At 64.5% G+C, this 111,366-nt stretch carries 114 protein-coding genes and 1 riboswitch (2 of these 115 only partly in view); of the genes, 69 read left to right on the top strand and 45 right to left on the bottom strand.

The window, feature by feature from the left end; translation table 11 throughout:
* Positions 1-516, bottom strand: the 5' portion of a protein-coding gene (locus tag GEU84_RS07545; RefSeq protein ID WP_152824555.1) for a fasciclin domain-containing protein. Its footprint begins 21 nt before the window's first position; only the first 516 of its 537 coding nucleotides appear in the window; it begins with the start codon at positions 514-516; its stop codon lies off the left edge, out of view.
* 178 nt (positions 517-694) lie between these two features.
* On the opposite strand from GEU84_RS07545, the gene GEU84_RS07540 reads away from it, so the two are divergent.
* Positions 695-1,156, top strand: coding sequence for a hypothetical protein (locus GEU84_RS07540; protein ID WP_152824556.1), 462 nt, complete (start codon positions 695-697; stop codon positions 1,154-1,156).
* Between the two features lie 69 nt (positions 1,157-1,225).
* The gene (locus GEU84_RS07535) at positions 1,226-2,134 is read left to right on the top strand and encodes an endonuclease/exonuclease/phosphatase family protein (RefSeq protein ID WP_152824557.1); all 909 of its coding nucleotides are present in this window, start codon (positions 1,226-1,228) and stop codon (positions 2,132-2,134) included.
* A gap of 12 nt (positions 2,135-2,146) precedes the next feature.
* Here GEU84_RS07535 and GEU84_RS07530 read toward each other — a convergent pair whose 3' ends face one another.
* Both GEU84_RS07530 and GEU84_RS07525 read right to left on the bottom strand, forming a co-directional pair.
* The gene (locus GEU84_RS07530) at positions 2,147-3,319 is read right to left on the bottom strand and encodes an MFS transporter (RefSeq protein ID WP_152824558.1); all 1,173 of its coding nucleotides are present in this window, start codon (positions 3,317-3,319) and stop codon (positions 2,147-2,149) included.
* Between the two features lie 118 nt (positions 3,320-3,437).
* The gene (locus GEU84_RS07525; RefSeq protein ID WP_152824559.1) at positions 3,438-3,764 is read right to left on the bottom strand and encodes an ArsR/SmtB family transcription factor; all 327 of its coding nucleotides are present in this window, start codon (positions 3,762-3,764) and stop codon (positions 3,438-3,440) included.
* Between the two features lie 132 nt (positions 3,765-3,896).
* On the opposite strand from GEU84_RS07525, the gene GEU84_RS07520 reads away from it, so the two are divergent.
* The 17 genes from GEU84_RS07520 to GEU84_RS07440 all read left to right on the top strand — a co-directional run bounded on the left by GEU84_RS07520 (position 3,897) and on the right by GEU84_RS07440 (position 22,723).
* On the top strand, positions 3,897-4,754 hold the full coding sequence (locus GEU84_RS07520; RefSeq protein ID WP_152824560.1) for an arsenate reductase/protein-tyrosine-phosphatase family protein: 858 nt from the start codon (positions 3,897-3,899) through the stop codon (positions 4,752-4,754).
* Between the two features lie 39 nt (positions 4,755-4,793).
* Positions 4,794-5,807, top strand: coding sequence for an ArsJ-associated glyceraldehyde-3-phosphate dehydrogenase (locus GEU84_RS07515; RefSeq protein ID WP_152824561.1), 1,014 nt, complete (start codon positions 4,794-4,796; stop codon positions 5,805-5,807).
* Positions 5,804-7,066, top strand: coding sequence for an organoarsenical effux MFS transporter ArsJ (gene arsJ, locus GEU84_RS07510; RefSeq protein WP_338144772.1), 1,263 nt, complete (start codon positions 5,804-5,806; stop codon positions 7,064-7,066). Before GEU84_RS07515 ends, arsJ begins: the two co-directional genes overlap by 4 nt.
* Before the next feature lie 161 nt (positions 7,067-7,227).
* Positions 7,228-8,229: a Gfo/Idh/MocA family protein gene (locus tag GEU84_RS07505; RefSeq protein WP_152824563.1), complete on the top strand. Its 1,002-nt coding sequence runs from the start codon at positions 7,228-7,230 to the stop codon at positions 8,227-8,229.
* Positions 8,226-9,797, top strand: a complete 1,572-nt coding sequence (locus GEU84_RS07500) for an acyl CoA:acetate/3-ketoacid CoA transferase (RefSeq protein WP_152824564.1) — start codon at positions 8,226-8,228, stop codon at positions 9,795-9,797. The genes GEU84_RS07505 and GEU84_RS07500 overlap by 4 nt, the downstream gene beginning before the upstream one ends.
* Entirely contained in the window at positions 9,794-10,561 is a 768-nt protein-coding gene (locus GEU84_RS07495) for an enoyl-CoA hydratase/isomerase family protein (RefSeq protein WP_152824565.1), read from the top strand. The genes GEU84_RS07500 and GEU84_RS07495 overlap by 4 nt, the downstream gene beginning before the upstream one ends.
* A gap of 3 nt (positions 10,562-10,564) precedes the next feature.
* Positions 10,565-12,085 (top strand): aldehyde dehydrogenase family protein, encoded by a 1,521-nt coding sequence (locus GEU84_RS07490; protein WP_152824566.1) that lies wholly within the window; start codon positions 10,565-10,567, stop codon positions 12,083-12,085.
* A 51-nt stretch (positions 12,086-12,136) separates the two neighbouring features.
* Positions 12,137-13,390, top strand: coding sequence for an ABC transporter substrate-binding protein (locus GEU84_RS07485; protein ID WP_217438516.1), 1,254 nt, complete (start codon positions 12,137-12,139; stop codon positions 13,388-13,390).
* 119 nt (positions 13,391-13,509) lie between these two features.
* Positions 13,510-14,403 carry a carbohydrate ABC transporter permease gene (locus tag GEU84_RS07480; RefSeq protein ID WP_152824567.1) on the top strand — a complete coding sequence of 298 codons (894 nt, stop codon included), beginning with the start codon at positions 13,510-13,512 and terminating at the stop codon, positions 14,401-14,403.
* Positions 14,403-15,281 (top strand): carbohydrate ABC transporter permease, encoded by an 879-nt coding sequence (locus GEU84_RS07475; RefSeq protein WP_152824568.1) that lies wholly within the window; start codon positions 14,403-14,405, stop codon positions 15,279-15,281. The genes GEU84_RS07480 and GEU84_RS07475 overlap by 1 nt, the downstream gene beginning before the upstream one ends.
* A gap of 5 nt (positions 15,282-15,286) precedes the next feature.
* A complete protein-coding gene (locus GEU84_RS07470; RefSeq protein ID WP_152824569.1) occupies positions 15,287-16,399 on the top strand; it encodes an ABC transporter ATP-binding protein in 1,113 nt (370 codons plus the stop codon).
* Positions 16,399-17,892 carry an FAD-dependent oxidoreductase gene (locus tag GEU84_RS07465; protein ID WP_152824570.1) on the top strand — a complete coding sequence of 498 codons (1,494 nt, stop codon included), beginning with the start codon at positions 16,399-16,401 and terminating at the stop codon, positions 17,890-17,892. Before GEU84_RS07470 ends, GEU84_RS07465 begins: the two co-directional genes overlap by 1 nt.
* Positions 17,889-18,647, top strand: coding sequence for a 3-ketoacyl-ACP reductase (locus GEU84_RS07460; protein ID WP_152824571.1), 759 nt, complete (start codon positions 17,889-17,891; stop codon positions 18,645-18,647). Before GEU84_RS07465 ends, GEU84_RS07460 begins: the two co-directional genes overlap by 4 nt.
* A 3-nt stretch (positions 18,648-18,650) precedes the next feature.
* The gene (locus GEU84_RS07455) at positions 18,651-20,234 is read left to right on the top strand and encodes a GMC family oxidoreductase (RefSeq protein ID WP_152824572.1); all 1,584 of its coding nucleotides are present in this window, start codon (positions 18,651-18,653) and stop codon (positions 20,232-20,234) included.
* Positions 20,231-20,539, top strand: coding sequence for a Dabb family protein (locus tag GEU84_RS07450; protein WP_152824573.1), 309 nt, complete (start codon positions 20,231-20,233; stop codon positions 20,537-20,539). The genes GEU84_RS07455 and GEU84_RS07450 overlap by 4 nt, the downstream gene beginning before the upstream one ends.
* Before the next feature lie 9 nt (positions 20,540-20,548).
* Complete coding sequence (locus GEU84_RS07445) at positions 20,549-21,718, top strand: dihydrodipicolinate synthase family protein (protein WP_152824574.1); 1,170 nt, start codon at positions 20,549-20,551, stop codon at positions 21,716-21,718.
* Positions 21,719-21,721: 3 nt separating this feature from the next.
* Positions 21,722-22,723, top strand: a complete 1,002-nt coding sequence (locus GEU84_RS07440) for a LacI family DNA-binding transcriptional regulator (protein WP_152824575.1) — start codon at positions 21,722-21,724, stop codon at positions 22,721-22,723.
* 12 nt (positions 22,724-22,735) lie between these two features.
* On the opposite strand, the gene GEU84_RS07435 is transcribed toward GEU84_RS07440, so the two are convergent.
* Positions 22,736-23,605, bottom strand: coding sequence for a hypothetical protein (locus GEU84_RS07435; protein WP_152825088.1), 870 nt, complete (start codon positions 23,603-23,605; stop codon positions 22,736-22,738).
* Between the two features lie 175 nt (positions 23,606-23,780).
* Between GEU84_RS07435 and miaB the strand changes: the two genes are divergently transcribed.
* The 8 genes from miaB to metK all read left to right on the top strand — a co-directional run bounded on the left by miaB (position 23,781) and on the right by metK (position 31,872).
* The gene (miaB, locus tag GEU84_RS07430) at positions 23,781-25,124 is read left to right on the top strand and encodes a tRNA (N6-isopentenyl adenosine(37)-C2)-methylthiotransferase MiaB (protein ID WP_152824576.1); all 1,344 of its coding nucleotides are present in this window, start codon (positions 23,781-23,783) and stop codon (positions 25,122-25,124) included.
* Positions 25,125-25,334: 210 nt separating this feature from the next.
* Entirely contained in the window at positions 25,335-25,877 is a 543-nt protein-coding gene (locus GEU84_RS07425; RefSeq protein WP_152824577.1) for an OmpA family protein, read from the top strand.
* 2 nt (positions 25,878-25,879) lie between these two features.
* Positions 25,880-26,218, top strand: coding sequence for a hypothetical protein (locus GEU84_RS07420; protein WP_152824578.1), 339 nt, complete (start codon positions 25,880-25,882; stop codon positions 26,216-26,218).
* A gap of 212 nt (positions 26,219-26,430) precedes the next feature.
* Positions 26,431-27,450, top strand: a complete 1,020-nt coding sequence (locus GEU84_RS07415) for a PhoH family protein (RefSeq protein WP_420899273.1) — start codon at positions 26,431-26,433, stop codon at positions 27,448-27,450.
* Entirely contained in the window at positions 27,434-27,937 is a 504-nt protein-coding gene (gene ybeY, locus GEU84_RS07410; RefSeq protein ID WP_152824579.1) for an rRNA maturation RNase YbeY, read from the top strand. The genes GEU84_RS07415 and ybeY overlap by 17 nt, the downstream gene beginning before the upstream one ends.
* A 41-nt stretch (positions 27,938-27,978) precedes the next feature.
* Complete coding sequence (locus tag GEU84_RS07405; RefSeq protein WP_152824580.1) at positions 27,979-28,941, top strand: hemolysin family protein; 963 nt, start codon at positions 27,979-27,981, stop codon at positions 28,939-28,941.
* A gap of 181 nt (positions 28,942-29,122) precedes the next feature.
* On the top strand, positions 29,123-30,613 hold the full coding sequence (gene lnt / locus GEU84_RS07400; protein WP_152824581.1) for an apolipoprotein N-acyltransferase: 1,491 nt from the start codon (positions 29,123-29,125) through the stop codon (positions 30,611-30,613).
* A 37-nt stretch (positions 30,614-30,650) separates the two neighbouring features.
* Positions 30,651-30,698: riboswitch (SAM-SAH riboswitch) on the top strand.
* Between the two features lie 7 nt (positions 30,699-30,705).
* Positions 30,706-31,872, top strand: a complete 1,167-nt coding sequence (gene metK, locus GEU84_RS07395) for a methionine adenosyltransferase (protein ID WP_152824582.1) — start codon at positions 30,706-30,708, stop codon at positions 31,870-31,872.
* Positions 31,873-31,941: 69 nt separating this feature from the next.
* On the opposite strand, the gene GEU84_RS07390 is transcribed toward metK, so the two are convergent.
* Positions 31,942-32,439 (bottom strand): peptidoglycan-binding domain-containing protein, encoded by a 498-nt coding sequence (locus GEU84_RS07390; RefSeq protein WP_174539375.1) that lies wholly within the window; start codon positions 32,437-32,439, stop codon positions 31,942-31,944.
* A 301-nt stretch (positions 32,440-32,740) separates the two neighbouring features.
* Between GEU84_RS07390 and trmB the strand changes: the two genes are divergently transcribed.
* From trmB to GEU84_RS07355, 7 genes are all read left to right on the top strand, one after another.
* Entirely contained in the window at positions 32,741-33,466 is a 726-nt protein-coding gene (trmB, locus tag GEU84_RS07385) for a tRNA (guanine(46)-N(7))-methyltransferase TrmB (RefSeq protein WP_152824584.1), read from the top strand.
* A gap of 152 nt (positions 33,467-33,618) precedes the next feature.
* A complete protein-coding gene (gene aroA, locus GEU84_RS07380) occupies positions 33,619-34,956 on the top strand; it encodes a 3-phosphoshikimate 1-carboxyvinyltransferase (protein WP_152824585.1) in 1,338 nt (445 codons plus the stop codon).
* Between the two features lie 101 nt (positions 34,957-35,057).
* Positions 35,058-35,672: a (d)CMP kinase gene (locus GEU84_RS07375; RefSeq protein WP_152824586.1), complete on the top strand. Its 615-nt coding sequence runs from the start codon at positions 35,058-35,060 to the stop codon at positions 35,670-35,672.
* 174 nt (positions 35,673-35,846) lie between these two features.
* Positions 35,847-37,568, top strand: a complete 1,722-nt coding sequence (gene rpsA / locus GEU84_RS07370) for a 30S ribosomal protein S1 (protein WP_152824587.1) — start codon at positions 35,847-35,849, stop codon at positions 37,566-37,568.
* 186 nt (positions 37,569-37,754) lie between these two features.
* Complete coding sequence (gene ihfB, locus GEU84_RS07365) at positions 37,755-38,036, top strand: integration host factor subunit beta (RefSeq protein WP_107664524.1); 282 nt, start codon at positions 37,755-37,757, stop codon at positions 38,034-38,036.
* Positions 38,037-38,072: 36 nt separating this feature from the next.
* On the top strand, positions 38,073-38,432 hold the full coding sequence (locus GEU84_RS07360; RefSeq protein WP_152824588.1) for a lipopolysaccharide assembly protein LapA domain-containing protein: 360 nt from the start codon (positions 38,073-38,075) through the stop codon (positions 38,430-38,432).
* Positions 38,433-39,071, top strand: coding sequence for a phosphoribosylanthranilate isomerase (locus tag GEU84_RS07355; RefSeq protein ID WP_174539374.1), 639 nt, complete (start codon positions 38,433-38,435; stop codon positions 39,069-39,071).
* An 86-nt stretch (positions 39,072-39,157) separates the two neighbouring features.
* Here GEU84_RS07355 and GEU84_RS07350 read toward each other — a convergent pair whose 3' ends face one another.
* Positions 39,158-39,934, bottom strand: coding sequence for a DUF4394 domain-containing protein (locus GEU84_RS07350; protein ID WP_152824589.1), 777 nt, complete (start codon positions 39,932-39,934; stop codon positions 39,158-39,160).
* Between the two features lie 209 nt (positions 39,935-40,143).
* Here GEU84_RS07350 and trpB point away from each other — a divergent pair, with 209 nt between their 5' ends.
* Together trpB and GEU84_RS07340 are read left to right on the top strand one after the other, a co-directional pair.
* The gene (gene trpB, locus GEU84_RS07345; protein ID WP_152824590.1) at positions 40,144-41,376 is read left to right on the top strand and encodes a tryptophan synthase subunit beta; all 1,233 of its coding nucleotides are present in this window, start codon (positions 40,144-40,146) and stop codon (positions 41,374-41,376) included.
* A 19-nt stretch (positions 41,377-41,395) separates the two neighbouring features.
* Positions 41,396-41,809 carry a GFA family protein gene (locus GEU84_RS07340; protein WP_152825093.1) on the top strand — a complete coding sequence of 138 codons (414 nt, stop codon included), beginning with the start codon at positions 41,396-41,398 and terminating at the stop codon, positions 41,807-41,809.
* A 27-nt stretch (positions 41,810-41,836) separates the two neighbouring features.
* On the opposite strand, the gene GEU84_RS07335 is transcribed toward GEU84_RS07340, so the two are convergent.
* From GEU84_RS07335 to pth, 3 genes are all read right to left on the bottom strand, one after another.
* Positions 41,837-42,205: a DUF2237 family protein gene (locus tag GEU84_RS07335; RefSeq protein WP_152824591.1), complete on the bottom strand. Its 369-nt coding sequence runs from the start codon at positions 42,203-42,205 to the stop codon at positions 41,837-41,839.
* 159 nt (positions 42,206-42,364) lie between these two features.
* A complete protein-coding gene (locus GEU84_RS07330) occupies positions 42,365-43,417 on the bottom strand; it encodes a DUF2332 domain-containing protein (protein ID WP_338144771.1) in 1,053 nt (350 codons plus the stop codon).
* Positions 43,414-44,121 carry an aminoacyl-tRNA hydrolase gene (gene pth, locus GEU84_RS07325; RefSeq protein WP_152824592.1) on the bottom strand — a complete coding sequence of 236 codons (708 nt, stop codon included), beginning with the start codon at positions 44,119-44,121 and terminating at the stop codon, positions 43,414-43,416. Before pth ends, GEU84_RS07330 begins: the two co-directional genes overlap by 4 nt.
* 125 nt (positions 44,122-44,246) lie before the next feature.
* Here pth and GEU84_RS07320 point away from each other — a divergent pair, with 125 nt between their 5' ends.
* Positions 44,247-44,918: an FkbM family methyltransferase gene (locus tag GEU84_RS07320; RefSeq protein ID WP_174539373.1), complete on the top strand. Its 672-nt coding sequence runs from the start codon at positions 44,247-44,249 to the stop codon at positions 44,916-44,918.
* Positions 44,919-45,016: 98 nt separating this feature from the next.
* Entirely contained in the window at positions 45,017-45,331 is a 315-nt protein-coding gene (gene hmuQ / locus GEU84_RS07315; RefSeq protein ID WP_152824594.1) for a heme-degrading protein HmuQ, read from the top strand.
* Positions 45,332-45,434: 103 nt separating this feature from the next.
* On the opposite strand, the gene GEU84_RS07310 is transcribed toward hmuQ, so the two are convergent.
* Both GEU84_RS07310 and GEU84_RS07305 read right to left on the bottom strand, forming a co-directional pair.
* Positions 45,435-46,037 (bottom strand): 50S ribosomal protein L25/general stress protein Ctc, encoded by a 603-nt coding sequence (locus tag GEU84_RS07310; protein WP_152824595.1) that lies wholly within the window; start codon positions 46,035-46,037, stop codon positions 45,435-45,437.
* A 93-nt stretch (positions 46,038-46,130) separates the two neighbouring features.
* Complete coding sequence (locus tag GEU84_RS07305) at positions 46,131-46,574, bottom strand: RrF2 family transcriptional regulator (RefSeq protein WP_152824596.1); 444 nt, start codon at positions 46,572-46,574, stop codon at positions 46,131-46,133.
* Positions 46,575-46,619: 45 nt separating this feature from the next.
* Between GEU84_RS07305 and GEU84_RS07300 the strand changes: the two genes are divergently transcribed.
* Together GEU84_RS07300 and GEU84_RS21330 are read left to right on the top strand one after the other, a co-directional pair.
* Positions 46,620-47,564, top strand: coding sequence for an NAD(P)/FAD-dependent oxidoreductase (locus GEU84_RS07300; protein ID WP_174539372.1), 945 nt, complete (start codon positions 46,620-46,622; stop codon positions 47,562-47,564).
* Positions 47,565-47,767: 203 nt separating this feature from the next.
* Positions 47,768-48,928 (top strand): MFS transporter, encoded by a 1,161-nt coding sequence (locus GEU84_RS21330; RefSeq protein WP_152824598.1) that lies wholly within the window; start codon positions 47,768-47,770, stop codon positions 48,926-48,928.
* Here the strand turns inward: GEU84_RS21330 and GEU84_RS07290 are convergent.
* The 8 genes from GEU84_RS07290 to GEU84_RS07255 form a co-directional block, all read right to left on the bottom strand.
* Positions 48,907-50,163, bottom strand: a complete 1,257-nt coding sequence (locus GEU84_RS07290) for an NAD(P)/FAD-dependent oxidoreductase (RefSeq protein WP_152824599.1) — start codon at positions 50,161-50,163, stop codon at positions 48,907-48,909. The genes GEU84_RS21330 and GEU84_RS07290 overlap by 22 nt on opposite strands.
* 66 nt (positions 50,164-50,229) lie before the next feature.
* Positions 50,230-51,390: an iron-containing alcohol dehydrogenase gene (locus GEU84_RS07285; RefSeq protein ID WP_152824600.1), complete on the bottom strand. Its 1,161-nt coding sequence runs from the start codon at positions 51,388-51,390 to the stop codon at positions 50,230-50,232.
* Complete coding sequence (locus tag GEU84_RS07280; protein WP_152824601.1) at positions 51,387-52,772, bottom strand: aldehyde dehydrogenase family protein; 1,386 nt, start codon at positions 52,770-52,772, stop codon at positions 51,387-51,389. The genes GEU84_RS07285 and GEU84_RS07280 overlap by 4 nt, the downstream gene beginning before the upstream one ends.
* Positions 52,773-52,856: 84 nt before the next feature.
* Complete coding sequence (locus GEU84_RS07275) at positions 52,857-54,239, bottom strand: glutamine synthetase family protein (RefSeq protein ID WP_152824602.1); 1,383 nt, start codon at positions 54,237-54,239, stop codon at positions 52,857-52,859.
* A gap of 113 nt (positions 54,240-54,352) precedes the next feature.
* A complete protein-coding gene (locus GEU84_RS07270) occupies positions 54,353-55,393 on the bottom strand; it encodes a TRAP transporter substrate-binding protein (protein WP_152824603.1) in 1,041 nt (346 codons plus the stop codon).
* Positions 55,394-55,460: 67 nt separating this feature from the next.
* On the bottom strand, positions 55,461-56,786 hold the full coding sequence (locus GEU84_RS07265; protein ID WP_152825097.1) for a TRAP transporter large permease: 1,326 nt from the start codon (positions 56,784-56,786) through the stop codon (positions 55,461-55,463).
* Entirely contained in the window at positions 56,786-57,337 is a 552-nt protein-coding gene (locus tag GEU84_RS07260) for a TRAP transporter small permease subunit (RefSeq protein ID WP_152824604.1), read from the bottom strand. Before GEU84_RS07260 ends, GEU84_RS07265 begins: the two co-directional genes overlap by 1 nt.
* Positions 57,338-57,347: 10 nt before the next feature.
* Entirely contained in the window at positions 57,348-58,139 is a 792-nt protein-coding gene (locus GEU84_RS07255) for an N-formylglutamate amidohydrolase (protein WP_152824605.1), read from the bottom strand.
* Positions 58,140-58,293: 154 nt separating this feature from the next.
* Between GEU84_RS07255 and GEU84_RS07250 the strand changes: the two genes are divergently transcribed.
* Positions 58,294-59,163 carry a MurR/RpiR family transcriptional regulator gene (locus GEU84_RS07250; RefSeq protein ID WP_152824606.1) on the top strand — a complete coding sequence of 290 codons (870 nt, stop codon included), beginning with the start codon at positions 58,294-58,296 and terminating at the stop codon, positions 59,161-59,163.
* Here GEU84_RS07250 and rimO read toward each other — a convergent pair whose 3' ends face one another.
* The 15 genes from rimO to GEU84_RS07175 form a co-directional block, all read right to left on the bottom strand.
* Entirely contained in the window at positions 59,164-60,546 is a 1,383-nt protein-coding gene (gene rimO / locus GEU84_RS07245; protein ID WP_152824607.1) for a 30S ribosomal protein S12 methylthiotransferase RimO, read from the bottom strand.
* 89 nt (positions 60,547-60,635) lie between these two features.
* The gene (locus tag GEU84_RS07240; protein ID WP_152824608.1) at positions 60,636-61,949 is read right to left on the bottom strand and encodes a P-loop NTPase family protein; all 1,314 of its coding nucleotides are present in this window, start codon (positions 61,947-61,949) and stop codon (positions 60,636-60,638) included.
* 45 nt (positions 61,950-61,994) lie between these two features.
* Positions 61,995-62,495 (bottom strand): prepilin peptidase, encoded by a 501-nt coding sequence (locus GEU84_RS07235; RefSeq protein WP_152824609.1) that lies wholly within the window; start codon positions 62,493-62,495, stop codon positions 61,995-61,997.
* Positions 62,495-63,352, bottom strand: coding sequence for a tetratricopeptide repeat protein (locus GEU84_RS07230; RefSeq protein WP_152824610.1), 858 nt, complete (start codon positions 63,350-63,352; stop codon positions 62,495-62,497). Before GEU84_RS07230 ends, GEU84_RS07235 begins: the two co-directional genes overlap by 1 nt.
* A 34-nt stretch (positions 63,353-63,386) precedes the next feature.
* Positions 63,387-63,992, bottom strand: coding sequence for a tetratricopeptide repeat protein (locus tag GEU84_RS07225; protein ID WP_152824611.1), 606 nt, complete (start codon positions 63,990-63,992; stop codon positions 63,387-63,389).
* Positions 63,993-64,004: 12 nt separating this feature from the next.
* A complete protein-coding gene (locus GEU84_RS07220; RefSeq protein ID WP_152824612.1) occupies positions 64,005-64,982 on the bottom strand; it encodes a type II secretion system F family protein in 978 nt (325 codons plus the stop codon).
* 7 nt (positions 64,983-64,989) lie between these two features.
* Positions 64,990-65,958 (bottom strand): type II secretion system F family protein, encoded by a 969-nt coding sequence (locus GEU84_RS07215; protein WP_152824613.1) that lies wholly within the window; start codon positions 65,956-65,958, stop codon positions 64,990-64,992.
* A gap of 8 nt (positions 65,959-65,966) precedes the next feature.
* Positions 65,967-67,424 carry a TadA family conjugal transfer-associated ATPase gene (locus tag GEU84_RS07210; RefSeq protein ID WP_152824614.1) on the bottom strand — a complete coding sequence of 486 codons (1,458 nt, stop codon included), beginning with the start codon at positions 67,422-67,424 and terminating at the stop codon, positions 65,967-65,969.
* A 34-nt stretch (positions 67,425-67,458) separates the two neighbouring features.
* Positions 67,459-68,736 (bottom strand): CpaE/TadZ family protein, encoded by a 1,278-nt coding sequence (locus tag GEU84_RS07205; RefSeq protein WP_152824615.1) that lies wholly within the window; start codon positions 68,734-68,736, stop codon positions 67,459-67,461.
* Between the two features lie 236 nt (positions 68,737-68,972).
* A complete protein-coding gene (locus GEU84_RS07200) occupies positions 68,973-69,602 on the bottom strand; it encodes an OmpA family protein (RefSeq protein WP_152824616.1) in 630 nt (209 codons plus the stop codon).
* 3 nt (positions 69,603-69,605) lie between these two features.
* Positions 69,606-71,018: a type II and III secretion system protein family protein gene (locus GEU84_RS07195; RefSeq protein ID WP_152824617.1), complete on the bottom strand. Its 1,413-nt coding sequence runs from the start codon at positions 71,016-71,018 to the stop codon at positions 69,606-69,608.
* Positions 71,019-71,243: 225 nt separating this feature from the next.
* Positions 71,244-72,086 (bottom strand): Flp pilus assembly protein CpaB, encoded by an 843-nt coding sequence (gene cpaB / locus GEU84_RS07190; RefSeq protein WP_152824618.1) that lies wholly within the window; start codon positions 72,084-72,086, stop codon positions 71,244-71,246.
* 106 nt (positions 72,087-72,192) lie between these two features.
* Complete coding sequence (locus tag GEU84_RS07185; RefSeq protein ID WP_174539371.1) at positions 72,193-72,369, bottom strand: hypothetical protein; 177 nt, start codon at positions 72,367-72,369, stop codon at positions 72,193-72,195.
* A 209-nt stretch (positions 72,370-72,578) separates the two neighbouring features.
* The gene (locus tag GEU84_RS07180) at positions 72,579-72,779 is read right to left on the bottom strand and encodes a Flp family type IVb pilin (RefSeq protein WP_152824619.1); all 201 of its coding nucleotides are present in this window, start codon (positions 72,777-72,779) and stop codon (positions 72,579-72,581) included.
* 46 nt (positions 72,780-72,825) lie between these two features.
* Positions 72,826-73,026: a Flp family type IVb pilin gene (locus GEU84_RS07175; RefSeq protein WP_152824620.1), complete on the bottom strand. Its 201-nt coding sequence runs from the start codon at positions 73,024-73,026 to the stop codon at positions 72,826-72,828.
* On the opposite strand from GEU84_RS07175, the gene GEU84_RS07170 reads away from it, so the two are divergent.
* Both GEU84_RS07170 and GEU84_RS07165 read left to right on the top strand, forming a co-directional pair.
* Positions 73,010-73,273: a hypothetical protein gene (locus GEU84_RS07170; protein ID WP_152824621.1), complete on the top strand. Its 264-nt coding sequence runs from the start codon at positions 73,010-73,012 to the stop codon at positions 73,271-73,273. The genes GEU84_RS07175 and GEU84_RS07170 overlap by 17 nt on opposite strands.
* Before the next feature lie 115 nt (positions 73,274-73,388).
* On the top strand, positions 73,389-74,264 hold the full coding sequence (locus GEU84_RS07165) for a lytic transglycosylase domain-containing protein (protein ID WP_152824622.1): 876 nt from the start codon (positions 73,389-73,391) through the stop codon (positions 74,262-74,264).
* A 4-nt stretch (positions 74,265-74,268) separates the two neighbouring features.
* Here the strand turns inward: GEU84_RS07165 and GEU84_RS07160 are convergent, their stop codons facing one another.
* Genes GEU84_RS07160 through GEU84_RS07150 form a run of 3 tightly spaced genes read right to left on the bottom strand, consistent with a single transcriptional unit; the run spans position 74,269 to position 77,097 of the window.
* The gene (locus GEU84_RS07160) at positions 74,269-74,838 is read right to left on the bottom strand and encodes a TadE/TadG family type IV pilus assembly protein (RefSeq protein ID WP_152824623.1); all 570 of its coding nucleotides are present in this window, start codon (positions 74,836-74,838) and stop codon (positions 74,269-74,271) included.
* 13 nt (positions 74,839-74,851) lie between these two features.
* The gene (locus tag GEU84_RS07155) at positions 74,852-75,382 is read right to left on the bottom strand and encodes a TadE/TadG family type IV pilus assembly protein (RefSeq protein WP_152824624.1); all 531 of its coding nucleotides are present in this window, start codon (positions 75,380-75,382) and stop codon (positions 74,852-74,854) included.
* Positions 75,379-77,097: a TadE/TadG family type IV pilus assembly protein gene (locus GEU84_RS07150; RefSeq protein ID WP_152824625.1), complete on the bottom strand. Its 1,719-nt coding sequence runs from the start codon at positions 77,095-77,097 to the stop codon at positions 75,379-75,381. The genes GEU84_RS07155 and GEU84_RS07150 overlap by 4 nt, the downstream gene beginning before the upstream one ends.
* Positions 77,098-77,463: 366 nt before the next feature.
* Here GEU84_RS07150 and GEU84_RS07145 point away from each other — a divergent pair, with 366 nt between their 5' ends.
* From GEU84_RS07145 to GEU84_RS07085, 13 genes are all read left to right on the top strand, one after another.
* Positions 77,464-78,897, top strand: coding sequence for a Glu/Leu/Phe/Val family dehydrogenase (locus GEU84_RS07145; protein WP_152824626.1), 1,434 nt, complete (start codon positions 77,464-77,466; stop codon positions 78,895-78,897).
* A 118-nt stretch (positions 78,898-79,015) separates the two neighbouring features.
* On the top strand, positions 79,016-79,357 hold the full coding sequence (locus tag GEU84_RS07140; RefSeq protein ID WP_174539370.1) for an SPASM domain-containing protein: 342 nt from the start codon (positions 79,016-79,018) through the stop codon (positions 79,355-79,357).
* Complete coding sequence (locus tag GEU84_RS07135; protein WP_152824628.1) at positions 79,350-80,561, top strand: radical SAM protein; 1,212 nt, start codon at positions 79,350-79,352, stop codon at positions 80,559-80,561. The genes GEU84_RS07140 and GEU84_RS07135 overlap by 8 nt, the downstream gene beginning before the upstream one ends.
* A 131-nt stretch (positions 80,562-80,692) precedes the next feature.
* Positions 80,693-81,943, top strand: coding sequence for a sarcosine oxidase subunit beta family protein (locus GEU84_RS07130; RefSeq protein ID WP_152824629.1), 1,251 nt, complete (start codon positions 80,693-80,695; stop codon positions 81,941-81,943).
* A 10-nt stretch (positions 81,944-81,953) separates the two neighbouring features.
* The gene (locus GEU84_RS07125; protein ID WP_152824630.1) at positions 81,954-82,331 is read left to right on the top strand and encodes a hypothetical protein; all 378 of its coding nucleotides are present in this window, start codon (positions 81,954-81,956) and stop codon (positions 82,329-82,331) included.
* Positions 82,322-82,597, top strand: coding sequence for a sarcosine oxidase subunit delta (locus tag GEU84_RS07120; RefSeq protein ID WP_152824631.1), 276 nt, complete (start codon positions 82,322-82,324; stop codon positions 82,595-82,597). Before GEU84_RS07125 ends, GEU84_RS07120 begins: the two co-directional genes overlap by 10 nt.
* A complete protein-coding gene (locus tag GEU84_RS07115; protein ID WP_152824632.1) occupies positions 82,594-85,512 on the top strand; it encodes a sarcosine oxidase subunit alpha family protein in 2,919 nt (972 codons plus the stop codon). The genes GEU84_RS07120 and GEU84_RS07115 overlap by 4 nt, the downstream gene beginning before the upstream one ends.
* Positions 85,505-86,044 carry a sarcosine oxidase subunit gamma gene (locus GEU84_RS07110; protein ID WP_338144770.1) on the top strand — a complete coding sequence of 180 codons (540 nt, stop codon included), beginning with the start codon at positions 85,505-85,507 and terminating at the stop codon, positions 86,042-86,044. The genes GEU84_RS07115 and GEU84_RS07110 overlap by 8 nt, the downstream gene beginning before the upstream one ends.
* Before the next feature lie 2 nt (positions 86,045-86,046).
* Entirely contained in the window at positions 86,047-87,186 is a 1,140-nt protein-coding gene (locus GEU84_RS07105; protein WP_420899274.1) for an amidohydrolase, read from the top strand.
* Positions 87,187-87,463: 277 nt separating this feature from the next.
* Positions 87,464-89,431: a DNA primase gene (gene dnaG / locus GEU84_RS07100; RefSeq protein WP_152824634.1), complete on the top strand. Its 1,968-nt coding sequence runs from the start codon at positions 87,464-87,466 to the stop codon at positions 89,429-89,431.
* 105 nt (positions 89,432-89,536) lie between these two features.
* Positions 89,537-91,531, top strand: coding sequence for an RNA polymerase sigma factor RpoD (gene rpoD, locus GEU84_RS07095; RefSeq protein ID WP_152824635.1), 1,995 nt, complete (start codon positions 89,537-89,539; stop codon positions 91,529-91,531).
* Between the two features lie 9 nt (positions 91,532-91,540).
* Positions 91,541-92,104, top strand: coding sequence for a hypothetical protein (locus GEU84_RS07090; RefSeq protein WP_152824636.1), 564 nt, complete (start codon positions 91,541-91,543; stop codon positions 92,102-92,104).
* The gene (locus GEU84_RS07085) at positions 92,088-92,453 is read left to right on the top strand and encodes a hypothetical protein (protein WP_152824637.1); all 366 of its coding nucleotides are present in this window, start codon (positions 92,088-92,090) and stop codon (positions 92,451-92,453) included. The genes GEU84_RS07090 and GEU84_RS07085 overlap by 17 nt, the downstream gene beginning before the upstream one ends.
* Before the next feature lie 91 nt (positions 92,454-92,544).
* Here the strand turns inward: GEU84_RS07085 and yghX are convergent, their stop codons facing one another.
* The gene (yghX, locus tag GEU84_RS07080) at positions 92,545-93,432 is read right to left on the bottom strand and encodes a YghX family hydrolase (protein ID WP_152824638.1); all 888 of its coding nucleotides are present in this window, start codon (positions 93,430-93,432) and stop codon (positions 92,545-92,547) included.
* 234 nt (positions 93,433-93,666) lie between these two features.
* Between yghX and nrdR the strand changes: the two genes are divergently transcribed.
* Together nrdR and ribD are read left to right on the top strand one after the other, a co-directional pair.
* Positions 93,667-94,134 carry a transcriptional regulator NrdR gene (nrdR, locus tag GEU84_RS07075; RefSeq protein ID WP_152824639.1) on the top strand — a complete coding sequence of 156 codons (468 nt, stop codon included), beginning with the start codon at positions 93,667-93,669 and terminating at the stop codon, positions 94,132-94,134.
* Positions 94,131-95,234, top strand: a complete 1,104-nt coding sequence (gene ribD, locus GEU84_RS07070; protein ID WP_338144769.1) for a bifunctional diaminohydroxyphosphoribosylaminopyrimidine deaminase/5-amino-6-(5-phosphoribosylamino)uracil reductase RibD — start codon at positions 94,131-94,133, stop codon at positions 95,232-95,234. The genes nrdR and ribD overlap by 4 nt, the downstream gene beginning before the upstream one ends.
* A 197-nt stretch (positions 95,235-95,431) precedes the next feature.
* Here the strand turns inward: ribD and GEU84_RS07065 are convergent, their stop codons facing one another.
* The 3 genes from GEU84_RS07065 to GEU84_RS07055 are packed head-to-tail and all read right to left on the bottom strand — an operon-like array spanning position 95,432 to position 98,144.
* The gene (locus tag GEU84_RS07065; RefSeq protein ID WP_152824640.1) at positions 95,432-95,860 is read right to left on the bottom strand and encodes a VOC family protein; all 429 of its coding nucleotides are present in this window, start codon (positions 95,858-95,860) and stop codon (positions 95,432-95,434) included.
* 50 nt (positions 95,861-95,910) lie between these two features.
* On the bottom strand, positions 95,911-97,272 hold the full coding sequence (locus GEU84_RS07060; protein ID WP_152824641.1) for a surface lipoprotein assembly modifier: 1,362 nt from the start codon (positions 97,270-97,272) through the stop codon (positions 95,911-95,913).
* 8 nt (positions 97,273-97,280) lie between these two features.
* Positions 97,281-98,144 (bottom strand): HupA family protein, encoded by an 864-nt coding sequence (locus tag GEU84_RS07055; protein ID WP_152824642.1) that lies wholly within the window; start codon positions 98,142-98,144, stop codon positions 97,281-97,283.
* A 244-nt stretch (positions 98,145-98,388) separates the two neighbouring features.
* Between GEU84_RS07055 and thyX the strand changes: the two genes are divergently transcribed.
* The 4 genes from thyX to GEU84_RS07035 all read left to right on the top strand — a co-directional run bounded on the left by thyX (position 98,389) and on the right by GEU84_RS07035 (position 100,550).
* Positions 98,389-99,309, top strand: coding sequence for an FAD-dependent thymidylate synthase (gene thyX / locus GEU84_RS07050; protein WP_152825102.1), 921 nt, complete (start codon positions 98,389-98,391; stop codon positions 99,307-99,309).
* A gap of 70 nt (positions 99,310-99,379) precedes the next feature.
* Positions 99,380-99,664 (top strand): hypothetical protein, encoded by a 285-nt coding sequence (locus tag GEU84_RS07045; RefSeq protein WP_152824643.1) that lies wholly within the window; start codon positions 99,380-99,382, stop codon positions 99,662-99,664.
* A gap of 97 nt (positions 99,665-99,761) precedes the next feature.
* Entirely contained in the window at positions 99,762-100,160 is a 399-nt protein-coding gene (locus GEU84_RS07040) for a DUF2177 family protein (RefSeq protein WP_152824644.1), read from the top strand.
* Between the two features lie 63 nt (positions 100,161-100,223).
* Positions 100,224-100,550: an arsenate reductase family protein gene (locus GEU84_RS07035; RefSeq protein ID WP_152824645.1), complete on the top strand. Its 327-nt coding sequence runs from the start codon at positions 100,224-100,226 to the stop codon at positions 100,548-100,550.
* A gap of 74 nt (positions 100,551-100,624) precedes the next feature.
* Here GEU84_RS07035 and GEU84_RS07030 read toward each other — a convergent pair whose 3' ends face one another.
* Positions 100,625-100,831, bottom strand: a complete 207-nt coding sequence (locus GEU84_RS07030) for a cold-shock protein (protein WP_152824646.1) — start codon at positions 100,829-100,831, stop codon at positions 100,625-100,627.
* 197 nt (positions 100,832-101,028) lie between these two features.
* On the opposite strand from GEU84_RS07030, the gene GEU84_RS07025 reads away from it, so the two are divergent.
* A complete protein-coding gene (locus GEU84_RS07025) occupies positions 101,029-101,385 on the top strand; it encodes a hypothetical protein (protein ID WP_152824647.1) in 357 nt (118 codons plus the stop codon).
* 46 nt (positions 101,386-101,431) lie between these two features.
* On the opposite strand, the gene thrS is transcribed toward GEU84_RS07025, so the two are convergent.
* Positions 101,432-103,372 carry a threonine--tRNA ligase gene (gene thrS, locus GEU84_RS07020; protein WP_152824648.1) on the bottom strand — a complete coding sequence of 647 codons (1,941 nt, stop codon included), beginning with the start codon at positions 103,370-103,372 and terminating at the stop codon, positions 101,432-101,434.
* Positions 103,373-103,529: 157 nt separating this feature from the next.
* Between thrS and GEU84_RS07015 the strand changes: the two genes are divergently transcribed.
* The 3 genes from GEU84_RS07015 (at position 103,530) to GEU84_RS07005 (ending at position 105,985) form a co-directional block, all read left to right on the top strand.
* Positions 103,530-104,288, top strand: a complete 759-nt coding sequence (locus tag GEU84_RS07015; RefSeq protein ID WP_152824649.1) for an alpha/beta fold hydrolase — start codon at positions 103,530-103,532, stop codon at positions 104,286-104,288.
* 115 nt (positions 104,289-104,403) lie between these two features.
* Positions 104,404-105,261 carry an alpha/beta hydrolase gene (locus GEU84_RS07010; protein ID WP_174539369.1) on the top strand — a complete coding sequence of 286 codons (858 nt, stop codon included), beginning with the start codon at positions 104,404-104,406 and terminating at the stop codon, positions 105,259-105,261.
* Between the two features lies 1 nt (position 105,262).
* Positions 105,263-105,985 (top strand): alpha/beta fold hydrolase, encoded by a 723-nt coding sequence (locus GEU84_RS07005; RefSeq protein WP_152824651.1) that lies wholly within the window; start codon positions 105,263-105,265, stop codon positions 105,983-105,985.
* Here GEU84_RS07005 and phaZ read toward each other — a convergent pair.
* The gene (gene phaZ / locus GEU84_RS07000) at positions 105,963-107,255 is read right to left on the bottom strand and encodes a polyhydroxyalkanoate depolymerase (protein ID WP_152824652.1); all 1,293 of its coding nucleotides are present in this window, start codon (positions 107,253-107,255) and stop codon (positions 105,963-105,965) included. The genes GEU84_RS07005 and phaZ overlap by 23 nt on opposite strands.
* A gap of 104 nt (positions 107,256-107,359) precedes the next feature.
* Between phaZ and GEU84_RS06995 the strand changes: the two genes are divergently transcribed.
* The 3 genes from GEU84_RS06995 (at position 107,360) to phaR (ending at position 110,428) form a co-directional block, all read left to right on the top strand.
* Complete coding sequence (locus tag GEU84_RS06995) at positions 107,360-109,153, top strand: PHA/PHB synthase family protein (RefSeq protein WP_152824653.1); 1,794 nt, start codon at positions 107,360-107,362, stop codon at positions 109,151-109,153.
* Between the two features lie 130 nt (positions 109,154-109,283).
* On the top strand, positions 109,284-109,742 hold the full coding sequence (locus GEU84_RS06990) for a phasin family protein (protein ID WP_152824654.1): 459 nt from the start codon (positions 109,284-109,286) through the stop codon (positions 109,740-109,742).
* Positions 109,743-109,864: 122 nt separating this feature from the next.
* The gene (gene phaR, locus GEU84_RS06985) at positions 109,865-110,428 is read left to right on the top strand and encodes a polyhydroxyalkanoate synthesis repressor PhaR (RefSeq protein WP_152824655.1); all 564 of its coding nucleotides are present in this window, start codon (positions 109,865-109,867) and stop codon (positions 110,426-110,428) included.
* Positions 110,429-110,488: 60 nt separating this feature from the next.
* Here phaR and GEU84_RS06980 read toward each other — a convergent pair whose 3' ends face one another.
* Positions 110,489-111,366, bottom strand: the 3' portion of a protein-coding gene (locus tag GEU84_RS06980; RefSeq protein WP_152824656.1) for an aminotransferase. 490 nt of this gene lie beyond the right edge of the window; 878 of the gene's 1,368 nt are visible here — the last part of the coding sequence; its start codon lies off the right edge, out of view — the gene reads right to left on this strand; its stop codon occupies positions 110,489-110,491.

Below are 111,366 nucleotides of genomic sequence, written 5' to 3'. Positions count from 1 at the left end.
GTCGATCACGTGGATCACGCCGTTCGACTGATCGACATCGGCGATGGTGATGTTGCCGATGTTGCGCGACTCCGAGTAGATGCGCATCATGTTGCCGCTGAACTTCACCGACAGCGCATCGCCCGACAGTGTTTGCAGGTTGGCGTAGCCATCCGAGCCTACCATCGCGCGCAGATCGGCAATCTTGAAGTCGCCCGCCACAACATGTGCGGTCAGCACCTTGGTCAGCATCGCCTTGTTTTCCGGCATCAGCAGCGTATCCACCGTGCCGGCGGGCAGGGCCGCAAAGGCATCGTTGACCGGGGCAAAGACGGTGAAGGGCCCCGCACCCATCAGCGCATCGACCAGACCGGCGGCCTGCACGGCGGCGACCAGCGTGGTGTGGTCTTTGGAATTCACCGCGTTTTCCACGATGTTCTTGTCTTCGAACATCGGCGCGCCGCCGACTTCGGGGTTGGCTGCCAGAACGGGCAGGGCAAAAGCGGAAAGGGCGAGGGCAAGCGTGGTGATTTTCATGGTGCAGTCCTGCGGTTTCTGGCCGGACCCATTCCGGCCTTGTGCGTCAGGAACGGGTCGGCAAAGGGGCAAAGTTTCGCAGCGTTACAGGCAATCACGGAGTCGTGCAGACCTTTGCCGCGCGATGGCCAGTTTCCCTTGGGCCCGGATGCCGCCATAAGGCGTGCAGGAGGATGCGATGTTCAGCAACTGGCAGCAGGAAAAGGCGATCACCGCGCGGATTGACGCGGCGCGGGCCATGGCCGACCGGCTGGACAGTGCAAAGCCGCATATCCGTGACGGACATGCCGCCGCCGCATGGTTCTGGGCCGGGCATCATCTGGCCAAGGGGCAGGATCTGTGCACGCTTGCCGTCTGGAAACCGGCCGATGCCGCGCGGTTCATCACCACCACCGAAACGCGCATCGCCGCCCTGCGCAGACAGCGCGCCTATGACAGCAGCGATGGCCTTGCCGTCTGGCTGCACACGGCGCTGGCGGTGGCCGAGCCCCGCATGATGCCTGCGGTGCGCGACATCTGGCAGGTGCTGGCCGGGGCCGGACCGGATGCCGATGCAATGGCCGCCGACCTGCTGCGCGATGCGGGCTTGCCGCCCGAGGTCAGCCGCCGCGTGCCGCAGGGCTTTGCGGCCACGGAATAATGCCTGCGGTTCGGATCGGGGCGATTTCAGGCGGTGAATTGCTGGCGTGGACGCGCTATCTTTGCCGCCATGAAACACCTGTTCAGATATGCCGCTCTGGCCTGCCTGTCGCTGCTTTTGCTGGCCTGTGCCGCGCATGTGGCCAATTCCGGGCGCGGCCCGGTGCCGGAAAAGCCGCCCGGCACGCTGCGGCTGGCCACGCAGAACGTGCATTACATCCTGCTGCGCAAGCCGACAGGCGCATGGTCGCTGGCCGATTGGGAAGGCCGCAAGGGCGCGCTGGACGATGCGTTCAAGGCACTGGATGCCGATGCGGTGGCTTTTCAGGAGATGGAGAGTTTTGCCGGGGGTGATGACGGGTCGGTGAACCTGGCCCGCGACTTCCTGCTGGACCAGAACCCCGGCTATGCAGCGGCGGCCTCGGGCGACTGGCGCACATTCCCGCCGACCCAGCCGATATTCTACCGCCATGACGCGCTGCGGCTGCTGGATCAGGGCTGGTTCTTTTTTTCGGATACGCCGGACGTGATCTATTCGCGCACCTTCGACGGGTCATACCCGGCCTTTGCCTCGTGGGCGCAGTTCGCACCGGCGCAGGGTGGCCCGGCCTTTCATGTATTCAACGTGCATTTCGAATACAAAAGCCGCTCGAACCGCCAGCGATCCGCCGCACTGGTGGCGGAACGGATCGCGTCATTGGCGGCAGGCGGGCCTGTGTTCCTGCTGGGTGATCTGAACGCGCTGGCCGGCTCGCGGACGGCGGATATTCTGGCGGGCGCCGGGCTGCAATTCGCGCCGGTGCGGGGGGCCACCTATCATTTCAACCGCGGGATCAACCTGTTCGGAGCCATCGACCATATCGCGGCCAGCGCCGGTTTGTTGCCTGTCGGCGCGCCCGTGGTTGTGCGCAGCAGGTTTCGCGGCGTCTGGCCCTCTGATCACTATCCGGTGTTGGGCGATTTCAGGCTGCCGGAGTAGGCGGCGAGCCTGTCATGTGGTCGCGGAACGGGAGAGACCGCGCAGCAGCATCAGCGCCGCGCCCACCGGCACAAGCGCCAGCACCGCCAGAACCTGCATGGTCTGGCCCGCGCCCAGCCCGTCGATCATCGCCGCCCCCAGCAAAGGTGCCACCGCCCCGGCCAGCAGGGCGGGCGTAGCCAGACGGCCCATGATGATCGCATAGGTATCGGGGCCGAACAGCGCCAGCGGCACCGCCCCGCGCGCGATTGACCAGATGCCATTGCCAGCCCCATAGACAGCCAGCAAAAGCGCGGGTGGCAGCGCCGTGTTAAGCCCCGCGATGCCAAGTCCGGTCAGCACCGTGGCGGCCAGCATTGTCCAGACCGCGTGATGCCGCCCGCCCAACAGCATTTCCACGACGCGCGCGCCGACCTGTGACGGCCCGATGACCGCACCCACCGCCACGGCAGCGGCGATGGTCAGGCCCTGCGCCTGCAAAAGTGAAAGCAGATGCACCGAGACGATGGTGGACAGGATGCTGAACGCGGTCAGACCCAGTGCCAGAATCCAGAACCGGGCATCCTGTGGCGCGCGCTTGGCTGCCACAGGGCGGTTGACGGACAGCGCGCTGGCCTGACGTGGAATGCCGTAGACGCACAGCGGCAGCGTGACCAGCAGATGCAGCGCGGCATAGGCCAGACAGGTGCCGCGCCAGCCCAGACTTTCCACCAGCAGCGCCGAGATCGGCCAGCAGACGGTGCTGGCAAAGCCGCCCCACAGCGTCAGCTGCGTGATCGCCTTGCGGGCGTGGCTGCCATGAATGCGCCCCAGCGTGGAAAAGGCCGCGTCATAAAGGCCCGCCCCCATGCCCAGACCCAGCAGAACCCAGCCCAGCATGTAGCCCGCAAGGCCGGGCGACAGCCCCAGCACCGCCAGCCCGATGGCCAGCAGCAGCATGGCCCCCGCCATCACCGGCCGCCCGCCATATTGCTGGATCAGCCGCCCGATGCGCATCGCCGCAAGGCCCGCCGCCAGCAGCCCCAGCGAAAAGCCCCCCATGACCATCAGGCGGGACCAGCCGGTATCCTGCACGATCGGGTCGGCCAGAACCGCCAGCAGATAATAGGTCGATCCCCAGGCAAAGATCTGCACGATGCCCAGCACAGCGACCAATCCCTGCCCGCCAGGTGCTGTGCCGATCATCGCGCCCGTCCGAAAAGGCCCGCCACAAAGCCTGTCGGCCCGGCTGAGGTCATCATCCGCTGAAACAAAGGCATAGGCCCGTCCTTTTGTCCTGTCAGAAATGTCATGGCGTGCCGCGTCAGACCTTTGCCCCGGCATCCGGCGCCGGTGATGCGCAGCCCTCATCCGCGCAGCATTCGTCCTGCAAGAAGCCGATCAGCGTCCACATTTCGGAATAGGACGCGCGACAGACCAGCGTGGTTGCCGCGCGTTCCTGTGTGACCAGACCGGCCTCTATCAACCGCTTGAGGTGATGCGACAGGGTCGAGCCCGCCATGCCCATCCGCGCCTGCAACGCGCCGACCGGCATGCCAGCCTCGCCCGCCCGCACCAGCAGGCGAAAGATCTGCAACCGGGTGGGATTGCCCAGCGAATCAAGCTGTCTGGCGGCTGTTTCGATTTTCATGGAAATACACTGGAATGCTTTGGCCAAAGGGTCAATCCGTTATTCCAGGATCGTCGAAATAGGGCGGCAAGTCACAGGACTGTCATGAAATATTCACTGGTGCGACTCGATCATTTCTATTATTCGAGAATCATGGAAATGAATGAAGCAATCCGCGCCTTTTCGGCTTTGGGGCATCACGGCAGGCTTGCCGTGTTCCGCCTGCTGATGCGCCATGCCCCGCATGGTGTGCGGGCGGGCGAGATCGCCGAGGCCCTGCACATGCGCCCCAACACGTTGTCCAGCAATCTGGCGCTGCTGGAGGGGGCGGGCCTGATCCGGTCATGCCGGGACGGGCGGGCCATACTTTACTGCGTGAATCTGCCGGTGGCGGGTTCTCTGGCTGCATACTTTGTCCACAACGCAGGCCGCAGCCGCCCCGAACTGACAGCGCCACTGACCCACAGCCCAACGACTGACCAAAAGGACAATTCCGCCATGCCCGCCCTGAATGACACCGACTTCGATGTTCTGTTCATCTGCTCGGGCAATTCCGCCCGTTCGATCTTTGCCGAGGCGCTGCTGCGCGACATCGGCAAGGGCAAGTTTCAGGCCTTTTCGGCCGGCACCCGCCCGGGCACCGAGTTGAACCCCTTCGCGCTGGAGGTGCTGGTTCGCAATGGCCATGATGTGTCTGGCATGCGGTCAAAGCACATCTCCGAATTTCAGGCCCCCGGCATGCCGGTGATGGATTTCGTGTTCACCGTCTGCGACACCGCCGCGAACGAGGAATGCCCGCCCTGGCCGGGCCAGCCGATCACCGGGCACTGGGGCCTGCCCGACCCGGTAAAGGTCACGGGCACCGATGCCGAAAAGGGACTGGCCTTTGCGCAGGCCTATGCCGATCTGCGCCGCCGCATCTCCGCCTTTGCCGCCCTGCCGTTCGAGACGTTGAACCGCGTGGCCCTGCAAACGCGGGTTGACCAACTGGGCGACAAGGCCAAAACCTGAGTTCCCGACCAGAACCTGAATTCTCGAAAGGAACTCTGCATGACACGTATCGCCCTCAACGGCCTTGGCCGCATTGGCAAACTCGCGCTCCGCGACCTGATCGACACCGGGGCGGGGGGCGAGATCGTGCTGATCAACGATCCTGTCGGCACGCCTGGCCAGCACGCCCTGCTGATGGAGTTCGACTCGGTCCACGGCCGCTGGCCGCGTGCGATTTCGCACGACGAGGACAGCCTGACACTGGCGGGTCAGCGCATCGCGCTGACCCAGGCAAAGCGCATCGAGGATCTGCCGCTGGCGGCCCTTGGGGTGGATCTTGTGATCGACGCGACCGGCGTGTTCAAGACGGAAGCCAAGATCGCACCCTATTTCGCCGCAGGGGTGAAAAAGGTGGTGGTATCCGCCCCGGTCAAGGATGGCGGCGCGCTGAACCTTGTCTATGGCGTGAACCATCACCTCTATGACCCTGCGCAGCACCACACCATCACGGCGGCCAGCTGCACCACCAACTGCCTGGCCCCGGTGGTGAAGGTGATCCATGAAGGCATGGGCATCCGCCACGGTTCCATAACGACAATCCATGATGTCACCAACACCCAGACCATCGTGGACCGTCCGGCCAAGGATATGCGCCGCGCGCGGTCGGCGCTGCTGAACCTGATCCCCACCACCACCGGATCGGCGACCGCCATCACGCTGATCTACCCCGAGCTGAAAGGCCGGTTGAACGGCCATGCCGTGCGGGTGCCGCTGCTGAACGCGTCGCTTACCGATTGCGTCTTCGAGGTGGAGCGTGCAACCACGGTCGCCGAGGTGAACGCCCTGTTCGCCGCTGCCGCCGCCGAGGGGCCGCTGAAGGGCATTCTGGGCTACGAGACGCGCGAGTTGGTGTCGTCGGACTACACCAATGATCCGCGCTCCAGCATCATCGACGCGGCCAGCACCATGGTGGTGAACGGCACGCAGGTAAAGATTTTCGCCTGGTATGACAATGAATGGGGCTATGCCTGCCGTCTGGCCGACATCGCCCGCATGGTGGCGGGCCGGATGTGACCGGCACCGTCAAACCCGCCCCGAACGGCCTGCACGCCTATGCCGCCGTGACCGCAGCCTACTGGGCCTTCATGCTGTCGGACGGCGCATTGCGCATGCTGGTGCTGTTGCATTTCAACGGATTGGGGTTTACCCCCATCCAACTGGCCTGGCTGTTCCTGCTGTATGAACTGGCGGGGATTGTAACCAACCTTGCCGCAGGCTGGATCGCCGCGCGTTTCGGTCTGACATCAACGCTTTACGCGGGGTTGCTGTTGCAGATCGGCGCGCTGGTTGCACTGACGGCGCTTGATCCGGGCTGGTCGGTTCTGGCCTCTGTCGCTTTCGTGATGGCGGTGCAGGGCGCGTCGGGCGTGGCCAAGGATCTGGCCAAGATGTCGTCGAAATCGGCGGTCAAGGTGCTGGCGCCATCGGGCGATGGCACGCTGTTCCGCTGGGTGGCGGCGCTGACCGGATCAAAGAACGCGGTCAAGGGCTTGGGCTTTTTCCTGGGCGCGGCGTTGCTGGCGCTGGCCGGGTTCGATGCGGCGGTCTGGGGCATGGCGGCGGTGCTGACGGTGATACTGGTCGCGGTGGCGCTGTTCATGCCCGACGGCCTGCCGACCAAGGACAAGGCGGCAAAGTTCACCGGCTGGTGGTCTGCCGATCCGCGCATCACCCGTTTGTCGCTGGCGCGGATGTTCCTGTTCGGCGCACGGGATGTGTGGTTTGTGGTGGGCGTGCCGATCTATTTCCAGATGGTGCTGTCGGATGGCACGCCCGAGGGGCGGCGCTGGGCGTTCTTTCTGATCGGCGGGTTTCTGGCGCTGTGGATCATCGCTTACGGGGCGGTGCAGGCGGCGGCGCCCCGCATCCTGAACGCAAAGGGCAAGCCGGAAGCGGCCATTGTGGCGGGGGCAATCCGCTGGGCCGGGCTGCTGGTGCCGATCCCCTTTGCGCTGGCGGCGCTGGCCTGGACCGCCGGTGCGCCTGCCAATTGGTTGAGCCTGTCGATCGTCGCGGGGCTGCTGCTGTTCGGCTTTGTGTTTGCCATCAATTCGGCGGTGCATTCCTATCTGATCCTAGCCTTCACCAGTGCCGAACGGGTCACGCGCGACGTGGGCTTTTACTACATGTCCAACGCGGCGGGGCGACTGGTTGGCACGCTGCTGTCAGGCGTCAGCTATCAGGTGGGCGGCTTGCCTTTGTGCCTTGCCACGGCAGGCATCATGGCGGCGGCAAGCTGGATCTCTGTGCGGCGGCTGGCAAGGGCCACCTAGCCGTCCTGTTCCGCCAGCCACAGAAACGACATGCCGCTGCGGGCCCGCCACATGCCCGCAGCGGCATTCTGCAATGTGACTTTCCCAAGCCTCAGAAAGCCTGATTGACAACATGGAGAACGTTCCAATATGAATTAGGAACGTTCCAATATGGGTGATTCATGCGCTGGGGTCTTATCGGGGCAAGCTCGATTGCCGAAAACCACATGATCGGCGCAATGCGCGCGGTGGGTGACGAGATTGCCGTTGTGGCCAGCACGACCGAGGCGCGGGCACAGGGCTTTGCGCGGGCAAACGGCATTCCCCGCGCCACCAATGACATCGCCACGGTCGTCGGCGATGCGGGCGTGGATGCGGTCTACATTTCCTCGACCAACGAAAAGCACTGTGTGCAGGCCATGGCGGCCATCGCCGGCGGCAAGCATGTGCTGTGCGAAAAGCCGTTGGCGATGACGCTGGCCGATGCTTGGGCCATGGTGCGCGCTGCCGAGGCGGCGGGCGTGACATTCGCCACCAACCACCACCTGCGCTGTGCGGGCAGCCACCAGGCGATCCGTGATCTGATCGCCGCCGGGCGGATCGGCAAGGTGCTGTCGCTGCGCATTTTCCATGCCGTGCATCTGCCCGACGCGCTGCGCGGCTGGCGCATCACCGATCCGGGGGCGGGGGGTGGCGTTATCCCGGACATCACAGTGCATGACGCCGATGTGGCGCGGTTTCTGCTGGGCGAAGACCCGCAGCATGTGGTGGCGCAGATGTGTGCCTCGGGGCTGGGGCAGGGGGTCGAGGACAGCGCCATGTCGGTCTGGGCCATGCCATTCGGCGCAATGGTGATGAGCCATGAAAGTTTCACCCACCCTTTCGCCGGTTCGGGGCTGGAGGTGCATGGCACCGCCGGGTCGATCTTTGCCAGCGGGGTCATGACGCAGCAGCCGGTGGGCACAGTGGTGCTGGTGACGGCTGCGGGGCACGAAGATGTGCCGTTTTCCGACCACAACCTTTATGTGCAGGGCCTTGCCGACTTTGCCGCCGCTGTTGCGGGCAAGGGCCAGCCCGCCGCCAGCGGGCACGATGGGGTGGCCTCGCTGGCCGTGGCGCTTGCGGTGCGCGAAGCGGCGGCCACAGGCCAGCGCCAGACGGTCAACTATGGGGATGCGGCATGAGCAAGGTTGTTTCCCCCGCAGCGGCTGTGGCGCGCATCGGCGACGGCGCGGTGATCACGGTGTCATCCTCATCCGCGCTGGGCTGCCCCGATCTGGTGCTGCGGGCCTTGGGCGAACGTTTCCGTGCAGAGGGTCATCCGCGCGGCATCACCTCGCTGCACCCGATTGCGGCGGGCGACATGTATGGCGTGCCGGGCATGGATCATCTGGCGCAGGACGGGCTTCTGGCGCGGGTGCTGGCGGGGTCTTACCCCTCGGGCCCGTCCAGCCTGCCGATGCCCGACATCTGGCGCATGATCGTGGAAAACCGCGTGGCGGCGTGGAACGTGCCCTCGGGCATCCTGTTCGACATGCACCGCGAGGCGGCAGCCCGGCGGCCCGGCGTGCTGACCAAGGTGGGGATGGATACATTCGCCGACCCCATCCGGCAGGGCTGCGCGATGAACGACCGCGCGGCGGCAGAGCCGATTGTGAAACGGGTGGAATTCGCGGGCGACACATGGCTGCATTTCCCCAACATCGTGCCGGATGTCTGCATCCTGCGCGCCACCACGGCGGATGAACGCGGCAACCTGACCTATGAACACGAAGGCGCCTATCTGGGCGGGATGGAGCAGGCGATCTGCGTGCGCAACCACGGCGGTCTGGTGATCGCACAGGTCAGCCGGGTAACGGCGGCGGGCAGTCTGCGCCCGCATGACGTGCGGGTGCCCGGGCATCTGGTGGATCTGATCGTGATTGATCCCGACCAGAAACAGACCTGCGAAACCCCCTATGACCCGGCGATTTCGGGGCAGGTCATCCGGCCATGGTCCAGCTTTGCACTGGCTGAACATGGGGTGGAAAAGGTGATCGCCCGCCGCGCCGCGATGGAATTGCGCGGCGGCATGACGGCCAATCTGGGCTTTGGCATCTCGGCCATGGTGCCGCGCATCCTGCTGGAGGAGGGCCATCCCGAGGCAGTCACATGGGCCATCGAGCAGGGTGCCGTGGGGGGCATGCCGCTGACCGGCTTTGCCTTTGGCTGCGCGTCAAACGCCTGGGGCTTCATGCCCTCGCCGCAGCAGTTCATCTATTTTCAGGGTGCGGGGTTCGACGTGTCGTTCCTGTCGTTCATGGAGGTGGATGTCGAAGGCAACGTCAACGTCTCGAAACTGGGCAAGAAACCCTATCTGACGGCGGGTTGCGGCGGGTTTGTCGATATCACCTCGCATGCGAAAAAGATCGTCTTTGCCGGGTGGTTCGAGGCCGGGGCGAAGATCGCACTGTCGGAAACCGGCATCACGGTGGAAGCCCCGGGCAAGTTCACAAAGATGGTCGATGCGGTGGAACATGTCACCTTCTCGGGTCAGCGGGGGCGGGCGCAGGGGCAGGATGTAATCTATGTCACCGAACGCTGCGTTATGCGTCTGGATGCCGGGGGCCTTGTCGCGACCGAGATCATGCCGGGCATCAACCCTGACCGCGACATCGTGGCGGCCAGCCAGGGCCGGGTGCGCGTGGCGGGTGATGCCGTGCAGATGCCGCTGTCTCTGCTGGCGACCGGCCCGATGGGGTGGCAACCATGAGCGCCGTTCACCTGCATATCGCGGGCCGGGTGGCCGAACTGCGGCTGGACAACCCGGCGCGGCTGAACGCCTTCACCGTCACCATGCTGGGCCAACTGGCCGGGCATCTGGACATGATCGAAAAGAACCCCGACATCGCCTGTGTTCTGGTCACGGCCGAACCGGCGCGGGCCTTTTGCTCGGGTGCCGATATTGACGGCTGGGGCGACCTGAGCCCCGCCGAATTTGCCCGCCACTGGGTGCGCGGCGGGCACCGCATCTTTGACCGGCTGGCGCGGCTGGCCCGGCCCACCATCGCGGTGCTGGAGGCGCATGCGCTGGGCGGCGGGCTGGAACTGGCCGCCGCCTGCGATCTGCGGGTGATGGGGCCGAAGGCCACCATCGGCCTGCCCGAAACCGGCATCGGCATCGTGCCCGGCTGGTCTGGCACGCAGCGGCTGGCCCGGCTGATCCCGGAGCCGGTGCTGAAGGACATGGCGCTGTTTGGCCGCCGGGTCGGGGCGGACCGCTGCCTTGCCATCGGCTTTGCCGCCGAAGTGTCGGATGACCCACGCGCCACCGCCACCGACATGGCCGCGCGGGTCTGCGCCCTGTCGCCCCGCGCGGTCGAGACCGCAAAGGCCATGATCCACGCCGCCGTGAACGAAGACAGCGCCGCGATGATCGAGGCGCTGGGCAGCGCCGCCATTGCCGCCAGCGATGACCGCGCCGAGGGCGTGGCCGCCTTTCGCGCCAAGCGCAAACCCGCATTTTCCGGAAGCTGAGCCATGCAAGACCTGACCATCATCGCCGCCACCGGCACCGCCCTTCCCGCGCCCCGGCAGAACCGCCACTATATCGCAGGGGCCTGGGTGGACAGCGCGGGCGATACGATTGACCGGCTGTCCCCGGCGCATGGCGTGCTGGTCAGCCGCTCGGCCGATGGCACCGCCGCCGATGCCGAGGCTGCGATTGCCGCCGCCCGCGCCGCCTTTGACGATGGCCGCTGGAGCCGCCTTTCGGGCAGGGCCCGCGCTGCGGTGCTGCTGCGTGTGGCCGATCTGATCGAGGCGAATGTCGATGATTTCGCGCTGATCGAGACGCTGGAAACCGGCAAGCCGATTTCGCAGGCGCGGGGCGAGGTTGCCGGTGCTGCTGACCTCTGGCGCTATGCGGCCGCGCTGGCCCGGACCGTGCAGGGCGACAGCCACAATGCGCTGGGCGAGGATATGCTGGCCGTGGTGCTGAAAGAACCCATCGGCGTCGTTTCCATCATCACGCCATGGAACTTTCCGTTCTGGATACTGGGCCAGAAGCTGCCCTTTGCGCTGGCCGCCGGCTGCACCTGCGTGGTGAAACCGTCGGAAATGACGCCCTCTACCACCGTGATGCTGTGCGATCTGCTGGCACAGGCGGGGCTGCCCGCCGGGGTGGTGAATGTGGTGCTGGGCTATGGCCAGACGGTTGGAGCGGTGCTGACGGCGCACAGCCAAGTGGATATGGTGACATTCACGGGCTCCACCGCCGTGGGCAAGCAGATCACCCGCACGGCGGGCGATACGCTGAAAAAGGTGGCGCTGGAACTGGGCGGCAAGAACCCGCAGGTGATCTTTCCCGATGCCGATCTTGCCAGCGCCGCCGATGCCGTGACCTTCGGCACCTATTTCAACGCGGGCCAGTGCTGCAACGCGGGCAGCCGGATCATCGTGCATGAGGATATCGCCGATGATTTCGTGGCGCGGGTGGTGGCCCTGTCGCGCCGCGTGGCCTTTGGCGACCCGCTGGACCCCGCAACGCAGGTGGGGGCCATCGTGACCCCCGAACACGCGGCGAAGATCGACGCCGCCGTGCAGGCTGCCGTGGCCGAAGGCGCATCGGTGGTGCTGGGCGGCGCGGCGCTGGCCGTGCCGGGGCTTGGGCCGCAATTCTACCAGCCCAGCGTGATCCGTGGCGTGACGCCCGGCATGGCCATCGCGCGGGACGAGGTGTTCGGCCCCGTGCTGACGGTGTTGACCTTCCGCACGCTGGACGAGGCGATTGCCCTGACCAATGACGCCACCTATGGCCTCAGCGCCGGTGTGTGGAGCGAGAACATCCACACCTGTCTGGCCTTTGCCCGCGCCGCGCAGGCCGGAACGGTCTGGACGAACACCTGGATGGACGGTTTCCCCGAAGTGACATTTGGCGGCATGAAACAATCGGGGCAGGGGCGCGAGCTGGGCCGCTACGGGTTGGAGGAATTCCTTGAGGTGAAATCCCTTGTCATGCGGGTGGGCCGCACAAGGACGCCTTGGGTAAACGGCCCCTGACGGTTCGTCGGGGAGGAGAACGAACAACGCAAACATCGGGAGGATGATCTTATGCGTGGTGTATTCGGGCGTAAAATGACGGTGATCGCGGCGCTGCTGGCCTCGACGGGCATGGCTGTGGCCGAGGATGTGGAAGTGCTGCACTGGTGGACCAGTGGCGGCGAGGCTGCGGCGCTGAACGTGCTGAAGGATGATCTGGCCACCAAGTCGATCGGTTGGGTGGACATGCCGGTGGCTGGTGGCGGCGGTGAGGCGGCGATGACCGCGCTGCGCGCCCGGGTGACAGCGGGCGATCCGCCCACGGCGGTGCAGATGCTGGGCTTCGACATTCTGGACTGGGCGGGCGAGGATGCGCTGGGCGATCTGACCGAAGTCGCCGCTGCCGAAGGCTGGGATGCCGTGGTGCCCGCCGCTTTGCAGGGGTTCTCCAAGCATGACGGCAAGTGGATCGCCGCGCCCGTGAACGTGCATTCGACCAACTGGGTCTGGATCAACAAGGCCGCACTGGATGCGGCAGGCGGCAAGGCCCCCGAGAGCTGGGAAGAACTGGTGGCCGTGCTGGACGCGATGAAGGCCAATGGCATCACGCCGCTGGGCCATGGCGGGCAGGCCTGGCAGGATGCCACGGTGTTTGACGGCATCGTGCTGGGCATGGGCAATGATTTCTACAAGGCCGCCTTCATCGACCTTGATCCGGCAACGCTGGGCGGCGAACAGATGGCCGAAGCCTTCAACCGGCTGATCACGCTGAGCACCTATGTCGATGCCAACTTCTCGGGCCGTGACTGGAACCTGGCTTCGGCCATGGTGATCAACGGCGAGGCGGGGATGCAGATGATGGGCGACTGGGCCAAGGGCGAATTCATCAAGGCGGGCAAAGTGCCGGGCACCGATTTCGTCTGCATCCGCTTCCCCGGCACGCAAGGCTCTGTCACCTTCAACTCTGACCAGTTCGCGATGTTCGGGGTCGAGGGTGAGGGCGCGCAGGCGGCACAGGGCGCCATGGCCTCGGCCATCATGAACCCGGTGTTCCAGTCGGCGTTCAACGTGGTCAAGGGCTCAGCCCCGGCCCGCACCGATGTGCCGAACGACGCCTTCGACGATTGCGGCAAAAAGGCCATGGCCGATCTGGCCGAGGCGAACACGGCAGGCTCGCTTTTCGGCTCCATGGCGCATGGCCATGCCGCCCCGGCCTCGGTCAAGAACGCGACCTATGACGTGATCACCGCGGCCTTCAACGGCGAATATGCCGATGGCGCTACCGCTGCTGCCGCGCTGGCCGAGGCTGTCGCCGCCGCGCAGTAATCAACGGCGGGGGGTGGTTCGCGCCACCCCCCGGACCCGCGACGCAACTTCCTGCGAAGGAACTTGCAAAGGTTTCCGAAAACGTGTGCCGCATCCAGGGCGGCAGGAAGGGGCATGCCATGGCCGCGTCAAGCGCCGTCGATTTCCGCACGCGGTTGCAGGACTGGCTGCCTAAGCTTGTGCTGGCCCCGTCCTTTGCCGTGACGCTGCTGTTCGTCTATGGCTTCATCCTGTTCACCATCTTTCTGTCCTTTACCGGATCAAAGATGCTGCCCCGCTTCACCTGGGTGGGGTTCGAGAATTATGAAAAGCTGTGGGCGCTGCCTGCGTGGCACACCGCCATCGTCAACATCGCCATCTTTGCCAGCCTTTACATCGTCATCTGCACCGCCATCGGGCTGATGCTGGCGATATTTCTGGATCAGAAGATCCGGGGCGAGGGGATGCTCAGGCCGATCTATCTTTACCCGATGGCTCTGTCGTTCATCGTCACCGGCACCGCGTGGAAATGGTTTCTCGATCCTGGCATCGGGTTGCAGCATGTGATGCGCCAGTGGGGGTGGGAAAGCTTTACCTTCACCTGGATCAAGGACAGCGACATGGCGATCTACACCATCGTCTTGGCCGCCGTCTGGCAGACCTCGGGCTTTGTCATGGCGATGTTTCTGGCGGGCCTGCGCGGGATCGACAACGAGATCCTCAAGGCCGCGCAGATCGACGGCGCGTCGAACTGGCAGCTTTACCGCCGTATCGTGATCCCGCTGCTGCGCCCGGCGTTCCTGTCGGCCTTCGTGATCCTGTCGCACCTTGCGATCAAGTCTTACGATCTTGTGGTGGCGCTGACCGGCGGCGGCCCGGGCCGGGCGACCGAGATGCCTGCTACCTTCATGTATTCCTACACCTTCACCCGCAACCAGATGGGTATCGGGGCCTCATCGGCGGTGATCATGCTGATGACCATCGCGGCGATCATGGTGCCCTACCTTTACGCCGAACTGAAGGAGAAGAAGTGATGGCTGCCGTCGCACAGGATACGGCCGTTTCGACGGGCCGCGTCACCCGGGTGTTCATCTACCTTGTTCTGCTGCTGTTCGCGCTGTTCTACCTGCTGCCGCTGTATGTGATGGGCATCAATTCGGTCAAACCGCTGTCCGAGATCACCGGCGGCAACATGATGGCCTTGCCGCAAGTCTGGACGCTGGCCCCCTGGGCCTCGGCCTGGTCCACCGCCCAGATCGGGGTGGAGCCGACGGGGCTGAAGCCCTATTTCCTGAATTCCATCCTGATGGTGGTGCCCGCCGTGGCCATCTCCAGCATCGTGGGCGCTCTGAACGGCTATATCCTGACCAAGTGGCGCTTTCGCGGCGATACCTGGGTGTTCGGGCTGATGCTGTTTTCCTGTTTCATCCCGTTCCAGATCGTGCTGATCCCGATGGCGGTGGTGTTGGGCAAGCTGGGGCTGGCGGGCTCGGTTCCCGGGCTGATCCTGGTGCATGTGGTCTATGGCATCGGCTTTACCACGCTTTACTTCCGCAACTATTATGCCGCCTTTCCGACCGAGCTGATCCGCGCGGCGCAGATTGATGGCGCGGGGTTCTTCCGCATCTTCTGGCGCATCCTGCTGCCGGTGTCGGGGCCCATCGCCGTGGTCAGCGTGATCTGGCAATTCACGAATATCTGGAATGATTTCCTGTTCGGCGCATCCTTTGGCGGCACATCGCAGCCGATGACGGTGGCGCTGAACAATCTGGTGCAATCCTCCACCGGGGTGAAGGAATACAACGTGCATTTCGCCGGTGCGATCCTTGCCGCCCTTCCCACCCTGTTCGTCTATATCGTCGCAGGCCGCTACTTCGTGCGCGGTCTGATGGCCGGCTCTGTCAAAGGATAACGCCGATGGGATTTCTGGATATCCGCAATGTCACCAAATCCTACGGGAATGTCGAAGTGCTGCACCATGTCGACATCACGGTCGAGGAAAGCGAATTTCTGGTGCTGGTCGGCCCGTCGGGCTGTGGCAAATCCACGCTTTTGAACATGATCGCGGGGCTGGAGGCGATTTCCAGCGGCGAGATCGCGATCAAGGGCCGCGTGGTGAACAACGTGCATGCGTCCAAGCGCAACATCGCCATGGTGTTCCAGTCCTACGCGCTTTACCCCAACATGACCGTGGGCCAGAACATGACCTTCGGGCTGGAAATGCACGGCGTGCCCAAGCCCGAGCGGGAACGCGCGCTGGCCGATGTGGCCAAGCTGTTGCAAATAGATCATCTGGTGGACCGCAAGCCGGGCCAGCTTTCGGGCGGGCAACGGCAGCGCGTGGCGATGGGCCGCGCTTTGGTGCGCAACCCCGATGTGTTCCTGTTCGACGAACCCTTGTCGAACCTTGATGCGAAACTGCGCGTGGACATGCGGACCGAGATCAAGAAGCTGCACCAGAAGCTGCGCACCACCATCGTCTATGTGACCCATGACCAGATCGAGGCGATGACCCTTTCGACCCGCATCGCGGTGATGAACAAGGGCTATGTGCAGCAGCTTGGCACCCCGAAAGAGATTTACGACACGCCCGCCAACATCTTTGTCGCCACCTTCATGGGCAGCCCCGCGATGAACATCCTGCCCGCGCGCGTGGTGGTCGAGGGCGGCCGCCCGCATGCCCGGATTGCCGATGCCGAAGGTGTGGCGCGGCTGTTGCCGTTTTCGCAGGCCAATCTGGCGGGCTGGGAAGGGCGCGAGATCCTGCTGGGCATCCGCCCCGAGGCGATCACAGACCCCGAAGGCGCCGACCGCAAATCCGCCAATATCGTGCCACTGACCAACCGCGTCAGCGTGACCGAACCGGCAGGGTCCGACACCTATGTGACCATGACCCTGTCGGGCAAGGATGTGATCGCACGGATGCGGGCCGATGCCAGTGTGGAACCGGGGCAGGTGTTTGACTTTGCGGTCAACATGGAAAAGGCCGTAGCCTTTGATCCGCAGACAGAGGAACGGATAAAGGCATAATGCAACCTGACGTCATCATCATCGGTTCAGGCATGGGCGGGGCCACGCTGGCGGCGGGGCTTGCGGCCTCGGGGCGGCGCGTGCTGATCCTGGAACGGGGCGCGCGGCTGGCCGACAGTGCCGAAGCGCGCGATCCGGCAGCGATCTTTCAGCGCGGCCATTTCAAACCGGCCGAGGTCTGGCATGATGCCAAGGGCCAGCCCTTCAGCCCCGGCAATTATGCCTTTGTCGGCGGCAATACCAAGTTCTACGGGGCCGTGCTGCTGCGCTACCGCGCCGAGGATTTCAGCCCGCTGCGGCATATCGCAGGAACCACACCCGGCTGGCCGATCAGCTATGACGTGCTGGAGCCGTTCTACAGCCGGGCGGAGGCGCTGTATCGCGTGCGGGGTGATCTGGGGGGCGACCCCACCGAACCCCCGCATTCCGCGCCCTATTCTTTTCCCCCCGTGCCGGATGAACCCGACATCGCCACCCTGCGCCGGGCCTTTGCGGCGCAGGGGCTGCATGTGTCGTCGCTGCCCTTGGGCGTGGATATCGACCGCTGGCTGGCCCGTGCCAGAACCGGCTGGGATGCCTTTCCCGACACCACCGGGGCCAAGTCGGATGCCGAAAACTGCGCGCTGGCCGAGGCGCTGCGCCACCCGAATGTCACGCTGATGACGGGGGCAAAGGTTGTGGCCCTGCAATCGGCAGGCCGCCGGGTGACGGGGGTTGAGGTGGATCATGGCGGTGCGCGGACGGTGATCCACGCGCCTGTTGTCTGCCTTTGTGCCGGGGCCGTCATGTCGGCCGCGCTGCTGCTGGCCTCGGCCAATGCCGATCACCCTACCGGGCTGGCCAACCGGTCCGATCAGGTGGGGCGCAATTTCATGAACCACAATCTGACCGGCATGGTGGCCTATAACCCTTTGCGGCGGAACCGGACGGTTTATGAAAAAACCATCCAGTTCAACGACTGGTATCTGACTGGCGGACCGAAGGGCGAGCCTTTGGGCAATGTGCAGATGCTGGGGCGCATTACCGGCCCGATACTGGCGGGCGAGGCGGGGATGCCGCTTTGGCTGGCGCATCATGTGGCAGAGCATTCGATTCACATCATGGCCATGTCGGAAGATCTGCCCGACCCCGCCTCGCGCGTGCTGTGGCGCAAAGGGGGTGTGGTGCTGGACTGGAAGCGCACCAATGTGGCCGCGCATGATCTGCTGGTGAAACGGCTGAAGGCCGCGATGCGCCGGGCGGGCTGGCCCATCGTTCTGTCGCGCGGCTTTCCCAAATCGAAGCCCAGCCACCAATGTGGCACGGCGCGCATGGGGGCAGACCCTGCCACATCAGTGGTGGATGTGAACCTGCGCGCGCATGATCTGGACAACCTCTATATCGTCGATGCGTCGGTGCTGCCCACATCGGCGGCGGTCAACCCGTCGCTGACCATCGCGGCGCTGGCGCTGCGGGCGGCCGGGCATATCCAGACCCGGGGGCAGGCCGCATGACGCCCCTTGCCCTTGTCACCGGCGGCCAGCAGGGCATCGGCCTGGGCATCGCCACGGCGCTGGCCGGGGCGGGGTTCCGCATCGCCATCGCCTCGTTGCCCGCGCCGGACCATCCGCAGGTGCAGGCGGCACTGACGCAGCTTGGCCCGCAGACCGGCTATTTCCAGCACGATCTGGCCTTGGCCGAGGCCGTACCGGCCCTGATCGACCGGATCGAGGCGGCGATGGGGCCGGTGTCGGCGCTGGTGCAGAACGCGGGCGTGGCCGCCCCGGTGCGCGGCGACATGCTGGATATCACGCCCGCGAATTTCGACATTGTGACCGGCATCAACCTGCGCGGGGCGTTCTTTGTGGCGCAGGCAATGGCGCGGCGGATGATCACCCGCGAGGCTGGCCCCTACCGGTCCATCACTTTCATCACCTCGGTTTCCGCGCGGATGGCCAGTGTGGAGCGTGCCGATTACTGCATATCGAAGGCCGGGGCGGCGATGGCGGCGCAGGCGCTGGCGCTGCGGCTGGCGCCGCTGGGCATCGGCGTATTCGAACTGCGCCCCGGCATCATCGCCACCGGCATGACCGAGGGCGTGAAGGATACCTACACCGCCCGCATCGCCGGTGGTCTGGTGCCTGCCGCGCGCTGGGGGCAACCGGCGGATATTGGGTCTGTCGTGGTGCCGATTGCCACGGGGCAGATGGCCTTTGCCACCGGGGCGGTGATCCCGGTGGATGGCGGACTTTCGGTGCAAAGGCTCTGACCCATGGACGATTACGATTTCATCATCATCGGCGGCGGCTCGGCGGGGTCTGTTCTGGCGGCGCGGCTGTCGGAAAACCCCGCCACCCGCGTTCTGCTGCTGGAGGCGGGCGGGCGCGACCGGCACCCGTTTTTCCACCTGCCCGCAGGATTTGCCAAGATGACCAAGGGCATCGGGTCATGGGGCTGGCATACGGTTCCGCAGCGGCACATGAACAACATGGTGATCCGCTATACGCAAGCCAAGGTGATCGGTGGCGGGTCGTCGATCAACGCGCAGATCTACACTCGCGGCGCGGCGCAGGATTATGACGACTGGCGGCAGGCGGGCTGCGCGGGCTGGGGCTATGACGATGTGCTGCCCTTTTTCCGCAAGGCCGAGGACAATGACACCTACAACAACCGCTATCACGGCAAAGGCGGGCCGCTGGGTGTGTCGAAACCCGCAGCCCCCTTGCCGATTTGTGAGGCGTATTTTCAGGCGGCGGGCCAGTTGGGCATCCCGTTCAACGCCGACATGGCGGGCGAGCGACAGGATGGCGTGGGCTATTACCAGTTGACCCAGCGCAATGTGCGGCGGTCATCAGCCTCCATCGCCTATCTGAACCCCAACCGGGGGCGGAAAAACCTGACCATCCGCACCGACGCGCAGGTGTTGCGGATTGTGGTCGAGCATGGCCGCGCCGTGGGGGTGGAAACCGACAGGGGCATTCTGCGCGCGGGGGCCGAGGTGATCCTGTCTTGCGGGGCCATCGGATCACCGCGCCTGTTGCAACTGTCGGGCATCGGGCCGGCCGATCATCTGGCGGGGCTTGGCATCCCCGTGGTGCTGGACAAGCCGCAGGTGGGGGCAAACCTGCAAGACCACCTCGATCTGTTCGTGATCGCCGAATGCACCGGGCCGCATACTTATGATCGCTATGCCAAACCGCTGTGGTCCGCCGTGGCGGCGCTGCAATATCTGGCGACACGCAGCGGGCCGGTGGCCTCGTCCCTGTTCGAAACCGGGGGGTTCTGGTATGCCGAACCCACTGCCCGTTCGCCCGACATCCAGTTCCATCTGGGTCTGGGGTCAGGGATCGAGGCCGGGGTGGCGGCGATGCCGCAGGGCGGTGTCACTCTGAACTCTGCCTTCCTGCGGCCCCGGTCGCGCGGCACGGTGCGGCTGGGTTCGGCCGACGCCCGGGCCGCGCCTTTGATCGACCCGAATTACTGGGAAGACCCCTATGACCGCGAAATGTCGATCCGCGGCCTGAAACTGGCGCAGGAGATCATGCAGCAGTATGCGCTGCGTCCCTATGTCAAGGCCGAACGGCTGCCCGGGCCGGATGTGCGCACAGATGAGGATTACTTCCGCTATGCCTGCGCCCATGCCAAGACCGACCATCACCCCGCAGGCACCTGCCGGATGGGCATCGACGCGGGCGCGGTGGTTGACCCCAGCCTGCGCTTCAACGGAATCGAGCGGCTGCGCGTCATCGACGCTTCGATCATGCCCACCGTCGTATCCTCGAACACCAACGCAACCGCCATCATGATTGGCGAAAAGGGGGCAGACATGATCAAATCCGCATGGGGGCTGCAATGATCCGCCATATCGTTCTGGTCCGTTTCCGGCCCGATGTGGCGGAAACGGCCATAGCCGCGATCTTTGACGATCTGCGGGCGATCGAGGGCAAGGTGCCGGGCCTGTCCTCCATCTGCGCCGGGCGCAGCGAAAGCCCGGAACAGATCGAGCGCGGCTATCTGCACGGCTTTACCGTGGATTTTGCCGATTGGGCCGCTTTGGCCGCCTATCAGGCGCATCCCGACCATCAGCGGGTGGGCGCGGCTCTGGTCGCGCATGCGGCGGGCGGGATTGACGGCATCCTTGTCTTTGACCTTGCCTGCTAGGGGCTTGCCATGCTGATCCTGCCCACCGCCGCGAACACGCTTGAACCCTACCGCCTGACGGGCGAGCCGCTGGTGGCCCGCGCCCCCCGTGTGGCCCTGACCCGCACCGCCTTTGCCGCCGCCCATGTGGTCAGCGACCCGTTGCGCGAACGCAACCCGTGGGATACGCGGCCTGCGGTGGATTGGGATGCAACCCTGGGTTTCCGGCAGCAGTTGTGGGATCAGGGCCTCGGGCTGGCCGAGGCGATGGATACCGCGCAGCGCGGCATGGGGGTGGATTGGCCCACCGCGCTGGAACTGATCCAGCGCACCATGGCTGCGGCACAGGCCCACCCGATGCGCCCCCGTGTGGCCTGCGGGGTGGGGACGGACCATCAGCCCTTGTCAGCGCTGACCGATGCGGATGCCATCCTCGCCGCCTATACCCATCAAGCCGAGGCGATCGAGGCGGCGGGCGGCCAGTTGATCCTGATGGCCAGCCGGGCCTTTACCGCCATCGGCGCGGGGCCTGACACCTATCACCATGTCTATCGCCGCCTGATCGACGGCGCGCAGCAACCGGTAATCCTGCACTGGCTGGGTGCGATGTTTGACCCGGCGCTGGCGGGTTACTGGGGTGCGGCGGATCTGGCTGCGGCAGAGGATTTCGTGCTGTCGCTGATTGCCGGGAACCCCGAACGGGTGGACGGCATCAAGATTTCCCTGCTGGACCACGCACAGGAAGAGGCGTTCCGCGCAAGGCTGCCCGCCGGTGTGCGGCTTTATACCGGTGACGATTTCAACTATGCCCCGCTGATCGCCGGGGATGCCACGCACCATTCCCACGCCCTGCTGGGCATCTTTGCCGCCATCGCCCCCGCCGCGTCACAGGCGCTGGAGGCGCTGGCATTGGGCGACCACGCCACCTATGACCGCCTGCTGGCCCCCACCGTGCCGCTGTCGCGCGAGATTTTCCGCACGCCCACCCGGTTCTACAAGGCGGGCATCGCGTATCTGGCGTGGCTGAACGGCCATCAGGGGCATTTCATCATGCCCGCCGGGTTTCAATCCAGCCGCGACATCGTGCATTATGCCGAAGTGTTCCGGCTGGCCGATCAGGCGGGGCTGCTGGCGCAGCCCGATCTGGCCGTGGCGCGGATGAAGGTGCTGCTGGCGCTGCACGGGGTTTCACAGGGCTAGGGCATGGCGCGCAGACCGACGATCATTGATGTGGCCAAAGAGGCCGGTGTGTCAAAATCGACGGTCAGCCTTGTGTTGCAGAACAGCCCGCTGGTAAAGGCCGAAACCCGTGCGGATGTGCGCCGCGCGATGGCCGATCTGGGCTATGTCTACAACCGTTCGGCGGCCAATCTGCGGATGTCGAATGCGGGGCTGATCGGGCTGGTGATCAACGATCTGCGCAACCCGTTCTTCACCGAATTCGCAACCTCGGTGCAGATGGCGCTGTCGGCGCGGGGCTATGCCACGGTGCTGGCCAATACCGATGAAAACCCTGCGTTGCAGGCGCAGGTCACCTCGGCGATGATCGAGCATGGCGTGTCGGCGCTGATCCTGTCGCCCGCTTACGGCGACGAGGAGGCGACCTTTGGCGCAATCGCCCGGGCGGGCATTCCGGCGATGCAGGTGCTGCGTCAGGTGGTGCCTGCCGAGCGTTTTCCCTTTGCCGCGCCAGATTATGAAAGCGGCGGGCGGCTGGCGGCACAGCATCTGCTGGCGCGGGGGGCGCGGCAGATCGCCTTTGTCGGCGGGCTGGATGGCCGGGCAGTGACGCGGCTGCGCATGTCGGGCTATCTGGCGGTGCTGGCCGGGGCGGGGCTGACGCCCACCGTGCTGCCCGGCCGCCCGGGCCGGGCCTTTGGCCGCGAGGTGGCCCGCCGGCTGGCGCTGGATTATCCGCAGATCGACGCGGTGATCTGCTTCAACGATCTGGTGGCGCTTGGCCTGCTGTCGGGCTGCGCCGAGATCGGCCGCCGGGTGGGCAGCGACCTGATGGTCGTGGGCTTTGACGATATCGAGGATTGCGCGCTGGTCTGGCCCGGGCTGACCACGGTAAGCTGCGACATCGCCCGCTTTGGCCAGACCTGTGCGGCAACCGTTCTTGCCTGGCTGGAGGATGGCACGGCACCACCCACCGACACCCATTCACCCGTCACGCTGATCCGCCGCGCCTCGACCGGCGACTGACACCGCTAGCAGTCAGAACCACTGACCCGGCTCCATCAGCCCCAGATCCATCAGTTGTTGCGAGTGCCAGCGGAACTCGGTCGAATTGTGCCAGCGAAAATTGGGAATGTCGAAACGTGACCCCGGGTTGGCGCGCAGGGCCTTGGCCGTGCGGAACGAACACAGCGCCGTGGTGATGTTGTTGTGCCAGGGGCAGGCGTAGGTATTGTATTCCTCGTCCGAGAAGGTGAAATCGGGCCGCAGCACCAGCCCCTCCCTGGCGCGGAACAGGGCGATGCGGTCGATCTTGCGGCGGTGCGGGGGAATGTGTTCCTCGAACCGCCAGCGCAGGCCGCCAAAGAAATCAAGCTGGCGTTCGCGCGGATGGCCATGGTTGGCCGGGTCGGGGCGGCCAAGGGCATAATAGCCGGAACGGTCCAGAAAGGCATCCTCCAGCGCCACGGCGCTGGGGTGGCGGTGCAGATCGCCGGCATAAAGATCAATCACATAGGTCAGCAGTGCATCGCGCCGTTCCTCGGTGTGAAAGGCGATCAGGTCGCGGATGCTGCGCGTTTCGCAAAAGGGAAAGAACAGGTATTCGGCGTTGAAGCCGTAAAACATCCACAGCCCCGGTGCTGCGGCGATCAGCCGGTTCACCGCACTGACCAGCGCGCCCTCGGCAAAGACATCATAGGTGACGCGGGTTATCTGCGCCTCCAGCGGCGCGGGCAGGACCACCTCGGGCGGGGCCAGCAGCACGACGGAACGAAAACCCGCAGCGATATGGTGGCGCAGGGTGCTGTCAACCTCGACCAGATCCTCGGCCATGATCAGCGCAAGCGGTCCCTTTGCCAGCGTTGTCCGGCGCTCTGCCAGAAATTCCGAAAGCCCGTCATAGCGCATGCTGCCCCCGCCCGATACCAGGCTGTTCGCGGCAAAATCGGCCAAGCCACGCCGCAATGCAAGCCCCGCCGCAGCCTGTGGCCGTGCGATGGCCGGGCAGACGTTGCCCTTGGCCGGCTTTTTCGTGTAGAACCCCGCATCGCGCCCGTTGATCGGGGTGCAAAAGGATCCCACGATGCCCGACCCCGCAAAACAGCCCGACCTGCCCGAAACGCCCGACGCGAAAAAGCTGTTCATCAAGACCTATGGCTGCCAGATGAATGTCTATGACAGCGAACGCATGGCCGAAACGCTGGGCGCGCAGGGCTATGTGGCGACGGATACGGCCGAAGACGCCGACATGGTGCTGATCAACACCTGCCACATCCGCGAAAAGGCGTCGGAAAAGCTGTTTTCCGATCTGGGGCGGCTGCGCCCGCTGAAACTGGCAAAGCCCGGCATGAAGATTGGCGTTGCGGGCTGCGTGGCCCAGGCCGAGGGGGCCGAGATATTGCGCCGCGCGCCGCAGGTCGATCTGGTGGTGGGGCCGCAAAGCTATCACCGGCTGCCGCAGATGATCCGCGCCGAGGGCCAGGTGATCGACACCGACTTCCCGCTTGAGGACAAGTTCGACCATCTGCCCGAACGCAAGGCCACGCGCGGCCCGTCGGCCTTTCTGACGGTGCAGGAGGGCTGTGACAAGTTCTGCGCCTTTTGCGTGGTGCCCTATACCAGGGGCGGCGAGGTCAGCCGCCCGGCCACGCGCCTTCTGGCCGAGGCGCGGGCGCTGGTGGAAAAGGGCGTGCGCGACATCACGTTGCTGGGGCAGAACGTCAACGCCTATCACGGGGCGGGCGAGGGTGGAGATTGGGGCCTGGCCCGTCTGGTGCGCGCACTGGCGCGGATCGACGGGTTGCAGCGCATCCGCTACATGACTTCGCACCCCAATGACATGGGTGATGACCTGATCGCGGCCCATGGCGACGAGCCCAAGCTGATGCCCTATCTGCATCTGCCGGTGCAGTCGGGGTCTGACCGCATTCTGAAGGCGATGAACCGCAAGCATACGGCGGCGCAATATCTGGCGCTGATCGAACGGTTTCGCGCGGCGCGGCCCGACATCTTGCTGACCTCGGATTTCATTGTGGGCTTTCCGGGCGAAACCGATGCCGATTTCGAGGATACGCTGGCGCTGGTGCGGGCGGTGAATTACGGCATGGCCTATTCCTTCAAATACTCTGCGCGGCCCGGCACGCCTGCGGCGGAAAAGCCGGGGGTGGACAGTGCGGTGGCCGACGAGCGGCTGCAACGGCTGCAAACGCTGCTGACCGAACAGCAGCAGGCGGCGCAGCAGGCGATGGTCGGGCGCGAGGTGGGCGTGCTTTATGACAAGCCGGGGCGGATGCCGGGGCAGATGGTGGGCAAGTCCGACCACCTGCATGCGGTGCATGTGGCCGATGCCGCGGGGCAGGTGGGCGAACTGGTGCGGGTGCGCGTTACGGCTGCCTCGACCAATTCGCTGGCGGCTGTGCGGCTGTAGGCTTTGCCTTGTTTCCGCCATGATTGTAATGGCGTGCCCGATTCCGCTTTGGCGCGCCTCAAGCAACAAATAGTCTATCTTATTGATGTGACCGCATAGATTTTGCTTTACTTCGCAATTGCCCGGCGGCAAATCTGTAACAAGATCGTGGGATTGTTTGATTTGAAGGGGGCTGCGGCAGTGGAACGGCGGATTTCCAGGGCATTGCGGATGGCGATCGGGGGCCTGGCACTTGCGGCAGCGGTCGCTGATCCGCTGTCCGTCATGGCGCAGACACAGCCACAAGTGGCAGGGCGGATCGAATGGGGCGTGTGGATCGATCCTGACGGCTGCATGCACTATTATGCGGATGGCGGGCTGGAAGGCTATATGGTCGACCGGGTGAACCCGCAGACCGGCAAGCCCGTTTGCCTGAAGCTGAACACCTGCCTGGTGGAAAACACCGACACGCTGTTTGCGACCGACAGCGCGAAACTGACGCCGCATGGCCGCGCCCGGCTGGAAAGTTTCTTCCGCAGCTCGGATGCCTTCGGTTTCGCCATCTATGGCCATACCGACAGCCGCGCGTCCGATGAATACAACATTGGCCTGTCGCAGCGGCGCGCCGCATCCGTCGCGGCGGTGGCCCGATCGGTGGGTGCCTTTGTGGAGCGTGAGATCGGCTTTGGCGAGCGTGAGCCGGTGGCCAGCAATGCCACCGCCGAAGGGATGCAGCGCAATCGCCGCGTCGAAGTCGTCTGCTACAGGTGGTGATGATGAAAAGCATGAAATTTGCCGTGATGGGTGTGGGGTTGGCGTTGCTGGGGGCCTGCACCTCGGCGGGCGGCGTCGGGCCGGATGGCCAGCCGCGCCTGATCGCGCAGCCTGCCGACACCAGCTTCTTCGACCGCAAGCCGCTTGAGAACGGCCGGGCGGCGATTGCCTATGACCCGGACGGCTGCCAGAACTGGCTGATCGACGATGGCGCCGAAGGTTACGCCAGCCGCCGCCGCGACCCGCGCTCGGGCCTTCCGGTGTGCAACAACCAGTTCCCGCCGGGTTATGTGGTGAATGAATACCGCACGAACCGCTTCCCCGACATCCTGCCGAATTGATCCGGGCAGACACCAGACCAAAGGCCGCGGCATCGCCCGCGGCCTTTTGCTTTGGCGTGCCCGGTTTTGCGGCGGGCCTTGGGCACGCTGCCGCCACGTTACGCAAATGTCATGGCAAATCCCTTGCCTTGTGGCCGATGCAGTCGCACACTCTAGATATACCCTCTGTCTGCACATCCCCCGTTCACCCTGCCTGCTAGAAGGAGAACTCCTTGGGCATCAGCGCGCTGACCCCCCCGACCCGTCCCGAAGATATGGTAGAAACGCTTCTGGAATTTCCCGACAACCGTGTTCTGATCGACCTTTGCGGCGAATTTGACCGTAACCTGGCACAGATCGAACATCAGATGGGGGTGCATGTGCTGAGGCGCGGCAACCGTCTGGCGGTGATCGGCGACAAGGGCGCGCGGGAGCAGGCAGCGGCGGTGCTGCGGGCGCTTTATGCGCGGCTCGAATCAGGGCGCGGCCTTGCCGCCGGCGACATTGACGGCGCGATACGGATGGGCCGACCGATGAGCGACATCGTGCGCAACCCCGGCGAACAGATCGAAATGTTCACGCCGGGAAAATACGAACTGCGCACCCGCAAGAAGCCCGTCGATCCGCGGACCGAGGCGCAGAAAGCCTATGTGAAGAACCTGTTCGATCACGAGATGGCCTTTGGCATCGGGCCAGCCGGCACCGGCAAGACCTATCTGGCCGTCGCCGTTGGCGTGACCATGCTGATCGGTGGCGCGGTGGACAAGATCATCCTGTCCCGCCCCGCGGTCGAGGCGGGCGAGCGGCTGGGCTTTCTGCCTGGCGACATGAAGGAAAAGATCGACCCCTACATGCAGCCGCTTTACGACGCGCTGAATGATTTCCTGCCGCAAAAGCAGCTGGCCAAGCTGATGGAGGAAAAGCGGATCGAGATCGCACCGCTGGCCTTCATGCGGGGCCGCACGCTGGCCAATGCCTTTGTCGTGCTGGACGAGGCGCAGAACGCCACGACCATGCAGATGAAGATGTTCCTGACCCGTCTGGGTGAGGGCTCGCGCATGGTCATCACCGGCGACCGCACCCAGATCGACCTGCCGCGCGGCACCGCCAGCGGGCTGGCCGATGCCGAGCGTATCCTGAAGGATGTCAAAGGCGTCAGCTTCAACTACTTCACCTCGAAGGATGTAGTGCGGCATGCGCTTGTCGCCCGGATCATCGAGGCGTATGAGGCGCATGATGGAGCCTCTGGTTGACACAGTGATCGAAGACCCGCGCTGGCAAGGCTTTGGCCTTGCCGAACGGGCGGATATGGCGGCAGCGGCAACGCTTGCCGCCATGTCATTGCCGCGCGAAGGGTTCAGCCTGTGCCTGATGGGTTGCGACGATGCCCGGATCGCGGAACTGAACGGCGCATTCCGCGCCAAGGGCCAGCCGACCAACGTTCTGTCCTGGCCGTCGGAAGAGCGTGGTTCGGAATTTTCGGGCGAGGCGCCGCAGCCGCCCGAACCCGGCACAGCCGATGACCCGACCGAACTGGGCGACATTGCGCTTGCCTGGGATACCTGCGCGCGCGAGGCGCTGGAACAGGGCAAGACAATGCAGGATCATGTCACGCATCTGATCGTGCATGGCCTGTTACATTTGCTGGGCTATGATCACGAAGATGATGACGATGCCGAATTGATGGAAAGCACCGAGACCCGTATACTGGCTCAGCTTGGTGTGGCCGACCCTTACTGACGGCAGCGCGCGGCTTTGTGGAATTTTTTGGAAAAGGACCGATGGGCAGTAGCAACGACGGGTCTCTGGCAGCGCAGAGCGCGCTGGGACCGAACACAGACGAACCCGCTGAACCGGGGCAAACAGGGTTTTTCAGCCGCTTGCTGAGCGCCTTTTCCCCCTCTGACAACGGGTCAGCCGCGGCAGACACGCCATCGGCGACAGCATCCCCCGCAAACGGCAACCTGAACCTGCCCGGCATCGGCAACCTGCGCCGCCTGCGGGTCGACGATGTGGCGATCCCGAAGGTGGAGATCGCCGCCGTGCCGCTGGAGATTGGCCGCGATGAGCTGGTCGAGGTGTTCCGCAAGCAGGGCTTTTCGCGGATGCCAGTCTACAAGGGGTCGCTTGACCACCCGCAGGGTCTGGTATTGCTGAAGGATCTGGCCTTGCAGCACGGTTTCGGCAGCGGCGGGCGGTTCAGCTTGCGCAACCTGCTGCGGCCCGTGCTTTATGCCCCGCCATCGATGCCTATCGGCGTGCTGTTGCAGAAGATGCAGCGCGAACGGGTGCATATGGCGCTGGTGATCGACGAATATGGCGGGGTGGATGGTCTTGTGACCATCGAAGACCTGATCGAAACGGTGATCGGCCAGATCGACGATGAACATGACGAGGCCGAGGGCGCATTGTGGGCACAGGAAAAGCCCGGTGTCTATCTGGTGCAATCCCGCGCGCCTCTGGACGAGTTCGAGGCCGAGATCGGGCTCAAGTTGCGGCTGGGCGAGGATGACGAGGATATCGACACGCTGGGCGGGCTGATCTTCTTGCGAATCGGCCGGGTGCCGGCGCGGGGCGAGATTGTGGCGCATGAAAGCGGGGCCGAGTTCGAGGTGATCGACGCGGATCCCCGGCGGATCAAGCGGCTGCGTGTGCGCCTGCCGGGCGCGCAGGCGACGCCGGTGGCGCTGCTGGCCAAGCCCGAGCCCGAGAGGCTGGAACCGTCAGGCCCGGCGGGGGCCTGATTTCAATGCCGCTGACCCTGCCTGCGTCTTGCGCCGGGTCGGCGGTTCCGGTCACGGAAGCAGGTGCCGCAACCACTTGTGGCAGGCTTGCACACGGTGCGGTGCAGGCAGGCTGCGCCGGGCCGCGCAGATTTGCACCCGCCTTGGCGGCAACGGGCCATCGCTGGTGACTGTGCCGATCATGCAACCGCGGGTTCGCCACCTGGCGCTGTCACCGCGCCTGCGGCTGGTGGCGGCCTTTGGCTGTGGTGCCGCCATGGCGCTGGGGCAGGCTCCGCTTGGCGTCTGGCCCGCCACGCTGGCAGGCTTTGCGGCGCTGGTCTGTGTGCTGGGGCAGGCTGCGGGGCCACGGGCGGCGGCATGGACGGCGCTGTTCGGCGGCGCGGGGCATTTCGTGCTTGCGCTGAGCTGGATCATCGAACCCTTTCTGATCGACATTGCCCGGCATGGCTGGATGGCCCCTTTCGCGCTGGTGCTGATGGGGTTTGGTCTTGCGCTGTTCTGGGCGGCGGCGGGGGCGCTGGCAGCCTTGGTTACAGGTCCGCGCCGCGCCCTGCTGTTTGCCTTGGCCCTGACAGCGGCGGAACTGGCGCGCGGCCATGTGCTGACCGGCTTTCCTTGGGCCTTGCCGGGCCATGTCTGGGTTGGCTGGACGCCCGCGCAGGTGGCGGGGCTGATAGGCCCTACCGGCCTCACGGGTCTGACATTGCTGGCTGCGGCCCTGCCGGTGGCATTCCGCTGGCGTGGGCTGGCGGCGGCGCTGCTGCTGCTGGGGGCGATGGCCGGATATGGCCAGATGCGGTTGGCCGCCCCCGACCCTATCCCCCGCGATGCCACCCTGCGGCTGGTGCAGCCCAATGCCGACCAGCGCACCAAATGGCAGCCCGGCATGGTGGAAATGCTGTTTGACCGGCAGTTGGAATATACCGCTGCCCTGCCGCGCCCCGATCTGGTGATCTGGCCCGAAACCGCGGTGCCATGGCTGCTGGATGATGCGCCGGGGGCCCTTCAGGCGATTGCCGAAGCCGGCGCAGGCGTGCCGGTGGCGGTGGGCATCCAGCGGGCCCAGGGATTGCGCTATTTCAACAGCCTTGCGGTGATCGGCCCCGATGCCGGGGTGCAGGCGCTGTATGACAAGCACCATCTGGTGCCCTTTGGCGAATACATTCCTTACGGCGATACCATGGCCGACTGGTTCGGCATCACGGCCTTTGCCACGCAGGAAGGCAACGGCTATTCCCCGGGGCCGGGGGCGGCGGTGCTGGATCTGGGCGGAGCGCTTGGCAAGATGCTGCCGCTGATCTGCTACGAGGCGGTGTTTCCGCAGGATCTGCGGGCAGCGCCGGGCCGGGCCGACTGGATCCTGCAGATCACCAACGACGGCTGGTTCGGCACCCTGACCGGCCCCTATCAGCATCTGGCGCAGGCCCGGTTGCGCGCCATCGAGCAGGGCCTGCCGCTGGTGCGGGTGGCCAATACCGGCGTGTCGGCGCTGATCGACGCGCGGGGCCGGGTGCTTGCTCAGATCCCGCTGGGTGCAGCCGCCTACCGCGATGTCACCCTGCCCGGCGCGTTGCCCCTGACCCCCTATGCCCGTTTTGGCGAGTGGCCGGTGACGGGCCTGTTGCTGGCGGGACTCGCGGCCCTGTTGATGTTCCGGCGGCGGGTCTGAAGGCTTGACCCTTCCGGGGCGGGCGTGTAGCGCGGTGCAACTGTCACAACGGCTTCCTGGCGTGACGGGCTATATTAACGGAGCACTTCCCCATGACGCGCCAATCCTATGTTTTCACGTCCGAGTCCGTCTCGGAGGGCCACCCGGACAAGCTGTGTGACCGGGTGTCGGATGCCATTCTCGATGCCTTCCTGACCGAAGAGCCCAACGCCCGCGTGGCCTGCGAGACCTTTGCCACCACATCCCGCGTCATCGTGGGCGGCGAGGTGGGCCTTTCCGATCCGGCCAAGCTGGACGAATTCATGGGCCGGGTGGACCAGATCGTGCGCGGCTGCGTCAAGGACATCGGCTATGAGCAGGATGAATTCCACTGGAACACGCTGGAGGTGCAGAACTATCTGCACAAGCAGTCGGCGCATATTGCCCAGGGCGTAGACCGCGACGGCGCGGGCGATCAGGGCATCATGTTCGGCTATGCCTGCCGCGAAACGCCGGAACTGATGCCGGCACCGATCCTTTACGCCCATGCCATCCTGCGCCGTCTGGCCGAGGTCCGCAAATCGGGGCAGGAGCCCACCTTGCGCCCCGATGCCAAAAGCCAGCTGTCGCTGCGCTATGAGGATGGCAGGCCGGTGGCGGTGACATCCATCGTGCTGTCCACCCAGCATGCCAACCCTGACCAGACCAGCGACGACATCCGCGCGATAGTGGAGCCCTACATCCGCGAGGTTCTGCCCGCAGGCTGGCTGACCGAGGCAACCGAATGGTGGGTGAACCCCACCGGCACCTTTGTGATCGGGGGCCCTGATGGCGACGCAGGCCTGACGGGCCGCAAGATCATCGTTGATACCTATGGCGGGGCCGCCCCGCATGGCGGCGGCGCGTTCAGCGGCAAGGATCCGACCAAGGTGGACCGTTCGGCAGCCTATGCCGCGCGCTATCTGGCCAAGAACGTGGTGGCGGCAGGTCTGGCCGACCGCTGCACGTTGCAGGTCAGCTATGCGATTGGTGTGGCGAAACCCCTGTCGATCTATGTCGATACCCATGGCACCGGGCAGGTCGAGGCGGCGCAGATCGAACGCGCTGTCGCCGCCTGCATGGATCTGACGCCGCGCGGCATCCGCACCCATCTGGAGCTGAACCGCCCGATCTATGCCCGCACGGCGGCCTATGGCCATTTCGGCCGCGCACCCGAGGCGGATGGCGGCTTTTCCTGGGAAAAGACCGATCTGGTCGAGGCTTTGAAAAGCGCCATCTGACCCCGGCGCAGCACACAGCAAAAAGCCCCGGTGGCAGCACCGGGGCTTTTGTCTGTCTGCCAGTCAGGATCAGCCAAGCAGCAGGCTGTCGTAAAACGAATAGGCGCTGCGGCGCGATTCGAGCACGCCCGACTGCCCAGTGTCGCGGGCATAACCGGCCACGGCGCGATAGGTGCCCGGGCCCCAGACGCCATCAATCGCGCCGTTGTAATACCCGGCGCGTGCCAGTTGCGACTGAATCACCCGCTTTTCACGCGACGAGTAGTCGTTGAAGGTCTGCGCGGCGGGAATGCTGTAGATGCTGGGCTCGTAATGGCGCTGCACCACCTGGCGGCGCGGCTCCACATAGACCGGCTGCGGCGCGTAGTAGCGCTGCACCGGCACATATTGCTGCTGCTGGCGCTGGCGGTTCTTTTGCTTGATGTCATTGATGATGACACCGGCGACGACCGTGGCGGCCACGCCTTTCAGAAAGTCGCGCTCACGTTCGCCCGCCATGGCAGGGGCGGCGGCGGCGGTGACAAAGGTGGTGGCGGCGATGGCGGCCAGACCGGCGTTGCGGATCATGCGTATCATTGGTTAACCCTCCAGGTTTCTCGATACCCCGATCTAGGGTCAGGGTGCCGAGATAAGCAAAGACAGGCCGTTGTTATCGGATAACAGGGTGGCAGCCCCGGTCTGTCAGATGCTTGCGAACGCTTTTGCGGGTGGAAAGTTCCCTCTTTCCACCCGCTCGGTGGCACCCCCTGCGTCACGACGCTGCGATCAGCGCTGCCACAGGAAGGCGGCCGTCTTGACCACAGGGACGTTGCCTTGACGCCCGGAACGGGGCCGGATAGGGCGGGGCGGGTTTGACCGGGGGCAGCAGATGACCGAAGACACCGACGACGACGCCCCGGGCTGGCGCAACTTTTATGGCCGCAGGCATGGCAAGACGTTGCGGCCCAGCCAGAAAACCTATCTTTCGCAGGATATGGACACGCTGCGCCCGCGCGGCATCTGGGCTGCCGAAAACCCGGAACGCAGCCCGCTGGATCTGGCCGCGATCTTTGGCGGCGCGCGCCCGGTCTGGCTGGAGGTGGGCTTTGGCGGTGGCGAGCATATGGTGCACATGGCCGCCCGCTATCCCGGCATCGGCCTGATCGGTTGCGAGCCCTATATCAACGGCGTGGCCATGCTGCTGGGCAAGATCCGCGCGGCGGGGGTGACAAATCTGGCGGTTCATCCGGGCGACGTGCGCGAATTGTTCGATGTGCTGCCTGCGGGGTCGGTGGCGCGGGCGTTCCTGAACTACCCCGACCCCTGGCCAAAGCGCCGCCACCACCGCCGCCGTTTCGTGACGCAGGATCATCTGGTGCCTCTGGCCCGCGTGCTGGCCCCTGGCGCGGAATTCCGCGTGGCCACCGACATTCCCGACTACATGCGTCAGGCGCTTGAAGAGGTGCCGCAGGCGGGCTTCGAACTGGTGGCGCATGGCGGCGTGGCCTGGGATGACTGGCTGTCCACCCGCTATGAGCAGAAGGCGCTGCGCGAGGGCAGGGTGCCGGATTACGCGACCTTCCGGCGGCGGGGCGTCGCTGCGGCTGACGCCTGACGCCGTGGCACCGTGCAGTCGCCCGTTTTCAGCTGGCTGAGGCCTGCGGCGCGGATATTTCAGACCAAGATGAAAGCCGGGGCCGGAAGGTGCTGGACCGGGCGCAGGGCTTTCGCTAAGCCTCGCGCCGAAATGTGACGCGAGGATTTCCGATGTCTGGCCATGGTGCTGCCCAACCTATGACCGCCCGCCGCGCCGGGCCACTGACGGGCCGGGCCGATGTGCCGGGTGACAAATCCATCAGCCACCGCGCGCTGATCTTTGGCGCGATGGCGGTGGGCGAGACGCGCATCACCGGGCTTCTGGAAGGGCAGGATGTGCTGGATACGGCAAAGGCGATGCGCGCCTTCGGCGCCGAGGTGGTGCAGCACGGGCCGGGCGCTTGGTCGGTGCATGGCGTGGGTGTGGGCGGATTTTCCGAACCCGCCGATGTGATCGATTGCGGCAATTCGGGCACCGGCGCGCGGCTGATCATGGGCTGCATGGCCACGCATGCGATGACCGCGACCTTTACCGGCGACGCATCCCTGCGCAAGCGGCCCATGGGCCGGGTGACAGACCCGCTGAGCCTGTTCGGCGCGCAGGCCTATGGGCGCAAGGGCGGGCGGCTGCCGATGACGCTGGTGGGCGCGGCCAACCCGGTGCCGGTGCGCTATGCGACGCCCGTGGCATCCGCGCAGGTGAAATCGGCGGTGCTGCTGGCCGGGCTGAACGCGCCGGGGCAGACGGTGGTGATTGAGCGCGAGGCGACGCGCGACCATTCCGAACGCATGCTGCTTGGCTTTGGCGCAGAGCTGACGGTGGAAAAGACGGCCGAGGGCAATGTGATCACACTTACCGGGCAGCCCGAACTGCGCCCGCAGACGGTGGCCGTGCCGCGTGACCCAAGCTCGGCCGCATTCCCGGTCTGCGCGGCGCTGGTGGTCGAAGGGTCCGACGTGTTCGTGCCGGGCGTCAGCCAGAACCTGACGCGCAACGGGCTATACATCACTCTGGTGGAAATGGGTGCCGACATCGCCTTCGAGAACCCGCGCGAGGAGGGCGGCGAGCCTGTGGCCGATCTGCGCGTGCGCTTCGGCCCGATGAAGGGCATCGAGGTGCCGCCCGAACGCGCGCCCTCGATGATCGACGAATACCCGATCCTGTCTGTTGTGGCGGCCTTTGCCGAAGGCGTCACGGTCATGCGGGGGGTGAAGGAGCTGCGTGTGAAGGAATCCGACCGGATCGACGCGATGGCGCGCGGGCTTGAGGCCTGCGGCGTGCGCATTGAGGAAGACGAGGATACCCTGACCGTGCATGGCATGGGGCCGGGGGGCGTGCCGGGCGGGGCCACCTGCAAGACGCATATCGACCACCGCATCGCCATGTCGTTCCTGATTCTGGGCATGGCGGCGAAAGCGCCGGTGTCGGTGGATGATGCGTCACCCATCGCCACCTCCTTTCCGATTTTCGAAGGGCTGATGCGCAGCCTTGGTGCCGATCTGGGGTAACGGTGCCGGGCGCCCTTGTTTGACAGCCCCGCGCTTGTGGGTAACAAGGGCTGCCACACCGCGCCCCGATCCGGGGCAGCGCAGCAGCAGAAGAGACAGGCATGAAATTCACGGTCGCCATCGACGGTCCGGCAGCGGCGGGCAAGGGCACGATTGCCAAGGCGCTGGCCGCGCATTTCGGTTTTGACTATCTGGATACCGGGCTGCTTTACCGCGCCACGGCCCGCAAGGCGATGGACGGGCTTGACCCGGTGGCGGCGGCAAAGGCGTTGACGGCGCATGATTTCCAGCGCGACGGGTTGCGCACGGCCAAGGTCGGGCAGGCCGCATCGAAAATCGCGGCCCTGCCCAAGGTGCGGGCCGCGCTGGTGGCGTTCCAGCATGATTTCGCCCGGCGCGAGGGCGGTGCCGTTCTGGACGGGCGCGACATTGGCACGGTGATCTGCCCCGAGGCCGAGGTGAAGCTGTTTGTCACCGCGTCGGATGAGGCGCGGGCAGAACGCCGCTGGAAGGAACTGGCCGAGCGCACGCCCGACCTGACGCTGGACGAGGTGCTGGCCGACCTGCGCGCCCGCGACACCCGCGACAGCGAACGCAAGACCGCCCCCATGGCACAGGCCGCCGATGCCGTGCTGCTGGATACGACGGCGCTGGGCATTGACGAGGCCCTGGCCGCGGCTGTGGCGCTGGTCGAAGCGCGCATGGCGCGAGGCTAAGCCGCGATACGGGCTTGCCTCTCTGCCCTTATTTGACTAAGAGACCGGCAGTCAACAAGGCGGCAAAAGCCGTCGGGCACCGGGGCATGCAGGGTCGGGCGAAAGCCGCGACCCTTTCGTGTTGGTGGTGCCCATGCTTGTTGGCATCGGGCAAAGACCGGCGGAGCCAACCGCATGGCCAGTGAAATAGTTGAAAAGGATCAGAACTGCATGTGCGCTAAAGCCTCTATGGAAGAATTCGAAGCTCTGCTGAACGAGAGCTTGGAAATTGACACCCCTCAGGAAGGGTCTGTTGTCAAAGGCCGTGTCATCGCTATCGAAGCGGGACAGGCCATCATCGACGTCGGCTACAAGATGGAAGGCCGCGTTGACCTGAAAGAATTTGCCGACCTTTCCGGCGCGGTCGAACTGGCCGTGGGCGATGAGGTTGAAGTCTATCTTGACCGCGTGGAAAATGCCCGCGGCGAAGCCCAGATCAGCCGCGACAAGGCCAAGCGCGAAGAAGCCTGGGACCGTCTGGAAAAAGCCTATGCGAACGAGACGCGCGTTGACGGCGCGATCTTTGGCCGCGTCAAGGGCGGCTTTACCGTTGATCTTGGCGGCGCTGTGGCCTTCCTGCCGGGTAGCCAGGTCGATGTGCGCCCCGTGCGCGACGCGGGCCCGCTTATGGGCATGAAGCAGCCGTTCCAGATCCTGAAGATGGACCGTCGCCGTGGCAACATCGTTGTCTCGCGCCGCGCCATCCTGGAAGAATCGCGGGCGGAACAGCGCGCCGAAGTCATCGGCAACCTGTCGGAAGGTCAGTCGATCGACGGCGTGGTCAAGAACATCACCGAATACGGTGCGTTCGTTGATCTGGGCGGAGTTGACGGCCTGCTGCATGTCACCGACATGGCGTGGCGCCGCGTGAACCATCCGTCGGAAATCCTGTCGATCGGTGAAACTGTCAAGGTGCAGGTCATCAAGATCAACAAGGACACGCACCGCATCAGCCTGGGCATGAAGCAACTGCAATCCGATCCGTGGGATGCCGTTGAAAAAGCCTATCCGCTGGAATCGGTCCACAAGGGCCGCGTGACCAACATCACCGACTACGGCGCATTCGTGGAGCTGGAGGCCGGTGTCGAAGGTCTGGTTCACGTTTCCGAAATGAGCTGGACCAAGAAGAACGTGCACCCCGGCAAGATCGTGTCCACCTCGCAAGAGGTTGAGGTGATGGTGCTGGAGATCGACAGCGCGAAACGCCGCGTGTCGCTGGGTCTGAAACAGACCATGCGCAACCCGTGGGAAGTGTTCGCCGAAAACCACCCGGTCGGCACGGCCATCGAAGGCGAAGTCAAGAACATCACCGAATTCGGTCTGTTCGTCGGCCTCGACAACGACATCGACGGCATGGTTCACCTGTCGGACCTGTCGTGGGACCAGCGCGGCGAAGACGCCATCCAGAACTACCGCAAGGGCGACACGGTGAAAGCCGCCGTCACCGAAGTGGACATCGAGAAAGAGCGTATCTCGCTGTCGATCAAGGCTCTGGGCGACGACACCTTCACCGACGCGGTTGACGGCGTGAAGCGTGGCTCTGTGATCACCTGCACCGTGACCGCCATCGAAGAAGGCGGGATCGAGGTGGATTACAACGGCATGAAGTCGTTCATCCGTCGTTCCGACCTGTCGCGTGACCGTGCCGACCAGCGCCCGGAACGCTTCCAGGTGGGTGACAAGGTCGATGCCCGCGTGACCAACGTTGACAGCAAGACCCGCCGTCTGGGCCTGTCGATCAAGGCACGCGAGATTGCGGAAGAGAAAGAAGCGGTTGAGCAGTATGGCTCGTCCGATTCGGGTGCTTCGCTGGGCGACATCCTTGGTGCGGCGCTGAAAGGCGGCGACCGGAACTGATCGGGGCCTGCGGGAACCGATGAAAGGCCCCGCCATCAGGCGGGGCCTTTTGCAATTCTTGGCCCACGGGGCCTAAGCAGCGGCTTTCAACGGGTTTTCCTGTTTGTGCGCCGATTTTTTTTGCCTATAGTCCAGTGACAAGAAAAACGTGGCGGCATTCCGGCCGATCACAGGGGGGCACTTCGGATGATCCGTTCGGAACTGATCCAGAAAATCGCGGATGAAAACCCGCATCTCACGCAACGCCATGTCGAGCGTATCGTGAACACTGTATTTGAAGAGATTATCGAGGCGCTGGCCAAGGGCGACCGGGTGGAACTGCGCGGTTTCGGCGCATTTTCGGTCAAGGCGCGGGATGCGAGGGTAGGACGGAACCCGCGCACCGGCGAAGCCGTTGAAGTGGAAGACAAGAAGGTGCCCTTCTTCAAGACCGGCAAACTGCTGCGCGACCGGCTGAACGGCAAGTAACCGGCAGCGCAGCCCCGAACCTGACAGGATGACCCGATGATCCGCTGGCTGCGCTATCTGTTTCTGATCGCCCTTGCCCTGTCGCTGCTGACGGTGGCACTGGCCAACCGCGCGCCGGTGGTGGTCAAGACCTTGCCCGATGACATGGCGGCTTTCCTGGGCTTTGGCTGGTCGATGGAACTGCCACTTTTCGTCGTAATTTTTGCCGGCATCGTGGCGGGCCTGCTGATCGGTTTCCTGTGGGAATGGTTCCGTGAGCACAAGCACCGCGCCGCCGCCGCGACCAAGGCGCGTGAGGTGGCGCAATTGCGGCGCGAGGTGGCGAGTCTGCGCGATGCCAAGGCCCAGCCGAAGGATGATGTTCTGGCCCTGCTGGACAGCCGGAAAGCCGGCTAGGTGGCTGACATCCGCGTGAAAATCTGCGGCCTGCGCACGCTGGCCGATGTGGCTGCCGTGGCGTCTGCGGGTGCGGCCTATGCGGGTTTCGTGTTCTTTCCCAAATCGCCCCGGCATCTCACGCTGGCGCAGGCGCAGGTGCTGGCACTGGCCGCGCCCATCGGGCTGGCCAAGGTGGCCCTGACGGTGGATGCCGATGATGCCGCGCTGGATGCCATCGTCGAAGCCGTGCCGCTGGACATGCTGCAACTGCACGGCCACGAATCGCCCGAACGGGTGGCGGCTGTGCGCGCGCGCTATGGCCTGCCGGTGATGAAGGCGGTGGGCGTGGCCGATGAGGGCGATCTGGCGGCGCTGCTGGATTATTCCGTGGTGGCGGACCAGATCCTTGTGGATGCCAAACCGCCAAAGGGTGCGGCGCTGCCGGGCGGCAACGGGCTGGCCTTTGACTGGCGGCTTCTTGCCGGGCGGCGCTGGATCAGGCCGTGGATGCTGGCGGGCGGGCTGACGGCGGCAAATGTGGCCGAGGCGGTGCGCCTGACCGGCGCGCGGCAGGTGGATGTGTCATCAGGGGTGGAATCTGCCCCGGGGGTCAAGGATGCCGGGCGGATTGCCGATTTCGTCAGGGCGGCGGGCTGACCCAAAGTCGCCCGAAACAGTTTGCACCAACCGTCTGGAATTTTGAAACGGGGCGCGGCGAGCGATCGCCGCCGCGCCCCCTTCCGTCACATCGCGGGGAGGACCGTGATGTCGCGGATCGGCTGGTCGGTGCCGGTGATGGCCCAGGTGCCGGTCACGGCGCCGGTTTCCAGATCAACCGTGTGCAACCCGCCCATCGCGGCCAGCCAGGCGGTGTTGGTGCCGTCCGCCGTGGTCGCCACGTCAAAGCCCACCGGGCCTTCCAGCGTCACGCCCAGCTTGCCCACGGCGGCCAGCGTGCCGTCATTCGGCGGGGCCTGCTTGATCAGCGCCGAAATCGTGCCGTCGATGTCGAACATGCCCGTCGCCTCGGGCGTGCCATAGCTGTTGATATAGGCGGCGGCGATGATGTTGGGCGTTTCGCCCTCGTGCATGTCACCGGCCATATAGGCCAACGGGCCATCCACGGTCACTTCGCCGGTATCCACGTTCACCCGGTGGTTGGTGGTGCCGGTCATGAAACGCAGCCGGTCCGCCATCGGGTTGAAATCGACAATGACCGCGCCCTCGGTCGAGGGCAGCATGACGTTCATCGTGGAAAGTTCGGTCGCCATGCCGGTCGCCGTGTCGATGGTCACGATGACATGCGCGTCGGTCACGCCCACCAGCGTGCCGTTGGACGGGCGGTAGTCGATCCCCAGCAGACGGTCCACGCCCTCGACGTCCATCGTGCCGGTGACGGCGGCGGTCGTCGTGTCGATCATCACCAGCGTCTTGTCGCCAGTCAGGCCGATGGCGGTTTCGGCAAGCGCGGGGGTGGCAAGTGCTGTGGTTGCGAGCAGGGCAGCGGCTATGCGGTTCATTGGTCTCTCCTTGGGGTTGAGGCAAATGGATATGGCGCAGCGGGGCTTGCGGCCCTTTTGCACCGATCAACGCAGAAGTTACGCTTCGGTGCCCCCCAAGTTTCGCTGCGGCGTTCACGAAAACGTCAGGGCGCGGCGAAACGGTGACGTTGCCGCGCTTTACCACCCGCCGCATTGGCGCTACATCCCGCTGAACCACGGAGGAAGCGATGCCCGACGATCTGATCAACAGCTACATGACCGGCCCCGATGAACAGGGCCGTTTCGGCATGTTCGGCGGGCGTTTCGTGTCGGAAACCCTGATGCCGCTGATCCTCGACCTTGAGGCGCGCTATGAATTTGCCAAGACTGACCCGGATTTCTGGGCGGAAATGGACTGGCTGTGGAAGCATTATGTGGGCCGCCCTTCGCCGCTGTATTATGCCGAGCGGCTGACCCGGCACTTGGGCGGCGCGAAAATCTACATGAAACGCGACGAGCTGAACCACACCGGCGCGCACAAGATCAACAACGTGCTGGGCCAGATCATTCTGGCCCGCCGCATGGGCAAGACGCGGATCATCGCGGAAACCGGGGCAGGCCAGCACGGCGTGGCCACGGCCACGGTCTGCGCCAAGTTCGGGCTGAAATGCGTGGTCTACATGGGCGCGCATGATGTGGAACGCCAGGCGCCGAACGTGTTCCGCATGCGTCTGCTGGGGGCCGAGGTGGTGCCGGTGACATCTGGCCGCGGCACGCTGAAGGATGCGATGAACGACGCGCTGCGCGACTGGGTGACGAATGTGCGCGACACGTTCTATTGCATCGGCACGGTGGCCGGGCCGCATCCCTACCCCGCGATGGTGCGCGACTTTCAAAGCATCATCGGCAAGGAAGTGCGCTGGCAACTGGCCGAGCAGGAGGGCGAGGGGCGTCTGCCCGATACCGTCATCGCGGCCATCGGCGGCGGGTCCAACGCCATGGGGCTGTTCTACCCCTTCCTCGACGATCCGTCGGTGAACATCATCGGGGTCGAGGCCGGGGGCAAGGGCGTGGATGACAGGATGCAGCATTGCGCCAGTCTGACCGGGGGGCGCCCCGGCGTGCTGCACGGCAACCGCACCTATCTGCTGCAAGACCCTGACGGGCAGATCCTTGAGGGCTTTTCGATCTCGGCTGGCCTCGACTACCCCGGCATCGGGCCGGAGCATGCCTGGCTGCATGACACCAAACGCGCGCAATATGTCAGCATCACTGATGCCGAGGCATTGGAGGCGTTCCAACTGTCCTGCGCGCTGGAAGGCATCATTCCCGCGCTGGAGCCAAGCCATGCGCTGGCCCATGTGATGAAGATCGCGCCGACGCTGCCCGCCGACCATATCATCGTGATGAACATGTGCGGGCGCGGCGACAAGGACATCTTCACCGTGGCAAAGCACCTTGGGTTTGACATGAAGATCTGACGGTAGGGGCGTGGCTGGTATGGGCGTGGACGGGAAAGACAGCGGGCAGGTCACGGGTGGCTGCGTCTGCGGCAATGTCCGGCTTGTGGCCATGGGCAGGCCCTACCGGGTCGGCATCTGCCATTGCCTGACTTGCCGCAAACACCACGGGGCCCTGTTCCACGCCTCGGCGATCTTCCCGCAAGATGCGGTGACGGTCACGGGCGATGCGCGCGCCTTTAACGGGCGGTTCTTCTGCCCGAACTGCGGCTCGCCGGTGTTCGGGCAAAGCGGCGACGAGGTGGAGGTCAATCTGGGCGCGCTGGACGCCCCTGACCAGTTCATGCCGACGTATGAGCTGTGGACAGTGCGGCGCGAATCATGGCTGCCGGAATTTCCGCTGGCGCGGCATTATGCAGGCAACCGCGAGAGCGAAGGGCGCAGCGAAGGGTGATCGGCTGCGGCCCGCTGCCATCCGTTGTTAATCCACCGCATAAAGCCGCAGCACCTCCAGCGGCACGATGTCCAGCGTGCGGGCGTGGGTGGCGGCCAGGCGCAGTTGCGGTGCGGCACCTTCCTCATGCGCTTGCAGGAAGCGTCCGGCGCACAGGCACCACTGGTCGCCCGGCTTCAACCCGGCAAAGCCGTATTCGGGCCGGGGCGTGCTGAGGTCATTGCCCAGATATTTCGACAGCGCCAGAAATTCGTCGGTCATCGTGGCGCAGACAGTGTGGCGGCCGCGATCCTCCAGCCCGGTGTCGCAGCACCCGTTGCGGTAATAGCCGGTCAGCGGATCGGTGGAGCAGGATTCCAGCGGGCCTCCCAGCACGTTCAGCGACAAATCTTTCATGGGGCACTCCTTCATGGCCGGGGGCATCCTACGCACAGGGCGGCCACTGTCGATGCCTGTGGTGCAGAATTTTCGCGTGATTGCACGAAGTTACGTCTTGTTTCTGTGGAAAGTTTCGGTGGAGAGTTTCGGGCATGCGGACCAATCGCCTGGCGGGTGTCAGGGCGCGGAGGCCAGCCATTCGACCCAGCGCCCATGAAAATCGGCGCGGCCCATCACCAGCCGCACATTCCCGGGCCAGAGGTTCAGCGTCACGGCGGCGCTGCCGGGGGTTGCATCCGCCTCCATCGCCAGCCGGGCCAGCGGGGCATCGGCCGTGGCCCGTGCGCCGGCGGCGGCCAGCAGCGCCTCGCCCCGCGCCTGTGCGGCAGGGGGGAAATATTGCCAGGCGATCGTATGGAAGACCAGATGCAGATGGCCTGCGTGGCGGTTGGCCAGCCGGGTGTCCAGCCAGTCCACCGCATCGGCGCGGGCGACGGGCGGGCGCAGCCGCACAGCCTCGGCCAGGGCGGCCTTGGTGCGGGTCAGCCTGTCTGTCTGGTCGGCCCAGATATAGGCCAGCAGGCGCAGCCGGTCTGCCACCGGATCCAGCGGGTTCAGATCCACGCCAGCGCGGGCGGCGATCTCTGGCGGGCAATGTGGGGGCAGCGCGCCGCGCCAATCGGGGCTAAGCACCAACGCCGGGTCATCCGGGCCAAGGCGCAACCCTGGCAGATCCAGCGCGTAACGATCCCACAGCAGGTTCAGCCCGGCGCTGGCCCCCAGTTCCGACAGCACCAGCGGCAGGCCAAAGCGCGCGGTCAGCCAATGCCCGGCGGCGATCAGCACGGCGGCACGGCGCACCTCGTTGGTCTGCGGCGGGCTGTTCAGCCATGCCATCAGAAAGTTCTCATGCGCCGCCAGCGCCGCCGCTACCGGCTGCCACAGCGCATCGCCGGTATGGGCTGCGGTATCGGCATATACCGCGGCCAGCGCGGCATCCCGCCCGGTCTGCACCAGCGCATGCAGCCCCCCGGCCAGCCGCAGCGGCACGGAATCGCCCGATGGCCCGGCGTCGCCCGGCCAACCCAGAATGCGGTCGGCCAGCGGGCTGCCGGGCGCCAGCCGGTCGGCCAACATCGCCAGCAGCCGCGCGGTAAAGGGCGAGCCCAGCATGTCGCAGGCCCTGGCCTGCGCGCGGAAAACGTCGCGGATGTCGCGGTCCCCGCTCACCGGAACCGGTCCGCCAGCCGCTGAAGTGCGCTGCGCGTGTCAGGCTCGGCAGGCAGGGAAACGGTTTTCGGCGCGCGCGGCGGTTCGGGCTGGGGCGGGGCAGGGTCGCGCCGGTCGGTTCCCGTGGGTGCGCGCGGCGGGGCGGTGCGCAAGGCCACGGCGTTCATGAACCGCGCCGCGTCGCCATCGGCCAGATGCGCCGCCCCGTCGGAAATGCCGCGCAAAAGATCATCCAGCCAGCCCTGTTCCGCCTTGGCGAAATCCGACAGCACATAATGCGCCACCGCATCCTTGTGCCCGGGGTGGCCGATGCCCAACCGCACCCGGCCATAAGCCTCGCCCACATGTGCATGGATCGACCGCAGGCCATTGTGCCCGGCATGGCCGCCGCCCTGTTTTACCCGCGCCTTGCCGGGGGCCAGATCAAGCTCGTCATGAAACACCACCAGATCGGCGGGCGTCAGCTTGTAAAAACGCAGCGCCTCGCCCACCGCCTGCCCTGACAGGTTCATGAAGGTGGCGGGTTTCAGCAGCACCACCTTGTCCGCGCCCAGCCGACCCTCGGTTGCCAGCCCCTGAAACCGCGCCCGCCACGGCGCGAAACCGTGATCCGCCGCGATCCGGTCCACCGCCATGAAGCCGATGTTGTGCCGGTTGCCCGCATAGGCCGCGCCCGGATTGCCGAGGCCGGTAAAAAGCTTCATGGCCGTCTCCTTTCCCGGCGGGCATGGCCCGGCACGCATGGCTGGACAAGCGCGGGGCCGCCCGCTAGCGTTTTAGGTCTGCGGGGCCGGGGATGCAACGGCAGCGGGCATGCAGCGGGGGCCAAGTGGCGGAATATCTTATCAGCGGCGTGACGCTGCACATCCCCGACGCGCTGATGACGGGGCAACTGGATACCGCCATGGCCAGCGGGAAGTATGAGCATACAGAGGCCGAGGCGCTGCTGAAACACCTGCGCCCGCGTGACAGGTTTCTGGATCTGGGGGCGGGGGCGGGGTTTCTGGCATCACTGGCGGGCAAGGTGGTTGCGGCCCCTGTGGCGGGGGTCGAGGCGGGGCCGCAGATGGCCCCGGTGGCGCAGGCCAATCTGGCGCGCAACGGGGTGACGGGCGAGATTGCCCATGGGGCCGTGGTGCCTGACGCATTTGACGGCGACCATGTGGTGTTCACCGTGCGCCGGTCTTTCTGGGCCTCATCGCTGACCCCGCGCGAGGGGGCGAAAAACGCGCGCGAGGTGGCGGTGCCCGCGCTGCGCTTTGGCACCTTGCTGGAAAGGTTCCGCCCCACGGTGCTGAGCATCGACATCGAAGGGGGGGAGTTGGACCTGCTCAACACCCCCCTGCCGCCTGACCTGCGCCTGATGGTGATGGAGATTCATCCCGCGATCTATGGCAAGGCCGGGATCAAGCGTATCTTTGATGCCGCCTCGGCCCAGGGTTTCACCTATGCACCCATGGGGTCGCGGGCGGCCACGGTGGTGCTGGAACGCGTGGCCTGAGGCTTGACCCGGGCGGCGGTGCGGGTGATGACATGCCTTGCCCGACAGCCCGCGCACAGCGCCCGCCATCCAGCCCAAACCCCTTGCAGGAGTGTGCCATGTATCTGACCATGAACCGTTTCCGGGTAAAGCCCGGGCAGGAGGCCGCGTTCGAGGCGGTGTGGAAGAACCGCGACAGCCAGTTGCCCCAGGTGCCGGGTTTCGTGGCCTTCCATCTGATGAAGGGCCCGGTGCGGGCCGACCATGTGCTCTACGCCTCGCATACCATGTGGGAATCCGAGGCGGCCTTCACGGGCTGGACGAAATCCGAGGCGTTCCGCGCAGCGCATCGCGGCGCGGGCGGCCATTCCGACATTTACGCAGGCCCGCCGGAGCTGGAGATCTTTGCCAGCGTGCAGCATATCGGCGCGTGAGCGGCGACCTCGCCCGGCAGCGTGAACCGATGGCCGACCAAGCAAAAGGGCGGCGGACGCCTGTGCATCCGCCGCCCCGTCACGCCCCACAGGGCGCAGGCTGTCAGGCTTCTTCTTCGTTGTCGGCCGAACGCAGGCCCGAGGGGGCCGAAATGTTGGCGATCACGAAGTTGCGGTCGATGGTCGGCTTGGCACCTTCGGGCAGCACCACGTCGTTGATGTGGATCACATCGCCGATGTTCTTGCCGGTCAGGTCCACGGTGATGTGGTCGGGAATGTCACCGGCGGTCACTTCCAGTTCGACCTCGGGGCGCACCACGGTCAGCGTGCCGCCACGTTTCAGCCCGGGGGCCGCATCGTGGTTTTCAAAGGTCACGTGGATGAACAGCGCCACGCGCGAGGTGCGGCGCAGGCGCATGAAATCCACATGGGTCGGCAGATCCTTCACCACGTCACGCTGGACGCCGCGGCAGATCACACGCACGTCTTCTTCGCCCTCAACCTTCAGGTTGAACAGCGTTTGCAGGAAACGGCCTTTCTTCAGCCGGTTCAGCAGTGCGTTGTATTTGATATTGATCGACAGCGGTTCCACACCGCCGCCATAGACAATACCGGGTACGTAGCCCTCACGACGAGCTTGACGAGCGGCCCCCTTGCCTGTCCCCGTCCGTACCTCGGCGTGAAAATCAGGGATTTCACCAGCCATTGAGGTTCTCCATATGATAAGTCCGCCGCCCTCCAAGGGTGTGCGGCGCGACCGGGGGGCTATAGGGCGGATTCGCAGGAAAGGAAAGCGGTTTTACAGGCTATTGCGCATGGCTTGCTGCATGCCGTCCTGCATGGCCGCACCCAGATCGGCAATGGTGCAGGCGGTGAAATGGCGGATCAGCACCGCCTCGGCCTCGGCCATTGCCGCCAGAACGGTGCCCTGCATCGCCGCCACAACGGCGCAACTGGGCATGTCAGACAGGGGCTGCGGGCGCAGGAACGGCTCGCCGATGGCCAGATACACGTCGGCCAGCGTGATCGTGGCGGGGGGGCGGGCCAGCCGCCAGCCGCCCGCATGGCCCTTTTCCGAAAGGACGATGCCCTTGTCGCGCAATAGCCCCAGCACACGGCGCACCACCACCGGGTTGGTGGCATTGTGCTGCGCGATGACATCCGATGTCATCGGCTGCCCCGGGGCCCGCGCCATATGCCCCAAAGCATGCAGGGCGAGAGAAAGCTTGCTGTCCTGTTTCATGTAACTATATTAGTTACGAGAATCGCATCCCGCAAGGAGAATCCCATGAACCGCGCTGAAAACCCCGCTTCCGGCGGCCTGAATGCTGTTGCCATCGCCGATGTGGCGGTGATCGGCGGCAGCTTTGCCGGCATTTCCGCCGCCCTGATGCTGGCGCGGGGCCGCCGCAGCGTCACGTTGTTTGACAGCGGCGTCACGCGCAACCGCTTTTCGGCGCATTCCCACGGGCTGTTCGGCCATGACGGCACCCCGCCCGACGCGCTGCGGCTGGCCGGGCGGGCGCAGGTTCTGGCCTATCCCACAGTTGCGCTGCACGAGGCGCGGGTGACAGCGGCGGTCGCCGATGGCGACAGTTTCCGCCTTACGGATGATGCCGGGCACACCCATGTCGCCCGCCGCCTGCTGTTGGCCACGGGCCAGACCGATATCCTGCCGCCGCTGCCCGGGCTGGCGGAATGCTGGGGCATCACGGCGGTGCATTGCCCCTATTGCCACGGATACGAGTTGGCCGACCGGCCTACGGGTGTGCTGATGCTGCACCCGGCTGCGCTGCATCAGGTGCAGATGCTGGCGCATTGGACCGCTGACCGTGCGCTGTTCCTGCACGGGCAGCCGCTGGAGGATGACATGCGCCGCCACCTGACGGCTGAGGGCGTGGCAATTCATGACGCGCCGGTTGCGGCGCTGCTGCATGAGGCGGGGCAATTGCGCGCGCTGGTGCTGGAGGGCGGGCAGCAGGTGGCCCGCGAAGCGGTCTATCTGGGGGCGCGCACTGTCTTTGCCAGCGATCTGGCGTTGAGCCTTGGCTGTGCCGTCACCGAAGGGCCGTTCGGCAATCATGTGGTGGCCGATGAATGGGGCGTCACATCGGTGCCCGGTGTGTTCGCGGCGGGTGATCTGGCCCGGCCGATGCCAAGCGCGCCGCAGGCGGTGGCTGATGGGGCCAAGGCCGGTGTCGCCTGCCACCGTTCGCTGATGACCTTTGCCTGAGACGAGCTGCGCCCGGGGTGCGCTTATCAGCCCTGTTGGGCGTTCTTCGCTGTTGGAAAGGCTGTAAGGCCGCGTTCAGCGGCTGAACAGCCCGCCCCGGCATGGTGCGGGGCCGCTGTCGCCCGCCGACCAGCAGGCGTCGGCGGCAGGCTTGCCGCGCTGCGGGGGCCACGATAGCTGTGGCACCTGCAACGGAGCCTCCCATGAGCTTTCTCACCACCCTTGGCACAGCGCGGCCTGCTGTGGCGGCTTTTGCCGCCATGGGCCTGCTGTGGGGCGCCTTTGCCGCCGTGATGCCGGACACCAAGGATATGCTGGGCGTGTCCGAGGCCACGCTGGGCCTGTTGATGCTGGCAGCCCCGGTGGCGGCGGTGACGGCCATGCTGCTGGCTCCGGGCACAGGCACCTTGCTGGGCCGGGTGGCGCTGCCGGTGGCGGTGCTGGCGATGGGGCTGGCCTTTGTGATGCCGGGGCAGGCGGGTGCGCTGTGGGTCTTTGCGCTGGCGATGGCGGGCTGCGGCGCCACCACCGGCACGCTGGATGTGCTGATGAACGCGCGGGTGGCGGCGTTGGAAAATGACCGCGGCCTGCATCTGATGAACCTGTGCCACGCCGCCTATTCGCTGGCCTATGCGGTCGGGGCGGTGGGCACGGGTGCGGCACGGGCGGCGGGCTGGAGCCCGGGCATGGTGCTGGGCACGGCGGGGCTGACGGCCATGGCGCTGGCGCTGGTGGCGCTGGAACGTGACGGGCGCATCATCGGGCTGCGCAAGCCCAAGGGCGGCACGGCGGGGCATCTGGGCCGCCTGCCGCTGATTGGCGGGGCCATCGTCATGATCGCCTTCCTGTCGGAAAACGCGGCCGAAGCCTGGTCGGCCCTGCATATCGAGCGCACTTTGGGCGGATCGGCGGCCGAGGGCAGCCTTGGCCCCGCAGTGCTGGCCCTGACCATGGGGGTGTCGCGGCTGGCAGGGCAGGGGCTGGTTTCGCGGATCAGCCCCGAACGGCTGTTGACCGGCGGCGCGGTGCTGGCGGCCATCGGCGCGCTGGTGGCGGCTGCGGCGACCAGCCCGGCCATGGCCTATGCGGGGTTCATCATCATGGGCATCGGGGCGTCGGTGCTGGCCCCCACGGCGTTTTCGCTGGTGGGCCGCATGGCGCAGCCCGAGGCGCGGGCGCGCGCGGTGGCGCGGGCCACGCTGTTTGGCTATTTCGGCTATTTCTTTGGCCCGCCCGCGCTGGGGGTGATTGCCGGGGCCTTTGGCCTGCGGGCGGCCTTTGGCTTTGCCGCGCTGGCCTTGCTGCTTGTGCTGGCGCTGGTGCCGCTGCTGGCCGGGCGGCTTCAGAACCGCGCGGCGCTGTAGGGGGCCAGTGGCACCGGCGGGGCGCGGCCAGCCACCAGATCGACCACAATCTGCGCGGTGATCGGGGCCAATGTCAGCCCGATATGGCCATGGCCAAAGGCGTGGATCACATCGGACCCGCCGCGCGAAGGCCCGATGACCGGCAGGCTGTCGGGCAGCGAAGGGCGAAAGCCCATCCATGTGCGGTCAGGCCCGCCCAGATCGGGAAAGATCGCCCGCGCACCCGCCAGCAGCCGGGCGATGCGGTGCGGTGACGGCGGGGCGGTCAGCCCGCCCAGCTCAACGGTGCCCGCAACGCGCAACCGCCCGTCCATCGGGCATAGGTAAAACCCGCGCGCCGTGGGGCAGGTAGGGCGGGTCAGCCGGGGCAGGGCCATGTCCCATTCCAGATGGTAGCCGCGCTCGGTATCCAGCGGCACCGTGTCGCCCGCCTGCGCGGCCAGCGCGCGGGAATGCGCCCCGGCGGCGATTACCACCCGGCGGCTGTGGATGCGTATGTCACCGCCATCAGCAGCCCGGGCCTGGGTCAGGATACCGTCGATCCGCCGTTCCAGACCCGTCGCGCGGCCAGCGACAAGCCCCGCACCGGCGGCAAAGGCAGCCTTGGCCAGCAGGCCCACCATCTGCCCGGGATCTGACAGAAACACCGCCTTGGGAAAGAACGCGGCCCCGGCCATGGGTGGCAAGGCAGGCTCCATCGCTGCCAGCGCATCCGGGCCGATCAACTCGGCGCTGATTCCATGGCTGCGGCGGTTGGCCATATCGGTCCCGGCGGCGGCATAGCTGCGGGCGGATTCGTAGGCGTAAAGGCAGCCGCGCCGCTGCATCAACGCCTGCCCGCCAATCTGGCTCGCCAGATCCTCCCACCGGGGGCAGGCGTCGGCCACCAGCCGGGCGATGGCATGGGTGTTGCGCGCCGCGGCGGCGGGCAGCGACTGCCGGGCGAAACGCAGCAGCCATGGCGCAAGGCTGGCCAGCGCGGCATGGCGGATGGCAAGCGGCGAGTTGCGGTCAAACAGCAGCGAGGGCAGGTTTTTCAACACATCCGGCGTGCCCACCGGCAGCACGGCATAGTCGGCAATCGTGCCCGCATTGCCATAGGACGCACCCGACCCGGGCGGCGCCGGATCAAGCAGCAGCACATCATGCCCGGCCGATGCCAGCCGCAGCGCCACGGCCAGCCCGATGACCCCCGCGCCGATCACCAGCGTATCTGTGGTGTGATGTGCGGTCATGGCATGGTGCAACCCGTGGATGCACCAAGGTTTTTCACTGAGAAACCCCGGCCGCAGGCGTGGCGGTTACATGCAGGCGTCAAACAGCGCCCGTGTGTTTTCACGCGTCATCACCACCGGGTTGCCGCCGCAGGACGGATCTTCCAGCGCCATGTCGGTCAACCTGTCCAGATCGGCATAAAGAACCCCCATGGCCGACAGGTTTTCCGGGATGCCCAGCAGCGTCCGCAACTCCATCACCTGATCGTGGAACCCCGCAAAACCACCGTCAAAGCCCAGATAGGCGGCGGCCTTTTCGATGCGGTCCTCGATGGCCGCGCGGTTGAATTCCAGCACCATGGGCATGACCACGGCATTGGTGGTGCCGTGATGGGTGTTGTAAACCGCGCCAACCGGGTGGCTGAGGCTGTGAATGGCCCCCAGCCCCTTCTGGAACGCCACTGCCCCCATGGCAGCCGCCGACATCATATGCGCGCGGGCGTCCAGATCGTTCGGGTTGGCATAGACCTTCGGCAGGTTTTCGAACACCAGCCGCATCCCCTCCAGCGCGATGCCCTGGCTCATCGGATGGTAGAAGGGGCTGCAATACGCCTCAAGGCAATGCGCCAGCGCGTCCATCCCGGTGCCTGCGGTGATGAAACGCGGCATGCCCACGGTCAGCGCCGGGTCGCAGATCGTGACGGCGGGCATCAGCTTGGGATGGAAGATGATCTTTTTCTTGTGCGTTTCCGAATTGGTCAGCACGCCCGCGCGGCCCACCTCCGACCCCGTTCCGGCGGTGGTGGGCACCGCGATGATCGGCGCGATTTTGGTGGCATCGGCGCGGGTATACCAGTCGTCCACGTCCTCCAGTTCCCAGACCGACAGGCCGGTGGCCTGAGCGGCCATCAGCGCGATCATCTTGCCCAGATCAAGCGCCGATCCACCGCCGAAGCACACCACCCCGTCATGCCCGCCTGCCAGATAGGCCGCAATGCCCGCCGCCATGTTGATCTCGGTCGGGTTGGCGTCCACCTCGGAAAACATCGCGCGGCCAAGGCCTGCCGCTGCCAGCACATCCAGCGCCTTCGCGGTGATGGGCAGCGATGCCAGCGCCTTGTCCGTCACCAGCAGCGGGTTTTTCAGGCCGGCCCCGGCACAATGTTCGGCCAGTTCGGCCACCCGGCCCACGCCGAATTTGATCGCCGTGGGGTAGGACCAGTTCCGGTTCGGAACAGTATGGGTCATTTCGTCACCTTCTTGAGATGGTAGGATTTGGGCCGCGTGACCGCGTGGAACCCGAGATAGGAGAGTGAACCGCCGCGCCCGGTGTCCTTGCAGCCGGTCCAGCACAGGGCAGGGTCAAGGTAATCGCAGCGGTTCATGAACACGGTGCCCGTCTCGATCTGCGCGCCGATAGAGGCGGCCGCCTCGGCATCGCTTGTCCATATCGAACATGTCAGGCCATAGGGGCTATCATTCATAAGGGAAATCGCCTCGGCGTCGTCTTTGACTTTCATTATTCCAACAACCGGGCCGAAAGATTCTTCCATCATCACCCGCATGGAATGATCGACGTTCACCAGTATCTGCGGTGCCAGATAGGCTCCGCCATCATCGGCAGGGAACAGCGCGGGGTCGATCAGCGGTTGCGCACCCGCTGCAACGGCCTCGGCGGTCTGCGTCCGCACCACGGCGGCAAAGCGGGCGTTGGCCATCGGGCCGAGCGTCGAGGCCGCATCGAACGGATTGCCCAGTGCCAGCCCCTTGACCCAGGCCACCGATTTTTCGACGAAGGCGTCATACAGGCTTTCATGCACATAGATGCGCTCGATTCCGCAGCAGCATTGCCCCGCGTTATACATCGCGCCGTCCATCAGGCTGTCCACCGCCGCATCCAGATCGGCATCGGCGCGCACATAGCCGGGGTCTTTGCCGCCCAATTCCAGCCCCAGTCCGGTGAATGTGCCCGCCGCCGCGCGTTCCATCGCCTGCCCGCCGCCGACCGAGCCGGTAAAGTTCACGAAGTTGAAGGCGCGCGCGCCTATCAGATGTTCGGTGGTGGCATGGTCCAGCACGACATTCTGGAACACATCTTCGGGCACGCCCGCCGCGTGGAACGCCTCGGCCAGACGTTCGCCCACCAGCAGGGTTTGCGACGCATGTTTCAGCACCACGGTATTACCCGCGATCAGTGCGGGGGCCAGCGTGTTGATCGTGGTGAGATAGGGGTAGTTCCACGGGGCCACGATGAACACCACGCCCACCGGATCGCGCGCCAGATAGCGGGTGAACCGCTCGCTGTCCTCGACCATATGCGGGGCCAGCGTTTCCGCCGCGATCTCGGCCATGTAATTGGTGCGGTCATTCACCCCGCCGAATTCGCCGCCAAAGCGCACGGGGCGGCCCATCTGCCAGGCCAGTTCGTCAACCAGCACATCCTTCTTGGCGATCAGCGCCGCCACCCCGGCCTTGACCAGCGCAATGCGCTCGTCCAGCGGGCGGGCGGCCCAGCCTTGTTGTGCGGCCCGGGCGCGGGCGGCCACCGCCACGGCAGCCTCTCGCGACAGGGGCGTGCGCGTGGCATAGACGCTGCCATCCACCGGGGAAATCAATTCGATCGGTTTCATCTTTCACCTCGTGGGGCGGGCAACCGGCCCGCCGATATCCTGGGGCTGACCCTCGGGCCATCCCGCATCTTGCCGGTCGGGCGGTCACGCCCGCTCCAGCAGCCGTTGCAATTCGAAATCCGTCACCACGCGGTCGGTTTCCGAAATCTCCCACTGCGCGGCGTGGTGGTAATGATCCACCACATCATCGCCAAAGGCTGCGCGCAGCATGGCCGATCCGTGCAGCAACGCGGCGGCCTCGCGCAGGGTTTTCGGGATCTCGCGGATGCCGGTGGCCTGATACATGTCGCCCTGCATTTCAGGCTCCAGCGTCATCTGGCCCTCGATCCCCGCCAGACCCGCGGCCAGCAGGGCCGCCATGGCGAGGTAGGGGTTCAGGTCGGCCCCGCCGATGCGGCATTCCACGCGCACGCCCTTGGTGCCCTCGCCACAGACGCGGAAGCCTGCTGTGCGGTTGTCGCGGCTCCACACCGCCTTGGTGGGGGCGAACATGCCGGTGCAGAAGCGTTTGTAGCTGTTGACATTGGGGGCAAGGAAGGCCGCGATTTCCTCGGCATGGGCCAGTTGGCCGGCCAGAAATTGCTTCATCACCGCAGACATGCCATGCGCGTCGGCCTCATCCCTGAATGCGGGCTGGCCGTCCAGCGTCCAAAGCGACTGATGCACATGCGAGGATGAACCGGCGCGGCGGTGGTCGTATTTCGCCATGAAGGTCACGGAACGGCCCTTGGACCAGGCAATTTCCTTGACGGCCTGCTTGGTGATGGAATGGTTGTCGGCCGTATCCAGCGCTTCGGAATACTTGACGTTGATTTCCTCCTGCCCCGCGTCGGCCTCACCCTTGGAACATTCCACCGGCACGCCTGCGCCATAAAGCCCGTTGCGCACGGCGCGCATCACCACCTCTTCCTTGGTGGTCTGGAACAGGTGGTAATCCTCGTTATAGGCGGAAACAGGCACCAGATCGCGGATCTGGCCATGCTGGCGCAGCCCGTCGCGCAGCGATTCAAGGCTGTTCTCGAACAGGTAGAATTCAAGTTCCGTCGCCATCATGGGCGCAAAGCCCATGGCCCGCGCGCGTGCCACCTGCTTTTTCAGGATCGCACGGGGGGAATACTGAACTTCCTCATGCGTGTGATGATCCAGCAGATCGCACAGAACCAGCGCGGTGCCCGGCAGCCAGGGCAGGGGGCGCAGGGTGGCCATATCGGGCTTCATCACATAATCGCCATAGCCGGTCTGCCAGCCGGTGGATTTATAGCCGGGAACGGTGGTCATCTCCATGTCGATGGCCAGAAGGTAGTTGCAGCAATGCGTCTCGACGTGGCCGCCATCAATGAAATATTGCGCGTGAAACCGCTTGCCCATCAGGCGGCCCTGCATGTCGATGGCCGCGACCAGCACCGTGTCGATGTCGCCCCGGGCCACGGCGGCGGTCAGTTCGTCGAATGTCATGTTTCCGGGCATGTCCGGCCTCTTTCCCTCTGCGGCGCGCGCCGCCTGTGCAAGGATGCCCCGGGGATGATCCCGGGGCATCTTTCCTGTGGGGCCCCGGCGTGCTGCCGGGGCTGTGGCAGCACTCAGGTATAGCGGTAGGGCCGCCCGGCCTTCACTTGCACATCGTTGTATTGCTTGATGATCGCCACAACCTTGGCCTTGGTCTCCGATTCCGCCGCGATTTCATCCCAGAATTCCTGCGCGGCGGTTTCCACGGTGGCCCATTCGGCATCGGGAATGGTGGTCAGTTGCAGTTTCGGCCCGTTCACGCGCAGATCGGCCTCGCCCGCCCAATACCAGTGCTGGCGATAATAATGCGACTGTTCGAAGCACACGGCCACCAGTTCCTGCAGATGCGGGGGCAGTTCGTTCCAGCGGTCCATATTGGCGAAGAAATGTCCGATCCACGCGCCCGAGATGTTGTTGGTCAGGAAATAGTTGGTCACGTTCGACCAGCCCACTGTGTAAACCTCGGTGATGCCCGACCATGCGATGCCGTCAAGCTCGCCCGTCTGCATCGCCACTTCGATGTCTTCCCATGGCAGAGTCACCGGCACCACGCCAAAGCGGGTCAGGAAACGGCCCGCGGTGGGGAAGGTGAACACCCGCTTGCCCTGCAGGTCGGCCAGCGAATTGATCGGGTCTTTCGTGGCGAAATGGCAGGGATCCCAGGCGCCGGCGGAAATGTGTTTCACCCCGACCTTGGCATATTCCTCTTCCCAGATCGCCTTCAGGCCGTATTTGTTGAACAGCGCGGGCACGTCGAGGCTGTAGCGCAGGCCCAGCGGGAAATAGCCGCCGAACACGGTGACTTCGGTGGGCGAGGCCATGCTGTCATCATCCGACTGCACGCAGTCGATGGTGCCGGACTGCATGGCGCGGAACAGTTCCGCCGTGGGAACAAGCTGATCGGCGTAGAACAGTTCGATCTCCATCTGCCCGGCGGCGATGCGGTTGAACATGTCAACGGCGGGTTTCACCACCTGCTCACCCAGCGCCGACCCGGCATAGGTCTGCATGCGCCATTTGATAGGCGCATCCTGGGCGCGCGCGACGACGGGCGCAGCAAGGGTGGCGGCGCCGGCGATGGCGCCTTTGGTCAGAAAGGAACGTCTGGTTGTCATCGTCTTTGTCTCCTTGTTGGGTGGTGGGGGCGGTTTTTCCCGCCCCTCGATGGGTTCAGGTTGGGGGTCAGGTTCCGTAGATCAGTTGCGGCAGCCACAGCGCAAGCTGCGGGAACATCATCAGGATCACCAGTGTCAGCAGCATCAGCAGAACAAAGGGGATCACCGAACGGTAGATCACCGGCAGCGTGAAATCAGGCGGGGCCATGGCGCGCATGAGAAACAGGTTATAGCCGAAGGGCGGCGTGAGATAGGCAATCTGGCAGGTGATCGTGTAAAGAATGCCATACCAGATCAGGTCAAATTCCAGCGCGCTGGCAAGGCTGACGTAAAGCGGTGCCACGATCACCAGCATGGCCGTGTCATCCAGAAACATGCCCATGATCAGGAAGGAAAGCTGCATCAGGATCAGGATTTCCCAGCGCTCCAGCCCCAGCTCGTCGATGAAGAATGCCTCGATCGCCCGGCCCGCGCCAAGGCCGTCAAACACCGCGCCGAATGACAGTGCGGCCAGGATGATCAGCATGAACATGCAGGTGATGGCGAGGGTGGAACGGGTGGCGACCTCGAACACCTGTTTCGTGAAACGGCCTTTCACCACAGCCGCTGCCACGGTGGCCAGCGCGCCGATCACGGCGCTTTCAGTCAGGCTGGCCCAGCCCGCCACGAATGGCACCATCATCACGGCAAAGATGCCCAGCGGCAGCAGCCCCGCGCGCAGCAGGCGGATCTTTTCGCCAAGGGTGATCGTCGCCCGCTCTTCTGCCGAAATCACCGGGCCAAGTGCGGGGTTGATGCGGCAGCGGATGGCGATATAGGCGATGAACAGCGCCGCCATCAGCAGCCCCGGCACGATGCCCGCCAGCCACAGCTGGCTGACCGGCTGGCGCGCGATCATGGCGTAAAGCACCAGCACCACCGAAGGCGGTATCAGGATGCCAAGCGATGACCCGGCCTGTATCACCCCCGAAATCATCGGCTTGTCATAGCCCCGGCGCACCAGTTCAGGCAGCGCCACGGTGGCACCAATCGCCATGCCCGCCACCGACAGCCCGTTCATCGCCGAAATCAGCACCATCAGCAGGATCGTGCCAATGGCCAGCCCCCCCGGCACCGGGCCGAACCAGACGTGAAACATCTTGTAAAGGTCTTCGGCCAGGCGGCTTTCGCTCATCACATAGCCCATGAAGATGAACATGGGCAGCGTCAGCATCGCGTTCCATTTCATCAGCTTCATGACCGCCGAAAAGCCCATCTGTTGCGCGCCGGGCCCCCACAGCACCAAGGCCGCCACCACGGCGACAAAACCGATGGCCCCGAACACGCGCTGCCCGGTCAGCATCATCAGCATCATGGTGGAAAACATCAGAATGGCGATGGTTTCATATTCCATCATGCCACCTCGCCTGCGACTTTTTCCGCGCCTGCCGGTTCGCCGCCCAGATCAATGCCGCGCAATATGGCAATGTCGCGGATCAGATGCGCCACCGCCTGCAACAGCATCAGCACGAAGGCCAGACAGATCACCAGCTTCAAGGGCCACAGATAGGGCCGCCAGGCTGATGGGTTCCGCTCGCCCGTGGCAAAGGAATAGACCGTGCTGTCAATCGCCCCCCACAGCATCACCGCCAGATAGAACATCAGCGCGAACACCGTGAACACATCCCACCCCGCACGCCGCCGGGCGCTCATCCGGCCATAAAGCAGGTCCATCCGCACATTGCTGCCCAGTTGCAGCGAATAGGGCGCACCCAGCAGGTAATAGGCCACCAGCGTGAACTGCGCCATTTCCAGCGTCCACAGGGCGGGCACCTTGAAAACCTTCGTGACCGATGACCACAGCAGAATGGCCATCATCACGAACAGCAGATACATCGCAAACCGCCCCACGCGGTAATTCACCGCTTCGGTCACGCGCACATAGCGGATCAGGGCAGGGTGCATCGGCGGTCCTTCAGGCGGGGGTCAGGGCGGGGTGGGCAGCAAGGCTGGCCACGGCCCCGGCCAGCACGGGGGCCAGTGTGGCGGCCATGGCATCGCAGGCGGCGGGGCTGGCCAGCAGGTCGTTGCGGATTTCCAGCATCGCGTGGGGCAGGCCGTAGGGCAGGGCGTGCAGCCGCAACGTGTGCGTCACCCCGTCAGCGGCGGAATAGGGGGCGTTCAGCTCGGCTTGCAGCGAGGTGCGCGCCCGGGCGGCGGCCAGCACGGCCAAGGCCAGCGCATCATCGCCGTCATGGATCACGCCAAACTCCACCGCCCGGCGCTGGCCGAAATAGACCGGGGTAAAGGAATGCACCGTGATGATGACCGGCGGCACACTCAGCGCGATGCGCCGCGCCAGCTCGGCCTGCACCCCGGCGTGAAACGGGGCATAGACGGCGGCGGTGCGTTCGGCCTTTTCCTGCGCAGTCAGGGCGGCGTTGCCGGGAATGTCATGCAGTTCCGACCGGGCTGGCATCGCCCCGGGCTGATCGGGCGCGCGGTTGCAATCATACACCAGCCGCGACACCGGCGCATGGATGAGCACCGCATCCAGCCGCCGCGACAGGCCGCGCGCCAGTTCCAGCGCGCCCGGATCCCACGCGATATGCGCGCGCGCCTGTTCCGCCGTCAGACCCAGATCGCCCCAGCGCGGCGGGATGTGGCACGAGGCATGTTCGCAGATCAGCACCACACGCCCCGCCGCCGCCCGGTTTTCCACCTGGGCCGGAAAGCTGTGTTGCGTGATGGGTTCTGCCTGCGTCATCCTGCCCGAGTCATGCTGTGTGTTCGTTCAGGCTCCACTGTTGCCCAGCGTTCTGTCAAGAATTTTTCTTCTGCTTATTTTCTGTTACAAAGTTTTCTGAATCTGTGCAATCTGGCCCTGCGCCCTGCCGCGCGATTCAGCCCGTGGACCCGCGATGACCGGCACCCTGCCTTTGGAAGACCAGATCACCGCCGCGCTGCCCGGCATGACCCGGGCCGAACGGCAACTGGCCACGCATATCCTGCGGCATTATCCCGTGGCGGCGCTGGGCTCGATCACCGCTTTGGCCAAGGCGGCCGGGGTTTCCACCCCCACGGTGGTGCGGCTGGTGCAAAAGCTGGGCTACAAGGGCTATCCCGATTTCCAGCATGCCTTGCGCGGCGAGGTCGAGGCGATGCTGGTCTCACCCCTGGCCAAGCATGACCGCTGGGCGGGCGGCGTGCCCGATACGCATATCCTGAACCGTTTTGCCGATGCCGTGGTGGCCAACCTGCAAGCCACGCTGCACCAGATCGACCATGCCGAATTTGATGCGGCGGCGGCCCTGCTGGCCGACCGCAACCGCCGCGTTTTCGCGCTGGGCGGGCGCATCACGCATGCGATGGCCGATTACTTCGTGACGCTGATGAAGGTGGTGCGCGCCGATGTCACGCTGATGTCGGACATGTCGAACACCTGGCCGCCCGCGCTGCTGGACATGGCGCAGGGCGATGTGCTGCTGGTGTTCGACATCCGCCGCTATGAAAACTCGGTGCTGCAAGTGGTTGAAATGGCGGTGGAACAGGGGGCCGAGGTGATCTTGATCACCGACCGCTGGCTGTCGCCCGCCGCCGTGCATGCCCGCCATACAATGTCATGCCATATCGAGGCGCCAAGCGCCTGGGACAGCACGGTTTCCGTGCTGGTGCTGGTGGAAACGCTGCTGGCCGCCGTGCAGGGCCTGACATGGGACGTGACCGAAGGCCGGATGAAACGGCTGGAGGATCTGTATGCCCGGTCACGGTTCTTCCGGCGGCACCGCTGATCAGGCGCGGCTGCCCCACAGGTCATACTCGCCGGCCTCTTCCACCGTTACCGGCAGGATATCCCCGGGTTTCAGCCCCTCGAACCCCGCGTCGATGAACAGGTTGCCGTCGATTTCCGGCGCATCGGCCATGGTGCGGCAGGTGGCGCCCTCGGCGTCCACCTCATCGACGATGACCTGCACTGTGCGGCCCAACTTGGCCGCCAGTTTCGCCTCGGAAATCGCCTGGGCTTTTTCCATGAAACGATCCCAACGTTCCTGCTTCACCTCGGCGGGCACATGGTCGGGCAGGGCGTTCGACCGGGCACCCGCCACGTTTTCGTATTGAAAACAACCGACGCGATCCAGTTGCGCCTCGTACATCCAATCCAGCAGGGTCTGGAACTCGGCCTCTGTCTCGCCCGGATAGCCGACGATGAAGGTGGAGCGCAGGGTGATGTCGGGGCAATCGCGCCGCCATGCCGCAATCTCGTCCAGCGTTTTTGCCGCTGCTGCGGGCCGGGCCATCCGCCGCAGCACGCCCGGATCGGCATGCTGGAACGGAATGTCGAGATAGGGCAGCACCAGCCCCTCGGCCATCAGCGGGATCAGGTTGCGCACATGCGGATAGGGATAGACGTAATGCAGCCGCACCCAGGCACCCAAAGACCCCAGTTCGCGGGCCAGATCTGTGATGTGGCTGCGCACCTCGCCCCCCTTCCAGGGTGAGGCGTCATGCTTGCGGTCCACGCCGTAGGCCGAGGTGTCCTGCGAAATCACCAGCAGTTCCCTGACCCCCGCCTGCACCAGCTTTTCCGCCTCGCGCAGCACGGCATGGGCGGGGCGGCTTTGCAGCAGGCCGCGCATGTCGGGGATGATGCAGAACTTGCACTTGTGGTTGCAGCCTTCGGAAATCTTCAGATAGCTGTAGTGGCGCGGCGTCAGGCTGACGGCGCTGGCGGGCAGCAGATCAATGAACGGGTCGGGCCGGGCGGGCACCGCGCCATGCACCGCGTCCAGCACCTGTTCGTATTGATGCGGGCCGGTGACGGCCAAGACTTTCGGATGCGCGCCGGTGATGTAATCGGGTTCCGCACCCAGACAGCCGGTCACGATCACCCGGCCATTCTCGCGCAACGCCTCGCCGATCGCCTCCAGGCTTTCGGCCTTGGCGCTGTCAAGAAAGCCGCAGGTGTTCACGATCACCGCATCGGCCCCGGCGTAATCGGCCGAAATCGCGTAGCCCTCGGCGCGCAGCCGGGTCAGGATGCGTTCACTGTCCACCAGCGCCTTGGGGCAGCCAAGGCTGACCATGCCGATGGTGGGCTGACCCTCGCGGCGCGGCTCGTCAAAGCGCGCCTTGGGGGCAAGATCGGGGCGGAGGTTGGGCGGGTTCTGCGACATGGGCGCGGGTATACAGCGGTTTGCTGCCGGGGGGTAGTGGGGCAGAAGCGCGCCGCCATGCGTGAACGCAGGCACGCCGGGCGCGGACGCTATTTGGCAATGATCTCCTGCCGCACGAACATGTTGCCCCAGGCCCGGTCGATCAGGTCGGGGGTCATGTGGTTGGGCACGCCTTCAAATTCGCACACCGCGATCATCTGGTCGATCAGGAAATTCGGCATGTAATTGGCATAGTTGTTGTTGATGCTGGGGAATTTGACCTTCATCAGATGCACCAGAGTGCGCTCATCCAGCGGCATCTTTTTCTTGCGCGCCACCATGGCGAAGATTTTCAGAAAATTTTCCTGTGACGGCCCGTCGATCTTGATCTTGAAAAAGATCCGCCGCAGGGCCGCGCCGTCAAAAATCTCGTTCGGGTGGAAGTTGGTGGAAAAGATCACCAGCGTGTCAAAGGGCACGGTGAACTTTTCGCCCGATTGCAGCGCCAGAATATCGCGCGCCTCTTCCAGCGGCACGATCCAGCGGTTCACCAGTTTTTGCGGCGGTTCGGCCTGACGGCCAAGGTCATCGACGATGAAAATCCCGCCGGTGGATTTCAGCTGCAACGGCGCCTGATAGGTGCGCGCCGTGGGGTTGTAGGTAAGATCGAGCATCTCAAGGCTCAACTCGCCCCCGGTGATCACCGTGGGGCGTTCGCAGAACACATAGCGGTTGTCGAACCGGTTCGAGGTGCGGCGCAGGCTGTTCGGGTCATCCACCGCCGCCTCGGCTGCGGCATGCACGATGGGGTCATAGACGGTGATAACCTGACCGGAATATTCCAGCGCGCGGGGCACATAGATCTTGTCCCCCAGCGCATCGCGGATGCCGTTGGAAATGCTGGATTTCCCGTTTCCGGGCGGGCCATACATCAGGATCGAGCGGCCCGATGTCACCGCAGGCCCCAGATTGTCGATCAGGTCATCGGGCAGGATCAGATGGCCCATGCCGCGCAAGAGTTCGGTGCGCGTCAGCTTTATCGCGCGCACCGACTGGCGTTTGACCTGCTGTTTGTAATCTTCCAGCGGCACGGGCATGGCACCGTAATATTCCGACTGCGTCAGCGCATCCAGCGCGCGGGCCTTGCCGCCATCGGTCAGCTGATAGCCCATTTCGTTGCCGGATGTGGCATGCAGCGTGCCCTGCGCCTCCAGCAGCCGCTGGGTGCGGGCGATATCCACCAGTTCCTGCGTGATCGGCACCGGCAGGCAGATCACCCGCGCGATTTCCGACACAAGATCAAGGTTCATGCGGAACATGGTTTTCAGCAGGATGTCACGCATCATTACCGGCGACAGGCCGGTTTCGGCCATGTTGCGCGGGGCCGGGGGGGCGACGACGGTAGAGGGGCTTTGCATGTTCATCGGCAGTCCCTGCGGCAAGACCGGCGCAGCTTGCGCCATTGCAAGTTAGGAAACAGTAAAGCGGATCACCGCCAGAAGATAGAATATCAGCGTGCCCGCCAGCGCCAGACCCATGGGAAAATCCTTGTGCGTCCAGGATGCCCAGTCGGCGGTGGCGGCGCGGAACGGCCCGATCAGCCGCAGGCCCCGGTGGCTGGCAAAAGCCCCCAGCAGGCAGGCGGCAAACAGCGCCAGTATGAACCGGGTATCGCCGCCGATGAAGAACGGGGCCATGGCGGCTGCGAATTTCGCATCGCCTGCGCCGATCAGCCCGCCCATGTTCAGCAGGAACCCCGTCACCAGCACCCCCGCCAGCAGCGCCCAACCCCACAGCCACGCGACAAACGGCAGCAGCAACGGCCCCAGCAGCAGATACACCACCGCCAGCGCCACCACCGCCTTGTTGGGGATCTTCATGAATTTCATGTCGCTCCACGCGACCCAGATGCAGATCGGGGCCACCGCAATCAGGCACCACAGCGCCGCCATCGGCGTCAGCGCCGACATCAGTTGGTCACATTGGCGTCAAGCGCCGCCAGGCTGCGCGATGCCGCCTCGAAGTGCTGCGGATGGGTGTCGATCGCCTCTTGCAGCAGGCCCTTGCCCACGCTGACATCGCCCTGCTTGATCGCGGTCAGCGCCAGCGTGTGCAGCAGTTGCGCGCGTTCGGTCTGGGTCATCTGCACAACGGGCATGTCGTATTTGCGCTGTGCGCCCCGCGCCAGCACCAGGTTGTTCTTCGAGGTGAACAGCGCGGAATCATAGGTGATCGCCTCAAGAAACAACTTTTCCGCCCCGCCGTAATCGCCGCGCGTCAATTTGGAATAGCCCCAGTTGTTCAGCACGCCCGCCGGTTTCGTGGTCAGACCCACGGCGGTGTCATAGAAACTGTCGGCCTTGGCCCAGTTCTTGTTGCTGTCGGCCACCATCGCCTCTAGCCGGTAGCGCTGGAAGGTTTCGTGCGTGGGGGGGATCTGGTTCAGCTCCGCCTCGGCGCGTTTCCATTCGTTGCTGCGGATCAGCGCATCGGCAAGGTCCACCCGGTCATCATTCGTGCCCTCTGGCGAGGCCACGATCTCGGCCCAGGCGGCTATCGCCTCGGCGGGTCGGTTGGCGCGGATCAGCGATTTCGCCAGACCCCGCTTCAGGTCGATGCGGCTGGGATCCTGCGACGATGCGTTGCGGAAATAGTTCACCGCCTCGTCGGGGGCGCCCACCGTCAGCATGATGTCGTTGAGGTTGGATTCGTCGATCACGTTGACACTTTTCAGCGCGCGATCCACTTCGGCGTCAGAGCCGCGGTTGCACGCGCTCAGGGCGACCGTGCCACCAAGGCACAGCGCTATCAGGACAGGGTGGCGCATTTTGCGTCCTTTGTTACTGCTCGCTCAGGGCCCGCTAGAGCTGCGACAGAAGCACGAATTGCCCCTTGTCGCGCCGCACCAGCGAAAAGTCGTCGGTCTTTTTTGGTTCTTGGGTCGTTATCACGCCTGTATAACCCATTTCCGCATCCGGCGTGTCGATATTTTCGGTGCGGGCGATGGCAAGCCGCAGATTTTCGCGGATCGAGTCCGTTTCGCCACTGTCCAGCGCATAGGCCTGCTGAAACACCAGCCGCGCCTCGCCCGCCTTGCCACGTTCCATCAGCACCACGCCCAGATTGTTCATTGCGGGCACAAATGTGGGGTCCATTTCCAGCGCGCGGCGCAGGAGGGTTTCAGCCTGGCCCAGACGGCCCAGTTGCAGATTGGCCGACCCCAGCGCCGAAAGCACGTCGGCGTTAATGCCCTGCTCGCCCGCAGCCCGCAGATAGGCGCGCAGCGCCAGTTCGTTCTCGCCCGCCTCCATCAGCCGGTGGCCGACCAGCAGGCCATCCACCCCTTGCCCGCGCCGGTCGGCGGCAAAGGGGGCGTTGCGGGCGGCGGCATTGGCAGAAAGGCCGCCTGCGTTCTGGCAGGCGGCCAGCAGGCCGAGGCAGAGAAGGGCAATCAGGCCGCGTGTCATGTCACGCGCAGCTTAACCCCCGCCAAGCGATTTTGAAATACCATAGACCGATGGCCCGATCAGGATGATCATCAGCGGCGGCACGGTGAACATCATGGTGCCCAGCGTCAGCTTTGTGGGCAGGACGTTGGCCTTTTCTTCGGCCCGCATCACCCGCTTGTCGCGCATTTCGGCGGAATAGACGCGCAGCGCCTCGGCGATCGAGGTCCCGAAAGTGGCCGATTGCACCAGCGTCGTCACGAAAGACGCCACATCGGGGATGTTCACCCGCTCGGCCATGTCTTTCAGCACGGTCACGCGTTCCTTGCCAGCCTTCACCTCATGCGCCACGATCTCGAATTCCTCGGCCAGCGCGGGGTAGCCGGCGCGGCTCTCCTTGGCCACGCGGATGATCGACTGGTCCAGCGACTGCCCGGCCTCGACACAGACCAGCATCATGTCCAGCGCATCGGGAAAGCCCGACACGATTTCCTGCTGGCGTTCCTTCAGCCGCTTGTTCACCCAGTATTGCGGGATGTAATAGCCGATGGCCCCCGGCCCCAGCGTGGACATGATCATCATCTGGGTCGACACTTCGCCCTGCGCCGACTGGATCATGGCATAGACCACCCCCGCCAGCAGAAAGCCGATGCCCAGAATGAACTGCGAAGCGTGGAATATCCGCACGGCATTCTTGGCACGGTAGCCCGCCCGCAACATGCGCAGGCGCGAGGCTGACAGTTCCTTTTCATCCTGCGGTTCCAGGAAAGTTGCGAATTTGTCGAGCTTGTCCTTGCCGTTGCCCTTGCGCAGCATCTGGCCGGGGGCCTTGCCCGCCGCCACGGCCACGCGCTGCGACTTTATCTTTTCAAAGGGTTCGGGCTGCTTTTTCAGCATGAAGGGCAGGGTGCAGGCCACCAGCACGATGCCAAGCCCCCCCAGCAGCAGCAACGGGCCAAGCGGGCCCAGCGTGCCTGTGACCATCGCATTGATGTTGTTCACAAAATCCATCGCGCCCTCATACCTTGATATTGACCATCATCTTCATGAAGATGACGTTGACCACCAGAAACACCGCCACGATAAGCGCCGCAGGAATGAAGGCGGGGGTATCCTTCACCTCGTCATAATAGTTGGGCTGGATCATGGTGATCATCACCAGCGCGCCGATCGGGAAGGCTGAAAGGAACATGCCCGACCATTTCGCTTCGGCCGTGATGGCCTTGACCCTACGGAACAGCTTGAACCGCGCGCGGATCACCTTGGCCAGCCCTTCCAGGATCTCGGCCAGGTTGCCGCCCGATTGCTGCTGGATGGTCACGGCCACGGCCAGAAAGCGCAGATCCTGATTGTCCATCCGTTCGGCAAAGCTTTTCAGGCTTTCGGCCACGTCGCGCCCGTAAGCCGCCTCATCCGCGATCATGCCGAATTCGGTGCCCAGCGGGTCGGCCACCTCTTTGGCCACGATGCCGATGGCCGATGAAAACGGGTGGCCCACGCGCAGGGACCGCACCATCAGTTCCACCGCATCGGGAAGCTGTTCTTCCAGCAGGGCCATGCGTTTCTTGGCCTTGTTGTTGACCCAGACGTAAACGCCACCCACGCCCATGCCCACGGCCACCACGGCCCGCACCGGCAGCGCGGCTTCGGTGGCGATGGTCAGGCCCAGAAAGCTGAACACGCCCAGCAGGCCCATGATGCCGATCAGCGCCTTGGGGCTGAAGGCGATATTGGCCTTCTGCGCCTTGGACGCGAGGATCGCATAAAGCGGGATGCCGCGCGAATTGATGTGCTGCGACATCTCCTTGCGCAGTTGTTCCAGCACCTGCTCGCGGTTGCCGTTCTTTTCCAGCAGGGCCAGACGGCGGCTCATGCGGTTGTTCAGGCTGATGGATTTGCCAAAGACCGTCAGATACAGGCCTTCCACCAGCACAAGGACGGCCACGAAGATCAGGATATAGATGATGGGCGCGGCGCTGAGTTGCATGTTCGGCCTCAGATGATGGGTTCGTAGATGCTGGCGGGCAGGTTGTAGCCCCAGCTTTTGAAACGCTCGGAATAGTGCGACCGCACGCCGGTGGCGTTGAATCGCCCGATGATCTTGCCCGAAGGTTCCATCCCCAGCCGCTCATACCGGAAGATTTCCTGCATCGAGATCACGTCGCCCTCCATCCCCGTAATCTCGGTGATGCTGACCATGCGGCGCGAGCCGTCCTGCAAACGGCTGGCCTGCACGATCAGGTTCACGGCGGCGGCGATCTGGGCGCGCACGGCCTTGATCGGCATTTCGATGCCGGCCATGGCGATCATGTTTTCTAGACGGCTGACCCCATCGCGGGCGCTGTTGGCGTGGATCGTGGTCATTGATCCGTCATGGCCGGTGTTCATGGCCTGCAACATGTCGATCACCTCCTCACCGCGGGTTTCGCCCACGATGATCCGGTCAGGGCGCATCCGCAGGGCGTTGCGCAGACAGTCGCGTTGCGTGACCGCCCCCTTGCCTTCGACGTTGGCGGGGCGGCTTTCCATCCGGCCCACATGCACCTGTTGCAGTTGCAGTTCCGCCGTATCCTCGATGGTCAGCACGCGTTCCGAATTGTCGATGAAACTGGACAAGGCGTTCAGCGTGGTGGTCTTGCCCGAGCCCGTGCCACCCGACACGATGATGTTCAGGCGCGTTGCCACGGCGGCTTGCAGATAGGCGGCCATCTCCTCGGTAAACGCCCCGAATTTTACAAGGTCAGAGATGCCAAGCTTGTCTTTCTTGAATTTACGGATGGAAACCAGCGAGCCATCCACCGCGATCGGCGGCACCATCGCGTTGAAACGGCTGCCATCTGCAAGGCGCGCGTCAACATAGGGGTTTGATTCGTCCACCCGGCGGCCCACGGCCGACACGATCTTGTCGATGATCCGCAGCAGGTGGCGTTCATCCTTGAAGGTGATGTCGGTCAGCGTCAGCTTGCCGTTGCGTTCGACAAAGATGCGGTTCGGCCCGTTCACAAGAATGTCGTTGACAGTGTCGTCCTTCAGCAGCGGTTCCAGCGGGCCAAGGCCCATCACCTCGTCATAGAGTTCCTGGTTCAGAACCGTGCGGTCTTCCTTGTTCAGCGCCACACTCAGCTCGTCCAGCGCCTCGGCGGCGATGGCGGCGATTTCGGCCTTCAGGTTCGCCTCGGTCGCGGTTTCCAGCGCGGCGAGGTTCAGGTTTTCCAGCAGGCGCTTGTGCAGTTCCTGCTTCAGGTCGCTCAGCCGGTCCTTGCGCTTCTTTTCCTTGTCGGCGGCCACGGCCTCGGCGGGCGGGCGCGCCGGTTCCTTCATCGTGGCGCGGGGCGGGACGGCGGCTTTCTGTTGCGGCTCTACCACGCGGGCGGCAGGCGTCGCGGCGCCCACGGCAGCCGTCGGCGCCGGTTTCGCGGTGGTGTCATTTGGCTTGCGGTAACGGGAAAACATCAGTGCGCCCCCCTGGCGTCTTGGCAGTCAGGTCTCAGCCCTTGCCGGCTTCGACGGATTTGTTCAGATCAAACAAGGACTTCGCAAGTTTCTGGATCTCGCGGCGCAAGGGGTTCTTGGCGGCGTTTTCGGCCAGCGGCAGCCCATGGTCATTGGCCTGCGTCACCCCCGACCCGCCGTCCGGCAACTGAATCTCGATGTCGATATCCAGGCTTTCGGCCATACGCTTGACCCGGCTTTTCGCGCCCAGATCGGTGAATTTCGGCGCGCGGTTCAGCACAAAGCGCATCTTTTCATGTGGCAGCGCTTCGGCCTTCAGCGCACGCACCAAGCGCAGCACGTTCTGGGCCGACCGCAGGTCCAGTTCCATCAGCGCGAAATAGACATGCGCGCGGCTGAGCACGGTTTCCGTCCAGGCGACGATGGTGGTGGGCATGTCGATCACCACGAAGTCGAAATTCGCCTGCGCCATGTCGATGATGCGGCCGATATCCTCGGCGGTCACGATATCCAGCGGCAGCATGTCGGCGGGCGCGGTGAACACATGCAGCTTGTCGTTGAAGGTCAGCATGGCATGCAAGAAACTGTCGGAATCCGCCGAGGATGTATCGGACAGGATGTCGAACACCGCCTCGCGGCGCGGCAGGTCAAGATAGGTCGAGGCCGCGCCATATTGGAAATCAAGGTCGATCAGGCAGACGCGCGGCGCGTCCTTGGCCACGGTGGCCAGTTCCCAGGCCAGATTGCAGGCGAAGGTGCTGGCACCCACGCCGCCCGCCATGCCATGCACCGGCAGCACCACGCCGTCACGGTCGCCCTTGGCCTTGAAGCTTGGCGTGGGCAGATGTGGCGTCTCTGCGACCGGGGCGGATGCAGGGGCAGGGGCGGCAGGTTCGGGCGCGGGCGTGCTGTGCAGCCGGGCAATCGCCTCGCGCAGTGCGCCGTCGGGCAACGGATAGGGCACGAAATCATCGGCTCCCAGGCGCAGCAACTGGTGCAGGCCCACCGGGCTGACCTGATCGGCGATCAGGATCACCTTTATGCCCTTGGCCTTTGCCGTGCGGATGATGTCGGTGATGCGCGTCAGATCTGCCTCATCGCGCCCGTCCACCGCCAGTGCCACGAATTGCAGCGTGGCCGAATCGGGCTGTTCCAGAAACAGCAGCGCATCCTCGAACGACAGGTCTCCCCAGCTTTCGCCCAGCTCCAGTTCCATGTCGTCGATCAGCAGATCGAAATTCTGCACATCGCGAGAGATCGTGCAGGCCACGATGGGCGCAGGATCCGGCTGTAATGTTGCCACACTCGTCATTGCCTCACGTCCTTTTCCAGACGGGCCTCCGGGCGCTGCATCCTGCGGTAAGAACGGCTGCCTGTTGCCAACCGAATGCACGTCCCGGGGTCCGTGCATGCCCGAAACGGCATGCGGCTTTTCCCATTACCGGAAAGTGGTGGACAATCTTGGCAGGATTGGGGCTAAAAATCCGTCATTCTTTGACGTTTGGTGCATTTGCGAAAACAACGCGGCGTCAAGTGGCGCCCCGGCAGTTATTGGCCGGGGTTCAGCTCGGTCTGGATGGCGTCGCTTTCAGGGTGCGGGGGCACGGCACCCTCGACATATTCGCGGAAGATCACGGCGGCATATTTGCCGTTCAGCAGCGACGGGTGGCGGTTCACGAAACCCGACACCTGCGTCACGGTGCGCCGGTTGCGCTGTTCGGGCTGGTCGGTCAGCACCACCGGCTGCGTCTTGCCATAGGACACAAGCGCCTCAAGCCGCGAGCGTGAAATGCCCTGGCTGGCAAAGAACGCCACCACCGCCTTGGCACGCCGCAGCCCAAGCGCCTGATTGTAGCCGTTGCTGCCCACCAGATCGGTATGGCCATAAACCGCAAAACGCACCTCTGGGAACTGGCGTATCCAGTCTGCCTGACGCCGCAAGGTGGCCTGCGCCGCCCCGTCCAGCACCGCCGAATTGAAGGCAAAGGTGATCGTATCTGGCACTTCGCTGGCAAAGCGACTGGTCAGCGCCATCTGTGCCGATATGTCGCCCGACTGGATCTGGGTGTTGTTCATGGTCGAATTGCCGAATTCGCCGTCATAGATTTCTGACGTGATTTCGGAATTGCAGGCGGCCAGCGCGGTCAGCGACAGGGCGATGAGGGCAAAGCGCATCATGGCCTACTCCATCACATAGCCGTAAGAGCCGCTGAAATCCTGCTTGGCGACTTCGCCCGCAGCACCGCGCGGCGTGTCGCCCACCACCTTGCCGAACAGGAACAGCTCCTTCTCGGTCGGCAGTTTCACCCGGTCGGTGGGCAGGGCCAAAGCCTCGCCCCGCGTGGGCGTGACAAGGTGGGGCGTGACGATGATCACCAGTTCGCTTTGCGCGCGCTGGTATTCGCTGCTGCGGAACAGCGCCCCCAACACCGGAATGTCGCCCAGCCACGGCACCTGGCCGTTCAGGTCGCGGAAATCATCCTGCAACAGGCCGGCAATCGCAAAACTCTCGCCGTCGCGCATTTCCACGGTGGTGGAGGTTTCGCGGCGTTTGAAGGCGTTGATGGTGAAGCCTTCGTTTTCCAGCGTGATCGTGCTGTCGATGGATGACACCGAGGCGTTGATCGCCAAGTTGATCAGATCACCATCGACCACCACCGGGGTAAAGGTCATCTCGACGCCGAAGGGCTTGTATTCGACGGTGATCGAGCCGTTGTCGGCGGATACCGGAATGGGGTATTCGCCGCCCGCCAGAAACTTGGCCTCTTGCCCCGACAGGGCGGTCAGGTTCGGTTCGGCCAGCGTGCGCACCACTCCCTTGCTTTCCAGCGCCTCCAGCAGCACGGCGAACTGCAGCGAGCCTGCGGAAAAACCGATGGTTGTGGCCGCTTCCGACCCCAGATCGCCGCTGATGTTTCCGCCGTTGAATGCAGCCGAGCGCGTTGCCGCGTCGGTAAAGCGGCCGGTGCCGCCATTGATGCCCACATTGCCGCCCGAACTGTTCAGCGCCAGCGAAGCGCTGAGGCTTTTCGAAACCGACCGCTGCATTTCCGCAAAGCGCACTTTCAGCATCACCTGCTGGGTGCCGCCCACGCTCATCAGGTTTGACACGCGTTCGGGCGCATAGCGGTTGGCCAGATCCAGTGCACGGTCAAGTTTCGCGGTGCTGGACACGGTGCCCGATAGCACGATGCCGTCATTGGCTGTGCGCACCTCGATGGTTTCGCCCGGCAGGATCTGTTGCAGGCGTTCCTTGAACTCGGCAATATCCGGGGTCACATGCACATCGACGTTGGAAATAAGGCGCCCGTCCGGGCCCAGCAGCGTCAGTGTCGTGCGCCCCGGGGCCTTGCCCAGCACATAGATCGACCGATCGGACAGGGTGGATATGTCGGCGATGCCCGGATTGGCGATCGACAGTTCGGCGAAAGGTGTGTCGCTTTCGACCACCACCGCGCGATTCATCGGCACCTGCAACGCCTGAGATGGCGCGCCCTGCTGCACCCGCAGGCTTTGCGCCTGTGCCGGAACGAGGGCCGAGGAACCAAGGGCAAGCCCCAGCACACCCGCTGCCCATATGTGTCGCATGCTCATGTGACCTGCCTTTCCGATCACGCCCCGGTGCAGGTTCTGTTGCCCGCTCCCGCGCCCAAGATGCCGGAGTTGTCGATTTATTGCAAGAATCAAAAGGTTGTCGGCACTTCCTGATGTGGATAACGTGCAACAGGGCTTTGTGCGGTGCCCGAAAGCAAAAGGCGGCCCCCAGATACGGTGGCCGCCCTGGGTTCTTGCATCTATCAGTAGATGCCCACCCTCGTTTCAGTTGGTGCAGGGGATGGGCATTTCCACCACATCCGCGCCTTTGCGGGTTTTCACGGTGCAGACCTTTTCCTGTTCGGCCTGAACGATTTCACGTTCCACGATGCCCAGCAGATCGCGGCTGTTCACCTCGACCAGCCCGGCCACCGCCTCGTCACCCGCGCCGACCAGCGACAGCGCCAGCCGCCCGGTGGCCTGTGCCTGTGCAAGTCTGGCCACCTGTTCGGGCGACGCCTCGACCGTCACGGTGCCCGCGATGATGGCCGACCCCGAGCGGTCATCGCTGGCCATCTGGTCCACCGCGATGATCTTGACCACGGTTTCGATCATCCGCGTCAGGTCGCCCTCGACGCCCGAGGTCTGCCCGGTCCAGTAGATGTCGACAAAATCGCCCGGTTGCAGAAAGCCCGACACGCCCGAGGCCACATCGACCTTGATCGCAAAGGCGCGCATGCCCTTTTCAAGGCGTGAAGTGAGGCCCGCATCGGCGCCGGGTTCGGTCACTTTCACGGCCAGCAGCGGTTCGAACTTTTCCATCTGGCGGATCACGAAGCGCGGTTTCGCACCTTCGGGAAACAGCGCCAGCTCGTCGGTGAAGGCCGATTCGGGCAGCGTGTTCTTGGGCCAGTAGGCTTTCTGCACATCTTCCTTGGTCAGCGGGTCGCCATAGTTCAGCGGCTTGTTCACCACGAACACCTCGACCAGCGGCCCGGCCTTGGCGCGGGCGGCACGCTCGGCCTCCAGCTGCGCCTGGGTCTGGCTGATGTAACCTTGGGCCATATAGACGGCAAACCCCGCAAGTGCGAGGCCGACCACCAGAACCAATCCGAAAACCATACGCATCACATGTCCTTTCACTCGTCGCCTGTGCGGGGCAGGGCTGGTCAGGCTCTTTTCACCCCGTGCCGCAGGCGGATCGGTTCCGCTGGCGGCGTCATTGCAGATGCCGTCAGTTGGTCACGGCGGTAGTGATCGACGTGGCAACGTTGTTGGCCACGCCGCTTGTGCTTGTGAACAGCGGGGCAAAGACCATCAGGCCCATGCCCACCACGGCGGCCGTCAGAACCACCCAATCCATGGTGACGGCCCCGGATTCCGCATTCAGAAACACACGCAGCCTGATCATGCAGAGCCCCTTTTTCGCCTGCCGCACAGCGAGTCCCGCATGTGCAAGCCACTCGTCATCCCAACTGATTTTCACTACGCCGCGAATCCGGCACCAATGTGGCGTTTTCACGGAACTGCCGTGGTCACGCCCAATCCGGCACCCCGCCAGTTGAAGCGAAAAGGCCGCGCTCCGGCTGGGGCGCGGCCTGATCTGTCATGCAGTCACGCTCAGTTCAGCGCGGCAGCCGAAGTCATGTTGGTTCCAAGGTCGGTCGAGATCGAGGTGGCAGCGGTGCGCATACCGGTCGAAACGGTGGTCATGACCACCAGGCCCAGGCCGACGATGGCGGCGGTCAGCACGACCCAGTCCACGGTCACGGCGCCGGATTCGTCGTTCTTGAAGGATTTGAAGAAGTTCAGCAGTTTCATGATGGTTTGCTTTCTGTTGCTGTGATGGCGGGCGCAGATGTCAGGCTCAGTTCAGCGCGGCGGCCGAGGTCATGTTGGTGCCCAGATCGGTCGAGATCGAGGTGGCAGCGGTGGTCAGGCCGCCCGAAACGGTGGTCATGACCACCAGGCCCAGGCCGACGATGGCGGCGGTCAGCACGACCCAGTCCACGGTCACGGCGCCGGATTCGTCGTTCTTGAAGGATTTGAAGATGTTCAGCAGTTTCATGATGTTTTCCATTTGGCAGGGGGTGGCGTTTCCGTTTCACCGCTTTTGGTCTGTCTGGTCCGGCTATCGTTCCGGGCCGATCACCGCATCGGTATGGATAGAAATTGCCTTTGGAATGTGGCCGCATTTGGGAACGGGTGGTGTTTTTTTCAGCCAGTTCGAATTAACTGCAATATATTGGCAAGCTGTTGATACACAAAGATTTAACCTCGATTTGTCTTGGGCCGCGCGGGGCGTTGCCCTGTGACCAACCGGCCAATTCTGGCGGAAATGGCACGATCTGCCTGCCAAAACAGTGGCGTAAGGGGTGATTCTTTGCGACAGTCGGTGCAACAACAAAAAACAAGACAGGCAGCCGCAACATGCGGGTTCGGGCAGGAATGGTGATACTGGGGCTGATTCTGGCCGCGCCGGTGGTGGCGCAGGCTGAAATCACATTGTCCGGGCAAGAGGATTTCACCTTTCGCAGGGTCAAGCCGCCGGGCACATCGGGCAAGCGGATCACCGTGCAGATCGACCCGGCCGAGCAGGCGCGGCGGCTGGCCGTGCTTGCCCGCCCCGCGCCGGAACCCGAGCCCCCCGTTGCCGAAGAACCGGCACCCGGCGGCGCGGCAGCACTGGCACCGGCAGCCCCGCCCGCATCGTCCTATGCCTGGTTCTGGGATACGGTGCCACCGGCACAATCCGCCGTGCAGGGCCGTTTCCCGCTGGCCATGGCGACACTGACACAGGGGCCTGGCGGGGCAGCGGTGCGCGCGCCGCGCATGCAGCACATGCAGGGCATCGCCGAAACCTATGGCACCGACATTCTGAAGGCGACACTGGGCACAGCCGTGTCACCCGCGCTGGTGCTGGCGGTGATCGGCATCGAAAGCGCGGGGCGCGCCGATGCGGTCAGTTCCGCGGGGGCACAGGGGCTGATGCAGCTGATCCCGGCCACGGCGGAACGGTTCGGCGTGACCGACAGCACCGACCCCGCGCAGAACATCCGGGGCGGCGTGGCTTACCTCGACTGGCTGATGAAGGAATTCGACCGCGACCCGCTGATGGTTCTGGCAGCCTATAATGCGGGCGAGGGTGCGGTGAAGGCCAATGGCGGCGTGCCACCCTATGCCGAAACGCGCGATTATGTGCCCAAGGTGCTTGCGGCCTGGCAAGTGGCGCAGGGCCTGTGCCAGACTCCACCAGAACTGGTGACAGACCCTTGTGTGTTCAAGATCATCGCGGCGGGTGGCTGACGCGCTACGATGTCAGCTCCACCCGGTTGAAAAAGCGCGGCGGCGTCACGATGAACTCGCGGAAGGTCATGTCATCAATGCCCATTTCCATTGCGGGCGAATAGGGAACAGCTGTTTCCACCACGATCACGGTATTGCCATCCGACATCCGTGGCAGCCGCGCCACATGGGCCTGCAAGGTTGATGTGGTCAGCGCCGACAGGCTGGTGCCCGACACTCGCCGCGACCACAAAATCTCATAGCGGTTGTCGGCCTGGTCCCAGACCACGCTGGAAATGCGCATCGCGGCATCCATGTCGCCCGGCAGCATGAACTCCATCACGCGGCTCATCCCTGTCAGGTCGGCGGGTGACACTTCGGACTGCCGCGAGATCAGGTCGGCGATCGTGTAGCTGGCCTTCTGCACCATGTTCATCGAACGGTAGACATCCCAGAACACGAACATCGTAAGGTAAGCCCAGACCAGCATCGGCAGGGTGATCAGCGCCTCGGTCATCACGGCGCCGCGCTGGTCGCGGGCAAAGCGGCGCAGCGGCAGCAGCGCGGCGCGAATGGGCAGATAGCGGCGGTTCATGGCACCATTCCCCTTACGGTTCATTCACAAAGGCCGAGGCCGCCAGCAACCCGTAGCCGCCCGAGCCATCCTTGGGCAGGGCAAGACCGATGCCGGTGGTCGGAAAGATCGGATCCTGGATCACGCAGACCCGCACCAGCATGATGTTGTTCTCGCCGCCCTGGGTGAAGGTGGTCACGGGCTGGATCTCGTCCGAGCGGTCGGCGCAGGTGGTGGTGGTGGTCGGCATGACCCAGGTGTTCGTGTTCACCGGGACCAGTTCGATCAGGATGGAACCGGCGCAATTGGCCAGAATGACCGTGCGGTCGCAGATCTCGGTTTTCAGCGAATCATGCGTTGCATTGGGCAGATGGCCCAGCCGCAGTTCGCGCATGGTGCGGTCCACCGCCTGTTCCAGCAGGATTGAACGGGTCATCAGCAGGCCGGATTCGAATGAGGCCATGAAGATGGTGAACAGCACCGGCACCGTCAGCACGAATTCCACCGTGGCGCTGCCATTCTCGCACCGGAAGCCCCGGCCCAGCCGTCGCATGAAGCGCATCATTGGGTCAGCCTCAGCGTGCTGATCTGACTGGCGATGGCGCGGAACGCGGTGGCGATTTCCAGCCCGTCGGCGTCGAAGAAATGGCTGTTCGATGTGGCACAGTTGCGCACCGTGTTGATGCCGTGCGATGTGGCCTCGAACGCGATGCCAAACACGATCACATTGTTCGCCTTGACGGAATTGCAGATGTCTTGCAGCCGGTCATCCATATCGGTGCTGTCGATCACTTCGCGGAAATTGTTCATCCAGGTGTTGTATTGGGTGTTGCGGTTGCCTGAGTTGGTGCCGCCAAGCGCGCGGGCGTAAAGCTGCCAGGCAACCCAGCTGACCCGCTGGTTGGACCACAGTTGCTGCCAGGTCTGCCGGGTTACGCCGGTGTAGGTGGCGGTCTGGCTGTAACAGGCGGTGGATGACGGGACGGTGCCGTTCCACGGTCGCGAGTGCCACTGATTCCGGTGCGGCACATAGAAGGGGCGGCTGTTGCAGATCGCGGTGGAAGTGTTGGTCGAGACGCGGCTGGCGTGAAAGGCCGAGTAATTGTTGTCGGAATTTCCGCGCCAGATGGTCGAATCGCCAGTGCGGTAGGCATCCCTGATGCGGGTCTCGTCAAAATTCTCGCCATCGGTCATCAGCACGATAACCTTCATGGCTTCGCGGTCGGTGTAGTCGAACGGACGCCCGGCAAAGACCGCCGGCACCTGACCTGCGTTCACCATTTCGGTCACGATTCCGCGTGTGCCCGGGTCCAGCATCACCGCGCCCCATTTCATGCCAAGGTCGATCGAGGTTGCGCCGATCGCGTCCAGCGCCTCGATCTGGGCTTCCAGCGTTTCCACGTTGTTCTGGTGCACACGCACGATGTTGTCGGGCATCGGCGGGCACCAGCGGTTCAGCGGGTTGGGTATCGCGTAGTCGGTGCTGGTAAACGATACAAAACCATTGGTGTTGTCGGAGGACGAATAGGCATCCGCATGCGGCGTCATGGCCAGCGCCGTGCTGCGCGACAGGCCGGGTGCACTGAAGGTGTTTGTCGGCAGGTCAAGACAGTTCACGTCGGTCATGCCGTGCACATGGGTCTCGTTGTATTTCTCGCGCAGGGTCTGGCCCAGGTTCACCTGGCCGTTGTAGGGCACAAGGCTGATCGAAATGCGGTTTTCCGGGTCATTGCCGCGCACCGTGCGCACAAACTCGCGCGCGGCCGATTTAAGGTTCACGATGCGCGAAGGCGTCACGACCATCGAGCGTGACACGTCCAGCACCATCGCGATTTCCACATTGGTGATGCGCTGTTCAGCCGCGCTTGCAGCAGGGGCGTTCAGGTTGTCGATGCCCAGCATGTGCATGAAGAACGGCTGCAAGGGCACCTCTGCCGTCACAGCGACATTGGCAAAGTTCAGGCCCTCGTCGCTGGACACATCGACCAGATATGCGCTGAAGCCTTCCTTGTCGAAATAGTCCTCCACCACACCTTCGCGGTCCAGATCCTGCGACAGGGCCGCCGCCGCCAGAACACTGCGGTCGCTGACCTGTTGCAGCGCCGTGCGCGTGGCTTCGTAGCGCATCAGGTCCACGGCCATGCCGCCCATCATCACCATCAGCACGAAAAGCATCAGCGTGAAGATGATCAGTGCGCCGCCTTCGTCGCGGGCAAAGCGGCCGATGATGCGGGCTTTGCGCGGCTGTTGCCCAAGGTGCGGGCTGGTGGGGTGTGTCATGGCGCATTCCTTCCGTGGCCGCTTTTCCCGGGGTTCCGGGGGGCCGCAGGTGTTCCCGGCCGCGCGCAGACCGCGACCAAATGAGTGCGTAACCTTGCCGTTGGGCGGAAATATGGCGAAAATCCGCTTGTTTTCACGAAATCCGGCAGCCTGCGAAACGGTGCCGCAATGCGCCCGTGATTGTTCGCCGCTTGGCGACACGCGGCCTGCCAGCCATCCAGCGTCGCCCGAGCATGCGAATCACCCGCACCGGCAGGAATTGCGACGCTGCGGCGGATTGCGGATGAAATCTTCACGAACGGCAGATAGGCTCAGGCCGAAGATGCCCGGAAAGCAGGCATCTTCGCCAGAAAAGGGAGATATGGCATGCATGTTGCAGGTGAACCGAGTTTCCGCGAATCCGTCGATCTGATGTTCAACCGCGCGGTGGCGCTGATGGATCTGTCGCCGGGGCTGGAAAACAAGATCCGGGTCTGCAATTCCACCTATACCGTGCGCTTCGGTGTGCGGCTGCGCGGCAAGATCGAGACATTCACCGGCTACCGTTCCGTGCATTCCGAACATATGGAACCCGTGAAGGGCGGTATCCGCTATGCGATGAGCGTGAACCAGGACGAGGTTGAGGCGCTGGCGGCGCTGATGACCTACAAATGCGCACTGGTGGAAACGCCGTTCGGCGGATCGAAGGGCGGTCTGTGCATCGACCCCCGCGCCTGGGACGAGCACGAGCTGGAACAGATCACCCGCCGCTTCGCCTATGAGCTTATCAAGCGCGACCTGATCAATCCGGCGCAGAACGTGCCTGCCCCCGACATGGGCACGGGCGAGCGCGAGATGGCCTGGATCGCTGACCAATATGCGCGGATGAACACCACAGACATCAACGCCAAGGCCTGCGTGACCGGCAAGCCGCTGTCAGGCGGTGGCATCCAGGGCCGGGTAGAGGCGACGGGCCGCGGCGTGCAATACGCGCTGCGCGAATTCTTCCGCCATGCCGAGGATGCCGCAAAGGCCGGACTTTCCGGCGATCTGGATGGCAAGACCGTGGTGGTGCAGGGTCTGGGCAACGTGGGCTATCACGCCGCCAAGTTCCTGTCCGAAGAGGACGGGGCAAAGATCATCGCCGTGATCGAGCGTGACGGCGGGCTGGTGGACCATGACGGGCTGGACATCGAGGCGATCCGCCAGCACCTGAACATCTCGGGTGGCAGCGTGAAGGGCTGCCCGGTGGGGCAATATGTGGAACATGGTGCCACACTGCTGGAATTGCCCTGCGACATCCTGATCCCCGCAGCGATGGAGGGCGTGATCAACCTGGGCAATGCCGACCGCATCCAGGCCCCGCTGATCATCGAGGCGGCGAATGGCCCGATCACCTTTGGCGCCGACGAGATCCTGCGCAAGAAGGGCTGCGTCATCATCCCCGACATGTATGCCAATGCGGGCGGCGTCACGGTGTCGTATTTCGAATGGGTCAAGAACCTGTCGCATATTCGGTTCGGCCGCATGCAGCGCCGCGCCGAAGAGGCACGGCATCACCTGCTGGTGAACGAACTGGAGCGGCTTTCGGCTGACAAGGGGCTGGGCTGGACGCTGAACCCCGGTTTCAAGGAAAGCTACCTGCGCGGCGCGGGCGAGTTGGAGCTTGTCCGCTCGGGCCTCGATGACACGATGCGCACCGCCTATCAGGCGATGCGCGAGGTCTGGCACGGGCGCGGCGATGTCGAGGATCTGCGCGTGGCCGCCTATATCGTGTCGATCAGCCGGGTGGCATCGACCTACCGGTCAAAAGGGCTGTAAGCGGGCGGGGGGCGCCGGAAACAGCGCCCCCCAGCAGCGCCGGGCGCAGAACGTCTTGTCGTGCAGAAGGCTGCGTGCTTTGCTGATGGCATCACGACGGTGCGAGGGGGGATGTGCCATGCCCGACATCGACCAGACCTGCCTGTTCTTCCACCGCACAGCCGTGATCATGGTTGATGGCGAGGTGGTGACCTGCGCCAACTTCTTTGCCGAACATGCCGGGCGGCTGGATGCCGCCACCGGGCTGGAGGCAATCTGGAACGGTCCGCGCATGCAGGGTGTGCGCGCGGCCTTCGGGACCGAGGCCGAATGGCCACAATGCCGCAACTGCTGGTTCCGCGAGATAAAATACCACAGCCAGCGCAGCGCCTGGGAAAAGCACGAACCCGCCGCCTTGAAGCAAGGTGCGGCATACACTGAAAAATCTTGGGATTTCCGCAGGTTCTCGGGCGATGGATAAGGCGTTTCTGGCCCGCATGGCGCGGGATTGGGGGCCGGGGATCGGGTTGATGCAGGCCTTCCTCCGCCCCGATCCACGGTCGCATCTGCTGGGCCTTTTCCACCCGCAGCCCGGCGACGGCTTCATCGAGATCACGGTGACGGCGCATCCCGCAGATGGCAGCTATGACTACAGCAAACTCTATTACGCCTGCGAGCCTCGCCAGGGTTTTGCCGAAGACCGGGTGATCTGTTTCAAGCTGCGCCACCGGGGCCGCGCCGAAACCCTGCGTCTGCTGCTGCCTGCGCCTGCGCGCCAGACCGGCCATCTGCGCCTGCGGCTTGATGCGCTGCCCTACACGCCGGGGCGGGTGACGGTGCAGGCCGCGCGTCTGCTGCCCGCATCGGAGGCTGGCGAGTTGTCGCGTCTGGCGCATCTGTCGGCCCTCAAGGAACAGGTGCGCCGCGCGGTGCAGATCAGCGAGGCGAACCGCCGCGTCGCCCTGCCGCATCTGCCCGAATCCATCAGTCTGGAACTGACCGCCGGCTGCAATCTGACCTGTTCGCATTGCAGCAGCCACGGCGCGGCGGATGCGCATGACGCCAATAACCGCAAGGCGGCCTTCGACGGCGACATGCTTGAACGACTGGCGCAAGAGGCGTTCCCGGCGCTGACGCTGCTGAACCTCGTGGGTCGGGGCGAGCCGATGATGGTCGGCAAGCCGCTGTGGCAGCGGATGGTGCGCCTGCTGGAGGAATACCGCGTGCTGCTGACCTGCGTGACCAACGGCTATTTCATCCGTCAGCGGCTGGATGCGGCGACGCTGGCTGTGCTGCATACCCTTACCGTTTCCATCGACGGCATGACGCAGGACGTGTTTGGCGCAAATCGGGGCGGGGCCAGTCTGGCGCTTGTGCTGAACAACATCGCGCATTTTCAGGACATGCGGAATGCCTCTGATCTGATGCGCAGGCCGCGGCTTGGCCTGTCCTGGACGCTGAAGAAGAACAATATCCGGCAGTTCCCCGATTTCATCCGCCTCGCCCGCGATCTGGAGGCGGATCTGCTGTATGTGCGCCACCTGTTCGTGTTTCGTGACGCGGACCGCGCGCAGTCGCTGCTGGACGAGCCCGATCTGGTGAACCGCTATCTGGACGAGGCTTATGCCCTGCTGGAGGGCAGCCGCATCAAACTGGACGTGGCGCCCATGTCTGCGCCCGCCTGACCAGCGGGCGTTTCGCCGCACTTCTGCAGAAGCGACATGCTTTGTCGTATCCGGGCAAGGATTTATGCGCAGAACATTGAAACTTCGCCACCAAGCAGGTTTACTGGCGCAGCCAGTCCAAGAGGTGTGCCATGCGTTATTCAGGCTTCAGGGTCATCACCGAGGGGCTGTTCGGCAACAAGGGCTGGACACCGGCCTGGCGCAACCCGGCGCCGAAGGCCGAATATGACATGATCATCATCGGCGGTGGCGGGCATGGCCTGTCAACCGCCTATTACCTTGCGAAAAACCACGGCTACACGAATATCGCGGTGGTCGAGAAAGGCTATCTCGGCTCGGGCAACATCGGGCGCAACACGACCATCGTGCGCGCCAACTACTTTCTGCCCGGCAATTCCGAATTCTACAGCCATTCCATGAAGCTGTGGGAGGGGATGGAGGCCGACCTCAACTATAACGTGATGCACAGCCAGCGCGGGCTGATCAACCTGTTCCATTCCGACGGCCAGCGCGATGCCTTCGTGCGGCGTGGCAACATGATGATAAATCAGGGCGATGACGCCGAACTGCTGGACCGCGAGGGTGTGCGGGCGCTGCTGCCCTACCTCGATTTCGAGCAGACCCGCTTTCCGATCTATGGCGGGCTTCTGCACCGGCGCGGCGGCTCGGCCCGCCATGATGCCGTTGCCTGGGGCTATGCCCGCGGGGCCGATCAGCGCGGGGTCGATCTGATCCAGAACTGCGAGGTCACGGGGATCGACATCGAAAACGGTGTCGTGAAGGGTGTGCAGACCACGCGCGGCGCCATTCGAGCAAAGAAGGTGGGCATCATCGTGGCGGGCCGGTCGGGGCAGGTGGCTGCGATGGCGGGCATGCGTCTGCCGATTGAATCGCATGTGCTGCAAGCGTTCGTGTCCGAAGGGTTGAAGCCGGTGATCGACCATGTGATCAGCTTTGGCATGGGGCATTTCTACATCAGCCAGTCCGACAAGGGCGGTCTGGTGTTCGGGGGCGATCTGGATTTCTACGCAAGCTATGCGTCGCGCGGCAACCTGCCGATGGTCGAACATGTGATGGAGGCGGGGATGACCCTGATGCCGATGATCGGGCGCGCCAAGGTGCTGCGGTCCTGGGGCGGCATCATGGACATGACGCCGGATGGGTCGCCCATCATCGACAAGACCCCGGTGGAGGGGCTGTATATCGACTGCGGCTGGAACTACGGCGGGTTCAAGGCCGTGCCGGCATCAGGCTGGTGCATGGCGCATCTGATGGCCACCGACACCCCGCACGAGGTGGCCGCGAAATTCCGCCTCGACCGTTTCCGCACCGGCCATATCCTCGACGAGGAAGGCACGGGCTCGCAACATAATTTGCATTGAGGTGGTGGCTATGGCTTCGCAAAAAGTAGACTTTGATGAATCGCTTGCAACCCTTGCGTTAGAGTGTAGGTTTAAATTAGACGAAACAATGGTTCCGTCATCTGATGATTTAAGGAAGGCGTTCTTTAATCGTCTCGGTTCAAGTGCCCATTTTCGCCTCGCTTCCGAAGGGGAAGAGGGGTTTCAAGAAACGATACCAACTTTCAAAATCGTTAATAATAAATTGGTCTTTGAATTTTTTGTCCTTGGCAAAGGCTCTCAAGAGCGCGGGTATGTGACAAAATTGGAAGTGCCAATAGCTGCTATGAAGCTTTTATTGGCAGCTTCCGATGTAGAGAGGTCGCGGAAGGCACTGAATAAGCTGTTCGAGGGTAATCAATGCGCCTGAATTGCCCCCTCTGCGGCCCCCGCGACCGGCGGGAGTTTTACTACTACGGGTCCGAGGACTATCTGAACCGGCCTGCCGAGGGTGCCGCGCCCCAGGCATGGGATGACTACCTGCACCTGCGCGACAACCCGGCGGGGGTGACGAAAGACCTGTGGTATCATGAGCTTGGCTGCGCATCCTGGCTGCGTGTCACCCGCAACACCTTGACGCATGAGATACTGGCGACCGAACTGGTGGCCGACCTGAAACGTGAGGCCACAGCATGAGGATCGCAGGCAAAGGCCTGATCGACCGGGGCACGCCGGTGCGGTTTCGTTTTGACGGGGTGGATTACAGCGGGTTCAAGGGCGACACAGTGGCCTCGGCCCTGCTGGCCAATGGCGTGAGGCTGATGGGCCGCAGTTTCAAATACCACCGCCCAAGGGGTGTTCTGACGGCGGGCTCCGAAGAACCCTCGGCGCTGCTGGAGGTGATCGAGGATCGCCAGCAGACCCCGAACGTCCGCGCTACGGTGCAGGAAATCTTTGAGGGGCTGGAGGTCAAAAGCCAGAACCGCTGGCCCTCGCTGCGCCATGACCTGTTGTCGGTGAATGATCTTGCGGCCCCGTTCCTGAGCGCGGGCTTCTATTACAAGACCTTCATGTGGCCGCGCGCCTTTTGGGAAAAGCTTTATGAGCCGGTGATCCGCCGCGCCGCGGGGCTGGGCAGCCTGTCGGGGCGGCATGACGAGGCGGCCTATGAAAAGGCCTTTGCCTTTTGCGATCTGCTGGTGATCGGTGCTGGTCCCACGGGCCTGATGGCGGCACTGACCGCCGCGCGGGCCGGGGCCGATGTGATCCTGGCCGATGAGGATGCCCGGATGGGTGGCGCGCTGCTGTCCGACAGCGGCATGATTGGCGGCATCGCGGCCCCCGACTGGGCGGCGCAGGTGCTGGCCGAACTGGCCACGCTGCCCAACGTGCGGCTGATGCCGCGCACCACGGTGACCGGGGCTTATGACAACGGCACCTATGGCGCGCTGGAACGGGTGGGGCTGCATCTGCCCAGCACGGGCGACCTGCCGCGCGAATGCTTCTGGCGCATCGTGGCGGGGCGGGCAGTGCTGGCAACCGGGGCGCTGGAACGCCCGATTGCGTTTGAAAACAACGACCGGCCCGGCGTGATGCTGGCCTCGGCGATCCGCACTTATCTGAACCGTTACGGCGTGGTCCCCGGCAAGCGCATCACCATTTTCGCCAACAACGACCATGCCCGCCAGACCGCGCGTGACCTGATGGCGGCGGGGGTCAAGGTGGCGGTGATCATCGACAGCCGCCCCGATGCCGCGCTGGTCGAGGATTGCCCGGTTTATGCCGGGGCCGTCGTGACCGGCACCAGAGGGCGCATGGCGCTGACCGGCATCACGGTAAGCCACAAGGGCGGCAACCTTCACATTGATACCGATTGTCTGGGCCTGTCGGGCGGCTGGAACCCCACGCTGCACCTGACCTGCCACATGAACGGGCGGCCCGTGTGGGATGCAACGCTTGCGGCTTTCCTGCCTGCGCCGGGGGCCGTGCCGGGGCTGATCCCGGCGGGGGCGGCATCGGGGGTGTTTTCGACGCAGGCCTGTCTGGCATCAGGGGCAGAGGCTGCACAGGCTGCATTGCAGGCGATGGGTCATGCCACCGCCGATGCGGCCCTGCCGCAAGCCGAAGACGCGCCCTATGCGATTCAGCCCCTGTGGGCGGTGCCCGGCAAGGGGCGGGCGTGGCTGGACTATGCCAATGACGTGACGGTCAAGGATGTGAAACTTGCGGCGCAGGAAAACTTCGCCTCGGTCGAACATATGAAGCGGTATACCACGCAGGGCATGGCCCCCGATCAGGGCAAGAATTCGAACGTGGCGGCGCTGGCGGTGCTGGCCGATGCGACGGGCCGGGGCATTCCGGAAACCGGCACCACCACCTTCCGCCCGCCGTTCAGCCCGGTGTCGATCGCGGCGATGGGCGCGGGCGGCAAGGCCGAAGGCTTTGCGCCGCAGCGGTTCCTGACCTCGCATGGCGCGTCGGTGGAACGGGGCGCGCCGATGATCGAGGCGGGTCTGTGGTATCGGCCCAGCTATTTCCCCCGCCCGGGTGAAACCACCTGGCGGCAGGCCTGCGACCGCGAGGTTGCGATGGTGCGCGGCACGGTGGGGGTGGCCGATGTGTCTACCCTCGGCAAGATCGACATTCAGGGGGCCGATGCCGCGCGTTTCCTTGATTTCGTCTATACCAACACGTTTTCCACCCTGCCGGTGGGCCGGGTGCGCTATGGCCTGATGCTGCGCGAAGACGGGCATGTGATGGATGACGGCACCACCGCGCGGCTGGGCGAAAACCATTTCCTGATGACCACCACCACCGCCGCCGCGGGGCAGGTGATGCGGCATCTGGATTTCGTGCAGCAGGCCTTTTGCGCCGACTGGGATCTGCGGACCATTTCCGTGACCGAAAACTGGGCGCAATTTGCCGTGGCCGGGCCCAAGGCGCGGGCCTTGGTCAATTCGGTGCTGGATCAGCCCGCTGATTTTCCCTTCATGGCCTGTGGCGCGGTCAGCATCCACGGCACCCCGGCGCGGCTGTTCCGCATCTCGTTTTCCGGTGAGGAAGGGTATGAGATCGCAGTGCCCGCCCGCTATGGCGAGGCGTTGTTCCGCGACCTGCTGGCGCGGGCCGAAACCATGGGCGGCGGCGCCTACGGGATGGAGGCGCTGAATGTGCTGCGCATCGAAAAGGGTTTCATCACCCATGCCGAGATTCACGGCCGGGTGACGGCCTTTGACATCGGGTTGGAAAAGATGATCAGCCCGAAAAAGGATTGCATCGGCAAGGCGGCGGCCACGCGCCCCGGCATGCTGGGCCCCGATCGTCAGCAACTGGTGGGGCTGAAGGCGGTGGGCGATGCGGCCCTGACGGCGGGGGCGCATCTGTTCACCCCGGGTGCTGCGGTGAACCGCGCCAACAGCCAGGGTTATGTGACATCGGTGGGCTGGTCGCCCACGCTGGGGGCCTCGCTGGGGCTGGCGTTCTTGCAGAACGGGCGCGCGCGGCGGGGCGAGATGGTGCGGCTGGTCGATCATCTGCGCAAGATCGACCTGCTGTGCGAGGTTGCCGACCCGGTGTTCCACGACAAGGAAGGAGCGAAACTGCGTGCCTAGTCTGATCGCCAAATCCCCGCTGGACGGGAAATCGCTGACCATGGGCGGCGTGACACTGGCCGAGGCTGTGCCCGGGCCCATCACCTCGGTCGCGCCCTTTGCCGGGCGCGAGGCGGAACTGTCGCAGGCGCTGCGCAGCCTTGGCCTGTCGTTCCCCGCACCGAACACGTTCAACGAAAGCAGCGGTGATCTGATCGTGTGGACAGGCCGCGATCAGGCCTTTCTGATCGGCCCGCTGCTGGAGGGGCTGCCTGCCGCCACCACCGACCAGTCGGATGGCTGGGCCGCGCTGTCGGTAAGCGGGCCGGATGCGGCGGCGGCCCTGATGCGCCTGATCCCGCTGGATTTGCGGGTTGCGGCCTTTCCGCCGGGCAGGGCGGCACGCGCGCCCTTGAACCACATGGCGGCGGTGATCTGGCGCGATGGCGAAGGGTTCACGCTGCTGGTGTTCCGCTCGATGGCGCAGACGGCTTGGCACGAGATTGAAACCGCCATGAAGGCGCTGGCCGCCCGCGCGGCGGTGGGCGCCTGATGCTGACCAATGCCGATGTGGTGGACCTGACCGGCTTTCGCCGCGCGCTGCACCGCAGGCCCGAAGTTTCGGGGGCGGAACGTGAAACCGCCGCCGCCGTGGTGGATTTTCTGGCACCCACCGCGCCCGACCTTGTGCTGACCGGCCTTGGCGGGCATGGCGTGGCGCTGGTGTTCGATGGCGTTGCCGATGGCCCCACGGTGATGATCCGGTCGGAGTTGGACGCGCTGCCGATACATGAGTTGACTGGGCTCGACTACCAGTCCGAAACCCCCGGCACGGCGCATCTTTGCGGCCATGACGGGCATTCGGCCATTCTGGCCGGGGTGGCGCGGGTGCTGGCGCGGCGGCGGCCTGCGCGGGGGCGGGCGGTGCTGCTGTTCCAGCCGGCGGAAGAGGATGGTTCGGGTGCGGCGGCGGTGCTGGCCGATCCGGCCTTTGCGGCCATTGCGCCGGACTATGCCTTTGCGCTGCACAATCTGCCCGGCCTGCCGCTGGGCAAGGTGGTGCTGCAACCCGGCCCGGCCAATTGTGCATCGCGCGGCATGAAGATCGTGCTGACCGGCAAGACCTCGCATGCTGCACAGCCCGATGCGGGCATTTCCCCTGCCCTGGCGGTGGCGCGGTTGATCCCGGGGCTGATGGCCTTGGGGCCGGGGGGCGAACTGTCCGATGATTTCCGGCTGGTCACGGTGACGCATGCCCGGATGGGTGAGCCTGCCTTTGGCATCACCCCGGGCGAGGCGCAGGTCTGGGCCACGCTGCGCACGGTGCGCGATGACCGCATGGCGGCGCTGGTGGCGGGGGCCGAGGCGTTGGCACGGGCCGAAGGGCAGGGCGGGCTGAAAGTCAGCATCAGCTATCACGACATATTTGCGGCCTGCACCAATGACCCCGGGGCGACCGCGCTGATGGCGGCCGCGTTGCAGGCCGAGGGGATTGCGCAGATTGCGGGCACCATGCCCCTGCGCGCATCCGAGGATTTCGGCCGGTTTGGCGCGGGCGCGAAGGCGGCGATGTTCTATCTTGGCGCGGGCGAGGCCAGCCCGGCCCTGCACAACCCCGACTATGATTTTCCCGATGCGCTGATCCCGCTGGGCACACGCGCCTTTCTGCGGGTGATCCGCGATCTGTTGGGCTGACCCGCCATGACGGCATTTGTCACCTGACCCGGCGCGCGCCCGCGGCTAAACCTTTCCCTGCGAAAGGAGGTGCCGCGGCCGATCCCGAACCCGCACAGAAACCCCGTTGGGCCCGCCGGGCAACGTGGGAACAACGGCCTTCTGACCCCTCAAACGCGCATCCGCCGGGAATTGATCCACCGGCGGCCCTCCGGCAGTCCCCCGCCGGAGACACCGCCGGGGGCCCGCCCCCGGCGGACCACTGGACTCGGGCGCAGGCAGGGCCGATATAGAAGACATGAGCCTGCCACCCGGATTCCTTGACGAACTGCGCAACCGCATCTCGCTGTCACAGGTGGTGGGGCGCAAGGTCGTGTGGGATCTGCGCAAGTCGAACCAAGGCAAGGGCGACATGTGGGCGCCGTGCCCGTTCCATCAGGAAAAATCCGCGTCTTTCCATGTGGATGACCGCAAGGGGTTTTACTATTGCTTCGGCTGCCATGCCAAGGGTGACGCGCTGAGCTTCATCAAGGAAACCGAGAATGTCGGCTTCATGGAGGCGGTGGAGATACTGGCGCGCGAAGCAGGCATGCCGATGCCCGCGCGCGACCCGATGGCCGCGCAAAAGGCTGACCGGCGCACGCAGCTTGTGGCGGTGATGGAAGAGGCGGTGAAATACTTCCGCCTGCAACTGCGATCGGGCGCGGGGGCGGCGGCGCGCGACTATATCGCAAAGCGGCGCCTGTCGGTCGAGGGGCAAGACCGCTTTGAGCTGGGCTTTGCCCCCGACGCCCGGCAAGGGCTGTTTCAGGCGCTGACGGCCAAGGGCATCGCGCCCGATCTGATTGTGGATGCGGGGCTGTGCATCAAGCCGGATGAGGGTGGCCGCGACATCACGCCATACGACCGCTTTCGTGGCCGCATCATCTTTCCCATCCGCGATGCGCGGGGGCGGGCGATCAGCCTGGGCGGCCGGGCGATGGACCCGAACGCGCGGGCCAAATACCTGAACGGGCCGGAAACCGAACTGTTCGACAAGGGCCGCAGTCTTTACAACATCGGCCCCGCACGCGAGGCGGCGGGCAAGGGCCAGCCCCTTGTGGTGGCCGAAGGCTATATGGATGTCATCGCGCTCAGCGAGGCCGGGTTTCATGCCACTGTGGCCCCCCTGGGCACGGCGGTGACAGAGGATCAACTGCGCCTGATGTGGCGCATCCACCCCGAACCCGTCATCGCGCTGGATGGTGATGCGGCGGGCATCCGCGCCGCGCTGCGGGTGATCGACCTTGCCTTGCCGCTGCTGGAGGCGGGGCAGGGCCTGCGTTTCGCCGTGCTGCCCACGGGCCAAGACCCCGATGACCTGATCAAGGCACAGGGGGCAGCAGCCATGCAGCGGGTGCTGGATGCGGCGCAACCCATGGTCAACCTGCTGTGGCAGCGTGAAACCGAAGGCCGCGACTTTGACAGCCCCGAGCGCAAGGCCGCACTGGACAAGACGCTGCGCGCGGCGCTGACGCGCATCAAGGATCCGTCGATCCGTGGCCACTACGGCGAAGAGATCAAGCGCCTGCGCTGGGAACTCTTTGGCCAGCGCGGCCGCAAACCGACGGCGCGCGCGCCGTTCCGCCCCGGCCAGCCGCGTCAGGCGGTGGCGCTGGGGCCGGTGGCCAACGCGAAAGCCTCGCTTCTGGCCTCCAGCCGCCCCGATGACACCTCGCTGCTGGCCTCCAGCCGTGAAGAGGCGCTGGTGCTGGAGGCGGTGCTGCTGGCCACGCTGGTTGTGCATCCGGCGCTGATTCATCACTTTGAATCCGTGCTGGAAGTGGTGGACCTGACAAGCCCCGACCATGACCGGCTGCGCAGCGCGCTGTTGCGCCACGCTGATGCCCCCGATTTCCGCGCGAAAATCGACGAAGATCAACGCGCGGTCCTTGAAACGCTGTTCGCGCAAAGCCATGTGCAGTCGGCCCCCCCGGTGCGCAATGCGCAGGACGCAGAGCTGGCCGCAATGTGCGTGGCCGAGGGGCTTGCCAAACTGGATGCGCGGCGCGGGGCACGGCGGGAAATCGAGGATGCGGTGGAAGACCTGTCGGGTCTGGCCGACGAGGGCCTGACCTGGCGTCTGTCGCAGGCCAGCGATGCGGTGAACCGGGCCGGAAAGACCAATCTGGAGGATGCCTCCGACATGGGCGAAGACCGTGCCGCGCTGTCGCAGCACCTGCAAAACCTGATCGACGGGCAGGTCTGGCTAAAGAAAAAGGGGTAATGCGCTTCCCCCATCTGTGATTCGCGCTATTGATTCGATAACTACGCCCGAACGATTCGATCCTGTCAGGTTCCGAATCGCCGGTCTCGTCCCCAAGGAGCTTTCATGGCAGTCAAAGACACCGACGACGGCAAACCCGAAGAGCAGGAAGCCGAAGCCTCGCTGGACATGAGCCAGGCCGCCGTCAAACGGATGATCGCCGACGCACGCGAACGTGGCTACATCACCTATGACCAGCTGAACGCCGTGCTGCCGCCGGAACAGGTGTCGTCCGAACAGATCGAAGACGTGATGTCGATGCTGTCGGAAATGGGCATCAACGTGATCGAGAATGACGAGGCCGAAGAAGGCGAACCGGCCGGTGAACTGGTCGAGGTCGCCTCGGGTTCACGCGAGATCGCCGTTTCGGGCACGACCAGCGAAACGCTTGACCGCACCGATGACCCGGTGCGCATGTATCTGCGCGAGATGGGTTCGGTCGAACTTCTGTCGCGCGAGGGCGAGATTGCCATCGCCAAGCGGATCGAGGCCGGCCGCAACACGATGATCCTGGGCCTGTGCGAAAGCCCGCTGACCTTTCAGGCGATCACCATCTGGCGCGACGAACTTCTGTCCGAAGACATCCTGCTGCGCGACGTGATCGACCTTGAGGCCACCTTTGGCCGCAGCCTGGATGGTGACGATGAACTGGAAGGCCCGGGGCTGGAGGATGTGGACGTGTCCGCCACAGCCACGCCGCGCCGCCCTGCCTCGGACGAGCCGGAACTAGACGCCGACGGCAACCCGCTGGGCCGGGTGGAAGAAGACGATGACGATGACGAGGCGTCGGCCATGTCGCTGGCCGCGATGGAGGCGGCGCTGAAGCCCCGCGTTCTGGAAACGCTGGAAATCATTGCGCGCGACTATACCCGGCTGGCCGAGATGCAGGATCTGCGCATGTCGGCCACGATGAGCGCCGCCAACCGCTTTTCGGCGGTCGACGAGGCTGCCTATCAGAAACTGCGCTCCGAGATAGTGCTGCTGGTGAACGAATTGCACCTGCATAACAACCGGATCGAAGCCCTGATCGACCAGCTTTACGGCATCAACCGCAAGATCATGTCGATCAATTCCGGCATGGTGAAACTGGCCGATGCCGCGCGCATCAACCGCCGCGAATTCATCGACGAATATCAGGGCTATGAGCTGGACCCCGAATGGGCCGACCGGATGGCGGCCAAATCGGGGCGCGGCTGGCAGGCGCTGATGGAAAAATCGCGCGACAAGGTGGACGAATTGCGCGCCGAGATGAGCCAGGTCGGCCAGTATGTCGGCGTGGACATTTCCGAATTCCGCCGCATCGTCAATCAGGTGCAAAAGGGCGAGAAAGAGGCGCGTCAGGCCAAGAAGGAAATGGTCGAGGCGAACCTGCGGCTGGTGATCTCGATTGCCAAGAAATATACGAACCGTGGGCTGCAATTCCTTGATCTTATTCAGGAAGGCAACATCGGCCTGATGAAGGCCGTGGACAAGTTCGAATACCGCCGGGGCTACAAGTTCTCCACCTATGCCACATGGTGGATCCGCCAGGCGATCACGCGGTCCATCGCCGATCAGGCCCGCACCATCCGCATTCCGGTGCACATGATCGAGACGATCAACAAGCTGGTCCGCACCGGCCGCCAGATGCTGCACGAAATCGGCCGCGAACCGACGCCGGAAGAGCTGGCCGAGAAGCTGCAGATGCCGCTGGAAAAGGTCCGCAAGGTGATGAAGATCGCCAAGGAGCCGATTTCGCTGGAAACCCCGATCGGCGACGAGGAAGACAGCCAGCTTGGCGACTTCATCGAGGACAAGAACGCCATCCTGCCGCTGGACTCGGCCATTCAGGAGAACCTGAAGGAAACCACGACGCGGGTTCTGGCATCTTTGACACCCCGCGAAGAACGGGTTCTGCGGATGCGCTTCGGCATCGGCATGAACACCGACCACACGCTTGAAGAGGTAGGGCAACAGTTCTCGGTCACGCGGGAGCGTATCCGTCAGATCGAGGCCAAGGCGCTGCGGAAGCTGAAGCATCCCAGCCGGAGCAGAAAGTTGCGGAGTTTCCTGGATCAGTGATGCAACGGCTTGGACGAGTTTGCCAATCTTGAAGAGTGGTTTGCCGCAAAGTCAAAGGGGTTTGCGCCGTTTGCGGCATGGCAGAATTGGGTTGAGGCGCCCGAACACAGGAATCTGCTGGAAGCCTACCAGTTCGGCGTGCTGGCTGGCGACATACGCGCGCATCGCAATGGTGATCAGATGTCAGTGGCCTTGGCCGGTTTGGCCCATCTGGTTCAAACGCGCTGCGATGCCGGCGGTTATGAGGTTTACCGCGGACTGTGTCTGAACGGCCCTCTCGCTGCGGGAAGCGTCCACGAGGAAAGGTCGATGAACGGCTGGTCGCTTTATCCAAGCATCGCGCTGCGGCTTGCCATGGCGCAGGGCTCGGCCAACATGATCGTGTTGCGCCAAAGGTTGCCGCCGGGAAGTCCTTCACTCTATCTTGATGACTGGGAGCACGAGGTGCTGAGGCCGCCCTTTGTCGCAACGGTGGAACGCGCAGTGGTGGGTTTGGTCAGGTTTTTGGGTGTAAGTCTGCTTGTGAGTGTGGTAGATTTGCACAGTGAGGCTCGATATGCAGGACCACGTTGAACAGATTTTCGGGCGCTATCTGCGCCTGACTTATGATGGGCAGCCGCTGACCAGTGATGGTCTGCCGTTGCATCATTCAAGTTCTGCGATGAAACTGGTGCGCTCGCTCGTCAACAGCGACCCGGCGGGTTGCGCCGATGAGATCATCAAGCTGATGAAGCCGTTTTGCATAAGGTTCGACGTTGATCAGGTCAGAGGTCAGCTTGTGGCTTTGCGGGGCAACCGGCAAGGCGTCGCGCAGGTCGCGCTGGATGTCATGCGCGGGTCGGCTTCGGCAAGTGCACCGGACCGGCAATCCACGATTTCAACCTCCAAGACCAAAACGGTAAGGTCGGGCGCAACCCAATAGGGGTGCCCAGGCAAATTGCGGTGTCATGTGATGTTTCGCGCAGTTTCTTGTCGCTGGCGCAGCGGATTCTGCGCCAGCGACAAGCGTCGCGTTACCCCAAATGCGCCCTGAAATGCGCCAGCGTCCGCTCCCAGGCCAGTTCCGCCGCTGCTTCGTCATAGCGCGGCGTTGAATCATTGTGGAAGCCGTGGTTGGTGCCGGGGTAGATATGGGCCTCATAGGGCGTGCCTGCCGCCTTCAGTGCAGCCTCATAGGCGGGCCAGCCCGCGTTCACGTTCTCATCCGTTTCGGCGTAGTGAAGCAGAAGCGGGGCCTTGATTTTCGGCACATCCTCAACCGCTGCCTGACGGCCGTAGAAGGGCACGGCCGCCGCCAGTTCGGGATAGGCCACCGCCGCCGCGTTCGACACGCCGCCGCCATAGCAGAAACCGGTGATGCCGACGCGCCCGGTGGAGCCTTCATGCGCCATCAGGAATTCGACGGCTGCAAAGAAATCATTCATCAGCTTGGTGCCGTCCACCGTCTGCTGCAATTCGCGGCCCTTGGCGTCATTGCCCGGATAGCCGCCCACCGAGGTCAGGCCATCGGGGGCCAGCGCCATGAAACCGGCCTTGGCAAGCCGGCGGGCCACATCCTCGATATAGGGGTTCAGGCCGCGGTTCTCATGCACAACCACGACCGCGGGCAGGGGCCCCTCGGCCGCCGCCGGGCGCACCATATAGCCGCGCACCTCGCCATGGCCATTGGGCGAGGGATACATGATGTAATCGCCGATGATGTCGGGATCGTTGAAGCTGACCTGCTCGGCCAGCGCGTAATTCGGGCTCATCATGCCCAGAATGGCAGCGGCGGTCAGCCCGCCCACGGCGAATTTCCCGGCGCGGTCCAGAAACTCGCGCTTGGTGATCTTGCCGTGCGCGTAGAAGTCATAGAGTTCGAGGATCTCGGGGTGGAAATCCTTGGCGGTCATGCGGGTCATGGCGGGCTCCCTTGCCGTCTGCGTTCGGCGGAAGGGTAGCGTCATTGCTGGCGCTGTCCGATCACAGAAGCGTCAACCGGCGTGAGTCCGGAACGCCACAGGTGGCATCCCCTCATGTGGTGGGCTGGAAAATCTTCTGTGCAATACTTCGCGGCCTGCCTATAGTCGTCGTGGACAAGAGGGTGAACAACCCCGCAGCTTGAGGCAGGCACCAGACAACAAGGGGGATCGGCCATGCGCTGCCCGTTCTGTGGAAATATCGACACCCAAGTGAAAGACAGCCGCCCGGCGGAGGATCATGTATCCATCCGCCGCCGCCGGTTCTGCCCGGCCTGTGGCGGGCGCTTCACCACCTATGAGCGGGTGCAGCTGCGCGATCTGGTGGTCATCAAGAATTCCGGCAAGCGCGAGGATTTCGATCGCACGAAGCTGGAACGCGCGATCCGCATAGCCATGCAGAAACGGCCCATCGACCCGGAACGCATCGACCAGATGATTTCGGGCATCGTGCGGCGGCTGGAAAGCCTGGGCGATACCGACATTCCTTCGCGCACCATCGGCGATATCGTGATGGAAAGCCTGGCGCGGATCGATACCGTGGCCTATGTGCGCTTTGCCAGCGTTTACAAGAACTTCCAGGCGGCAGACGATTTCGACAAATTCGTGTCCGAGTTGCGCCCCGCCGGTGCGCCCGAAGAGTGAGCGCTGAAAGCGACGCGGGCCACATGGCGCATGCGCTGGCCCTGGGGCGGCGCGGCCTTGGCCGCACATGGCCGAACCCGGCGGTGGGGTGCGTCATCGTCGCTGCTGGCCGGGTGGTGGGCCGGGGATGGACCCAACCCGGCGGGCGACCGCATGCCGAGGTGCGGGCACTGGCGCAGGCGGGGCCGCTGGCGCGGGGCGCCACGGCCTATGTCAGTCTGGAACCCTGCGCGCATCACGGCCACACCCCGCCCTGCGCCGAGGCCCTGATCGCGGCAGGCGTGGCGCGGGTGGTGACGGCGCTGGAGGATCCCGATCCGCGCGTGGCGGGGCGCGGCCATGCGCTGCTGCGGGCGGCAGGCATCGCGGTGACCGGGCAGGTGTTGCAGGCCGAGGCCCGTGCGGCCCATGCGGGTTTCCTGAAGCGTGTCACGCAGGGGCTGCCCTATGTCACGCTGAAACTGGCCACCACGCTGGACGGGCGGATTGCCACGGCAACGGGCGAAAGCCGCTGGATCACCGGGGCGGACGCGCGGCGCGCGGTGCATGCGCAGCGGCTGGCGCATGATGCGGTGCTGGTGGGGGCAGGCACGGCGCGCGCGGATGACCCCGATCTGACGGTGCGCGATCTGGGGGCCGGGCATCAGCCCTTGCGGATCGTGATCGACAGCCGCCTGTCGCACAGCCCTGCCAGCCGTCTGGGCCGCACGGCGCGGGATGTGCCGGTCTGGCTGTGCCATACCGCCACCGCCCCACAGGCCGCACGGGCTGGTTGGCTGGCCACCGGGGCGGAGCTGATCGAGATTGCCGGCCCGGGCCCGCAGGTGGACCTGCGCCGCGCGATGCAGGCCCTTGCGGCGCGGGGCCTGACACGGGTTTTCTGCGAGGGCGGCGGCACGCTGGCTGCCGGTTTGATCCGCGCGGGGCTGGTGGATGAACTGGTGCAGTTCAGCGCGGGCGCGCTGATCGGGGCCGAGGGGCTGGCGGGCATCGGGCCTCTGGGGCTGACGGCGCTGGCCGCGGCGCCCCGGCTGCGGCGGCTGGAATCGCGCGCGGTGGGCGCGGATGTGATGACGCGCTGGGGGTTTGCGGGCGCGTGACCGCCACGATGGCACTTGTTCCCGGGCGTGGAGGCCTTCGGCGAGGATATTTGGGCCAGTAAGAAAGCTTGAGGGCGTGGCCTTGTGATCAGGCATTTGGGCTGCTGCCGGAGGCGCGCCTTGCAGGGGGTGGAGGCCTGCGGCGGGATATTTGCCGTGATGAAAGGGCGCGGTGTTGCGCCCTTCCAGAGCAGGACTTACCAGTGGCCGGTGTTGCCCATGCTGGCCCAGGGTTCGGCGGGGGGCAGGGCGTCGCCCATCTGCAACAGCTCGATCGATACATTGTCGGGGCTGCGCACAAAGGCCATGTGGCCATCGCGCGGCGGGCGGTTGATCACCACGCCATTGGCCTGCAAATGCGCGCAGGTGTCATAGATATTCGCCACCGCATAGGCGAGATGGCCGAAATGCCGCGAATCCGACGGCAGGCCCGCATCGCCATCCCAGTTCCAGGTCAGTTCCACCGGGCATTCGGGCTGGCCGGGCGGGGCCAGAAACACCAACGAAAACCGCCCGCCCTCGTTGTCGATGCGCCGGGTCTGTTCCAGCCCCAGCAGTTTGTAGAATGCCAGCGATTTTTCCAGATCCAGCACGCGGACCATGGTGTGAAGGTATTTGATCTGCATCGGCGTCTCCCTTGCCCCGGATGGGTTGTTGCGACGCTGTTTATCGGCGGTCAGAACGCGCTGCGCAACCCGAAGCCCAGCGAAAAGTCGCGGCTGTCGCGCAGCACGAAATCGGAATGGTTGCGGCTGAGCCGCAGGTTCACGCGCGGGGCAAAACCCATGTAATCAAGTTCGGTGAAGGTCAGCGCCAGATCGGCCTCGACCCTGCGGTCGGGGCTGGGGGTAGGGGCCTTGCCGTAATCGCGCAGTTCCAGACCCAGCCCCAGTTCGGCGGCAATGCCGCCGGGCAGCAGGCCAGGCTGCCAGCTGACGCGGCCAAACACCGCCTCGTGCGCGACGGTGGCCGCATCGGATGCCGTGTCGCGCAGGCCGAGGCTGACATGCAGCCGGCCGCCCCGCGCACCCGTCTGCTGTTGCAGGCTGGCGATGGCGGAAAGGCTGGTGGCGTTGCGGATCGGATCGGCGGGTTGCCAGACCTGTTCGCCCAGCAGCGCGAACTGCCAGCGGCTGCGGGCAGACAGAACATGGTCCAGCCTGAATTCGCCGCTGATCCGGTCGGTCAGATGCGCACCGCCCAGCCATTGCGTGCCAATGCCGCCGCCCAGTGTCAGCATCACCGGCGCATCGCCCGGCTGCCAGCGCCGCGTCAGGCCCAGATCAAGCCCTGTGACGACGTAATCCGAGGCTTTTGCGCCGGGCTCCAGCGTCTTGGCGCGGTCAGACAGCCAGACACCCCGGTGTTGCAGCGCGCCGGTCAGTTCCGTCACCCCGCGGGCCGAGGCCGCCAGCCGGTAGCGCAGCGTCGCAGCGCCCGTATAGGTGCCGCCCGGCAAAGCCTCGGCAATCGGCAGGGGGATGCCGATCACATAGAACGTGTCATGCAGGCTGCCGCCGTTCACATTGTCGGACGGGCCGATGTTCAGGCTGAAGCCCAGCGACAGGCGAGACTCGGACGAAACCTGCTGAAAGGTCTGCGCTGCGACGGCGCGCAACTGCGCGTCCGGTGCAGCCTCGGCGGCGCGGCGCAGCCACAGTTTCGCGCGCAGATCCTGGCTGGCCTGCGCATGGGCGATGCCGGTCAGATAGGCCGCCTCGAACCGTGCTTCTGGGGTAGAGGCCAGCGCAAAGGCCCGCCGCCCGGCCTGAACCCCGGCCGTGCCGCGGCCCCGCCGCGCTTCGGCCGCCGACATCAGCAGCCAGGCCGCGACATCGCCTTGGTCCCGTTGCAGCAGCGCCCCGGCGATGGATTGCGCCAGATCGGGTTGCCCCGCCTCCAGCGCCTGCCGCGCCAGAAGGCGGGCTTCCTCCACGGCAAGGGCCACCGTCGTTTCCGAACGCAGGGGGGCAGCGGCCAGAACCACCAGCGCCAATGCGGCACAGGTACGGCGCAGGGCACGCAAGGCGCGGACCATCGGCCGCGTCAGGGGGATGCGACGGGGCAGGCCGGACCACCGCCGGTGGCGCAGGAGGGCAGCACCAGAAGGCCATGCTCGAACAGGGCCTGGTTTGTGGGGATCGGGTTGAAGACCAGCAGGGCCGCGATCTCGCGCGCATTCGCGCCGCCGAACAGGCCAGCATAGTCACCCGCGTCCTGAAGGCTGCCGTCCTCGTCATCGCGGACGGTGACAATGCCCTCGAACCTGCCATCGGTGCTGATGTCTGTCGTGCGCAGCAGCGCGGTGGGCAAAGCGCCGGCATCGCCATCTGTTCCGGTGACGCGGCGCTGATCAATGCCGCCCGACAGTTCCATCTTGGCGAAATCCGCCGTGATCAGGGCGCGGCCTGTGGTCTGGCGCGGCTGGATCGGGTCCAGGTCGCCGCCCGGCCCCGAAACCGTGGGGCCCGCGTTCAGAAGGCCGGTGTAGGTGCCCGAATAGTTGGCCGAATTGCCGACGCCACTGGTCGGCAAATTGAACAGGCCCTCGCGCGAGAATGTGCCGCCCGCGTAATATTCGGCGAACTGTCCGTTCAGCGCGACGGCGGCCTTGGTATTGCCCACCTGTTTCACCAGCGCCACGGTGATGCGGTTCGATGTGGTCTCCTGCGAGGTATAGCCGAAGTAATCCTCGACATCATACCGCGCGTCGCGGGTGTAGACTGCTTCGACAGAGGGGTCATCCTGCGAGCGGATGTTCACCAGGATCGTGTCGGCACCGGGTTCATAGGTGGCTGAAACCAGGCGTCCGGCCACGGAATCCGGCACATCGCTGCCGCCCCCGTCGCCATCACCATCGCCGTCACCATCATCGCCGTTGTTCAGCGGATTGCCGCTGCATGCGGCCATAGCGATACAGAGCGCCAAAGGCGCCAGCTTGCGAAAATCCATGGAATTGCCTGACTGCTCGTTTCTTTTGCGACAAGTCTGCTGTGTCGCAGGCCACCTGTCAATCTGGCCCTGCCGCTGCGGCGGGGCTTGATGCAAAAAGGTCGCGCGCCGGTGGCAAGCCTTGCCGGGGCGTCCCTGCATCTTGTAGGGTTGTTGCCACCCCCCCCCCATAGATATGGGCCATCTTCAGACCGAGGCCACCATGCCCCTTTCCCCCGACCAGACCGCCGAGATCGCAGCCGCCCGCGCCACGCCACGCATGACCCTGCGCGCCGTGTCCGAAGGCATGGAGGCGCATCTGTATCGCGCGCATGATGTGCTGGACCACGGCTTCATCCGCGTCATCGACTATATGGGCGATGATGCCGCCATCGTGCAGGCCGCGCGCGTATCCTACGGCGCGGGCACCAAGCATGTCAGCAATGATGAGGGGCTGATCCGCTATCTGATGCGGCACTGGCATTCGACCCCGTTCGAGATGTGCGAGATCAAGCTGCATGTGAAACTGCCGGTGTTCGTGGCGCGGCAATGGATCCGGCACCGCACCGCCAATGTGAACGAATATTCCGCCCGCTATTCGATCCTTGACCGGGAGTTCTACATTCCGGCGCCCGACCAGTTGGCCGCGCAATCCACGGTGAACAACCAGGGGCGCGGCGCGGTGCTGGAAGGGGCCGAGGCGGCGCGGGTGCTCGATCTGTTGAAATCCGATGCGGGCCGGGCCTTTGACCATTACGAGGCGATGCTGGCCGATACCCAGCCCGACGGCAGCCCGCAGCAGGGGCTGGCGCGCGAACTGGCGCGGATGAACCTGCCGATGAACACCTATACCCAGTGGTATTGGAAGACCGACCTGCACAACCTGTTCCACTTCCTGCGCTTGCGCGCCGACGCCCATGCGCAATACGAAATCCGCGTCTATGCCGAGGCGATTGCCGCCTGCGTGAAGGATTGGGTGCCGCTGGCCCATGCGGCGTTCGAGGATTACCGGATGGGCGGCGAGAACCTGTCGGCCAAGGCGGTGGCGGTGCTGAAACGGCGGCTGGCAGGGGAAGTGGTGGGCTGGGAGGAATCGGGGATGTCGAAAGGGGAATGGCGGGAGTTTGTGGGGGTGTGGGGTTAAGACGCTTGGCACCACATTTTTGATGTGAAACACGGCCGAAAACCGTCACATCCATGTTACACTTCCATGCATGCAGCTGCGACTCACCCTTTTGGCCCTCCTCCTCGCCACCCCCGTCACGGCATCGCCCATTGCCGAAATCATCTGCGCGCCGCGGCAGCAGATGGAGCAGCGGCTGACCGGGCAGTATCAGGCAGGCCTTCAGGGCAGCGGCTTGCGTGACAGGGATTCGGTGATGGAGGTCTGGGCCGCCGCCAATGGCCGCTGGACGCTGGTGCTGCGCTACACATCTGGCCAGTCCTGCATCGTGGCGATGGGCGAGGCCTGGGATGCGCCCTTGCCCAACCCGGCCTGAGTGACTTTCCCGGACTGAACCCCTTTTCCGCCGCCCCCCTGTCCGCCCGGCCCCCGCGCGCTATCTGGCAAATCCAATCAGAACAGCGGAGCGTTCCATGGCCATTGCCGTCCTTTTCCTTGCCACCTCGCTGGTCTTTCTGGTGGCCGATGCCATCATGTTGCGATCGGTGATCCAGCCCTTGTTCCAGACCCACCTGAAGACACAACTGCTGGATGGCTTGCGGCTGGGCCCTGCGGCTCTGTTCTATCTGACCTACATGTTCGGCATAATGTGGTTCGCGGGCCTGCCTGCGCTGCGCGAGGGCAATCCCACTGCGGCGCTGATCAACGGCGCGGTGCTGGGGTTCGTCGCCTATGGCACGTATGAGCTGACAAGCTGGACGGTGATGCGGGACTGGCACCCCAGCATGGTGGCGGTGGATTGGGCCTGGGGCACGGCGATCACTGGCATCGCCGCCTGGGCCGGGGTGCTGGCGGCGCGGGCCGTTGCGTGACTTGTGCTATGTGGCAGAACGCCTTAGCCTGACGGTCACAGACCTGTGACCGGAATCGCTGCCATGATCCTTTACGGAATATCGACCTGCGACACCTGCAAAAAGGCGCTGAAGGCGCTGGAGGCGGCGGGAAAGGATGTGACCTTCCGCGACATCCGCGCCGATCCGCTGACCGAGGATGAGATCGCCGAACTGGTCATGGAATTCGGTGATGCGATCATCAACCGCCAGTCAACCACCTGGCGCGGGCTGTCGGACTGGCTGAAAGCGTCAGAACCCGAGGCGCAGTTGGCTGCCCAACCCACGCTGATGAAGCGCCCGGTGATCCGCGATGAAGACCGGCTGCTGCTGGGCTGGGGTGCCGATGTGCAGGGCAAACTGCTGGTCTGAGCCGCAAGGCATTGCCGCACCATCAAAAACGGCCCGCATCGACGCGGGCCGCGCAGATGCTGGCAAGACTGTTCTTACAGCAGCCGCAGATCGGCGGCCGATGCGCGGCCATCGCGCCCCGATTGCAGTTCGTAACCGATTTTCTGGTTGTCGTTCAGGCCTTTCAGCCCCGCCCGCTCGACCGCCGAGATATGCACGAACACATCCTTGCCGCCATCGTCCGGCGCGATAAAGCCGAAACCTTTGGTGCTGTTAAACCATTTCACGGTGCCCGTCGGCATGCCGTCTCTCCTTCATCAGCCCTCCCGCCGCGTCATTGCGGCAGGCCGTGCAGCCAGGTCTTCCGCGTGCTGCCTGGAACAGGAAGGCGTCAGAACGTCTGTTGTCACCTGCAAAATCATGCCAAAACGGCGCTGAAAATCAAGAGGCATGGTGGTGCGGCCTGCCAGCCCCCATATAGCGACAAACGGAGGCTTACATGCGCAACGCGGCACTTGTTCTGGGCATCATCGGTGGCATCTGGGGGATGATCGTCGGGTTCTTCGGTTACGGCTATACCACCTTCATCGAAACCCAAGGCGAGATCGGCGATTTCGCGCAACAGGTTGACAATGTTCAGCTTGTGCGCGCCGCCAGCTTTCTTTCGCCGATCCTGGCCATTGCCGGTGCCGCCATGGCGCGGTCGCGCAACGTGGCGGCGGGGGTGTTGCTGCTGGCTTCGGCGGCGGGGCTGTGGGCGGGCTTCGGCTTTGGCGTTTTCACCATGTTCCCGATTGCCATGTGCGGTCTGGGCGGGGTCTTGGCACTGGCCGCAAAACAGCCTGATGCCTATTGAAAAGGCGCAGCCTGCGCTGCGCCTTTTGGTGTTGCAGGCTTGACCCTCAGCCCGGCAGCCGCGCCTCGGCGGCAAGCTGCGCGACGATGGCGTCAAACCCGGCGCTGTCGGTGCGCGTGTCACCCAGCCGCCGCACCGAAACCGTGCGCGCCGCCACTTCCTGCATGCCGACGGCCAGCAGAACCGGCACCTTGCCAACGGAATGTTCGCGCACCTTGTAGTTGATCTTTTCGTTGCGCGTATCCGCCTCGGCCCGGACGCCTTGGGCCTTCAGCGCCGCCACCACTTCATGCACAAAGCCATCGGCATCCGACACGATGGAGGCCACCACCACCTGACGCGGCGCCAGCCAGAACGGCAGCTTGCCTGCGTAATTCTCGATCAGGATGCCGATGAAACGCTCGAATGACCCCAGAATGGCGCGGTGCAGCATATAGGGCATGTGTTTCATGCCATCCTCGCCGATGTATTCCGCGCCCAGCCGGTCGGGCAACTGCGCATCCACCTGAAAGGTGCCGCATTGCCATTTGCGCCCGATGGCATCGGTCAGCTTGAAATCCAGCTTGGGGCCATAGAACGCGCCTTCGCCGGGGTCCACCTCGTAGGCCACGCCCACCTTGCGGATGGCGTTTTCCAAGGCACCTTCCACCTTGTCCCAGGTTTCATCCGACCCGATCCGCACCTCGGGCCGGGTGGAAAGCTTGATCTCGAAGCTGTCAAAGCCCAGATCCTTGTAGACGCTGGACAGAAGCGTAATGAAATCAGCGCATTCCGCCTCGATCTGATCCTCGGTGCAGAAAATGTGGGCGTCATCCTGCGTGAAGCCGCGCACCCGCATCAGCCCGTGCATCGACCCCGACGATTCGTAGCGGTGGCATGATCCGAACTCTGCCAGCCGCAGCGGCAGTTCGCGGTAGCTTTTCAGGCCCTGATTGTAGACCTGCACATGGCAGGGGCAGTTCATCGGTTTCAGGGCGTTGATGCGCTTTTCCTTTGCGCCTTCCTCGTCCACCTCGACGATGAACATGTTCTCTTTATACGCCTCCCAATGGCCCGATTTTTCCCACAAGATGCGGTCCACCACCTGCGGCGTGCGGATTTCCTTGTAGTTGGCCTTGCGCAGGCGGCTGCGCATGTAATCCTCCAGCGTGCGGTAGATCTGCCAGCCGTTCGGGTGCCAGAACACCATGCCGGGGGCTTCCTCCTGCAAGTGGAACAGCTCCATTTCCTTGCCCAGGCGGCGGTGGTCGCGTTTCGCGGCCTCTTCCAGCATGGTTAGATGCGCCTTCAGATCCTCGCGGTTCTTGAAGGCCACGCCATAGATGCGCTGCAACATCGGGCGGCTGGAATCGCCCAGCCAGTAGGCCCCGGCCACATTCATCAGCTTGAACGCATCGGCGGGCACCTGCCCGGTGTGTTGCAGATGTGGGCCACGGCACAGATCCTGCCAGGGCCCGTGCCAATACATCCGCAGATCCTCGCCCTCGGGGATGCGGGCGATCAGCTCCAGCTTGAAGGGTTCGCCCTTGGCCTCGTAATGCGCGATGGCGCGGGCCCGATCCCACACCTCGGTTTTCACCGGGTCGCGGGCGTTGATGATATGCTTCATCTTCGCCTCGATCGCGGCCAGGTCTTCGGGGGTGAAGGGTTCCGCCCGGTCGAAATCATAGAACCAGCCGTTGTCGCGCACCGGGCCGATGGTGACTTTCACTTCGGGCCAGATCTCCTGCACGGCGCGCGCCATGATATGCGCCAGATCGTGGCGGATCAGTTCCAGCGCCTGGTTGTCATCGGCCAGCGTGTGCAGCGCGATGCTTGCATCCGCCGTGATCGGCCACTGCAGGTCGAAATGCGCGCCATTGACCGTGGCCGAGATGGCTTTCTTGGCCAGACTGGTGGAAATGCTGGCAGCCACGTCGGCAGGCGTTACGCCAGCCGCGTAGGAACGCACATTGCCATCGGGAAAGGTAAGGGAAATCTGGGACATGGCTGTCCTCCTCGTCGGTTTGGCGCCCACGGAACGCCCGGTTGCGGGTATGGTCGGCGGGGTTTTGCGCGTCGGGCGCGCGAAAGTCAACTGCCGCGCGGTTCGGCTGGCCCGCGCCCCGGCGCTTTGTTATGCAAAGGTGACAAGGGGGGCCGCCATGACAGAACCGCAATATCTGACCACGCCCGAAGGGCGGCGGATCGCCTATCACCTGACACCGGGGCAGGGGCCTGCGGTGGTGTTTCTGGGCGGCTTCCGTTCTGACATGCAGGGAACCAAGGCCCTGTATTTGCAGGATTGGGCGGCGGCGCAGGGCCGCGCCTTTCTCCGGTTTGATTATTCGGGGCACGGCCAGTCGGGTGGCGATTTCCTGGACGGCGCGATTGGCGACTGGTTCGCCGATGCGCGGGCGGTGGTGGCCTTGGTCGATGGCCCGCTGGTGCTGGTGGGATCGTCCATGGGCGGGTGGATCGCGCTGTTGCTGGCGCGGGCGATGCCGGAACGTCTGGCCGGGATGGTGGGCGTCGCCGCCGCGCCTGATTTTACCGAAGATTCGATGTGGGCGGGGTTTGACGCGGCGCAGCGGGCGGAGCTGCTGACACAGGGCCAGGTGGCCCTGCCGTCGGATTATTCCGACGCGCCCTATACCATCACCCGGCGGCTGATCGTGGACGGGCGCAACCATCTGGTGTTGCGTGATCCGCTGGAATTACCTTGCCCGGTCAGACTGTTGCAGGGCACGGCGGATGTGGATGTGCCGCCATCGGTGGCCCTGCGGTTGCTGGATCACGCGACAGGGCCGGATATGCGGCTGACGCTGGTGAAAGGTGCGGATCACCGCTTTTCCGATGCCGCCTGTCTGGCGCTGATCAGCCGCAGCCTGGGCGAAATTCTGGCGGGGCGGCCTGATGCGTAGGTTGGGAAAGGCGCTGGGGCGCATTCTGGTTTGTGTTTTTCTGATATTTGGCGGGTTGTGGCTATTCGCCCCGCAAGATGAGGTGGACATGGGCTTGCCGTTTGATTCTGCGATCTTGCCAAATGATCTTGATGTGTGGCTGGCCGAGACAGAGCAGCAGATTCCGAACATTCGACCCGATACGGCCAAACGCATTGTCTGGGCGGGTGTGGCGGGGGAAAAAACACCGCTGGCCGTGGTCTATCTGCATGGCTTTTCGGCCAGCTCTGCCGAGATCCGCCCCGTGCCGGAACGGGTGGCGGCTGCGCTGGGGGCGAACCTGTTTCTGACCCGGCTGGCCGGGCATGGCCGCGACGGGGTGGCGATGGCGGAACCCGTGGCGGGCGACTGGATCAATGATCTGGACGAGGCGATGGCGATCGCACGCAGGCTGGGCGACCGGGTGATCCTGATCGGCACCTCGACCGGCGGCACATTGGCTGCACTGGCGGCAACCGATGCGCGGTTCAATGACGGGCTGGCGGGGGTTGTGCTGATATCGCCCAACTTTGGCCTCCGGCCATTGGCGGCGCGCATCCTTGATCTGCCGCTGGCGCGCTATTGGGGGCCGCTGGTGGCAGGGGCCGAACGCAGTTTCACACCGCTGAACGCGGAACACGCACGGTTCTGGACGACGGCCTATCCGACTTCCGCGTTGTTTCCGCTGGCCGCGCTGATGCGCCATGCGCGCGGGCTGGAATACAGCCGCGCCGCCGCCCCGGCACTGGTGATCTACAACGGTGCCGATCAGGTCATAGACCCGGCCCGCATCGCGCCGGTCATTGATCAGTGGGGCGGGCCGGTGACGGTGGAACAGGTTTCACTAGGCCCGGGGGATGACCGCTATGGCCATGTGATTGCAGGTGACATCCTGTCGCCCGGCCTTACAGAGCCCGTCGTGGCGCGCATCACCGGATGGGCGCGGGGGCTGTGACATGCCCGAACAGGTAATCCTGATCCCCGGGTTGATGTGCGACGCGCGGCTGTTCCTGCACCAGATCATCCACCTGTCGCAGACAAGGCTGGTGGCGGTGTTCATGCCCTTGCCCGAGCCCACAGTCGAGGCGCTGTCAGAACGGCTGCTGGAGGGCGCACCGGAGCGGTTCGCGATGGTGGGGCATGGGCTGGGCGGGGCGGTGGCGCTGGATGTGTTGCGCCGGGCGCCGGAACGGGTGACGCGCATCGCCCTGCTGGCGACCGACCCGCTGGCCGAGGCCCCGCAGATCGCCGCAGCGCGCGAGGCGCGGATGGTGGCGGCGCGTGCCGGACGGCTGGCACAGGCGATTGCCGATGAAGTGCCACTGTCCGCCCTGGCCGACAGCCCCTGGCGCGACAGCATCATGGAATTGCAGGCTGACATGGCGCTGCGGCTGGGCGAGGCTGTGTATCTGGCGCAGTCGCGCGCCATGCAGCGCCGCCCCGACCAGCAGAAAACACTGCGCCGCATCATGTTGCCCGCGCTGATCCTTGCCGGGCGGCGCGACATGGTGGTGCCGCTGCGGCGGCAGGATTTCGCGGCGGCGCTGATGCCCTATGGCCGGTTGCAGATCGTCGAGGATGCAGGGCACCTTGCGCCCCTGGAACAGCCCGAGGCCGTGACAGAGGCGCTGGAAGGTTTTCTGAACGGCCCCGCCGTTACTGCGATGCGGCCAGCGTGATGTTCGGCCCGCGCTTTTTCGGGGTTTCGGCCTTGCCGCTGGCGGCGGCGGCGTCGATGAACCCCAGCACCAGCGGGCGGATGTTGATGCGCCAGCTTTTGCCGGCAAAAATGCCGTAGTGCCCGGCCTCAGGCTCCAGATGGCTGGCCTTTTTCGAATCCGGCAGGCCCGTCAGCATGGCAAGGGCGGCAATGCACTGGCCCGGGGCGGAAATGTCATCCTTCTCGCCCTCTACCGTGATCACGGCGACATCGGTGATTGCGCCGATATCAACCCGTTTGCCCGCCACAACGAATTCGTTCTTCGCGATTTCGCGGTTCTTGAAGATGCGCTCGACGGTCGAGAGGTAGAATTCTGCCGTCATGTCCATGACTGCCAGATACTCGTCATAGAAACGGTTGTGTGCGTCATGATCTGCCGCTTCGCCACGGGCTACGCGCATGATCTGTTCGGAAAACGCCGTGGAATGGCGCTCGGCGTTCATTGACATGAAGCTTTGCAGTTGCAGCAGGCCCGGGTAGACCAGCCGGCCCGCACCCTTGTATTTGAAGCCGACGCGCTGGACCGCGATCTGTTCCAACTGCCCCATGGTGATGCGGCGGCCAAAATCGGTGACATCCGTGGCAGCAGCGTCGGGGTCGATCGGCCCGCCGATCAGCGTCAGGCTGCGCGGTTGCGCCTTTGGGTCTTCGGCAGCCAGATAGGCGGTGGCGGCCAGCGTCAGCGGGGCAGGCTGGCACACGGCGATCACATGGGTCTCCGGCCCCAGCGCGCGCATGAAATCAACCAGATACAGGGTGTAATCCTCGACATCGAACTTGCCTGCCGACACCGGAATGTCGCGGGCATTGTGCCAGTCGGTGATAAACACATCGCAGTCGGGCAGAAGGCTGGACACGGTCGAGCGCAGCAACGTGGCGTAGTGCCCCGACATCGGAGCCACCAGCAGCACCTTGCGCGCCATCGGAGCGCGGCGGCGGACTGCGAACTGGATCAGGCTGCCAAAGGGTTTGTCGACAATGGTTGTGACATCAACCAGATGGTCGGTGCCATCCTCGCCCACCACCGTGCGGATGCCCCAGTCAGGCTTGGCCACCATGCGCGAAAAGCTGCGTTCCGCCACTTCGCCCCAAGCGGCTGTCAGGGCCAGCATCGGGTTCATCGACAGGGCAAAAGCGGGATATGAGGCCATGGCGCGGGCGGTGGCACCCATCCACTCATTCGTGTTGCGGATGCTTTCCATCAGGTCGTAGGTTGCCATATACTTCATGTTGTCTCCAGTTGCCGGACGGGGCTATCGTCGCTCGTGTCGCTTCCCTCCCCGGTCGGGCGACAACATGCTGCACAGCAGCACGATAGGGGGGAATTGTTAACATGACAACCGAAGACAGCGGCCCGACACCAAAGTATGAACTTTTAAATACAAATCTGGCCAGGATCGAGGAGTTGTCGCAACGCATGACAGCGGCTTTTGCCCGCCGCAAACCGGCGGATCCTGCGCTGAGCGGCCCCAGCCAGGACGTGTTTCTGAAAGCCTCTGCCGCCTATGTAACAGAAATGATGCAGAACCCTGCCAAGATACTGGAGCATCAGATCAGTTTCTGGGGCAAAAGCCTGACACATTATGTCGAGGCGCAGCAGCAGTTCGTGAAGGGTGAGCTGAAGGCCCCGCCCGATCCCGGCCCCAAGGACCGCCGCTTTGCCAACCCGCTGTGGGACACGCATCCCTATTTCAACTACATCAAGCAGCAATACCTGATGTCGGCCGAGGCCGTGGCGCAGGCTGTGGCCGCGCTGGAGCATCTGGACCCGACCGACAAGAAACGGGTGGAATATTTCAGCAAGCAGATTGTCGACATGTTTGCACCGACGAATTTTCTGGCCACCAACCCCGATGCGCTGGAAAAGGCGGTGGCAACCGACGGGGCCAGCCTGGTGCAGGGTCTGGAAAATCTGGTGCGCGACATCGAGGCGCATAACGGCGACCTGCTGGTGACACTGGCCGATCCGCAGGCCTTTCATGTGGGCCAGAACATCGGCACCACCGAAGGCGCGGTGGTTTACCGTAACAGGATGATGGAGCTGATCCAATACAGCCCAACCACCGAAAAGGTGCACAAGACCCCGCTGCTGATCTTTCCGCCGTGGATCAACAAATTCTACATCCTTGATCTGAAACCGCAGAACAGCCTGATCAAGTGGATCGTGGATCAGGGCTTTACCCTGTTTGTCGTCAGCTGGGTCAACCCTGACGCAAGCTATGCCGACGTGGGCATGGATGATTACATGCGTGACGGCTACATGCGGGCCATTGCCGAGGTGCGCAAGATCACGGGCGAGAAGCAGGTGAATGCCGTCGGCTATTGCATCGCGGGCACCACCCTGTCGTTGACGCTGGCCCATCTGGAAAAGGCCGGCGACAAATCGGTGAAATCGGCGACATTCTTTACCACGCTGACCGATTTTTCCGACCCGGGCGAGGTGGGGGTTTTTCTCGACGATGATTTCGTTGACGGGATCGAGCGGCAGGTGGCGGTGGATGGCGTTCTTGACAAGACCTTCATGTCGCGGACGTTTTCATTCCTGCGCTCAAATGACCTGATCTACCAGCCCGCGATCAAAAGCTACATGCTGGGGGAAACGCCCCCCGCCTTTGATCTGCTGTTCTGGAACGGCGACGGCACCAACCTGCCCGCAAAGATGGCGGTGGAATATCTGCGTGGTCTTTGCCAGGACGACAAGCTGGCCAAAGGCGAGTTTCCGGTGTTCGGCGATCCGGTGCGACTGTCTGACATCACGCTGCCGGTCTGCGCCATTGCTTGCGAGACCGACCACATCGCAGCCTGGCGGTCATCTTTCAACGGCATCCGGCAGTTCGGGTCAAAGGACAAGACCTTCATCCTGTCGCAGTCGGGCCATATCGCGGGCATTGTGAACCCGCCATCCAAGGGCAAATATGGCCACTATGTCAACGAGGCGCCGATGACCACGCCGGATGCGTTTCTGGCCGGGGCCACGTTTCACCAGGCGTCCTGGTGGCCTCGCTGGGGCGAGTGGCTGGCGGCGCGGTCTGGTGCGAAAATCAAGGCCCGCATCCCGGGTGATTCGTCACACCCGGTTCTGGCACCGGCACCCGGCACCTATGTTGCCGCAGCGGCAAGTGCCTGATCTGCCTACAGCTTCCGGCACAACCTCAAGTTATGCTGCGGTGCAGAAAGATACTTGATTTTCTGCACCGCAGCATCTATGTTCTTCTCATCAGAACAACGGGTGCGACGCCCGAAGATGGAGCAAGACAATGACCAAGACCCCCGATTTCGCCAAAGTCATGCAGGACATGATGGCGTCTTTCCCGGTTGACGCCTCGGCCATGCAGAACGCGTTCAAGACGCAGGCCGCGATGACCGAGAAAATGTCGAAAGTGGCTCTGGAAGCCGCTGAAAAGTCGACCGAAATCACCTCGAAATGGGCCAAAGACACCATCGCCAAGCTGGGCGACATGTCGAAAGCCAAGACCGAGCCGACCGATTACACCAAAGCCGCGTCGGACTTTGCTTCGGCCGCTGCTGAAATGGCTGCCGAGAACATGGCCGCTTTCGCCGAAGTGGCGAAAAAAGTGCAGATGGAAACTGTCGAGCTGATGCTGGCCGCTGGCAAGGACATGTCGGAAGACGCGACCGCCGCCGTGAAAAAAGCCACCGCCGATGTGACCACCGCTGCGAAAAAAGCCACCACGGCTGCGACCGCCGCGAAGTAAGTTCAGGCGCAGCGCCCTGTTCCTCCCGACAGGTGACGCGCCGGAGGGCGGGCTTCAAGCCCGCCCTTTCTTTTTATGCTGCGCTGCCGTAACATTCTTTCTGCGCAGAATGGGAGGGTCTGATGACCGACACCGATAAGCCGCTGCTGATCAAACGCTATGCCAGCCGCCGCCTCTACAACACCGAAACCAGCGACTATGTCACGCTGGAGGATATTGCAGGTTTCATCCGCGCCGGGCGCGAGGTGCAGATCATCGACCTGAAATCAGGCGATGATCTGACGCGGCAATATCTGCTGCAAATCGTGGCCGAGCATGAAAGCAAGGGCGACAATGTGCTGCCGCTGGGCGTGCTGACCGACCTGGTGCGCAGCTATACCACCGAGGTGCAATCGGTGGTGCCGCAGTTTCTGGCGGCCTCGTTCGAAATGCTGCGCTCGGGCCAGACCAAGATGATGGAAAACCTGACCACGATGCCCAATGCCCTGACGGCGATGCCGGGGTTCGAGGCGATGCGCAAGCAGCAGGAAGTGTTCATGAAAACCATGCTGGGCGGCCTGCCGGGATGGAGCGGCTCTGGCCCCGGTGCCGATGACGCGGCGGGCACGGGAAACGCCAGCAACGAAGAACTGGCGCAGATAAAACGGCAACTGGCTGAATTGCAGATAAAGCTGTCGAAGATGTGAAAAGGCGCCCCGCGGGGCGCCTTTCATTTTGCGTGTTCTGCAAAGATCGCCAGCAGCGCGTCAGGCCACTTCGGCAAACACCTGTTTCAGCGCGTCGCCCAGTTTGTTGAACAGCTCGTCCAGATGCGCCTCGGTGCAGATGAAGGGCGGGCACAGCACGATCGCCTGGCCCAGCGGGCGGCAGATAAGCCCGTGATCGGTGCAGGTGTTGGCGATGCGTTCCGACACCGACAATGTGCCGGGGAAGGGGGTTTTCGTGGCCTTGTCCTTTACCGCCTCCAGCGCGCCCATCAGACCCACGCCACGCCATTCGCCGATATTGGGGTTCTGGGCCAGATACTCCATCCCGGCCTGGAATTTCGGCGTCAGGGTGCGCACGTTTTCCGCCAGCCCCTCGTTCATCACCACATCAATCGCCTTCAGCGCGATGGCGCAGCCAACCGGGTGGCCGGACGCGGTGAAACCATGCGGGAATTCTTCCACCGCCTCGGCGGCTGCCTGAATGCGGTCGGCCAGATCCGGCCCCAGAATCACCGCACCCATCGGGAAGAACCCGGCGGTGATGTTTTTCGACGAGATGATGGCATCGGGCATGAAATCAAAGGTCTGGCAGCCCCAGGTGTTGCCGGTGCGGCCAAAGCCGGTGATGACCTCATCAGCGATCAGCGGAATGCCATAGCGTTTCAGCACCGGCTGGATCGCCTGGAAATAACCTTTCGACGGCACGACCACACCACCCGCGCCCATCACTGGCTCGGCAAAGAAACCGGCAATCGTATCGGGGCCTTCCATGATGATCCGGGCCTCCAGCTCTGCCGCCATGCGGGCGGTGAACTGTTCTTCCGTCTCGCCATCCTTGCCGAAGCGCCAGTAATGCGGGCAGCCGACATGGATGAACCCCGGCAGCGGCAGGCCGAACACGGAATTATATGGCTTGC

Origin of the sequence: Fertoeibacter niger (genome assembly GCF_009380135.2) — a bacterium.
Lineage (GTDB): Bacteria > Pseudomonadota > Alphaproteobacteria > Rhodobacterales > Rhodobacteraceae > Fertoeibacter > Fertoeibacter niger.
This window is presented reverse-complemented; position numbering and strand designations above follow the sequence as displayed.

Bases quoted from the DNA above. Each gene is read 5' to 3' on its own strand.
- GEU84_RS07475 (WP_152824568.1), top strand. From the start codon at position 14,403: ATGGCTGCCGTCGCACAGGATACGGCCGTTTCGACGGGCCGCGTCACC.
- GEU84_RS07165 (WP_152824622.1), top strand. From the start codon at position 73,389: ATGCGGGTTCGGGCAGGAATGGTGATACTGGGGCTGATTCTGGCCGCG.
- GEU84_RS07520 (WP_152824560.1), top strand. From the start codon at position 3,897: ATGGAAATGAATGAAGCAATCCGCGCCTTTTCGGCTTTGGGGCATCAC.
- GEU84_RS07155 (WP_152824624.1), bottom strand. From the start codon at position 75,382: ATGATGCGCTTCATGCGACGGCTGGGCCGGGGCTTCCGGTGCGAGAAT.
- GEU84_RS07180 (WP_152824619.1), bottom strand. From the start codon at position 72,779: ATGAAACTGCTGAACTTCTTCAAATCCTTCAAGAACGACGAATCCGGC.
- GEU84_RS07375 (WP_152824586.1), top strand. From the start codon at position 35,058: ATGAAATTCACGGTCGCCATCGACGGTCCGGCAGCGGCGGGCAAGGGC.
- GEU84_RS07225 (WP_152824611.1), bottom strand. From the start codon at position 63,992: ATGACACGCGGCCTGATTGCCCTTCTCTGCCTCGGCCTGCTGGCCGCC.
- GEU84_RS07160 (WP_152824623.1), bottom strand. From the start codon at position 74,838: ATGAACCGCCGCTATCTGCCCATTCGCGCCGCGCTGCTGCCGCTGCGC.
- miaB (WP_152824576.1), top strand. From the start codon at position 23,781: ATGCCCGACCCCGCAAAACAGCCCGACCTGCCCGAAACGCCCGACGCG.
- aroA (WP_152824585.1), top strand. From the start codon at position 33,619: ATGTCTGGCCATGGTGCTGCCCAACCTATGACCGCCCGCCGCGCCGGG.
- GEU84_RS07310 (WP_152824595.1), bottom strand. From the start codon at position 46,037: ATGGCTGGTGAAATCCCTGATTTTCACGCCGAGGTACGGACGGGGACA.
- phaR (WP_152824655.1), top strand. From the start codon at position 109,865: ATGACCGACACCGATAAGCCGCTGCTGATCAAACGCTATGCCAGCCGC.
- GEU84_RS07205 (WP_152824615.1), bottom strand. From the start codon at position 68,736: ATGACGAGTGTGGCAACATTACAGCCGGATCCTGCGCCCATCGTGGCC.
- dnaG (WP_152824634.1), top strand. From the start codon at position 87,464: ATGAGCCTGCCACCCGGATTCCTTGACGAACTGCGCAACCGCATCTCG.
- GEU84_RS07535 (WP_152824557.1), top strand. From the start codon at position 1,226: ATGAAACACCTGTTCAGATATGCCGCTCTGGCCTGCCTGTCGCTGCTT.
- GEU84_RS07185 (WP_174539371.1), bottom strand. From the start codon at position 72,369: ATGATCAGGCTGCGTGTGTTTCTGAATGCGGAATCCGGGGCCGTCACC.
- GEU84_RS07470 (WP_152824569.1), top strand. From the start codon at position 15,287: ATGGGATTTCTGGATATCCGCAATGTCACCAAATCCTACGGGAATGTC.
- GEU84_RS07335 (WP_152824591.1), bottom strand. From the start codon at position 42,205: ATGAAAGATTTGTCGCTGAACGTGCTGGGAGGCCCGCTGGAATCCTGC.
- GEU84_RS07140 (WP_174539370.1), top strand. From the start codon at position 79,016: ATGCCCGACATCGACCAGACCTGCCTGTTCTTCCACCGCACAGCCGTG.
- rimO (WP_152824607.1), bottom strand. From the start codon at position 60,546: ATGTCGCAGAACCCGCCCAACCTCCGCCCCGATCTTGCCCCCAAGGCG.
- GEU84_RS07030 (WP_152824646.1), bottom strand. From the start codon at position 100,831: ATGCCGACGGGCACCGTGAAATGGTTTAACAGCACCAAAGGTTTCGGC.
- GEU84_RS07435 (WP_152825088.1), bottom strand. From the start codon at position 23,605: ATGCGCTATGACGGGCTTTCGGAATTTCTGGCAGAGCGCCGGACAACG.
- rpoD (WP_152824635.1), top strand. From the start codon at position 89,537: ATGGCAGTCAAAGACACCGACGACGGCAAACCCGAAGAGCAGGAAGCC.
- thyX (WP_152825102.1), top strand. From the start codon at position 98,389: ATGCCCCTTTCCCCCGACCAGACCGCCGAGATCGCAGCCGCCCGCGCC.
- GEU84_RS07170 (WP_152824621.1), top strand. From the start codon at position 73,010: ATGTTCAGCAGTTTCATGATGTTTTCCATTTGGCAGGGGGTGGCGTTT.
- GEU84_RS07200 (WP_152824616.1), bottom strand. From the start codon at position 69,602: ATGATGCGCTTTGCCCTCATCGCCCTGTCGCTGACCGCGCTGGCCGCC.
- GEU84_RS07125 (WP_152824630.1), top strand. From the start codon at position 81,954: ATGGCTTCGCAAAAAGTAGACTTTGATGAATCGCTTGCAACCCTTGCG.
- GEU84_RS07500 (WP_152824564.1), top strand. From the start codon at position 8,226: ATGAGCAAGGTTGTTTCCCCCGCAGCGGCTGTGGCGCGCATCGGCGAC.
- metK (WP_152824582.1), top strand. From the start codon at position 30,706: ATGACGCGCCAATCCTATGTTTTCACGTCCGAGTCCGTCTCGGAGGGC.
- GEU84_RS07540 (WP_152824556.1), top strand. From the start codon at position 695: ATGTTCAGCAACTGGCAGCAGGAAAAGGCGATCACCGCGCGGATTGAC.
- GEU84_RS07235 (WP_152824609.1), bottom strand. From the start codon at position 62,495: ATGTCGGCGCTGACGCCGATGGCGGCGCTGTGGTGCCTGATTGCGGTG.
- rpsA (WP_152824587.1), top strand. From the start codon at position 35,847: ATGGCCAGTGAAATAGTTGAAAAGGATCAGAACTGCATGTGCGCTAAA.
- GEU84_RS07120 (WP_152824631.1), top strand. From the start codon at position 82,322: ATGCGCCTGAATTGCCCCCTCTGCGGCCCCCGCGACCGGCGGGAGTTT.
- GEU84_RS07260 (WP_152824604.1), bottom strand. From the start codon at position 57,337: ATGCACCCTGCCCTGATCCGCTATGTGCGCGTGACCGAAGCGGTGAAT.
- yghX (WP_152824638.1), bottom strand. From the start codon at position 93,432: ATGACCCGCATGACCGCCAAGGATTTCCACCCCGAGATCCTCGAACTC.
- GEU84_RS07490 (WP_152824566.1), top strand. From the start codon at position 10,565: ATGCAAGACCTGACCATCATCGCCGCCACCGGCACCGCCCTTCCCGCG.
- ihfB (WP_107664524.1), top strand. From the start codon at position 37,755: ATGATCCGTTCGGAACTGATCCAGAAAATCGCGGATGAAAACCCGCAT.
- GEU84_RS07445 (WP_152824574.1), top strand. From the start codon at position 20,549: ATGCTGATCCTGCCCACCGCCGCGAACACGCTTGAACCCTACCGCCTG.
- GEU84_RS07525 (WP_152824559.1), bottom strand. From the start codon at position 3,764: ATGAAAATCGAAACAGCCGCCAGACAGCTTGATTCGCTGGGCAATCCC.
- GEU84_RS07340 (WP_152825093.1), top strand. From the start codon at position 41,396: ATGGGCGTGGACGGGAAAGACAGCGGGCAGGTCACGGGTGGCTGCGTC.
- GEU84_RS07085 (WP_152824637.1), top strand. From the start codon at position 92,088: ATGCAGGACCACGTTGAACAGATTTTCGGGCGCTATCTGCGCCTGACT.
- nrdR (WP_152824639.1), top strand. From the start codon at position 93,667: ATGCGCTGCCCGTTCTGTGGAAATATCGACACCCAAGTGAAAGACAGC.
- GEU84_RS07060 (WP_152824641.1), bottom strand. From the start codon at position 97,272: ATGGTCCGCGCCTTGCGTGCCCTGCGCCGTACCTGTGCCGCATTGGCG.
- GEU84_RS07150 (WP_152824625.1), bottom strand. From the start codon at position 77,097: ATGACACACCCCACCAGCCCGCACCTTGGGCAACAGCCGCGCAAAGCC.
- trmB (WP_152824584.1), top strand. From the start codon at position 32,741: ATGACCGAAGACACCGACGACGACGCCCCGGGCTGGCGCAACTTTTAT.
- GEU84_RS07495 (WP_152824565.1), top strand. From the start codon at position 9,794: ATGAGCGCCGTTCACCTGCATATCGCGGGCCGGGTGGCCGAACTGCGG.
- GEU84_RS06995 (WP_152824653.1), top strand. From the start codon at position 107,360: ATGACAACCGAAGACAGCGGCCCGACACCAAAGTATGAACTTTTAAAT.
- GEU84_RS07300 (WP_174539372.1), top strand. From the start codon at position 46,620: ATGAACCGCGCTGAAAACCCCGCTTCCGGCGGCCTGAATGCTGTTGCC.
- GEU84_RS07440 (WP_152824575.1), top strand. From the start codon at position 21,722: ATGGCGCGCAGACCGACGATCATTGATGTGGCCAAAGAGGCCGGTGTG.
- GEU84_RS07450 (WP_152824573.1), top strand. From the start codon at position 20,231: ATGATCCGCCATATCGTTCTGGTCCGTTTCCGGCCCGATGTGGCGGAA.
- ybeY (WP_152824579.1), top strand. From the start codon at position 27,434: ATGGAGCCTCTGGTTGACACAGTGATCGAAGACCCGCGCTGGCAAGGC.
- GEU84_RS07265 (WP_152825097.1), bottom strand. From the start codon at position 56,786: ATGGAATATGAAACCATCGCCATTCTGATGTTTTCCACCATGATGCTG.
- GEU84_RS07280 (WP_152824601.1), bottom strand. From the start codon at position 52,772: ATGAAACCGATCGAATTGATTTCCCCGGTGGATGGCAGCGTCTATGCC.
- GEU84_RS07505 (WP_152824563.1), top strand. From the start codon at position 7,228: ATGCGCTGGGGTCTTATCGGGGCAAGCTCGATTGCCGAAAACCACATG.
- GEU84_RS07015 (WP_152824649.1), top strand. From the start codon at position 103,530: ATGACAGAACCGCAATATCTGACCACGCCCGAAGGGCGGCGGATCGCC.
- GEU84_RS07115 (WP_152824632.1), top strand. From the start codon at position 82,594: ATGAGGATCGCAGGCAAAGGCCTGATCGACCGGGGCACGCCGGTGCGG.
- GEU84_RS07135 (WP_152824628.1), top strand. From the start codon at position 79,350: ATGGATAAGGCGTTTCTGGCCCGCATGGCGCGGGATTGGGGGCCGGGG.
- lnt (WP_152824581.1), top strand. From the start codon at position 29,123: ATGCAACCGCGGGTTCGCCACCTGGCGCTGTCACCGCGCCTGCGGCTG.
- GEU84_RS07420 (WP_152824578.1), top strand. From the start codon at position 25,880: ATGAAAAGCATGAAATTTGCCGTGATGGGTGTGGGGTTGGCGTTGCTG.
- GEU84_RS07025 (WP_152824647.1), top strand. From the start codon at position 101,029: ATGCGCAACGCGGCACTTGTTCTGGGCATCATCGGTGGCATCTGGGGG.
- GEU84_RS07210 (WP_152824614.1), bottom strand. From the start codon at position 67,424: ATGTTTTCCCGTTACCGCAAGCCAAATGACACCACCGCGAAACCGGCG.
- GEU84_RS07405 (WP_152824580.1), top strand. From the start codon at position 27,979: ATGGGCAGTAGCAACGACGGGTCTCTGGCAGCGCAGAGCGCGCTGGGA.
- GEU84_RS07480 (WP_152824567.1), top strand. From the start codon at position 13,510: ATGGCCGCGTCAAGCGCCGTCGATTTCCGCACGCGGTTGCAGGACTGG.
- thrS (WP_152824648.1), bottom strand. From the start codon at position 103,372: ATGTCCCAGATTTCCCTTACCTTTCCCGATGGCAATGTGCGTTCCTAC.
- GEU84_RS07250 (WP_152824606.1), top strand. From the start codon at position 58,294: ATGACCGGCACCCTGCCTTTGGAAGACCAGATCACCGCCGCGCTGCCC.
- cpaB (WP_152824618.1), bottom strand. From the start codon at position 72,086: ATGCGTATGGTTTTCGGATTGGTTCTGGTGGTCGGCCTCGCACTTGCG.
- GEU84_RS07005 (WP_152824651.1), top strand. From the start codon at position 105,263: ATGCCCGAACAGGTAATCCTGATCCCCGGGTTGATGTGCGACGCGCGG.
- GEU84_RS07175 (WP_152824620.1), bottom strand. From the start codon at position 73,026: ATGAAACTGCTGAACATCTTCAAATCCTTCAAGAACGACGAATCCGGC.
- GEU84_RS07290 (WP_152824599.1), bottom strand. From the start codon at position 50,163: ATGACCGCACATCACACCACAGATACGCTGGTGATCGGCGCGGGGGTC.
- GEU84_RS07240 (WP_152824608.1), bottom strand. From the start codon at position 61,949: ATGAACATGCAAAGCCCCTCTACCGTCGTCGCCCCCCCGGCCCCGCGC.
- GEU84_RS07215 (WP_152824613.1), bottom strand. From the start codon at position 65,958: ATGCAACTCAGCGCCGCGCCCATCATCTATATCCTGATCTTCGTGGCC.
- GEU84_RS07270 (WP_152824603.1), bottom strand. From the start codon at position 55,393: ATGACAACCAGACGTTCCTTTCTGACCAAAGGCGCCATCGCCGGCGCC.
- GEU84_RS07530 (WP_152824558.1), bottom strand. From the start codon at position 3,319: ATGATCGGCACAGCACCTGGCGGGCAGGGATTGGTCGCTGTGCTGGGC.
- GEU84_RS07350 (WP_152824589.1), bottom strand. From the start codon at position 39,934: ATGAACCGCATAGCCGCTGCCCTGCTCGCAACCACAGCACTTGCCACC.
- GEU84_RS07145 (WP_152824626.1), top strand. From the start codon at position 77,464: ATGCATGTTGCAGGTGAACCGAGTTTCCGCGAATCCGTCGATCTGATG.
- GEU84_RS07515 (WP_152824561.1), top strand. From the start codon at position 4,794: ATGACACGTATCGCCCTCAACGGCCTTGGCCGCATTGGCAAACTCGCG.
- trpB (WP_152824590.1), top strand. From the start codon at position 40,144: ATGCCCGACGATCTGATCAACAGCTACATGACCGGCCCCGATGAACAG.
- GEU84_RS07285 (WP_152824600.1), bottom strand. From the start codon at position 51,390: ATGACCCATACTGTTCCGAACCGGAACTGGTCCTACCCCACGGCGATC.
- phaZ (WP_152824652.1), bottom strand. From the start codon at position 107,255: ATGAAGTATATGGCAACCTACGACCTGATGGAAAGCATCCGCAACACG.
- GEU84_RS06990 (WP_152824654.1), top strand. From the start codon at position 109,284: ATGACCAAGACCCCCGATTTCGCCAAAGTCATGCAGGACATGATGGCG.
- GEU84_RS07360 (WP_152824588.1), top strand. From the start codon at position 38,073: ATGATCCGCTGGCTGCGCTATCTGTTTCTGATCGCCCTTGCCCTGTCG.
- GEU84_RS07130 (WP_152824629.1), top strand. From the start codon at position 80,693: ATGCGTTATTCAGGCTTCAGGGTCATCACCGAGGGGCTGTTCGGCAAC.
- GEU84_RS07230 (WP_152824610.1), bottom strand. From the start codon at position 63,352: ATGCGCCACCCTGTCCTGATAGCGCTGTGCCTTGGTGGCACGGTCGCC.
- GEU84_RS07390 (WP_174539375.1), bottom strand. From the start codon at position 32,439: ATGATCCGCAACGCCGGTCTGGCCGCCATCGCCGCCACCACCTTTGTC.
- GEU84_RS07195 (WP_152824617.1), bottom strand. From the start codon at position 71,018: ATGAGCATGCGACACATATGGGCAGCGGGTGTGCTGGGGCTTGCCCTT.
- GEU84_RS07460 (WP_152824571.1), top strand. From the start codon at position 17,889: ATGACGCCCCTTGCCCTTGTCACCGGCGGCCAGCAGGGCATCGGCCTG.
- GEU84_RS07425 (WP_152824577.1), top strand. From the start codon at position 25,335: ATGGCGATCGGGGGCCTGGCACTTGCGGCAGCGGTCGCTGATCCGCTG.
- GEU84_RS07220 (WP_152824612.1), bottom strand. From the start codon at position 64,982: ATGGATTTTGTGAACAACATCAATGCGATGGTCACAGGCACGCTGGGC.
- GEU84_RS07045 (WP_152824643.1), top strand. From the start codon at position 99,380: ATGCAGCTGCGACTCACCCTTTTGGCCCTCCTCCTCGCCACCCCCGTC.
- GEU84_RS07305 (WP_152824596.1), bottom strand. From the start codon at position 46,574: ATGAAACAGGACAGCAAGCTTTCTCTCGCCCTGCATGCTTTGGGGCAT.
- GEU84_RS07455 (WP_152824572.1), top strand. From the start codon at position 18,651: ATGGACGATTACGATTTCATCATCATCGGCGGCGGCTCGGCGGGGTCT.
- GEU84_RS21330 (WP_152824598.1), top strand. From the start codon at position 47,768: ATGAGCTTTCTCACCACCCTTGGCACAGCGCGGCCTGCTGTGGCGGCT.
- GEU84_RS07065 (WP_152824640.1), bottom strand. From the start codon at position 95,860: ATGCAGATCAAATACCTTCACACCATGGTCCGCGTGCTGGATCTGGAA.
- GEU84_RS07275 (WP_152824602.1), bottom strand. From the start codon at position 54,239: ATGCCCGGAAACATGACATTCGACGAACTGACCGCCGCCGTGGCCCGG.
- pth (WP_152824592.1), bottom strand. From the start codon at position 44,121: ATGAAGCTTTTTACCGGCCTCGGCAATCCGGGCGCGGCCTATGCGGGC.
- hmuQ (WP_152824594.1), top strand. From the start codon at position 45,017: ATGTATCTGACCATGAACCGTTTCCGGGTAAAGCCCGGGCAGGAGGCC.
- GEU84_RS07255 (WP_152824605.1), bottom strand. From the start codon at position 58,139: ATGACGCAGGCAGAACCCATCACGCAACACAGCTTTCCGGCCCAGGTG.
- GEU84_RS07485 (WP_217438516.1), top strand. From the start codon at position 12,137: ATGCGTGGTGTATTCGGGCGTAAAATGACGGTGATCGCGGCGCTGCTG.
- GEU84_RS07035 (WP_152824645.1), top strand. From the start codon at position 100,224: ATGATCCTTTACGGAATATCGACCTGCGACACCTGCAAAAAGGCGCTG.
- GEU84_RS07055 (WP_152824642.1), bottom strand. From the start codon at position 98,144: ATGGCCGCATGCAGCGGCAATCCGCTGAACAACGGCGATGATGGTGAC.
- GEU84_RS07465 (WP_152824570.1), top strand. From the start codon at position 16,399: ATGCAACCTGACGTCATCATCATCGGTTCAGGCATGGGCGGGGCCACG.
- GEU84_RS07040 (WP_152824644.1), top strand. From the start codon at position 99,762: ATGGCCATTGCCGTCCTTTTCCTTGCCACCTCGCTGGTCTTTCTGGTG.